Genomic DNA, 115343 nt, shown 5'->3' on the forward strand with positions numbered 1-115343 from the left:
ACGCAAAAGTTACATATCCACCTTTGTATTTTTTGTCTGGATTCGGGGTGACGCCTATCGTGATGTATTGTTTCCCGTTGATCGAATAAGTGGAGGGAATAGAATAGCCGCTGCCTGGTAATTCTTTATTCCAAAGCGTTTTGCCTGTTTTCTGATCGAATGCACGAAAGCGACCGTCACCCGTTGCCGCAATGAAAACGAGCCCGCCGGCTGTGGCAATTCCTCCGCCACGATTAAACAATCCTGAGTTTTTGATGCCCATTTTAGCCAGTTTCGGATCTTCACCCAGCGGAACCTGCCACAGAATTTCTCCTTTGTTGAGGTCAATGGCGTTTAATGTTCCGTAAGGCGGTTTAATAGCGAAATTGTCGTTTGCATCCTTATAGAAATCATAGCCCGAAAATCCGTAAGGTTCTTTGTGCACAACCGCTTCCTGTTTTGAAACAATGTTTTCGTCTTTCAAAAATGAAATGATCGCATCAATTTGTGGTTGGGGCAAATGATTGAATGAAGGCATCGGTTCCGCGCCTTTTTTAATAAAAATATCCAGCTTTTCGGCAGATAATAACTTTGCTCGTTTTGATATATCCGGCCCGAAATTGGTTCCCTTTTTATTCGCTCCATGGCAACTGCTGCAATACATTTTAAACAATTCTGCGCCACTCAGATTGTTGTCTGCCGCCAATCCTTTTATCTCTGTCAGTTTAAGAAACCAGGGCAAGTCAGCCGAGTTGACGAACATGACACCGGTGGCAGGATTTACCGATGCACCACCCCAGTTGGATCCTCCATGCGCAGTGGGCAAGATTACCGATCCGTTCAAATTTGGTGGCTCGTAAATGCCGGTTTGGTAGTTATTGTTTTTAATCTGATCTTTAAAATATTTGTTGAGCTCAGGAGTGATATCGGTAATGTATTCCTCCTTAAATCCTTGTCTGGCAAAAGGTTCTGGTTTGGTAGGGAATGGTTGTGTAGGCCAGGGTTTCTCTCCCGGCATATCGCTTTTGGTAGGCACAGGCACTTCTTTGATCGGAAATAACGGCTCGCCCGTTTCCCGGTTAAACAGGAAAATATAACCCAGCTTGGTCGCAAGTGCTACCGCATCAATGGACTTCCCATCGTGTTTTACTGTTAAAAGATTAGGCGGAGATCCATTGTCGCGATCCCAAAGGTCGTGGTGGGTGGTTTGAAAATGCCAGAGTCTTTTTCCCGTTTTGGCATCAAGCGCCAGCAAACAATTGGCAAACAAATTTTGCCCTTCCCGGTCGGCTCCGTAAAAGTCGAACGAAGGCGACGCCGTAGGGACATATACAATTCCCCGCTCCTGATCCAGAGCCATACCTGCCCAGCAGTTGGCTCCACCATTTTTGGCGCGGGCATTTTCAGGCCAGGTATCTGCTCCGAATTCTCCTTTTTTTGGTATCGTATTGAAGACCCATTTCAATGCGCCGGTGTTTACATCAAATGCCCGAATGTCTCCGGAAGTGGCCGGCAGTTCGTCCGGAACTTTGCAACCAACAATAAAAAGGTCATTGTATATTACTCCGGGTGCATTGGAAGTGACGTGTACAGCCTTCCTTTGCGATTCTTCAACCGACAGTCCGGTGTAAAAATCGACCCTTCCATTGGTGCCGAAGGTAGGATTTACTTTCCCCGTTTTCGCCTGCAAAGAGTAAAACGTTGATCCGTAAATGAAGAGAAGGAAATCTTCATTTTTACTTTCGTTGTGGTGAAAAGTGATTCCACGAGTCCAGGTGCTTATATCCGTACTGTCGGGTTTGAACTCCCAGATTTTCTTTCCTGTGGCGGCATCCAGAGCCACCAGCTTTTCAGTAGGCATGAAGGCATACATAACGCCATCGACAACCAACGGATTAAACAATACCGACGAACCATTTTCCTGGTCATCCTCATGCTGCCATACCACTTCCAGGCCAGTCACATTGCTGGTATCAATCTGAGAAAGTGTAGAGAATTTGTTGTTGGTAGCATCATGCCCAAATCCTGGCCATTGGTCTTCTTTGTTTTTTTGACAGGAAAGGAGGAAAGAGGATAAGACCACAATTGCCATTGCAGCTGGAATAATGGCTTTTATTCTTTTGTAGAAGGACATGTTATGCAAATCGGAATTACAGTTCTTAGATTGTAAAATGAAGTTGGTTACCAGTTGTCAGGTCGGTGAAAACAGTTTTATGAAGTCAAAAGTAAAGCTTAATTTAAATTCTTTGGCGAAATAATGCTAATTCAGTGTTTCGGTTTACCTATTGCCGCAATAGATAGCCAGACTTTGAAACCTGGTATTTAGAATGATGAAAGGAGCACGCGCCCAGTTGAAAGCACGCACTCCTCACCGAAACAGATGTATTTAGTAACCCGTGTTTTGTTTTAATTGCGGATTAAGTCCTATTTGGTTCAAAGGGATAGGATAAAGCTCTCTGTATTTTTCCGAAACAGGTTTAAACTGCCATGCCGAGGTAAACTTGTCAAACCTGATAAGATCCTGGCGGCGGTGAAGTTCCCATGCCATTTCACGTCCGCGTTCCGCAAGCAGGTTGGCGTCGGTTAGGGTGGAGAAGTTAGTTACACCTCTTTTACTGCGAATAGCGTTAATGTCAGCAAGAGCCGTTGGCATTTTTCCAAGCCTGTAATTGGCTTCCCCACGCATCAGATACACGTCGGATATACGATAGATTACAAAATCGTTACTCATATCAAAGTTCGCACCAACCTCCACCTCGTACTTAACCGAACGGTAACCTGCGAGCCTGGCTACCGGTCCTGCGTTCATTTTAAAGGCGGGAATTTCTTTTGTCAGAATAGCGGGAACGCCGTCGTCTTTCAGCGCTTCTCCACTTGAACTGTAAATCTGGCCGGTGAGCCACATATTTCTTCTTTGGTCGGTGGGCTCAAAACTGTCGTAGAATTCTGCCGATGTACAGTAACCGTTCCAGGGTGAAGAACCTAAATCGTAAGTGAATTGGTGGAGATAATGCAAGCCAGCCATCGGAGCAAAAAATCCCGTCCGTTTCGATTTATCATAAGGTGTGGAGAGGATAATTTCCGGAGAGTTTTCGTTGTTGACACTGAATGTCGACAGGAAGTCGCTCGATATGGTAAACTTGCCGGACTCTATAATCGCCGTGCACTGATCCACGGCTTTTTGCCATTGTGCCTCGCCTGTATACACCTTTGCGTTCAGATACAATTTTGCCAAAATCATATGTGCTACGTACTTTGACATTCGGCCATATTTTGCCCTTACATCTGTTGACAGGTTCGGGAGAGATTCCAGTAATTCTTTTTCCACAAAGTCGTAAACTTCTTTCCGCGTCCGTTGCCCTGAGTTACCCGAATCCACATTGGTAGCAATGATTACATTGCCAAAATTGTCCATGGCGATGTAGTGGTAAAATGCGCGTAACGTACGAAGCTCTGCCTGTGTTTCAGGATTGGCAAAACCCGGGTTGGTGATCTTTTCATTGATCTTGGCAATGTTGGAATACACCCACGTCCAGAGCCCGTCGAAACCGTAGAAGTTTGTTGGCCAGGTATGTTCTTCCATAAACTTCCATTCTGGTTCTCCCCAGTCGCCGCCACGGGTGGGAGCAAGTTGCTCGTCGGTAACACAGTTCAGGTATTCCAGTGTGTTCCAGTAATTGCCGAGCCCGCCATAGAGCGGCCCGATCAGCGTGTTGAGCTGTCCTTGCGACACCCCGAACTTGTCTCTTTCGACCTGATCTTTTACCACTTCGTCCAGATTGGTACAGCTCATAGCGATGAAAGTTGCCGTCCAAACCGCGAGGGATTTTATGCTGAATTTGCGTATTGAAGTCATATCAATTGTTTGCTAAATGTCTCGTATTAAAAAGTAAGATTTACGCCAAGCTGAAACGAACGCGTTTTGGGATAGATGTAACCAGAATCGACTCCAATGCTGCTTGGTTTTTGTTCATTTGCAGCGATGTTTCCGTTCACAGCCAGTTCCGGGTCAATGCCCGTGTACTTTGTAATGGTGAAGAGGTTGTTGCCTCCAATGTAGATTCTTGCATTCTGAATAATCCCTTTTGCAGGGATGTTGTAGCCAATCTGCCAGTTGTCGAGCCTGGCAAATGAACCGCTTTCCAACCAACGATCTGAAAGTGCCGGCGTGCTGTAATTGACAGGGAAGTCGGCAATGTCCCGGATCATGTTGTTTTCAAGAACACTTCCTGACAAGGTGAGATTTGAACGCAGGTTGTTCAGGATTTTATTTCCAAAAACACCTCTTAGCTGAAAGGAAAGATCAAAGTTTCCATGAGAGAAATTGTTTGTCCAGGAAATGGTTGTTTTTGGTATACCAATGCCTGATTCAAATTTTTTGGCATCTGCGTAGTTGGTTGATGTACTTCCATTTTCAGCTTCAAAAGTTACATTTCCGTCATCGTCATATCCTCTGAATTTCGGAACATAAAACTCACCCAGCGGATGATCTTCTCTGAGTTCTGATGCTGTTATGAGGCCAAGTCCGCGGCCATCAAAATTGTTATAAAGTATTTGTCCGGAATCAAAATTGTTACCGTTCAACCTCAGTATTTTATTGCTGTAAACTGAGCCCACAATGTTGGATGCCCATCGGAATTTGTTTCGTTCCAGCACCGTTCCGCCAAGTGAAAGCTCTATGCCTTTGTTGGACATTTGACCAATGTTTTTAAGAATGTTCCCAACAAAAATGTCAACGCCATTTTGAGCTACTGAATAATTGTAAAGCATGTCATTGGTACGTTTGTCGTACACTTCCAACGTACCTGAGATACGACCCTGGAATAACTCAAAGTCGAGTCCGAGATTCACCTGCGACAATACTTCCCAGCGTAAGTCCGGGTTGCTGTTCTGAATCACGTCCACACCGGGCAGATAATCTTTCAGGATCGGATCATAATAATTGTTGGTGGAAGGGCCATAGAGCAGCAAGGAGTTATATGGAGTAATACCTTCCGAATTTCCGGTTCGTCCCCATCCGGCTCTGAATTTCAGGTAGTTTAATGTTTTGTTGCCAGATAAAAAACCTTCATTGGAGATCGTCCAGCCTGCTGCTAAGGACGGGAACATACCCCATTTGTGGTTGGCTCCGAACTTGGAACTGCCATCTCTGCGTAACGTTGCCGTAAGATTAAATTTGTCGAGCAAATTGATGGTCGATCGACCGAAGAAAGAGATGAGTTTGTATGAATTGGCGAAAGACGTGGCATAATTGTTCTGCCCTCTGATCAGCGTTCCCTGATATCTGCCCAGATTATTATATCCAAAAAGACCATACAAATCAATATCCTGCAATGAGGGGTCGCCAATGTTGTTCCGGGCACCAAATCCGTCATTGGAAACCTCCTGGTAAGAATATCCTGCCAACAAATTGAAGCTGCCATTGTTGTTAAATTTTTTATTGTATTTAGCAGTCAGTTCCAGCAGTTTATCGTCCTGCTGATCGGTTTTTCTGGATGCCTCGCCAAGCATTCCTTTGTATGCTTTTACAGCCATATTGTATGCCGCACTTTCTACATTATTCTGGTAGCGGTAAGCTCCGTTTGCGCCCACACTGAAATTTTCAGTGAGATCGTAATTCAGATTCATAGAACCAATCAGAACATTGTTTTTGCGTTCGCTCTGGTAGTTATTTTGCATAGCCACCGGATTGAAGAGATCGAAGCTGCCATCAACCTCATAATAACTTCCATCGGCGTTGCGGACAGGGAGTGTAGGCAGGAACAACACAGCCCGATTGATGATACCATCATTGGCAAGATCGGAAACGGCGCGGGAAACGGTGAGGTTATACTGGATTTTGAGTTTATCACGCAGTGCCTTCTGATCAATATTCACCCGGCCGGTTGTTCTTTTGAAGCCCGTATTTTTTATTATTCCCTTGCGATCAATGTAGTTCAAAGAGCTGCGGTAAGAGAAATTTTCGTTGCCGCCGGAGAGTGCCAGTTCATGGTTATTGGTGTACCCGACACGTGAAATTTCCTTAATCCAGTCAGTATCATAACCCTGTCCATTCGGTCCTTTTGGAAATTTCAGATTGTCGTCCAAAGATCCGGCTCCTTTGATACGTAGTACCTGTGCACGGTATTCGTCTGCATTCATCAGGTCGAGGCGTTTGGAAATGCTTTCCGTTCCTACGTAATTGTTGAAATTGAGTGTTGCTTTGCCCGTTTTACCCCTTTTGGTTGTGATGATAATAACCCCATTGGCAGCGCGTGAACCATAAATTGCCGATGCACTCGCATCTTTGAGCACATCCACCCGATCAATATCCGAAGGAGAGATGCTATTGATAGGGATACCAATTACACCGTCCACCACATACAAAGGCTCACTTCCGCCGGCAAGTGATGTATACCCACGCAAACGAACCGTTGGCGATTGGTTTGGATCACCCGACGCTTGTGTGATGTTGAGCCCGGCAACTTTTCCCTGAATGGCCTGCAAAGGATTGGGGTTTATTCCGGCATTAAAATCCTTGGAAGATATCTGCGAAACGGCGCCGGTGAGGTCTTTTTTCTGAACGGTTCCGTAGCCAATCACAACCACTTCCGAAAGCGCCTTTTCGTCGGCTTCCATGGATATCGAAAGTCTGGTTTGTGCGCCTGTGCTCACTTCCTTGTTCACATATCCGACATAGGAGAATACCAGCGTTACCTCACCGTCGGTCTGAATCGAAAAGTTACCGTCGACATCTGTGGAGGTGCCATTGGTTGTTCCTTTTTTAATGACATTCACTCCCGGCAAAGGCTGATTACTGCGGGCATCAACAACAGTACCAGTTATGGTTTTTTGCTGAGCAACCAGCATCGTTGGAATCAGCAATAAAAGTGACAGATACTGAAATCCGTTTTTTCTGATTGTATTCATGGGCATGATGGTAAATCGGGTATTAACGTGGGACGATAAACTCAAAGAATTTAGGTTAAAATTGGTGATAACAGTCTGGTAACGGGTTGTTGTTATTATCCAATTATTTCTCTATTTTATCTTTATCCGGAATTTTGGCAGGAGTTAGTGGTTATGTCGGAAATGCTTTACCAATTTTGTAATAGTCATTTGCTACATTGTTATTATTTTTTGATTTGGCTGTTTTGTTACGTATGAAAAATCCCTGGTTTATTAAGATCCATTTTCCGCAAAGCAAAGCTTTCGACATCGTGAAAGTGTCGCGGCCTTACTTTGTGGTGCCCTGGCATTTTCATCCCGAGATCGAAATCATGTTTTTGACAAGTGGCTCAGGTACACGTTTCGTGGGAGATAGCATCGAAAGTTTTGATGCTCGTGAACTTGTGATGATGGGTGCTAATCTGGCGCATGTCTGGAAAAACGGAGAATCGCACTTCGGACAGCATGCGCAAAACCTGGCCGGAGCAACTTACATGGTGATGAAAGAAACGGCGATGGAAGACCTGCTCGATTACACGGAAATGGAACCTGTGAAAGATCTTTTTTTGAGAGCGAAACGAGGTATAAAGTTTGGCGAAGAAGTAACTGAAAGGGTGGGGGAAATGATACTGAACGCTTACCAGCAAACGGGACCGACCCAGCTCATTTCTTTCCTGAATATACTTAAAGAACTTGCCGAAACAGAAGACTATCGTTATCTGTGTCCGGCTCATTACCGCCAGAAAGTAGATGAGCACGACCTTGCCAAACTCGACAGTGTGCTCGATTACCTGATCATGAATTACAAAAATGAAGTACGGCTCGAAGATGTTGCCGACATTGCCAATATGTCTTTGACTGCATTCTGTCGGTATTTTAAGGAGCGTACACATAAAACCGTCATCCAGTTTTTGAATGAAATTCGTATTGAACAAGCCCAGCGAATGCTCGTGGAAACACAGGATAATGTGGAGAAGATAAGTGTGAAGTGCGGGTTCAATAACATCACGAATTTTTACCAGCAATTTCAGAAAGTAGTGGGCTTAACCCCACTGAATTTCAGAAAGAATAATCTTGCAAAAATTTATTGAATGTTGCTGACAGGTTTGTTTACCGGGATTTTGATAAACACAGCGATGAATACGCAAACCGCAGCCACCACGATTGCATTGATAAAAAATATGGACGAAATCCGCATGTGCATGTCGTACAGGTAGCCTGTCCAGAAGTTTCCAAGAATAGCGCCGAGGCCAAAGTAGGACGCATAGAGCAATGACTGCCCGGTGGCGCGGAGTTCTGTTTTTACAAGCAAATTGGTATACTCCACACAAACAACCCAGAACAGCGACCAGGACAAGCCGTGAAGCAAATCAATTCCCAGAGCCCATTCAGGAACATCTACGAGGCTATAAAGTAACATCCGCAGGGCAGATGCACCGGCACAGAGTAAAAGCGTTTTTTTGATCCCAAGCCGTCGAATAATGGGTACAGAGAAGAAAAAGAAAGGGATTTCGAATAGCCCCTGTAACGACAAACCAACGCCAACAAGTGAAGCCGATGCGCCGTTTTCTTTCATGTATATGGAATAGAAATTCCAGATGGTGGTAACAGCAGCGGAAATGAGCAGTACAGAAACCAGAAAATACAAGAGGCTTTTGTCGTTCAGGTATTTTAAACTTTTTAAAAGTGAAACCTGTGATTCCTGTTGAGCAGATGCTTTCGGGGATAATGTCAAAGAAATGAGAAAGGCGATGAACAGGCTGCCGGATGAGAAAAGATAGATCACCTTTGTGTCGACCTGATCAATGAAATAACCGGTAACGATGCCGGTTAATGCCCAGCCAATTGCACCTGCAACCCTTATGGATCCGTAGTTGAAAGTGGGAGAGGTCTCTACCAGTTCGAGGGTGAGACTATCCAGTATGGGTTGAATTCCATTGTAGAAAACCGACATGCAGACCGTTACGGCTGCCAACGCTATAAAAGAATTCCATTGGAGATAGAGCAAAAACGATATTCCAGCCAGTAGTGTCGAAGCAAGCATACACTTGCGAAACCCGATTCTGTCGGCCAGAAATCCGTAAACCGGCTGGATCAGAAACATGGTAATGGGCGTGATGTTGATGATCATCGCGATTTCTATTCCCGAAAATCCCCGTGCTTTCAGGTCGTCCGCGAAAACGGGCAACCATGCCGCCGTGCAACAAATTACCAGCAGGTACAAAATGCGTAGCTGGTTTGCAGGGGAAAGGAATCTGGCAGAAATCATTCTTGCGGCTTTAATAAGGACGCAGCATTGCGGTCGATCATTACATGGCCATTTTCCAGCTCACGCATCATCGTCGCGGGTACTGTTGTGGTGATTTCCCCTTCCAGTGTTTCGCGGATTATCGGCGCCTTTCTTTCTCCGGAAGCCATTAAGATTGCCGTTTTTGCCTCCCGAACGTATTGTAATCCCAATGTGATGCCTTTCGATAACTGTGTTTTTCCTTCAAAGTATTTCTGACCCACCGTTCTTGTGGTTTCGTCGAGATCAATGACATGCGAATATAGATTTTGAGGGACTCCGGGCTCATTGAAGCCGATGTGTCCATTCATGCCAATACCGACAATGATCATGTCAAGGCTACCTTTTTTCAGGATAAATTTGTCCATTGTCTCACATTCCTGACTCAGATCTTCGGTAAGCGCATTAAAAAGCCTGTATTGATCTACGGACAAATTTAAAGGCTGAATAAGATTGGAATGCAGAAAATAGGCACAGCTTCCCGGATTTTCAGGAGTAATATCAATCCATTCGTCCAGACCGATCAAGGTGAATTTACTTGTTTCAATTTTCTCGGATTTTAATAGCGTCACCAGCAAATTATAAGCGAGTAATGGTGATTCTCCCGAGGCAAAGCAGATTACGGAATCAGGTTTGGTTTTTATCTGCTCAGCAATAAGCCTCGCCACCCGGAATGATAAGTCAGCGTGATCGTCGAATATGTGTGTGGTCATTTGACATTGTATTTTATTTCAGGAACTGCAAAAGTGGTGGTTATTTTTTAGGAGTTAATGTTGCGTACCTACGGCACTTGGGAAAAACTGTTTGTTTTATTGTTCTACCAATATTTCATCCCTACGGGATTTTTGAAATCTACTTAGAAAAATAGTGAAACGGATTTCAAATTCTACACCACCATCTCAATTTAAAGTACTGTGTAATTCTGAATCAATATGCAATCCTGTTAGGGATGTCTTATTGATAGAAAATTGATGTTCAGGTTAAGAGTAAGTGCCGTAAGTACGTAACATTTTGAACCTACGGCACTTTAAAAAATCGCTACTGGAAATATCTACATTAAACCAAAGGCCATTTAAAGTTCGATTTCAGCTGAATTCTTGTGCCCGTTGCCTGAGATTTTCTTGCGGCTTCAATGATCTCGAGAACATGTAGCGAGTGTAAAGTCGTTATAATCGGATCCACACCTTTTGACATACTTTCGGAAATTGCACTGGCACCTTGTTGCCAGACAAATGAACCGGTGTCAGTTGCAAACCGCTGCGTTTTCTCATGCTCTTCTGTTGCCATATCCACTCCGGTTGGCGCCCAGTCGTAGCCGATAAGCTGCATGTTCCCTTTCGTTCCCCAAATCGAAATAGTGGGCTTGTCCTGTCCGCTTCCTTCATGTCCGTAAGGATCAAAGTAGTTGAAACCGCTCTGTACATGCGATAAAGCGCCGCTTGCATGTTCCATAAGCACCATGCTGTTATCTTCTTCTTCTACTTTAATCGGAGCATTACGGTTGTCGACTTTGCGGGTTGGGGTTATGATATTGAGCATCGCTACCACCGATTTTACAGGTCCTAGCAATCCGGTGAGTGTAGCCATGTTGTACACGGCAAGATCGGGCATACTTCCACCTAGTTTTTCATAGAAAAACGCCGACCAGGTTGGTCCGAGATGACCATAATGTGCATGCGCAGCAGATACTTTTCCGAGTTTTCCTTCCTGCACCGCTTTCGACATAAAGGCAAATTGCGGACTCATGATCACAGCCGGAGCTCCCCAAATTTTCAGGTTCTTTTTCTTTGCAAGATCCATCAGCGACTTACCTTCCATATAGCTGTTCGCCATTGGTTTCTCGCTCCAAATATTTTTGCCACTGTCAAGGCCGATTTTGTTGAGCCTGCCGTGTTCCTGCATATTGGTCAGGTTCACCAAAAGGTCAAATTCTGCTCCCGCAAGCATCTTTTCGATGGATGGGTAATAATTGGGGATGGCATATTTGGCAGCTGCCGATTTTGCTCTTTCTTCAACGATATCACAGGCACTCACCAAGGTTACATAAGGAGATTTGCTCAAATGCGGGAAATACTGACCCGATACGCTACCACAACCAATAACACCTATGCGGATTTTTTTTATGTCTTCGGAGCTACCTGCCATCAAACCTGGTGGAAAAAATGACGCAATAGCACCCATTATTCCCACCTGTCGGATAAATTCCTTGCGTGAAATGTCATTTTGATTTTGCATACTGAAACGTTCTTTGGTTGTGACATTGGTTCATTGTAATGACCAAAAATTGCACGCTTCAAGTTCAGCAGCAAGCGCAATTGAAAAAAAGATAAAATTCTAAGAAAATACTGTAGATATCGGCAAACTTTGTGGAGAGGTTGGAGTTCCGACAACTGCTAAGTTTACATTATGAACAGGGAATGATCTATTACAATTTGGCTTGTCGCAAAATCTGCTGTATTAAAACCGAAGAACTATGAATACCATATCGCTGATCGAAAACTATGAGTCTGGTGAAAGTCTGCCGCAGGCGTTTTACACAGATAAGGAAATATTTGAAATGGATATGAAACATATCTGGCAGCGATATTGGCTTTTTGCAGGTGTAACGGCGGATATTCCTAAAAAGGGAGACTATTTTACTTACAAGGTTCATCACGATTCAATCATCATTATCAGGGACGATCAGGGTGGAGTTACGGCGCATTATAACACTTGCAGGCACAGGGGATCATTAATTTGTACCAAAGAGCAGGGGAATGCCCCTAAATTGATGTGTCCTTACCATCAGTGGGTTTACAACAAGGATGGCTCGCTCCTGAAAGCCAGACACATGCCCGACGATTTTGATAAATCTGAATTTGACCTTCATCCGGTTCACGTACGCATTGTTGAAGGGCTGATCTTCATTTCGCTGGCCGACAGTCCTCCTGATTTTGAACCGGTGCAAGCTGGCTTCGGGCCTTTTCTCAAACCATTTAAAATTCCCAGCGCCAAAGTAGCGGCAAAGAAGCGATATGTGCTCAGGACAAACTGGAAGCTGATCACCGAAAATTTCCGGGAATGTTACCATTGCGGCGCAGCACATCCGGAGTATTGCAGAGCAGTTGTTGGAGCAAATATGAAGGAATCGGCAGACGAAGAGTTACTGCAAAAGCAGGTTGAATGGTCTGCAAAAGGTTTGGCAACAAAGGGAATTGACTTTGTAGATGACTCATTCCATTTTGCAGTGCGTTATCCGCTGCGTTCCCATGTTGAAAGTTACAGTCTGGATGGCAAAGCGGTTTCGGTACCGATGGGCGATCACCAGGATTATGATGCCGGGGTGTTGGGTTTGGTTTGTTATCCCAATTTCTGGATCGATGCCGTGAGTGATTACGTTTGGACCATGCGCATTACACCTGTGAGTGCTTCAAAATGCTATGTGGATTTGTCGTGGCTGGTGGATGAAAACGCGGTGGAAGGCAAAGATTATGATGTAGAGCGGCTGATTGAATTTTGGAAAGTTACCGGAGAGCAGGATTGGGAACTGTGTGAGAACAATTACAGCGGAATAGAATCGTCGAGATATCAACCCGGTCCCTATGCGCCGTCAGAACTGGATGTAGTGAAATTTGTGGACTGGTACATGGGCCGGCTGAAAGAAGGAATCGGCGGATAAGGGCATTGTAATATCCTTTATCGCTTTTGAAGCACATGTTCTAATTGCGGACTTTGCCCGGTTGAAATATAGTTACGAGTAACCTCGTGCCCCATTTCGAGCGCTTCCGCAGGGGTCATTCCTAAAAGCAGGGCTGCACAAAAACCCGTGTTGAAGTTGTCGCCTGCGCCGGTCAGCAGTTTGGGGTTGGATATTTTTTGAGTCTCTTTTGTAACAATTCCATCTGCATTGCAGCAGCAGGCCGTTGTGGAATGGTGTATCAGCACCGTATGTATTCCCGTCGCGTCATGAATCGCTTTTGCCGTTTCTTCTATTCGTGGTGTGTGTCCTTTATACAAAGCCTTGTAAATCCATGTCGATTCGTTCATATTCAGGCTTAACACCACATTCCAGTAGTCGCCAAATCGCCTGATAAGTTCCAGCGCTTCCAGAAGTTCAACATTTGTTTTTTTAGAACAATCCGACAAGTCGAACAATCCAATTGGTTTTGACTGAATTTGAGAACTAAAGGGCAACACTTCCGTCAGCAATCCCCGCCACACGTCGCTGGAATGTGCCAGTTCGCTCCAATTAAGCAATCCAATCAGATCTTTACCTGAAAAAAGTTTTATTAACAATTCCAGACCAATTGTTTCCTTGATATACGACCAATCTGCATTGTTGATCTGTGTCGACTCCGCCAGCATCATTTTGTTGTTTCTAAACTCAATAGCTGTGCTCATTCCTGGCTCAGCATAGCTATGGAATGTACAGTTGGCCGACATTTGTTGCTCAAAAATGTGGTGTATGTCGGGTAAACCCAGTGCGCCAATACAATCTACTTTACAACCCAAACGCGCAAAAGCATTGGCTGTGATGGGCATATTTCCGCCAACTTTGAAAATTTCCTGATGCAGTTCCAGCGAAAAATTCTTGTCGGCCTTGTCGATGATATAAGATCCGAACTCGGTGCTGTCTTCAAAATAGTGTTCCACTCCGTCTGCACCCTTGGTTTTAACGATTTTAACGATGGAATCAATGTAGCCATCGAATCCCAGCGTTATTTTTTTGGAATTTAATTCTTCGAGAAGATGCTCCTTGGAATACCCGGATTTTTGATGTGTGTTGACGACTAACATGTATAAACCTTTTAAAAAGAGAGAATTCGATGCAAACGGAATCATGTCCAATAGGATCCTTCCTTATGAGGCAAGGTAGGAGTAAATACTGGCACACATCTACGTTGTTTTATCTGGCTCTTACAGGATTTTATCAAATTATAAGATGACTATATTAATTGAAAGGATTCATGTATTATTGCTAAAAATAATATGATTAAATCATCATGGATGCATCATTTTCTAATTTTTTGCCTGATTCTGAGAATAATGCCGGAGCGAATATCTGTTTCCTGAACGTTGAAGATCGCAGTCATTTTGTAAAACATACTGATGTTAATACTGAACTGATTTGTGTGTTATCAGGTAATCCTTCCTTGTTGGTTGGGAGTCATGTTGAAAAATGCCGTTCAGGCGATTTCCTTTTGATCGGGAAGGATTTGTTACATGCTGTACAAATTGAGCCGGGTGAATATGCAGAACTGGTAATTCTTCATCTTAATGATAAATTTTTAGACGATACCGTAGTCATTTTAAAAGATTTTCAGCCAGTCGGCGACCTGTTTGGGCAACGTAACCGGGGACTTCTTTGGAGAAACCAATCACGGGATTTGATAACCGCTGTGCTCAATTTGAAAACGGCAAGTGGCATTGCAGCTGTTGTCGGGCTTATTGAGGTCTTGTCGGAATTAGCCTCTCAAAAAGAATATCATGCTTTAAACCAGATACGCTCTGCCCCGGTTTTCGCGCATGACATAACGGAGGAAAAGATAAAAAGGGTTTTTGACTTTACACGAGTCCATTACCGCGAGGCCATAACCTTACAACAGGTTGCCTCGCAGGTGAACTTCACGGTAACCTCGTTTTGTCGTTATTTTAAGAAGATGACCGGGAAAAACTATTACAATTATTTGAATGAGGTCCGCATTGATAACGCGTGCTATATTTTGATGGAAAACAATTCAAAGAGCATTGAAGAAGTATGTTACATTGTTGGATATAGCAGTCCGTCAACGTTTTACAAGCACTTTAAAAAAATAGTGAACATGACACCAACCGAGTATCAGGATAAAGCAATGGCGGGAAGCAGAAGTATTAGTGCTGCCTGAATTTTAGATTTTATAGTTTCACGAAAAGTGGTTTGCAAAATGAATAGGTCAATTTCTGTACTGGAAATTGACCTATTTGTATTCAAAATCAGATTATTCGGGTAGAATTCCAACATCATTTTGCTTCTATGATTTTAGTGAAAACAAGAAAATAGGTCACTTTCAAATTTTCAAGTTGATATAATCCAATGATGAACCGAAGAGAGGTACTAAAAAGTGTTGCTGTGATGTTGGGTGGTGCTTTTTCGGCTCCAACATTAATGGCTATGGATAACTGGGAGAGAAAAGTTACTGCGAACGCAGAAAATCTTCAATTAACAGAAATCCAGAAAAATATCGTAGCGGAAGTTGCAGAGATGATCATTCCAAGAACCAATACACCGGGAGCAAAAGATGCCGGTGTTCCTGCTTTTGTCGTAATGATGTTGCAGGATTGCTACCGGAAACCGGAGCATCTCAGTTTTGTTGCCGGCGTGCAGGATCTGGAAAAACGTGGGTTTCTTTCTCTAAACCAACAGGAAAAAACCAAATTACTTAAAGCCGTGGAGGCAGATACGGTACAGCAGATGATCGCGTACAATGTGCAGCAAACCAAGATGGGCGATAACGAAGACCGGGAACAAATGAAGGAGGTGCCCAAAGGACTGCCATATTGGAGGCTGATGAAGGAGCTTACGTTGCTCGGCTATTTTACTTCTGAGGCGGGTATAAAAGCGTCGTTTGATTACGTGCCCATTCCCGGCAAGCTGGAAATAACCAAACTAAAACCCGGACAAAAAGCTTTCGCCTACTGAACTCACTACCATGAACTTAAATTTAAACGTTGCAAAAACACATACCTTCGATGCCATTGTTGTGGGCTCTGGAATGACTGGCGGAATGGCTGCAAAAGAACTCACCAAGCGCGGTTTGCAAGTTCTCATGATTGAACGGGGACGTGAAGTAAAACACATCGAAGGCTACGACACAGCCATGAAATCTCCATGGGAATTTGAACACAGGGGAAAAGTTTCCATTCATTCGGCGGAAGAATATTGGGCCAACAACCGCTTCGGGACGTTGGCAAATGAGGAAACAGGTGGTTTTTTTACCGATGACAAAAAGAATCCATACATAGAAAAACGACCGTTCGACTGGATCAGAGCATATCACACCGGAGGGAAATCCATGCACTGGGGCAGGCAGTCGTACCGGATGAACCGACAGGATTTTGAAGCAAATGCAAAAGATGGAATCGCCATCGACTGGCCGATACGCTACGATGACATTGAACCCTGGTATGCACATGTGGAAAAATTTGTAGGTATCAGCGGACAAAAAGAAGGGTTGGAAGTGTTGCCCGACGGACATTTTTTGCCAGCCATGCCGATGTATTCCCCTGAGCTGCATTTCAAGAACGCAATAGCGAAGAAGTTGAATCGCCCCGTAACAATTGGACGGATTGCCAACCTGACCAAACCGCAACCTTGGCATACCGATTTGGGTAGGGCGTCGTGCCAGTACAGGAGCAAATGTGCACGTGGTTGTCCGTATGGAGGGTATTACAGCTCACTTTCAGGGTCGATTCCGGCTGCCCGTAAAACGGACCGGCTTTCTGTTTTGCATGATACCATTGTTTCAGAAATCATTTATGACGAGAAGACGCAAAAGGCGAAGGGTGTTCGGGTGATCAATCAGAATACGATGGCTGTTGAGGAGTATTTTGCCAAAATTGTATTCCTGAATGCCGGTTCAATGAATACGGCTGCGTTGTTGCTGAATTCTGTATCAAACCGCTTTCCAACTGGTCTGGGTAACGATAGTGATCAGGTAGGGCGAAACATTATGGATCATCATTTGGGTGTTGGCGCCACCTCGACTGTTGAAGGTTTTAAAGATGATTACGTTTTTGGTCAAAGACCCAACGCACTTTATATTCCAAGATTCCGGAATTGGGGGAATGATAAACAAAGCTTTTTGAGAGGTTACGGTTATCAGGGCGGAGCAAGCCGTGCCGACTGGAAAAGGGGAGTGACGCAGGATGGATTCGGTGCCGACTTCAAGGAAGATCTTACACAACCCGGAAGCTGGAATGTCGGTTTTGGTGGCTTCGGCGAAGTGTTGCCTGATCCTGAAAACCGCATGTATCTTGATAAAGAAAAAAAGGATAAATGGGGTGTTCCGTTAATTGTTTTCGATGCGGCTTTTGGTGAAAACGAAATAGCCATGCGGAAGGATATGATGAGCTCGGCTGTGGAAATGCTGGAAGCTGCGGGCTTCAAAAATGTGACAGGTTACAACCGGCAGGATACGCATCTTGGTCTTGGGATCCATGACATGGGTACAGCGCGAATGGGAAAAGACCCGAAGAGTTCTGTTCTCAATAAATTCAATCAGGTACATGCCTGTAAAAATGTGTTTGTCACAGACGGCGCAGCAATGGTGTCATCTTCCTGCGTGAATCCGTCGATCACATATATGGCGATGACCGCACGTGCAGCGGATCATGCGGTAAAGGAATTGAATAAGAAAAATTTGTGATAGATAAGAATGTTGTACAAAGCAAAAGCCCGGGACATTGTGCTCCGGGCTTTTGCTTTTATATGAATTTCAATAATAACTTATTGAACCGTTACAGCGTAAACTTTTCCAGCCTGCGTGTCAAAAGTTGTTACATAACCCAGTTGAGTTTTCTCTGTTTTGGCACTTGTTCCTGTTACTTTTATCGGAAGTTTGGTTTTGAGAATGCACTTTTCACCCTTCAAAGATTTGACGGAAGAAGTAACCAGCGTTCCATTTTTCCAGGTAATGCCTACTTCAAATCCTCCGCGGGCTCTCAGTCCTTTTACCGTTCCATCCTTCCAGATGGCTGGCAAAGCAGGAAGCAAACTAACCTCATTCAAATGGCTCTGGATCAGCATTTCGGACATTCCTGCTGTTCCTGCAAAGTTTCCGTCAATTTGGAAAGGAGGGTGCGCATCAAAAAAGTTGGGGTAAGTGCCGCCACCCATGGAGCTTCCTTTGATGTTATTGGTGTATTGCATGATCTGGCGTATCAGTTTGTAAGCATGGTCACCGTCCAGTAATCTTGCCCAGAAGTTGATCTTCCATCCTTTGCTCCATCCCGTTCCCACATCACCTCTGATGGCAAGTGTTTTTTTTGCAGCTTCAAAAAATTCAGGTGTTTCCGGCGAAATCTGACGGCCAGGATGGAGACCAAACAAATGCGATACGTGCCTGTGCAGCGTATCCGTTTCCGGGAAGTCTTTATACCATTCCTGCAATTGTCCTTTGCTGCCGATTTTTAATGGATAGAGTTTAGAACGCTTTTCTATCAGCAGCTTTTTAAAATCAGGATCATTGCCCAATACATCAGCTGCGTCGATCAGGTTGGAAAACAGGTCGTGGATGATGGACATATCCATGGTGGTAGCCACAGATACAGCAGCATCTTTTCCATTTGCGTCACGGAATTTGTTCTCAGGAGAAGTTGAAGGAGCCGTTACCAGGTATCCGTCTTTGTCCTCAACCAGCCAGTCTATACTAAACAAAGCGGCTTCTTTCATGATCGGATATGCTTTCTCTTTCAAAAAGGTTTTGTCTCCTGTAAAACGGTAGTGCTCCCACAAATGCTGGCACAACCAGTTTCCACCCATATACCAGTTTGCCCAGACTGGGTCGCCCGCACCAACATCACCCACCGGATTGGACATACCCCAGATATCGGCATTGTGGTGCGCCACCCAGCCCCGTGCACCATAAAATTCCTTGGCAGTAACCTTGCCAGTTTCCGAAAGGTCCTTAATCCAGTTCAATAAAGGCACGTGCATTTCTGACAAATTCGTCACTTCCGCCGGCCAGTAATTCATCTCCGTATTGATGTTGATCGTGTAATTAGAGCTCCATGGTGCTCTTAATTCTTTGTTCCAAATTCCCTGCAAGTTGGCAGGAGGAGTGGAAGGAAGACCGTTTTGTGCTGGTCGGGACGAAGAAATAAGCAAGTAACGACCAAACTGGAAATAGAGCATTTCAATTCCAGGATCATAATCACCTTTGGAATGGCTTTGCAAACGCTCGTTGGAAGGTAGTTTTATATTCGGATTGTTGGCAGTTGTATCCCGAACATCCAGCGTCATTCGGTTAAAGTAAGAGTGATAATCGCTGATGTGATTTTTGAGCAGGGCAGGATAGGTCTTTGCCAGCGCTTTGTCCAAAAAACCTTTGGCTAGTGCATTTTCATCCTTCCCGTCTTTGTCAGGACATTTGTCAAATCCGTTGAAACTCGTAGCCGCCGACAGATAAAAAAGTACTTCCGTTGCACCGCTAACGGTAATTCCGGAAGTATCGGTTTTGATCTGGCCATCTTTGTTCACCGCTTTCATTCTCATCTGGAATCTTGGTCCATTGCAAGCAGCCGGATCGTCGTAAACAATCGGCTCCTGATCTTTTGGGTTGTAGTAGTTCGGGTTTACATGGGCAGGTGCTTTGCCTTTTAGCACTAACTCTTTTGCATTTGAGGCCTCCATTTCATACCTAAGCTGGCTGCTTGCAGAGACTTTCAAATTCAGCTGTTTTGCTTTTGAAGCGCTGATTCTGACCACCAGAATATTATCCGGAGCCGAAGTGAAAACTTCTCTTTTGTATTCCACACCATTTACCGTGAACCGGGTGGTGGCAATGGCATTTGCAATGTTCAGATCACGGTAATATGCAGTTGGTTTTGCGCCTTTAAAATCCTGAACGATACGTAGGTCGCCCATCGGCATGTAGGACTCAGTGTAAAGCCCCTGCATTTTTTTGGTCAATTCGTTTGCTTTCTGAAAGTCGCCTTCTTCCAGCAGAGCCTTTCTTACCTGTTGTAAATACTCAGGAGATGAGGTATTTACCTTTGTTTTCACCGGTCCGCCAGACCATAGCGTACTTTCATTGAGTTGTAAAAGTTCTTCTTCCACACCTCCGAAAATCATGGCACCAATTCGTCCGTTGCCAACAGGTAGCGCTTCCACCCATTGCGTGGCTGGCTCGTTATACCAAAGTTTTGAGTTGTTTTCATTTTGGGCAAAGGAAACGCCGCAACAGAACATGGCGACAACGGTTAAATTAATTTTCATGTATTTCAATTGTTGGTAAATCTGATGGTGTAAAGTTAATCCGGCAAGAACGAAATTCGATCCGACGAGCAAAAAACAGTTTTCCCGGCACTTTTTCAAGAGTTGTCGTATCGTAACAGTAAATCCGGTTTAGAGAGTTTATACTGCTTGCAGGGCCTGAAAAGCAGATCGTCAGGAATTACACAATTTGTGAATAAAATATTAATTAATTAAATTGAAGTACGTTAAAGTGTTTCAAAATGCCGGTCGAGTCATCTATACTCCCGGCATTTTTGTAATCGTAATACCTCCAATATTGCTTCTCATTACTCTGAATTTTAACTCCTGAAAGTTTTATTTAGCTTATTTTTTTAAGCATAAATAGGTCTGATCGTTCTTGAATGGACTTTTTATGATAATTTTAACAAAATCTACTAAATCCATATAGTATATATGAAAACTGATTGTACATTTGTGCCATAATCACTCAAAACGTTTTATATGAAAGGATTTATCCTACCAGCAATTCAGGGGTGTTGTTGCAATATGTAGCCATTGCAAGAATTTCAGTTGTATCAATACGCCACCAGTACCACCAAAAATGAATAGAATGAAACAAATTTTAAAATCAGCCTTCCTGCTTTTGGCTGTCACCTTTCCTCTCTTTTTGTCTGCTCAGGACAGAACTTTAGTAAATGCCAACGTTACCGGAAAAATTCTGGATTCCCGTAATAATGAACCGCTTATCGGCGCTACCGTTACCATTAAAGGAACTACAAACGGAGACGTAACCAATGCAAACGGAGAGTTTAGTCTTGTTACCGGCCAGACTTTACCTTTCACACTGATTGTTTCGTATGTAGGATACATTAAAAAAGAGGTTCTGATCAACAAAGGAACAGTAGAAATAACGCTTGATCCGAATACGAATCAGCTGGAAGATGTTGTGATTTCCTCACGTCGTCGTACAGAATCTGCGCAGGAAGTGCCTATTCCTATTTCCGTTATTGGCGGCACAAGGGCAGAAGATGCGGGAGCATTTAACGTGAATCGTCTTAAAGAATTGGTGCCAACCGTTCAGCTGTACGCTTCCAACGCAAGAAATACAACCCTTAACATTCGCGGTCTTGGATCGACTTATGGGCTAACAAACGATGGTATCGATCCGGGTGTTGGTTTTTATGTCGATGGTGTTTATTATGCACGTCCGGCTGCAACAGCCCTTGATTTTATAGATATCGAACGTGTGGAAGTGTTGCGCGGACCACAGGGTACATTGTTTGGGAAAAACACAACAGCCGGTGCATTTAACATTACAACCCGTGCAGCAAGTTTTGATCCGGGTGCAAGTTTCGAACTGAGCTATGGTAACCTGGGCTTCATTCAGGCGAAAGCGTCTGTTACGGGTCCTTTAAGTAAAAAACTAGCAGCGCGTGTATCTTTCACAGGTACACAACGTAACGGTACTTTTTACAACGAGCATACGCAATTGCCCATCAATGATATCAATAACATTGGAGTGAGGGGGCAGTTGCTTTACACACCGAGCGACAAAGTGAACATTACCCTGATCGGAGATATTTCAGACCAGAAACCTACGGGATACGGCTGGCCTGTTGCAGGAGTAGTTACGACGAAACGTGCAGCTTACCGCCAGTTCGACGCAATTATTAAGGATCTTGGCTACCAACTTCCATACAAAAGTGCTTTCGAACGCAAACTTGATCTGGATACGCCTTCAAAAGCGGATAACCAGTTGGGCGGGGTTTCTGTTAATGCGGATATCAAAATCGGTAACGGAACACTGACTTCTACTTCGGCTTGGCGTTACTGGAAATGGGTTCCTTTAAATGACAGGGATTATATCGGTTTACCGGTATTTACCATTTCTTCTGGTAACTCTGCTCATGATCAGTTATCACAGGAACTGCGTTACTCCGGAAAAGTATCTGAAAAGATCAGTGGTGTAGTTGGTGTATTCGGACTTTGGCAAGATCTGACTTCGGATCCTGTACAAACAGAAGAAGCTGGTTCGGCTCAATGGAGATTTGCGCAAAGCACTACAAGCGAACTTTGGAAAACGCCAGGTTTGTTCGAAAACTTCGGTATCCGTACCACAAACCGTATCAAAAGCACAAGTTTGGCAGTGTTTGCACAAGCTGACTGGGCTATAACAGGCAAATTCCACATATTGCCGGGTGTACGTTACAATTACGATAAAAAGGTAGTGGATTATAGCAGACAAGCTTACGGCGGACTGCAGACCACTGATGCCGCATTGCTTGCTTTGAAAAACGGAATATATTCTAACCAGTCTTTCAATACCGATTATGCTGAGGGGAATTTCTCCGGACAGGTTTCTCTTCAATACAAAGCGACCAACAAGGTTAATGCTTATGCAACTTACTCTATTGGATATAAGCCAATTGGTGTAAACGTGGGTGGTTTGCCATCAGCAAATGGCCAGGTATTGATTGATCTTGCGAAAGTAAAACCTGAATACGTTGAGCACAAAGAATTTGGTATTAAGACAAGACCAACCGGCAATTCGGTATTGAACCTGACTTTCTACCGTTCGGATATAGACGATTTCCAAACTCAGGTACAAACTCCGGAACCAGGTGTGAACCGTGGTTATTTGGCCAACGCTGAAAAGGTACGTGTACAAGGTGCCGAACTTGACGGAAATGTGCGTTTCGGAGCTTTCACTTTTAATGCTGCGGTGGCTTATACAGATGGCAAGTATGTGAAGTTTGCGAATGCGCCGGTGCCATTGGAAGAAGTAGGAGGAACAGCAGCTTTCAAAGATATTTCAGGAGGAAGACTTCCAGGTATCTCTAAATGGTCTGGTTCTGCAGGTGGTGAAGTTGTAGGAAAAGGAACACTTCTTGGGCTGAAAGGAAATTACTTCCTTGGAGTGGATGTTTTCTACCGCTCAGAATTCTCATCAAGCCCGTCTCCTTCGGAATACCTGAACATTGATGCCTATTCATTGACCAACGGTCGTCTGGGTTTCAGAGCATCTAACGGTCTTTCTGCCTTCTTATGGGGAAGAAACCTGTTCAACAAAGATTACTACGAACAACTATTGGCAGCTCCGGGAAGTTACGGACAGTATGCAGGTATCGTGGGTGACCAACGTACTTATGGTGTTACTTTGAGATATTCATTCTAAGGTTTTTAAGTTTCAAAAAAATCCTCCGCGACAGACCTGTTGCGGAGGATTTTTTGTTTTACATAAGGTGTGTCAATGTGCTTATTTAGAGTTCGATTGTCGTGGTTTGTGCCCCATCATGGTCTGCCGTGGTTTGTGTCCCCACAAACCAAATGTATCCATCGCCATGGTTTGTGTCTCTGGTGCCGTGGTTTGTGTCTCCACAAACCACCCCTTCTAGCCAGGAGCGACTAGCCCGTTTGTGAGGACACAAACGGGGGAAGTCTTAGTTGAGATCGTTCAGTCAATATATTGATGAAAGGAATGATGAGTAGGGACATCCAAATATGGTTTATTAAAGTAGTTTTGTTTTAGTAACCCAGATTGAACTTACATTAATTTTATGAAATTCAGATTTATCCCTCTTGTGCTCTCTGTTGCTTTTTTCTATTCATGCCGTACAACGCAGCTTGTTAAATCCCATTCTTCAACACGCCCCGATCTGAAATCAGAATTTGTGATCGTGAGTAACGATACATCCATGATTATTCCTGTTGGAGTCTATCCCGACCAAAAGGATATTGAAAAATTCGTCGTTCGCAAACAGCCGTCAATTCAACGTATTGATTCTCTTATTTTTACTGAATTGATTAATAAAGGTCATACGGCCCGGATTGTTGGTAAAAAAACTGAATTTGAACAAGGGGCTAATTACGTAACCTACCAGGATTACTGGGCATGGGATTTCAAAAAATACATGCACGTGCTGAAAATATTCTTTTACAGTCCGGAAAGTGGGGAAAAGATATTGGAAGTGGTCAGTCAGGGGAATAAAATGGGTATGCACGATTATCCAAATCCAAGAAAACAAGTACCTGTACTGATCGAGAAAGCGTTGAAAGCGGATTGATTTTTGTTGTGGTTTGTGTCCTCAAAAACCATTTTTCAGCCAAGAGCGACTGGCTCAATTGTGAGGACACAAACGAGGCCAGGTCTACAAGCAATTAATGAAATTATGGTATTTGTCTGCACTAATACCAACTATTCCTCCTTATCTGTCAGTCCGATCAATACCTCTTAAAACCATTTTGCAACAATACTGTCTTTTAAGGCGAATACCATTTTATACGAACCATTCTATTTTCGATGAAAAAATCTCTCCTAGGATTTTTTATAGTGATCCTGACAGGATTATTTGCTTGCTCTCAGTACACATATGGGCAGGATGAACCACTGTCAAGCGAAGCACTTTTTTCTAAACGGCGGAGTTATAAAAGTTTCCCTGTGAATGCCGGTGAGAAGTATCTGGCTTTGAACAAAGCACCAAGAATCGGTAAGTTTCGCCGCTATCGGTTTCTGATTGGGGATCGAATAAGCTTCAAGTTAAAAGAGGACAGGAAACGTTTTAAAGGCACAATTCTGAGCATATCAGATTCTTCTTTCATTGTTACAAATGACAGCAGTGGCACCATTAAACATAAAGAAGTTAAGCTCGGTGATGTACGGGTTTTCAAATTTTACCAGCGTGTTCCATTTGTAAGTGAAGCTGCCTATTATTTCCCAATGGGTGGTTTACTCTACATTGGTGCGGATTTCTTTAACAAAGGAATTGATGGTAAACGCTTTACAACGGATGCTTCCGCATTCATCGTAGGCGGAGCGCTAATGGCAACAGGTTTAGTCTGTCACAAATTATCATCCGGCACCATTAAAGTCAATGACAGAAACAGACTTGGAGTATTGACAAGTTATTGAGGTACTCGCAGCAAATGAAGCTGGTATGAAGGAAAGTGCTATTACTTACTAGATGATCTAATGTATAAACCACTCCTGGGTGAGAAATTGTAAAAAATTTTGCGGACATATCCCGTTTGTGAGGACACAAACGAGAGCGGGTATGGGTGACTTTCAATCCAGTCAACGCCATTTTAAATATTACAAACACCTACCTTTATCCAAATTTTCAGAGCAACATCGTTTTGCTCATAAGCGATAATAAATAAATGGAAACCCACTGCGGAAAATGTAACAAACCCTTTGTCTGCTCAGCAGAGGATATCAGTCGATGCCACTGTTCCAAAGTAAAACTTAGTACTGAAACTACTGCGTTTTTGTCTAAAACCTACTTCGACTGCCTTTGTAATAGTTGTCTGAAAAAAGTGGATGAGCAGGTAACCATTTCGCAACGATATCGGTTTCCTACACAGCGTGCCGACTTTCAGGAAGGAATTCACTACTACATTGAAGGATCTTACTGGGTGTTTACGGAATTGTATCACATGTTGAGAGGCCAATGCTGCCAAAGCGGATGCAGGCATTGTGCATATGGATTCAGTAAAAAAGTAACTACTCAGAAAGTCAGAAATTAACAAATCTAACAGCTTCCCCATTGGGTTGTTTAAATATGAAATTCAACAATTTTCGAAGTAAAATTTGTAATCGTATTGATTCAAATCGTGGTATCGTATATGTCGGAATACTGGCATTTTTAATTTCTTCCTGCAGTGCAAAACTCTCTCCTGAATCGACCAAGAAGACCCTCCGCGAACCGGTGTACGTTGAGAATTCCGGGAAACAGTATACACTTCATGTATCCAATCCGAAGGCTGTTTCCGAAATACAGTTCTATACGAATCCACAATCGAAAATAAAGCTTCCACGCAGCTTGTCAGACAGCGTTTTTACATTTAAAAATCCTCCGTCGCGACTGTATGTAGACTTGTTGTCTGGCAATGACACGCTACTGGTAACCAACAGGCAAGTTGATTTCAAAAAGATTGTCAATTTTCGTGATTTGGGCGGGATAAAAACCATGGACGGACGAACTGTAAAATGGGGTAAAATATTCCGGTCGGATAATCTGTCAAAGCTGAAAACCAGTGAGTTTGAAAAGTTTAATAATTTAAATATCAAGTCCGTCATTGACCTTCGGACGGATCATGAAATAAAGGGAAAAGAAGATCATTTGCCGTTGGGAGTGAAATATGCACATATGCCAACGGTTAAGGACAATGAAGGAGAAATAGCGCTCTTGCGTAAAAAAGTAATTAACGGAGAAATATCTGAACAGCAGGCGATAGACAAAACGGTCGGGTTTTATCACGATGCGGGTACGGTAAACCTATCATCGCTTCCGGGTATTATCGGACAAATTACCACTTCCCCCGACGCTGTGTTGTACCACTGTTCAGCCGGGAAGGATCGTACCGGGATTGTTTCTGCGCTTATTCTGTCTATTCTCAATGTGGATCGGGCAACGATTATGCAGGAATATCTGATGTCTAATTATTATCGCAGACAAAAAACTGAGAAACTGCTTGGAAAAGCTAAGCTGGGCAGGATCATCAAACCTAAACTTGACCTTAAAGCGATCGAAGTTTTTATGTCTGTTGACAAGGCATTCCTCAATGCTTTCTTTGAAGTAGTGGATAAAGAGTACGGCGGGACGGACACATTTGTTCAGAATCAGCTTGGCATTGGAAAAGAAGAAAGACAACGAATAATTAGCCGGTTAACTTATTAATGTAAGTAGTAGTGATGATTAATAGTTGCCTACTGCCAGTGGCTCACAGCCAATCACCAAAAGCTACTTTTAAATCATCCACTTCCTTTCGGTCGTAAATGAAATGGTTAGCCACATTTTGTAATCACCTTTAATCTGGTCGTAAAGTTGTTGTCGAAGCAGATCGAGCTCACCCACCTGCATATTCGAGGATGTTTTAGGAATCAGGAAGTCAATTTCTACCGTATAGCTGCTCCCGGTTTTTGCCACCCGAACAAGTGAATCCAGAAATTCCTGTTCAACCACAAGCTGTTCGGCAGCTTCGTGTATTCGGTTTTCTACGTCGTCATCCGGAGCGAATTGCAGCAGTTCCCGTACATTTTTCCAGAAAGTTTTAGCAGGAATTCTTAGAAACAAAATGGAGATAATCAGTACCATTCCCGGATCCAGGTATGGCGTGAGATAGGCCATTTTGGTATCTTTTATAAAATAACCCAACGATAGTCCGATGAGCACACCGAAACTCAGCAGGGCGTCGAGTTGCCATTCAGTGGCTTCTATGCGAACATATTCGGACCCGAGCCTCACAGCCTGGCGTTTGAAATACAACCAGAGCACAAAACAGATAAAAATGGATGCGATAAGATAGGGCAGGGCTATACCAAGTTCCACCACTTTTCCACCGGCGATGATATCCATAATGGACGTTGCCAATGAATAGAGGCACAAAAAGATGATTACCGAAGATTGAAGCGTAATGGCAAAAGGTTCAAATTGCGAGCGACCAAAAGGCAGATTTTCGTCATCCGGTTTTCTGATAAAGTTGTTCACCAAAAGGGAAATTCCTGATAAACTGATCCCAACCATGGAAAAGAGGGCATCGAAAATGATCGATTTGGAATCTCCCGCAATCCCAACAACAATGGCCCATATTGTTAGCAGTGAACCAAGAAAGATGGATATTTTAATGAGCTTTCGCTCTTCCAGTCTTTTATATCTGGCATTCAGTATCATGTTGATGTTTAGGTTAATTTCTAACCTGAATTTTTACATACAAAAATAGTCATGATTTTATACTTTGAATATTAAGTTTTCATATCTGAAATGGACGCTGATATCTTACTTTCTTTTCACATTTTGGTAATTTGAGGGTAAAACTCAGGTAATGTTATTTGGCCATCTTTGTAGAGAAATCGGGAGTTAAGAAGTCTTCTGAAATACACACACTAACATATAGCCTGGTAGGTAATTAAAGTTTCTAGTGGATATTTAGTTTTAAAAGGGAGAGCATTTTTGCTCTCTTTTTTTGTACAAAAAGTGTTGAATCTGAAACAAAAAAGAAGACCCCAAAATGGAGTCTTCCATGTATTTACTTCAATAAAAGTGACTCCGTTATTACCCCAGATCATCAATATTGAAAGGCAGTTTTCTCATTCTTTTTCCGGTTGCAGCGAAAATTGCGTTTCCTAAGGCGGGTGCAATAGGAGGTAATCCCGGTTCACCCACACCGCCCGGTACGGCACCACTATCAACAATGTGAATGTCAATCTTTGGCATTTCGTTCAGGCGTAAGATGTTGTACTGGTGAAAGTTACTTTGTTCACATTCGCCATTCGCAAAAGTGATTCCGTCTTTGATCGCCGCCGTTAACCCCATTACAATGTTTCCCTCCGTCTGTGCTTTCACGTTGTCAGGATTTACATAGTAACCGCAGTCAATCACCGTTACCACTTTGTCAATCGTTACGCCTTTGTCTTTTTTGGAAACCGTAATGCAGCTAGCCGAAATACTGCCAAATGATTTGAACACGGCTATGCCTCGCCCGCTTCCTTCCGGCAGTTTTTCATCCCATTTTGCTTTTTCGGCCAATGTCGAAAGTACCTTTTGGAAACGTTCGTCAGGAAGTATTTCCAGTCTTGCTTTCAACGGATCTTTTCCTGCCAGATGCGCCAGTTCGTCTATGAAACATTCCTGTCCCCAACCAAAATTAGACGCATAAACCGACCGCCACCATACAATCGGAATATCTGTTTTTACGTTTGTCCAGCTTATTTTCGAAGCAGATGTGAATTTATACTTGTTGTTTTCGGTACTCAGTTCTTCACCGATCCAGCCATCTGCCTCATCGGGTTTCAGACCTTTGAATACTTGTCCAAGAATGGATTCTCCGATGGCGTGGTGATGAAATCCTGCCAGTTTCCCATTTTCAACATAGCCCTGCATGTGGCTCAGCATACCCGGACGATAGGGTCCCTGCGAAATATCATCTTCTCTTGTCCACACCACTTTTACCGGTTTTTTAAGCTCTCTTGACAAATGACATGCTTCAAGCAAAAAATCATGGTACGCCTTCCGGCCAAAAGCTCCGCCCAATAACGTCACATTGATTTTGATCTGTTCCGGTTTAATTTTCAGATAACCGGCCACGTCCCGCAACGCCCAGTCGGGGCCTTGTATCGGTGCCCATATTTCTACCGTGCCGTCATCCTTTACATGCACGACAGCGTTTTCAGGTTCAATCGGTGCATGAGCGAGAAACGGAGTTTCATAATGTGATTCTATCTTCTGCTCAGCAGTAGCGTATTTCACAGTAAAATCCCCTTTCTCTTCGTAATTCACGCCTTCCTTTTTGGCAGCTTCGTAGGTGTCTGCAAAGTATTTGGCAGTGTTTACGGTTTTGTCGTAATCGGCATTGTCCCATTTCACTTTCAGCGCCTTTTTTCCTTTTAGTGCAGCCCAGTAGTTGGTTGCAATTACGGCAACGGCCTCAGAAGTGCGGTGCGGCATGGTTCGCTCCGTTTTCATCACTTTAAGAACGCCCTTCACCTTTTTCGTTTCGCTATCGTCAAAGGAAACCACTTTTCCGTGGATCGCAGGCGAGTGAAAAATGCTTGCGTAAACCATTCCAGGTATGTCCACATCAATGCCATATACCGCTTGTCCGTTCACACGCTCGGGTACATCCAGGCGTTTGTTGTATTTGCCAATGATTTTAAAATCCTTCGGATCTTTCAGCTTCGGATTTTTTGGTATTTCAAGTTTGGAAGCATCGTCTGCCAACTCTCCGTAGGTGAACGATTTGCCACTGGCTTTGTGGTGTATTTTGCCATCTTCGGCAACACACTCAGTTACTGGAACATTCCAGCGTTTCGCTGCGGTGGTGGTCAGCATTTCCTTTGCCGCAGCACCTGCTTTGCGTATCGGTTGCCAAAGTTCGCGTACCGAGCTGCTTCCTCCCGAGGTCTGGCTACCGTATTTTCCTTGTCCGTCGCTCTGTACAATGAGCACCTTTTCAAGGCTCACTTCCAGTTCTTCGGCAAGTAACGACGGAACAGCCTGCGTAGAACCCTGTCCCATATCGGGCCGTGGATTCACAAGCGTGATGTTCCCGGCAGTATCAATAATGATAAAGGGATTTATTTCCAGCTTCAGTACAGCAGCTGTAATTTTTTTGACTGAGGCGTCTTTCCCAAAGGACGTAACGCCGAGAGCCAAACCAAAGGTGGTGAGGCCAGTCGCTTTGAGAAAACCCCGGCGTGATGTTTGTATATTTTCCAAAATATTGAATGCTAATTGTGGATAGAAAATGAAACCAGCCTACTTCTTGCCGATGCCTCCAGAGGACACCTTCATCGAATCGGCAGCTCTGTGAATTGCCTTACGGATGCGGTCATACGTTCCGCAACGGCATAGGTTTCCGCTCATTGCTGCATCTATCGCCGCGTCATCCGGATTCGGATCCGTTTTAAGCAAAGCCACTGCGGACATAATCTGGCCCGACTGGCAGTAACCGCACTGTGGAACCTGTTCTTCAATCCAGGCCTTCTGAATCGCATTCAGCTGTCCATCTCCAACACCTTCAATCGTTGTAATTTTATCGGATTTGGATAAACTTGAAACCGGAGTCTGGCAGGAACGCGTCGGTTGTCCATTTACGTGAACCGTGCAGGCCCCGCAAAGTGCCATGCCGCAACCAAATTTTGTTCCTTTCAAACCTACGAAATCCCTTACTACCCAAAGCAAAGGCATGTCGGGCTCTACGTCCACCTTTACTTTCTTGCTATTAACTGTTAGATTGTATACTGCCATGGTGATTTTGTGTAATTGTTGACTCTAAGGTAAATAAAAAGGAGGAAAATAAGCTGTATAAAGATTTCATGAGGCTCTGTCGCCGATTACATGATTATTCCCTACAATGTCAAAAGCGAATCAAGGTACTTGTTGGTTACAAGCTCAGAGGGTCTGGCAGCATTGTAATTTATAATTTTCCCATCCTTCCCAATCAGAATATACCTTGGTATACCACCGATATTGTAAAGACGCATTACGTTATTGCTGTCAATTTTGAGGTGATCGTAATCATCTTCTTTGGGTGGTTGTATGCCGTGAACTCCTTTCAAAGCAGGGTTTTTTATTAAGAAGTTTTTCCAGGATTTTTGCTTGTTATCCTTCGATACATAAAGGAAAACCAGGTCCTGGTTTTTACCATATCTCTCCACCAACTTCCGGGAAAACTGGAACTCCTCCACACATGGCCCGCACCAGGTAGCCCATACGTCAACATAAATCAACTTGCCTTTATAGTCTGACAGCCTGAACGTTTTACCATTTTTATCGGACATCGTGAAATCCTTCATTGGTGCCCCTGGTTTTAGGGTAGCATATTCTGCAAGAATTTCTTCCAGTTCGGGCAAATATTTTGAACGCGGATAATCCTTCTTAAACCCACTGATCAATTTAAACAGATCATCATACGCAACTCCGTCGAGTACATATCCGGATGCAATGAGGTTACTTAATACAAAGTCATGATGTTGTGCCGATTTTTTATTTAAACGGACTGTTGTTTTTAGATAGTCATAACTGAAACTATACTCCTGATGTTGTTTGTAGTAGATTTCCATTAGCTCCGACATCCTGCTGCCGATGTTTAGATACCAGTTGTAAAATGAACCATTAAATTTTAAGAGATGAGGATTGATGGTAAGGCCGGAGAAGTATGCATGCGTCACAGAATCCTGGTACTTAACAATTTGCTTATCATCTTCATTGTCATAGTATATCTGTCTGTCATACAGTAATTTGAAGAAGTCAAAATCCAGTCGACGGTAGGTTTCAAACCCGGTGTTGATACTGTGAAGAAAATCTTTTTCGTAGTGAGAAAGTGAAGCGTCAGAAGAGACCTTTTTATCAAATTCTGCTCCGAATGATTTGATAATAGTAATGTAATTTTCGAGCGAGTCTTTTGATTTAATACGATCACTGTCGGTCCTCCAAACGTTTCTGAAATCCAAGCGCTTGTTATCAATTTTACGTAAGTCGCCCAGATAGGTATTTATGGTTGCCAAATCACCACTGAATCGAACATCTTTTTTCTCAAAGTTAACTTCAATGTGTGTATTGGGTTCAAGATATAAGTAAGCATGAAAATAGATACTATCACCTTCATTGACTTTTAGCGAAAGCCCCAGCGTATCCTGATTTGGTAATTTCACCAGCATACTACCAGACGAGTCGAACTGAGCCTGATATAGTTTTATTTCGTTGTTCCGCAAAACAGAGTGCTGGGAAACGCTGATTTTCTTACCAATGCACTCTTTACAGTCAACACGAATCTCCATCCCGTCGCGCTTTGATGAGTCGTTACATGCAAGGCATGTGAAGAGAAAAAAGCTTACTACTAATCGAAAAGCATTCATGGTGGGCGGACATTTGGTGAGAAAGACTGACTGGAAATGGGATTAAAGTATTTTGGTTACGTGATTCGTAAAACCAAAAGAACCCTGACTTTTATATATACCAACCAATTAGCCAATCTGTGTCAAAACGGTCACATCATTTTTATTCCACACAGCACACTATTTCTTCCCGCTCATTTTTTGGCCGTTCAAGGCCATGTTAACGGTTTTAGCAATACGTTCGATTTTGGTATCTTCTGTTTTTGCTGAATAGATCCAGTCGATAAATTGCCGTTGGTCTGCTTCGCTAAACGCCATGAATTTTTGGTGAGCAACAGGTTCGTCGGCGAGGCAAAGCGAGAGTTCTTCGGGAACACCCAGCGGGGTATTGTCTGCGTATAAAGTGAGCTGCACCCAATCGCCACCTTCTTTTCCTATTTTCTTTCTGATTTCTGCTTTTACCGGAAGGAAAAGTTTACCCTTACCCATCGACATCAGGTTGTAGCTTTTTAATTCATATTTGTCAATGGTGCCTTTCACCCTCACCTGTCCAAACCAGGCATGTTCGGCAGGCGGAATTTCATTGATCACAATGTAAGTCCAGCCACCCTTTCCGGCTTGCTTTTCCAGTTTATACTGCTTGTCAACCAATGGCTTTTCCAATGTTTTTTTAATTTATGAGAACTCTGTTCCTTATCAGAAATCCAAAGTTTGTTTGCAAAGATTAATCAGAAACAAGAAAGCAAAATTAGTTAAGAAAAGGGAATCAGGTCTATCGGATGGTTCACATAATCACCAAAGCGGCAACGCCGACAGAACAAGTGATACCAGTAACGATAGGAAAACCAGCAAGGACGATTGTACTTCTTCTGATCCCAAAAAAGAAACAAAAACGGTAACATTGGCGGCTACGGGGAAGAGTGGAACGAGCGATAACATCAGATAATCACTTATGTATCATTTGTAGCAAGTCAGGATGTTCGCTATAGTTGTTAGAAAGTGGTGCGCCGGAAGCCAGAATCAGATACTGGCAGCTATGCTTCTGGTGCGCAGTTATGCATGCATACAAGGCCAGACCCTTGCCCACTTCTTCATTTTCTTCAATGATTGTGATGCAGACGGGAAATTCTTAACCGGAGAAAGAGTTCTATAAATGCTGAAATTCCGCAGGCACCTCCCCCAATGATGGGTTACACTTGTCAGACTCATTTTACCAAAATTATTCTTCTTGAACCGGGTATGAAATAATCATGCTACAAAAGACCGCGAGATAACGTGTATGCGATGCTTTTAAAAAACATAAGAAAAATTATGTAGTCATTTAACTTCATTTTATATTTGAAGTCAAATGACTACATAATGAATTTAAGAAGAGATGTATTTCAGGCCATTGCAGACCCGACGAGGCGGGGAATATTGCTGCTGGTAGCGTCACAAACGATGACCGCCGGAGCAATAGCCTCAAATTTTGAGACGGCACGGCCAACAATTTCCAAACATTTGCAAATACTCACGGAATGCGAGTTGCTCATGCAACAGCAAAGCGGGCGAGAGGTTTATTATCAGATCAATGCTAAAAAAATGAAAGAGGTGTCTGATTTTATTGAGCCATTCCGTAACATGTGGGACGATCGGTTCAACAAATTAGAAAACATCATGAAAAATTATATACCCAAAAAATAGATTGTATGGAGCGTAAAACGAAAGTGAATGCAGAGCCCGACAAGCAGGAAGTTGTGATCACAAGGGAATTTGACCTGCCGTTGGAATTACTTTTTAAAGCTTATGAAGACCCGGAAATTGTGTCACAATGGATGGGAACGCGGGTTTTGAAACTTGAAAACAAGAAACATGGCAGTTATCAGTTCGAAACCTGTGATCCGCAGGGTAATGTGCTTTTTCGTGCCAATGGCACCGTTCATGATTTTGTTGCAGACAGGAGAATAACACGAACCTTCGAAATGGAAAATTCTCCATTTCCTGTTCAGCTCGAATTTCTTGAATTTGAGAAGCTGACTGATGTCACAAGCAAACTCACTATGCAGATTTTGTATAAATCTGTCGGGTTCCGGGATCAGATGATGAAATTACCCTTTGCTCAGGGGCTCAACATGGCACATAACCGCTTACAGGAAATTGTAAAACAGATAAAATAACATCATGTCATGGAAAAGAGAAACAGAATTATTTATTGGGTAGCGACAGTCTGGCTTTCGTTGGGAATGCTTTCCACGGGAATTGTTCAGGTGATTCATTTGAAGGAAGAAGTGGAAATGATGACACGGCTGGGTTATCCGCTCTATTTTTTAACCATTATCGGAGTCTGGAAAATTTTGGGCGTGGTGGCGGTACTCATTCCTAAATTTCCATTGCTTAAAGAGTGGGCGTACGCAGGTTTCTTTTTTGTGATGTCGGGCGCAGTATTTTCACACCTTGCCAGTGGTGACGCCGCCGTTGAGTTTTTTGGCCCGTTGTTACTGATTGTACTGACGGTGGTATCCTGGTATTTTAGGCCGGCGAATCGAAAAGTGAATTCAACCAACTATTAATATGAATCCGAAGGTTGATTTTTATTTCGACAAAGAGCAAAAGTGGCAGAGCGAAATCAGGAAATTGAGAAAAATTATTCTTGATTGCGGGTTGTCTGAGGATTTGAAATGGGGCTCTCCATGCTACACGTTTCAAAAAAAGAACATTGTGCTGATACATGTTTTTAAGGAGTATTGCGGGGTTCTGTTTTTCAAGGGCGCCCTGTTGCAGAATGAATACGGAATTCTTTTTCAACAGTCAGAAAACGTACAGGCAGCCCGGCAGGTCCGGTTCACCAGTGTAGCGGAAGTTAGCGATCGAGAGTCTGTTTTGAAGTCTCATATTTACGAGGCCATTGAAGTTGAAAAGGCGGGTTTAAAGTTTGAGTTGAAGAAAACCTCCGAGTTTATATTCGTTGAGGAGTTTAAAAATAAACTGGACGAAATGCCGGAACTGAAAACAGCTTTTGAAGCACTTACTCCCGGACGGCAGCGCGGATATTTGTTATATTTTTCTCAACCCAAGCAATCCGGTACCCGAGAGGCACGTATTCAAAAATGTGTAATGCAGATTTTTGAAGGCAGAGGTTTGAAGGACTGAAAGCGGGAGGTAAGAAGTCATTAGTTTGTGGATTCCGTTTTCTTTATTATAACGGAATGATGTTTAAAAGTTAAAAATGAAAATTAAAAGGAAGCTAAACAATGGGCAATAAAAGAGAATTATCATCAGAACAAAGCGCCGACATGCTCGCTATTTTAAAAGCACGTTTTGAAAAGAATAAAAATCGTCATGAAGCAATTGCGTGGAATGACGTGCAAACCAGGCTGGAAGCCAGCCCTGAAAAATTATGGATTCTGGATGAAATGGAGGTTACCGGTGGCGAACCGGACGTAGTAGGGCAGGATTCAAAAACAGGCGAGTTTCTCTTTTACGACTGTTCGCCGGAAACACCGAAAGAGCGCCGGAGCTATTGCTACGACCGTGCCGCGCTGGATTCCCGAAAAGCGAACAAACCGGAGAACAGCGCCGTGGATGCAGCTGCCGAAATGGGTATAGAACTGTTGTCAGAGGAAGAGTATATTGAATTGCAAAAGCTTGGAAGTTTTGACACCAAGACATCCAGTTGGCTAAAAACACCTGCCGACATCCGTAAACTGGGTGGTGCAATATTTGGCGACCGCCGTTTCGGAAGGGTTTTTATATACCACAACGGTGCGGATTCCTATTACGCAGCAAGAGGATTTCGGGGGGCTTTACGGGTGTGAGTGAATAGATTTAAATCCCGTCTTTTCTTATGTACCTGGTTCTGGACATTCCGCAATAGGAGACGATGATCTCGTCACCATGCGTTTCAATTCCCCAGGTTTCGCAATAGACACAATTCACATACATGCACATGGCACTATATAGAACATTTTGTTTGGGAGCGATCTTGACGACATTTCCATCAATCGATAACGAGCGAGGAGCGCAGCAAATTGGGAGTCCAGTTACATCAATAAGATCACCGTCTTCACGAAAAACCAAAACTTCCGGGTTGGTTTGCGACACATCAACCCAAACATTCTTACCCTCTGCCAATTCTTCTCTTGCAGCAAGTTCCCAGGTTCCGGCTATTTTGTTTATTTGAGTTTCCGGGTCATCCTTTTTGCAGGCCAATGCTGCAATGGTTACAAATAGAAATAGGAAATATCGTTTCATAGTATATTGATGTTTATTTAATGAAACGAAAAGAATCTGAATGGTTGGAATTTGGTTTTAAGTTTTCCTGGTGAATTCATGTTTTTACTTTGAAAAGGATAAAATGGATGATTGTCAGATCGGAAGTAAGTGACTAACAAAATGAAATAAGGCAGTATTTATTACCTTTGGGCATGACAAAAAAGCATCCCAATATTCCGGTATCCAGTCTGGATTTTTTGAAATTATTAAAGGCAAATAACAACCGCGACTGGTTCAATGCACATAAGGACGTGTTTTTGACAGAGCAAACCCATATAGAGCAATTTGCAGATGGGTTACTGAACGAAATGAACGTTCATGATCTGATCGAAACGCCCTCAGGTAAAAAGAGTCTGCACCGGATTTACCGCGATACCCGGTTTTCGAAAGAGAAAATTCCATACAAAAACAATTGGAGTGGACGTTTTTCACGTGCTACAAAGCAACTTCGTGGCGGCTATTATTTTCACATAGAGCCAGGAAACAGTTTTTTGGCAGGAGGCTTTTTTGCACCCAATGCGGATGACTTAAAACGGATTCGTGAGGATATCAGTTTTGATCCGGCGCCGTTGCAAGCCATTTTAAAAAGCAAGTCGTTTGTTGATACGTTTGGAGCGCTGGAAGGGGAAAAGTTAAAAACAACTCCGAAAGGATTTGATGCGGACGATGCAGCAATTGATCTGCTTCGTTACAAACAGTTTCTGCTGATCAGGCATTTTTCAGACAGTGAAGTAACGAGTGCTGACTTTTTGCAGAAAGCGAATCAGACGTTTAAAAACATGAGACCTTTCTTTGATTATATGAGTTTGGTGCTGACCACTGATGGTGACGGATTGGATGTTTGATATTAAAATATACTTTTTACATTATTTTGTAGCTGGTAAGACAAAAATTGACTTACGGCATCTTGGGAGATTTTACTTTTTTGCCTTGACACAAAAAAGTAACAAAAAAAGTCAAGGCTGTACTCAGATCTTAACGGAAATTGCGTCTTCCATGACCTAAACAAAAAAAACTCCTCCTTCGTCGTCAAACAGTTTTTTGTTTTTACGGCCCTGGAAGACGCAATTTCCTAATCTGCGTAAGGCCGGTCTGGATTCGCAATACCTTCTGCCGCTGTAATCCATTAAGAGCAATAAGTAATTATGAAAAACACCAGGACAGTTAAGAATAAAGAAAAGCCTGCTGAAAAGACCAACCTGCATCCTCGCAATCTGCACCGGTTTCAGTACGATTTTAAGGCGTTGATTAAGGCGTGTGCGGAACTGCGTCCGTTTGTTCAGATGAATCAGTATGGAAATGAATCCGTGGATTTTGGAGATCCGAAGGCTGTGAAAATGATTAACAGAGCCATTTTGAGTCATTTTTACAAAATCAAATACTGGGATATTCCGGCTGGCTATCTTTGTCCTCCAATTCCCGGTCGTGCCGATTACATTCATTACATCGCCGATTTGTTATCACTTAAGGGTAAAATTCCTGCCGGGTCTGATGTAAGAGGAATTGACATTGGCGTCGGGGCCAATTGTGTCTATCCGATCATTGGTCATCAGAGTTACGGTTGGTCGTTTGTGGGGACCGATGTGGACGCAAAGGCACTTGAAACAGCCAGCCTGATTGTACAAACCAATCCTGAACTAAAAGATTTTATTGAGTGCAGACTTCAAAAATCGTCTTCTGATATTTTTAAAGGTATTATTGGTGACACCGAAAAATTTGACTTTACGATGTGTAATCCGCCCTTTCATGCTTCACTTGCGGAGGCAAACCAGGGCACACAGCGCAAATGGAAAAACCTGGGACGGGACAAATCGAAGCAGGGAAATACACTCAACTTTGGCGGACAACAGGCTGAATTGTGGTATCCGGGCGGAGAGCAGGCATTTATCCTGAAAATGATTGACCAGAGTAAGGATTTTGCAACGCAGTGTCGCTGGTTTACTTCGTTGGTTTCAAAGAAAACGACTTTACCTTCTTTGTATCAGAATCTCAAAAAAGTGGGTGCATTGGATGTGAAAACGGTAGAAATGTCACAGGGACAAAAAGTGAGCCGGATGTTGGCCTGGACTTTTCTGGATGAGACTTGGCAAAAAAAGCCGGATTGAAAACGGAAGATGAATTTTTACAGATCGTGATGCAGAATTTTGAGAAATTGTGCCTTTAAATGCCATTTGATTGAAAATTTGCTACCGGATAGGTATATTTGATTATACCACAAAGCTGACACCTGTTATATGTTAAAAAGAATGGATTCGATTGACTATTTACGTGACGAAATAAAATCTTACTTTCCGGAATCAACAGAACTTCAACTTTCGAGTCGTTACGACAAGCAGCCAAGATTCAATTTTTATTTTCAGATCGTCTCCGATTACCGCTATCTGCTTTATTTGAATTGGGATGGAGAGGGTTACCGGTTTACATTAAAGTGTTTAGAGTTTAGCAGTAAAGAATTACTAAGCCAACTCATTGCAGATTATACGGATGGTGGTTCAAGGGTGTTCAATGTTGGCCAGCCGAAGTCGACTATTTCATTTATTTACAGAGAAAAGGATAACCTTTCAGGAACGGAATTTAAAGGAACAAACTCGTCTGCGTTCGATTCTAACGCCATGTCTGGTAAGGAATTGATGCAGTGCGTCGATCCTGCTTATGCATAGGTTTCCTGCTATTCTCTCCTGCGTATTGATTTAATAACAATCCATCTGCCAGCCGTTTTATTGCCATCGCTTTCGTCTTTTCCATATCGGATAAAAACCGGTTGCATGGGTTTGTCAAATGGTGGAGCAACATCTGCCCGATACATGGTCGTATCCTTGTTTTCCACGACATGAACAAGCCACCCGCCGCATCCTCCACAAAAAGTGAAATCACGACCCGTAATTACAGCTTCATATTCTTGTGGTTCAGCTTTTTTGCAGGCAACAGCAATCAGTGTCAAAAATAGAATGGTGGAAACGGATCTCATGGTTCGAATGGTTATTTGACTAACAGATGTTTAAACTCAGTAAAAGGTTGGAATAACCATAGAATTTTTTGTGCTGAAAAAACAAATTCCGGAAGAAACAGTAACAAGCCTGCATCTCCCGGAAGTTTTTATATTTATTAAAGTAAATCAGCCAATGTAGTTTGACCTATAAATTGAGCGTTGTCTTGCTGAGCGGAATTGAAGCATTTTGCCCTTCGACTCCGCTCAGGGTGACATTTGGCCTCTGAGGGCAACTTATTTTAACCGTCATTTTAAGCATGACACCACACTAGTGTCGTTTGACGTTTAGTTAACGGACATTTTACTTTTTACTTCTCACTTTTCACCCAAAATTTTCAACCAATAACAGCCTACAAATCTTCTTTCAAAAACGGGTAAACGTATTCTCTTGGCGGATCAAAAGTTTCTTTAATCGTCCGCGGAGATACCCACCGAAGCAAGTTCAGCATCGACCCCGACTTGTCATTCGTGCCTGATCCTCTTGCTCCGCCAAATGGCTGCTGGCCAACAACCGCGCCGGTTGGCTTGTCGTTGATATAGAAATTACCCGCTGCGTTACGAAGTTTGTTCAATGCAAGATCAATCGAAGCCCGATCCTGTGAAATCACTGCACCTGTCAAAGCGTAGATCGACGTGTTGTCAATCACATCAAGAATTTCCTCAAAATTATCGTATAGATAAACCGATAAAACGGGCCCGAAAATCTCTTCACGCATGGTGACGTAATAAGGATCGGTCACTTCTATAATGGTCGGATCAATAAAGTATCCGGAAGTTTTGTCATAAGTTCCACCGGCAATAATGGTCGCTTCCGGTGCATTTTTTGCATTGTCTATATAGGAAACAATGCGGTCGAAAGCCTTTTCAGAAATAACCGCATTCACGAAGTTGCCGAAATCTTCAACCGTTCCCACCTTCACTGTTTTCAGGTCGGCAAGCAGTTTTTCTTTTACAGCAGGCCAAAGTGATTTTGGAATGTAGGCGCGGGATGCTGCCGAACATTTTTGTCCCTGATACTCAAATGCACCACGTAGCAATGCCGTGCTTACCACGTGCGGTTCGGCTGTTTCGTGGGCAACCACAAAGTCCTTTCCACCCGTTTCTCCAACGATGCGCGGGTAGCTTTTATACTTGTGAATGTTGTTCCCGATGTTTTTCCAGATGGTCTGGAAAACAGCCGTAGAGCCGGTAAAGTGCAATCCTGCAAATTCTGCATGATTGAAAATAATGTCTCCCGCTTTTGGTCCGTCCACATTGATGAGGTTGATCACACCCGCTGGCAAACCCGCTTTCTGGAAAACTTCCATGATAACAGCTGCTGCGAATACCTGATTTTCGGATGGTTTCCAAACGATCACATTACCCATCATGGCAGCCGACGCCGGCAGGTTCCCTGCGATGGCAGTAAAGTTGAATGGCGTGAGCGCATACACAAATCCTTCCAGTGGGCGGTAGTCGGTACGGTTCCAGATTCCTTTACCTGATACCGGTTGCTGCTTGTAAATTTCCGACATGAAAGTCACGTTGTAACGCAGAAAATCAATCATTTCACATGCCGCATCTATCTCCGCCTGATAGGCATTTTTGGACTGACCAAGCATGGTTGCCGCATTGATTTTATAGCGGTATGGGCCGGCAAACAAATCAGCGGCTTTTAAAAATATGGCTGCTCTGTTTTCCCAGGTCATGTTTTCCCAGGCTGGTTTGGCAGCAAGGGCTGCGTCTATAGCCGCGGTAACATGGCTTTCGTCGCCTTCGTGATAGTATCCAAGAATGTGCTGATGCTCATGTGGCGGCCTGATCTCCATTTTCTTCCCAGTCCTGATTTCGTCCTTTCCTATAAACATAGGAATGTCCGCCACGGTTGATTTTGCTTCTTTAATTGCAGCTTTTAGTTTGAACCTTTCGGCACTTTGTGGTGCATAATCCAGAACGGGTTCGTTCTGTAATGCAGGCACATTGAAAAATCCGTTTGCCATAGCCAGATCGTTTTTAAGTTTGTATTAATGTATAAACCATTTTCACATGATATTGTTCCATCCGATCGGACATTGGAATAATCATATCCTTTCCAAAGGTAAAACAGCATGCCTTATCAGGTTTAATCTCAAATTATCCATATATAAGCAGAAATTGCCAAAATATAAATCCAAAGATTTCGTCCTTTATTTTTGAGGTAAATCACGATATAGCTATTCATGAATAAAATATTTGAAGACTCGGAACATGCATTTGCATATAAAACAAACTGGGAGCTGCGTAAAGCATACTGGTTGTTTAAAATGATGAAATTCAATTGGTTAATATCGGTTGGGACAGGTTTTATTTTGACTGCAATCAAGTGGCGGCTCCCCGTATTGGGTTTGCTGAAGGATACATTATACAGCCAGTTTGTAGGTGGAGAAACACTGGAGAAAGCTACACCGGTTGTGAAGAAACTTGCGGACTACGAAGTAGATGTGATACTGGATTACGGTGCGGAAGCCAAGGAGGGAGAAGCCAATTTCGATCTTGCGAAACAGGAATTTATCAAGGCGATAAACTACGCGGCCAGCCAGAAAAGTATTCCTTTTATCAGTCTGAAAATAACGGCACTTGCAAGATTTGAATTGCTGGAAAAAATCAATCCGCACGTGTCAATAACACCAGCTTCGATCTCGGTGGATACATCGGTGCTCACGGCAGAAGAAAACCAGGAATGGCAAAGGGTGATAGACCGGACTTTTGCGATATGTGAAGCTGCAATGACCCGCAATTTGGGTGTGCTGATTGATGCTGAGGAATCGTGGATACAGGATACAGTGGATGCTTTGGTAATGCTTGCTATGAAAAGTTACAACAAAAAGCATGTGGCGGTTTACAATACCATTCAGTTATACAGGCACGATAAACTTGAATTTTTGAAACTGAGTGATGAAGTAGCAAAACAGCAATCCTTTTTATTGGGGGTAAAGCTGGTTCGTGGAGCGTATATGGAAAAGGAACGTGCAAGAGCAGAGGCCACCAATACACCATCTCCGATACAACCTGATAAGACTGCTACCGATAACGATTTTAACAAAGCTGTTGAATTTTGTCTTTCCAAAAACGAAGGTATAGCTGTGGTAGTGGCAACACATAATGAGCACAGCAACATGCTGGCCATGGATATTTTGGCAAAACAGAATAACAAATACAACCACACATTCTTTTCGCAGTTATATGGAATGAGCGACAACATTACCTTCAATCTTGCCCGCAATGGATATAGTGTAAGCAAATATCTACCGTATGGTTCAGTCGCCGATGTGATTCCATATTTATTGCGGCGTGCGCAGGAAAACAGCTCGGTGGCAGGACAAACGGGACGGGAGTTGTTTTTGCTTGGAAAGGAAATGGAAAGGCGGGGATTGCTCTGAGTTTAAAGACGGTTATTTGTATGGTAGTAATTTTAAAAAGTCCCGTTTGCGCATTGCAACGGGATTTTTTGTGATAAGAAATGAGCCATCCGACACTCAAAAAAATCTAATACTCCGCAGCACTTAACATCAAATAGTGACCTGCATACAAATGGAGATGCCTGATTTACAGGGTGCTGGAAAGATTGGATAATATTTAATTATTATTAGTGATTATTAAACAAATATTAATCTGCCTGTTTCATTTGAACAAAAAAAATGATAATATTGGTAAAGGCTATAAAACACACCTGTAACGGGAAAGTTGTAGAGAAAGTGCTCTATTGCGCTCGTATGGAGATATTTGAAGTTATTTTCAGTTTCTGATTAAATAATATGATTATCTGAATATTTATATTTTTTGTGTGTGGTTATTGAGGTAGGTTATTCCGGTTTTATTGAAATTTGTTTTTATTGATACTAATATTTGTAACCTTTTCAACTAGTCTGTTATGAAAGTACTACAGTTTACTCCACCTGTTCCAAAAGAAGATGCCGTAGTAGTAGAGGAGGATATGTTGCCTCACTTTTATAATTTTCTGCACCGGCACAAAGAATTGCAGGTTACCCTGATTATCAAGGGAGAAGGAACGCTCATTGCCGGTAATTATTCGCAAGCGTTTAAGTCTGGCGACGTGTATGTGATAGGAGCGAACCAGCCACATATTTTCAAGTCGGATCCTGCTTATTTTGATAATCTGGATAAGGAGAATGCGCATGCAATTCACATTTTTTTCGATTTGGAACGTATTCCTGAGGCATTTTTTAATTTGCCAGAATTGCTTTCAATAAGGAAATTTATAGATTCCTGCACCACTGGGTTGCAGCTTCCTGAGGAACACGGCAAACATATTGGTGATGCGATCAGGAAAATAACAAGCAAAACAAATCTGGAACGTTTGCTGTCGCTTCTGGAAATTTTTCAGTATTTCTCCAAAGATGTGGTAGGCTGGAAATCGCTTTCGACTGGCTTTTCAAATTATCCTTTTTCAGAGTCGGAAGGCAACCGCATGAATGACATTTTTCAATACACCCTCGAAAATTATGCAGAAAATATTACACTGAACAAGATTGCTTCCATTGCCCACATTACCCCGCATGCCTTTTGTAAGTACTTCAAACAGCATACGCGTAAAACGTACAATAACTTCCTGAACGAAGTGCGGATCAATGAGGCATGTAAGAAGATTATCAGCGGGAATTATGATGGGATTTCAACGATTGCCTACAAAACGGGATTTAATAGTGCCATCAATTTTAACAGGGTTTTCAAGAAAACAACAGGCATGTCGCCAAGCGATTATAAACGCGAATTTCGCCACAAAACAGCGTGAGCGATAGAAACCTAGTTTGCGTATATTAATAATCGTTCATAAAACATCCCGGTATGATCTAAGTCATATCGGGATGTTTTCTTTTTTATCGGGATGTAACTATTCTTACTTCTGAGGCTCAACACCAGGTTGTGTAATTTTAAATCCGGCAGCAGCTTTGTCTTCTTCTACCAGTTTCTTTACATCAGCCAGCAATTTTTTAGCATCGTAAATAATCCCGTCTTTAATGGTGTATTTCACGCCGCCAACCCTGGTTATTTTATTTTCTTTGGTGAGTTTAATAGCTCCCGTTCCGTACAATACTTGTAAATTTTTAAGTGGATTTTCTTCTATCAGAACAAAGTCAGCGAGCTTGCCAACTTCTACACTTCCCAGCTCTTTATCCAAACCCAGCGATTCAGCTCCGTTCAGTGTTGCCGACTTAATTACTTCAAGCGGATGGAACCCAGCTTCTCTCAGCAGTTCAAGTTCACGTACAAAAGCGAAACCGTATAATTCATAAATAAAACCTGCATCTGTACCGGTTGTTACCCTGCCGCCCCGGTTTTTATATTCATTGATAAAAGCCATCCAAAGACGGTAGTTTTCTTTCCATTGGATTTCCTGTTCCGTTCCCCAGGAGTGCCAGTACGATCCATGCGAGTTCCAGCTTGGTGCATAAAAGTTCCAGACCTGCGGCATGGTGTAATCTTCGTGCCATTCTGCTCTCCTGGCCCGCATCAGATCCCGGTTCGCTTCGTAAATGTTGAGAGTAGGGGAAAGGGTGAAGTCCAACGCAAGCAGCTCGTTCATCACTTTGTTCCAGCGATCAGAAAATGGTGGTGCAGCCTGTTTCCATAACGTTCCGGCCTCGCCAAATCGATCCTGTTCGTTGGTGTAGTTGTAATCCAGGGAGTAATTCTGGACCGTTCTGTCGGTGAAAAGTGCTTCGGGAAGTCCGTACCAATGTTCCATGGAGTTGAGTCCGGCTTTGGCGCTATGCATCACATTCCAGCGCCCTACATCCGTTTGCGAGTGGTGCATCATGGAGCGGAGTCCCAGTTTTTTGTTTTCATCCAACGCTGCCGTCATAATTTCAGGCGCCGCACCGAAAAATTTAATACCGTCGGAACCGGCCTTGGCGTTATTGCGAACCCATTGTCTGGCTTGTTCCGGTGTTGCAATAGGCTCGGTGCTGCCTAATCCAAAGCGGGAATAGGCTTTTATTCTTGGCGCAGTAATTAAATTTTTGCTGCTTTTTTCCTTTTGATCCAATGTCCATTCGAGACCGTTCATGCTGCCCGGTTCCGCAATGGTGGTAACGCCGTGCGCCATCCAGAGCTTGAAAACATATTCCGCATGTGCACCTTTGGAACCTCCGCCTATATGTGCGTGGGTATCCACGAATCCGGGCATGATGTACATCCCTTCCGCCTGTAATTCTTTGCCGCCGGCTTTCAGCGCAGGGCGTCTTTTAGGGTCAATCGGCAATGCCGTGGTACCAACTGTGGTAATGCTTACGATCCTGTTTTTCTCAACAACAATATCAATCGGTCCGATGGGAGGGGCGAGTGTACTGTTAATGAGGATGGCGCCACGAATGATTAGCTGGCTGTAAGGACCTTCCCCTTCCTTGATCTCAGGTGCTTTTTTGGTTGCCTGTCCCATCGCATTGACCTGCAAAAACAATCCCAGAGCCAAAGCTGTCCATTGGTAAATCTTGCGCATAGGAAATTGGTTTAAATGTTAAAAATGAGTTAACAGCGCTTTCAATTTGCACTGTTAACCCATCCGTTTTTACAATTAATATTTAGCCGGCTGACCCGGTTTTGGAGTAGCTTTTTTGATAAAATCGCGAAGGTCATTGTTCGCCGAAACCAGATCTTCCTGGCGCAGGTACATCATGTGTCCGCTGCGGTAGCCTTTCCAGTCCATTCTTGTTTTCAGCTTACCGCTTGGATCCATCTGCCACATGTTGTTTTGCGCATTGAAATAATCACAGGCACCGTCGTAGTAGCCCGATTGTACCAGCAAGTGCAGATAAGGATTCTGAGCCATGGCCTGGCGCAGGTTCTCACCTGTTTTATCAGTATCCTCGCCCGTTCTGGACCAGGGATGAACCGGACCAAACATGAAGTATTTCAGGTCGGTTTTATAGTTAAGCACCTCACGGAAATAGTAGTTGATCGGCGGGGTGAACGAGTGCAGCCAGGAAGTTAGCTCAGCAGCGTAATCCGGTTTTTCGCCCGCTTCTTCTTTGTCAATCCCAAGATACCGGGAATCAAGACGGCCAACGGTGTATCCTTTGTCGCGCAATAATTCTTTCCAGAAAAAAGATGGCGGGATCATCAGATTATGCTCCATCACTACTTTTTCCGATAAGCCTGAATAGCGGGCCACTTTTGCAGCCATTGCTTTTCTTTTTGCAGGATCAAGTGCACCGCCCATTGCTAGGGCCGGAATCAATTCGTTTGTTGTAAACTGCTCCACTTCCGGCAGCATTTGAACAAGATCTTTCTGTTGCAGATCGGAAGCCAGCACCTTGTGATGCCATGCCGTGGCTGCATAATAAGGCAGCATATTTGCCGAACCGACCGGTCCTTTCCGGTCGATACCCAGGTTGGTTGGAGATACCAGCACAACACCATTCAGATACATCCAGTTGGCATTCTGCAATTCAAGCGCAAGACCTGAAACGCGGTTTGTTCCATAACTTTCACCGATCAGGTATTTGGGGGATAACCAGCGGTTTTGGCGACTAACGAAGGTATTCAGCCAGTCGGCCAGATACTTGATATCCGCATTAACACCAAAGAATTTCGACTTCGCAACATCCTTGTTCGCCATACGAGAATAGCCAGTGTTAACCGGATCAATGTAAATGATGTCGGCGATGTCCAGAATCGAATTGGGGTTTTCCTTCACTGTATACGGTTGTAGAGGATAACCTTCGCTGTCAACGTTCAACAGTTTTGGGCCTGTGTATGCCAAATGCATCCATACAGAAGCAGTTCCGGGACCGCCGTTGAAAGAGATCACCAATGGACGGGTTTTTCGGTCCTTGATGTCGGAGCGCTCGTAGTAGGTATAGAAAACACCCGCTATCGCTTTTCCACCGTCGTCCCAAACGGGTTGTGTGCCAACTGTCACAGAATAAGGTATTTTGACGCCTTTGATCGTAACGGTATGATTCAGCGTGGTTGTAGAATCGAGCTGGAGTTTAACGGGCTTAGGTTCGCCCGTAACTTTTGCTTCGGGTTTTGGGGCAGGAGCGACCGGTTTCTGGGCAGCCAGCGGGCTCATTGCCGCTACGGCTAACATTGCCAGTACAAGTATTTGCTTCATGATATTTTCGATAAAAGTGAATGACAGATTTTAAGATTCCCGGTTTCAGGGACAATTAGTACTTGGCTGGCTGATCTGGTTTTGGAATCGTTTTTTTGATAAACACCCGTATGTCCTCGTTGGATGTTACCAGATCTTCTGTCCGTAAATACATCATGTGTCCGCTGCGGTAACCTTTCCAGTCGAAGCGGTTTTGTAGTTTTCCGCTCGGATCCATCTGCCACATGTTATACTTCGCGTTGAAATAATCGCAGGCTCCGTCGTAGTAACCCGACTGCGTCAATACATGCAGATAAGGATTTTGAGAAACCGCCTGGCGCAGGTTTTCTCCTGTCAAATCAGTGTTGGCACCTTCTCTGTCCCAGGGGCGTGTTTGTCCAGCCACGAAATATTTCAGGTCTGTTTTGTAACCCAATACTTCGCGCAGATAATAATTGATCGCTGGCGTAAAAGAGTGCTGCCATGAAGTATTTTCTGCTGAATAATCCGGTTTTTCGCCCGCTGTTTCCTTGTCAATTCCCAGGTAACGTGAGTCCAGTCTTCCGATGTTGTATCCTTTGTCGCGAAGCAGTTCTTTCCAGAAGAAAGGCGCGGGTACCATAAGATTGTGTTCCAGTATCACTTTTTCGGATATACCTGCATATTTGGACATTTTTGCAGCTATTGCTTTCTTCTTGTCTGGTTCCAGAAAACCGCCCTTGGTAATGGCAGGGAGTAGTTCGTTTATTGTAAATTGTTCAACTTCGGGCAGCATGGCCGTCAGATCTTTGTTCTGAAGGTCGGGTGCGAGTACCTTGTGGTGCCATGCAGTGGCTGCAAAATAGGGAAGAAGGTTGGCTGCTGCCACCTGACCACCACGGTCGAGACCAAGCGAGGTAGGCGACACCAACACAACTCCATTCAAATACATCCAGTGAGAATTTTGCAGTTCGAGCGCAAGCCCGGAAACCCTTGTTGTTCCGTAGCTTTCTCCAACCAGGTATTTAGGTGCAGTCCATTTGTTTTTTCTGGTCACGAAATTGTTGATCCATTCTGCCAGATATTTAATGTCAGCATTCACTCCAAAGAATTTCGATTTCGGAATTGAATCGTTTGCCGCTCTGGAAAAACCGGTATTGACCGGCTCAACATATACGATATCAGCTACATCCAGAATCGAATTCGGATTGTCCTGAATTCCATAAGGCTGCACAGGGTAACCTTCATCGTCAATCAGCAGACGTTTTGGACCTGTGTAGCCAAGGTGCATCCAGCAGGAAGCTGCACCAGGCCCGCCATTAAACGATACAACCAAAGGCCGCGTTTCCCGGTTGGGGACATCGGTACGTTCGTAGTATACATAAAAAAGACTCGCTATTGCTTTGCCGTTTTCATCCCAGACAGGCTGGTTTCCGGCTGTTGCGGTATAGGCCACTTTCTGGCCTTTGATAGTGACCTGATCTTTGGTGACAACGTCGGCGTCGAATTTGATTGTCCTGTTCTGAGCCGACGCAGTATGAATTGCTATCGTGCAGAAAAGACAAATGGTTAAGAGTTGTTTCATACGGCTTTTATTTAAATGTGAAATTGTTAGCAGGTTTTATTTGGTTGGAAAAAAATGTAAGTTTTATTTAATCAGGATTAAGATTCATTTACTAAGATTGAATACGACAGGCAAAGAATTACAACTGACGTTCAAATGTGTCCGGCTAAAAGCTAATGACTTAAAGCTGCGAGCTTACACTACCTGTAAGCCTCATTTTGAACCAGTTTGGTATTTGTTCTCATTTCCGCAGAAGGAATGGGCAAAACCTGCTTTCCTGCAATCTTGATTGAGTAAGAAGGCAAGCTTCCTTTTGATCTCACGATATTTGAAAAAACAGTTAGCGCCAGACCTCTGCGAATCACATCGAACCAGCGGTGCCCTTCACCAACAAATTCAAGTTTGCGTTCCTGCAAAATGGCAGCAATCAGCGCATCTTTGGTCGCTGCGGTCGATGCCGCTACACCTGCTCTTGCTCTCACGATATTGAGATCCGCGGCGGCTCCTGTCAGATTGTTGAGCTCCGCTCTTGCTTCGGCACGGATCAGATATTGCTCCGATCTTCTCAAAATCTGAATGTTATCTGCATTTTGGGCCGTATTCCATTTGGTTGTATAAAAGGTATTCGTCGTCGTGTTTTTTGCAGTCAGTTTTCCTCTCAAATCAGCAGGATCAGCAATCATTTCGGCATAAGTTGCATCGTGTAATGCTGTGCCTCCACGTCCGCTCAGGTTGGATGGATAATACCAGTTTCTCAAACCTGCTCCATCCGTTGCATTAAACTGTAGTTCGAACAACGATTCGGCTGTATTTTTGCTTCTGAATGCTGTTTCAAAAGCTACACTTAATGGCAGATTGGCAATGGCTTCCGTGGCAAATTGTTCTGCTTTGTCCCACTGTCTGTTGTACAGGTAGTAGCGGGCAAGCAGGGCGCGGGCAGCTGGTTTGGTGGCTTTGGCCTTACTCAAATCTGTCGAAGCTCGGGTTTCCGGTAGTTTGGCTATGGCTTCAATCAGATCTTTTTCAACCTGATCGTAGGTTTCACGTAATGTATTTCGCGGAACAAAATCTTCATCAGTTACACCTACGGACGGAGTAAGCTTAATTACCACGCCTTCGGTTCCATACACATTGGGGATTCCACCGAAGAAACGCGCAAGGTCAAAATAGGAGAGAGCGCGCACGAAATGAGCCTGCCCCATCAGATCGTCTTTATTTAGCTGCGCAACAGTCATTGCCGGTACGTTGGCGATAATACTGTTTGAAATGTCGACGCAGCGATAAAGGGAGGTATATAAATCGTCAATTTCGGAATTGTCAGCACTGAAATTGAACTCATCAGCCGCATTAAGTGCGTCCCAGGTGTCAATTTGCTGCGACATATCGGAAGCCACGTCACTCAGGATCTGAACCCGCCACATGTATACCGTTTGGAGATTATTGTACATCCCGTTCACCACGCCCTCTGCATTATTCAGGCTGGTGAAAGCCTGATTGCTGCTGATCTGGGATAATGGTTCTATATCCAATACGTTACAAGCCGAAACCGAAGTAACTATGAGTATTGCTGTTATGAGCTTTTTCATGATGTTTTCAGTTAAAAAGTTAAGTTAATTCCACCCATCCAAATGCGTGGCTGAGGCATTACACCCTGGTCAATTCCCTGAATGGTCTCCGACGGACTTACTGATACCTCCGGATCAAGTCCGGTATATTTGGTGAATGTCAGTACATTCTGGCCAGATACATACAGTCTCGCGCTTCCAATTCCTATTTTGGAGGTCAGGGATTTTGGAATAGCATAACCGAGCGAAATGTTTTTCAGACGCAGGTAAGAGGCATCTTCAATATGGCGTGATGGACGGAAATTGGTGTCGTAGTTTCTGCGTGCTAAACGGGGAATATCCGTTTTGTCGCCTGGTTGCTGCCAGCGGTCGAGCTGCTGCGCGCTGTAACCTGTGGTACGCTCACCACCGTGCTCAAAGAAATACCGGTTGTAGTTAAATACATGATTGCCATAACTGTATTGCAAAAATGCCATCAGGTCAAACCCTTTGTAATTGAAGGTGTTGGTAAGTCCTCCCTGGAAGTCTGGCCAGGCACTTTTGCCGATCATGAAACGGTCGGTGTTTACATTGAAAACTTCGTCCGATCCTGTATTCCAGATGATGTCTCCGGTTTGCTCGTTTACGCCCAGCTGTTCGTGCACATAAAAGGAGAATAGCGGGTAACCTTCTTCAATCCTGACATATTCGCGGGAGAACATGGTAATGGGTGCAGCCAGTTTCTTCACAAGGTTTTTGTTCCGGGAAATGTTGAATGCAATATCCCAGGTGAAAGATTCGGTGCGAACCGGTGAAGCATTTATTCCAAGTTCAAAACCCTTATTTTCCATTTCTCCATAGTTTTGGAGCAAAGTACTGTATCCGGTGGAACGCGGCGTGGGCACTTCAAGAAGCATGTCTTTGGTTTGCTTGTTGTAATAGTCGAAGGTAACATTCAGTTTGTCCTGGAACAACCCGATGTCAATTCCCAAATCCAGCTGTGCTGTTGTTTCCCATTTCAAATCGGGGTTAGCGAGTTGTATCGGATTAAAGCCCGGGTAGTCGGCGTATGCGGCTGCACCACCGGCACCAGGCGTTATGCCACCACCGCCACGTAATCCGCCCCTCTGTCCACCCCATAAGCCGAGTGAAGCAAAGTTGCCTATACCACCCTGATTCCCCGTCACACCATAACTGGCTCTCAGTTTCAGCTCAGAAATAACCTTTACATCTTTCATGAAATTTTCTTCCGAAACAGCCCAGCCCACAGATGCGGACGGGAACATACCCCAGCGGTGATTGGCTCCAAAACGGGAAGAACCGTCGTAGCGAATGTTACCGGTGAAAAGGTATTTTTTAGAAAAATCGTAATTCACGCGACCGAAGAAAGATGCAATTCCCCAGGCAGTTTCGTCGGCTGTTGAATTTTTGACAGCAGCTGCCGCAATGGTTTTAAAGCTGTTACTCGGAAAACCACTACCTGTTGCAGAGGTAGAATTGCTCGTGTTTTTTTGCAATGTGTTACCAACCAGAATATTGAAATTGTGCTTTCCAGCTAATCTTGTTTGGTAAGTAAGCACGTTTTCGTTGATCCAGTTGAAATCTCTCACCACACTGTTTGTTGCCGTTCCGCCGACACCCGCTCCCGCGGTGAGGTTGGTATTGGAATACTGATTTTCTGTAATGTAGTTATTGTCAATGCTCCAATTGGTTCTGAACACCAGACCGTTTGCCAGTTTCCAGTCGCCATACACGTTTCCGATGATGCGGTCGGTATTCATGAGATATTCGGTCTCATTCACAATCGCTACAGGACTTTCCCAAACCGGGCGGTTGTAGGTTCCGTCAGCATTATAAACAGGAATGTTGCTTGGGTAAAAATAGGCGTTGGCGAGAGCAGAGTTGATATTGTTTCCGTTCTGAATCCGGTTGCGTTTGCTGGTAGAATAAAATATGCTTGTTCCTAATTTGATGGCATCCGAAGCTGAAAAATCAAGATTGGTACGGAATGTCTTGCGATCAAACAGAGTAGGTTTCATGATACCTTCCTGCTTGAAGGTGTTTCCCGAAACCAAATATTTAATTTTTTCAGTACCACCAGAAACCGATGCGTCGATATTGTATAGGGCGCCGCGCTGCATAATCGGATCGATCCAGTTGGTGTTGATCGCAGCATCAGGATTGGCGTATGCCGGCTTGTAGGCAGCTCCTGATGGATTCACAGCTGTTATAGACCCGTATGTGTCAATCCAGTTATTGGCAGAAGCTTCGTTTTGAAGTCTTTCAAATGTTGGACCGTCCACGCGGAGGTCATTCGGATCCTTCCAGGCTTTGGAGGTACCCACGTACGAAGAAATGGAAACCGTCGGTTTGCCCGATTTCCCCCTCTTGGTTGTGATCAGAATTACACCGTTTGCAGCTCTTGCACCATAAATCGCCGTTGCAGAGGCATCTTTAAGGATTTCCATTGATTCAATATCGGAAGGGTTCAGGTCGGCAAGCGGGTTACTGGGTTGTCCAAAGGTGGTTCTTGCCAGGTTTTGAGATACAATAGGTACACCGTCAATCACATATAAAGGTTCTGAACTTGCATTAATAGACGTTGCCCCGCGGACACGCACCATGATGCTGCTCCCAGGCTCGCCGGAACCGGCGCTCACCTGCACACCCGGGCTACGTCCCTGTAAGAGCTGGTCGGGGCTCGGGCTCGGAATATTCTTGATCTGCTCGGCAGAAACTGTTGATATGGCGCCTGTAACGGTTCTGCGATTTTGCTCGCCGTAACCAACCACAACGAGTTCCTGTAATGCTTTGGCTTCGGCTACAAGCACAATCTTGTAGTTGCTCTGCGAAGTGACGGGTATTTCTTGCGTGGTGTACCCTATGAAGGAGGCAACAATTTTTGATGCCGGAGGTACATCTACTTTAAACTTTCCGTCGGCATCGGTTTGTGTGCCGGATGAGGTTCCCGCAACGCGGATTGTCACCCCCGGCATCGGCAAGTTATCCTCCTTTGCCACAACCACACCGGAGATAGAAACGGACTGTGCTTTTACAGCTCCGGCTGTAAGCAACAGTAACAGCAACCATGGTAATTTAGCTCTCATACGTCATCTGATTTTCGTTTACTTTGGGATAAAGTAAGTGAAAAGAAATATGACAATCTGCTCTGTTACAGGGCTGTGTAACCTTCTTGCTAATATCGTTTTAAGATGCGATAATTTTGGTAAAAATAGGTTAATATTTGTGTGGTTTAATTCTGTCAATTTTAAAAATTGTAAAATTAAATTCTGAGTGTTGTTGACTATTAAGTTTAATGTGAGTGTTTGTGAGAAATTGTATTATAAATATTTTGTTTTGATTTTAAGGCTATTTTGAAGGTGAGTTATTAAACTTTCCGGGGATTGGAAGGTTGCACCGATTTCTGAATCATCAAAAAATGCCGGAAAGGCAGGGCGCAATTTTGATGTACTCAGAGTAGAGTAATTTAGTACTAAATATGGAGTATATCGGTTTATAATCTGCTTATGAAACCGGACATACCTGAGGTGGATGATACATCTTAATTTCAGAGAATAGCTCAGATATAGCTGGATTTTGAATGAGCCACAAAAGCAACAAAGGTTCACAAAGTCCTTCTGGGTTCTTTGTTGCTTTTGTGCTGTAAATGAACCGAAAACAGTTTTGTAGAATGATTATAATGAACCACAAAACAACAAAAATTCACAAAGTCCTTTTGGGTTCTTTGTTTTTTGGGTGTAAATGAACCGAAAACAGTTTTGGTAGCATGATTATAATGAACCACAAAACAACAAAAATTCACAAAGCCCTTTTGAGTTCTTTGTTGCTTTTGTTGTGTAAATGAACCGAAAACGGCTTTGTAGAATGATTTTAATGAACCACAAAAGCAACAAAAGTTAACAAAGTCCTGCTGGGTTTTTTGTTTCTTTTGTAGTGTAAATGAACCGAAATCGGTTTTGTAGAATGATTTTAATGACCACAAAAGCAACAAAAGTTAACAAAGTCCTTCTGGGTTCTTTGTGGTTAAATTACTGGTTGCTAACTTCATTAGTAGCAAAGAAATTATTTTTTCTTGGAAGAAAACGGAGGTTGAATGTAGAGTTCAATGGTGGCAGCGAGGCCGGAAGTTCTAACGGGTACAAGCCCGGCTGGTAAACGATTGCTGAGGTTAGCACGGTAGCCTCCAAACACTTCCACGCCCACAAATCTGTTGATTACGCGGTTATACGTAATACCAGTATCTACATCTATCAGGCGAAAACGCCCGGGGACATTATCTGTACCGTAGGTAAAATAGCTTTTGGTAACAGCTTCACTTTTAAAATACAGGATGTCGGATGGGGAGAGATTTTGGCGCCAGGCCACCTTTTTCGGTAGCGCAATTTCAATTCCCGACTTGCCTGAAAGGTTGTTGTGGTTGAAAACAAAAACAGGAAGAACGGTAAATCTTTCGTTTTTGCTGACCATAAATCCAAGACCAATTTCCTGCCGTTCGGACTTCTTCATCATCAGTACCGAAGTAAATGCAAAATTAAAGGGAATGCTTTTCAGCGGTGTTTCTGTCAGGTTTCCGCTTTTGCTGATGTTGGATGCCACAACAAGGTAGGAAACGGGATCAAGCTTGAAAAATGATTTCATATCAAGCCCGACGGTTCGCAAATTCCAATCCGACATTCCTGTCATCGGATTGTCGCCTGTGTGTTTCAATTCCAGTTGTTCGGTGCGATAGCTTGGTCCAAGTACGATGGCCACATTAGGTTTGTGAATGACCGGAATCCAGGCACGAACGTGTAAATCTTCCTGCGTGTATCTCTTTTTAGGACCGTTTTCTGAGCGGTAATATTTACCGGGCGATTGCGTGTGTTTGATCGTGATCCACTTGGATGGCCCCATTCCAGTGAGTCCCGGTTTCAATGCCTGTCCTTTGCAAGGCTTCATGAAAAGCGCAGAGCAGCACAAAAGCGACAACAGGAAACGGAAGTCCATTGAAATAGGATAAAACCTTATTGTAAATACTTAACGAGGGTAAAAACGCTGAGAACTTCGGTAACGAATGGTGAATTTACATAAAATAACGGTACATCCTGATGGTCAAGTCAACACCTTCTCTGATTCAATAAGTTCCGTGAAGTAAAAATCGCAGGATTCGCGGGTAGTTACACATAGAAAATGTCTAAATTAATGTATTGCACCTTCCTTCTTCTGAAAACTATAGATCAGGTAAAACAATGCCGGAAGGATAAAAATGCTACCTAAAAGCAAAGCCATGCCGAGTGTATAAATGGTTTTTTCATGCCCGCTGTGTTCCATGAGAGATAGGTAACCACCGTTTTTCAGGATCACAATATTAGGAAAGTGTTTGTATGTGGTTGTAAGCAGGATCATCGTCACCTGAAAGCCGGCGAGGGGGCGGAGCAGTGCGATTTTACCCTGATACAATAAATACCACATCAGAATTAAGGACGCGGTGGCAGAGAAAATAGCGATCCTTCCCACCCAGTTTCCGAAAACCCAATCCAGAAGGGGTATATTTTCAGCGAAAGAGGCGACAAAAACGAGGATACCGCACAGAACGGCAGCAATATTGAAGAACTGAGCCTTGTGCGCGAAGCGGAGACGGTCATTTTCATTGTCTGCTTCGCCAATGAGGTACACCGACGCGAGAAAGCCACAGATAGATACCGTGAAAAGCCCGACTGCCACTGCAAACCAGTGAAGCCAGCTGAAAATATATGCGTCCAAAAATGATGTTGCGCCGGGATCAATGTGGCCGGAAACCGCACTGCCCGCAATAATACCCAGGAAAAGAGGGGTTACAAAACTTGACCAGGCGAAGATAGGATTGTAGAGATTCTGCATGTCGTCTACCACTGCATCATAATGCCTGAATGTGAAAGCGGTCCCTCTTGCTATAATTCCCAACAGCATGATCGTGAGCGGTATGTGCAAGTTCACCGACATGGTGGTGTAAATCACCGGGAAACCAACAAAAAGAATAACGATCGCAATGATGAGCCACATGTGATTGGCTTCCCAAATGGGTCCTATGGCTGAATAGAGCGTTTTTCTGGTTACACTTTTATTCTTTTTGGACGTAAAAAGCTCAATAATTCCCGCACCAAAATCGGCGCCTCCAAGCAGGAGGTAAAGCAGAATGGAAACCCAGAGAAATGTGATGACAACGTAGAGCACTTTTTTAATTATTAATGGTTAAATATAAATTGTCAATGATGGGTTTTGACCTTTTAACAATCTACTTTTTAGTTGATTTTAATATGGCGGTGAGTAGTTTGATAATTTCTACGGCGTCTTTATTCAGGCTTTCAAACTGGGGTTCAGATAAGTATCCTGTGTGACTCATTAGTTCTAGCCAATAAATGGTTTCATTAATCTCTTTTGTGCGATAGAAAGTTTGTGTCTGAAATCAGCTCTCGATTCGGCATGTTCCGCCTCTCTGACCATTGCTCCAACACTTGTTCCGCTCCGTAATAATTGTTTAGATAGTATAAATTCTTTTTTGCTCTCAATCAGATGTTGATAGGACTTGACAATCCTGATTGCAAATGCAAAGCTTTTGTCTTTAACAATGTTCTGGTTCATAATGCATAATTATTAGTTGATGAAGAAATTGAAAATACTCCTGATAATAAATGACAGTAATTAGCTGTTTCATTCAGAAACTTTAAGATAGAATATTTACAGCACAAGTAACTAACCATTAACAACTAACCATTAACAATTACAAGATCAATTGTCATAGAGTTGGCCGACCATCTTTATCTGTCTGTATAGCATAAAAACCACAATGATTGCCAGTGAAAAATATACAGCGCTGAAAATGTAGAAGGAATATACGATGCCGGGCATAGGCGTTACTGCATCCGCGGTACGCATGATTCCGTTGATGATCCAGGGTTGGCGGCCTACTTCTGTTACTGTCCATCCGGCTTCTACGGCAATGAACCCAAGCGGTGTTGCCGCTACAAACATTTTGAGGAGCCAGCTACTGTTTAGCCATCGTTTTTTCTTCCACAAAGCAATGAAATAGATCACCGCGACAAGCATCATGAGCATTCCCATTCCCACCATAATCTGGAAAGCATAGTGCGTAATGGCAACCGGCGGATGATTCTCTTCCGGAATTTTGTCAAGCCCGGTTACTTCTGATTTGAAATCTCCATGTGCCAGAAAACTCAGAAATCCGGGCAGTTTTATGGCGTAGTCGACGGTTTTGGTTTCTTCGTTTGGTATTCCTCCCAGGATCAGTGAGGCGGACTCTTCTGTGTGAAAATGAGCCTCCATTGCAGCAAGTTTTGCAGGTTGCCTTTTCGCAACATCCTTAGCTGAAATGTCACCGCTCAATGGTTGCAGTATTGCAGCAACGCAAGCGAAAATGGCGGCAATGGTGAAAGACTTGGTATGGAATTCAATATTTTGTTTTTTCAGGATCATTAAGGCATGAACTCCGGCCACAGCAAAACCCGTAGCCACAAAAGCTGCCACCGTCATGTGCAAAGCTTGCGAAAACCAGGCGTCATTAAACATCGCCGCAATAGGGTCGACATTCAGATATTTTCCATCGACAAAATCGAAGCCTGCCGGGCTATTCATCCACGCATTGGCGGCGACCACCAAAATCCCGGAAGCAAGCCCACTCACGCCAACGATCACGCCCGTAAACCAATGGAACCATTTGTTGAACCGGTCCCAGCCATAAAGATAAAATCCCAGGGCAATGGCTTCAATAAAGAATGCAGTCCCCTCCAGCGAAAACGGCATGCCGAAGATTGGACCGGCGTGTTTCATAAATTCGGGCCAGAGCAGACCCAGCTCAAAGGATAGAACCGTGCCCGAAACGGCACCTGTGGCAAAGAAAATCGCCACGCCTTTACTCCAAGCTTTGGTTACGTTCTTATATACAAGTTGGTTGGTACGCAAATAATAAAAGTGAGAAACGGCCATAAAGAATGGCATGACCATTCCGATGCAGGAGAAAATGATGTGAAAGCCCAAAGAAAGGGCCATCTGAGAACGGGCAGCTATAAAATCATCCATGGGAAGCGTTATTTCATAAGTCATTCCGGCAATCGTAAAATCCCGGTGGAAAGTACATATACCGTGGCTCAAAACTAGTCAAGACTTGTCATAAGAACCATTTTTGAGGTTAATTAAGTCGGTTTTTTGATGATATTTTTCGGATAGTCCTCGTCTATCCTTTCATATTTCTATTTAACAAAAAAGTGCCTTTGAAGCACGAGGCTCCAAAGGCACTTTGATGAAGAGATTTACGAAATGTTATTTCGACCAGCTGCTTACTTCATCTTCTACTTCCTGACGGGTTTTACCCAATTTCTTTTGAAGTTTTCCAAGAAGTTCGTCTTCTTTTCCGTCTTCGTATAGCAAATCATCGTCAGTCAAATCTGCATATTGTTGTTTGAATTTACCTTTCAATTCGTTCCAGTTACCTTTTACTTGTTGTGTGAAAGCACTCATGACTATTGGTTTTTAGAGTTTAAAAAATGGCTGGTAAAACAGCCTTTTCAACAACTATACTTAAACAAACCGTACCAATAGTCTGGCGCTGCCAGGTGCCGATGATGTATATTCTTGAAATAATTACTTTAATTGATTGATATACAATTATTAATGTTGGCTCTGTAAGCAGTTGAACCTGCTTGCCGCTGACATGGAAAAGCTTTGCAGTGAGCATTTTATTCCCGGAATTGTCTAAAATTATTCCTGATAACAGGCTTAATGCTTTTACGCAAAGGGACAAAGTTGTGCGAAGGTCGCAAAGAAAAAACTGGCTACTTTTGCTCAGTTATCAACTTGTCTAGCCTGATAATGCCTTGAACCATCGAGCGAACAGAATGGTAGTTCACTTTCCAGGAATGGCTCATGTGTTTCCAAATCGGATCTCCCTGGCGTGTAAGCAGCGGCAGCCATTCGCCCACATCGTGTTTAATCATTTTGTCAAATACAAACCGGTGCGTAGCATCATAAGCTTTCAGATACTTTTCGTCTCCATAAACTCGGTAAGCATCCAACATGCCTATAATCACCTCAGCCTGCTGCCAGAATTCCTTCTCACGATCGTATACATCGCCTTTATGCGAACCTTCCACATACACACCACCGAATTCCCAGTCAATTCCGTTTTCTACGGCGTGGTTGTATGATTTCAGAATCTGACTTTCATATTCGGAATAAGGAATGCCGGCAATATCCAGAGCGTGCATCAACAACCAGGCAAATTCAACATTGTGGCCATAACTGGTATTGTCTTCGGCCGAACTTTTAAACCCATCCTCCGAGAAACGATCCCAGCCCCAGATGATATCAAATTTGATTTGCGGTGCCACCGTCCAGTCTGCCCAGAACTGAGGGATACCGGTCCCGTACACCGGATGCATGATCTTGTTGACCAAAAGCTCTATCATTTCCATCAGCTTACGGCGATGCACCTGCTTTCCGCTGGCTTCGTAGAGCGTCGTAAAAGCTTCCATCAAGTGCATGTGTGCGTCCAGCGTTTTGCGATCACCACCTGCCGGACCGCTTCCTTTTAGATCCCAATCGCGATGGAACATCTCGAAGTAACCGCCATAATGCGTATCTGCCCCATGTTTTTGCAGGAGATCAAAAACCTTTTCAGCATACTCCAATCCCCGTTGATCACCGGTTGCCAAAGTGTATTCGGAAAGACTGTAAATGGCAAAACTGAGGCCGTAAACTATTTTTTCATCAATCTTTACATTGCCTTTTCGATCCATGAGCCAATAAAATCCGCCGTATTCTTCGTCCCACATTTTATTAATGAGGAAATCAACACCATGGCTCGCGATTTTTGCATAACGCCCTTCTCCATATCCGGCGCGATGCGCCGCCGAAAAAGTGTAAACGGTTCTTGTTTGTGCAATCAGGGATTTTTCATCTTCACCGGAATCATTACCGGAATGATCAAAATGCGTGATAAATCCGCCGTTTTCCTGGTCTATGCAGCGGTTTTCCCAAAAGGGCAGGAGTTCTGTTGTTAAATGGTTGTGAGCTTCGTCACGGTAATTTTTTAGCTGGTCGAGGTTCATTTCAGGAATGATAGATTAAGAATAAGATTGTGTTTCCTTGTACTGATTAAAGTACTTTTAGGACTATTCCTAATCAGTTTTCAATTTCCCATTTCAGCATCAGTAGTATTTTTCCATTCCTGCACTTGCTCTTACAAGTTTGTTCTGAGCGCAACTCTCTATGAATGAAATCAATCGTTTTTCGAACAATATTGTATCTTCCCGGGCCGTCTCAATGGATGAGATCCGCATCCTTTTGTATGGTTCTGAAAATGACTGAAAGTTTTTCCATGCAAGCTCATTGGTTTTTATTGCTGTCATAATATCATCCGGATAAATGAATGGTGCATCTGCGACAGCCCGAAGCGCCGATTCATACCTGGGATGAACCAGATTTTGATCCAGTATCAGGCGGATGCGTTCAATGTTGAGCTGGGAAAAGTTGCCCTTCGTTTTTCTTGGGCTCATTCGCTGTGCGGTATGATGCTCGTCCAGGGTTTTTAGCGTGCTGTCAATCCAGTTGAAACACAATGCTTCCTCGATGATATCGTTGTAATCCATTGGCTTTTCCTTCTTGGGAATAGCTACCCATACCTCCTTTGCGGTTTCAAAATGAGCGGCCAGCCAGTTACGCCATTCCTGTCGAGACTTCGGGTGCACTACTTCGGTAATTGTGATTGCAGCCATTTTATTATGTTGATTTTGAGATGATTACCGATCGTAAATAACAGTACTTTAAAACCTTAAAATGTTTCTGAATCAGAATGATATTTGTTAACCTTCTTTTTTTAATTCATAACGAAGAACCGTAACGCCACATTCGTAGGGCGTAGCACTGATCAAAGTAAGTTTCTGTTCCTTGGTAAGCAGATCAAAAATCCTTAATCCTTTATGGATCATAACTGGATTTACAAAGAGATAAAGCTCGTCAATATATCCCCCTGCGATTAGAGAAGAAACAAAACCAGCACCTCCGTAAACCAGAATATCTTTGCCGATTTGATTTTTCATTTCCAAAATTTCGTCAGTCAAATTCCCTTTTGCAAGCGATGTGTTTTTACCGAATGGTTTTTTGAGAGTCTTGGTAAAAATGATCTTTGGAATATTTACCATTTTCTGAGCAAAGGGAAATCTTACGTTCTCAGGTTCGAACGATTCGAAGTGAGGAATGAAATCTTCTGCCATTTTTCTTCCCAATAGCAATGTGTCGGAGCTGTCGGGTAATTCATTAATGAGCTGCCAAAGTTGTTCGTCCGAACTTACAGTCCAATCAAGTTGTCCATCTGTTCTAGCAACAAATCCATCAACAGATATTTGTACTTGGAGTTTTAGTTTTCTCATGGTTTTCCGTTCGATGAAATGAAGGTTCGGGTATTCTGACAAAGGTATAAATGCCTGATAATGTATTGTCAAGCAGGCTTATGACTATGTAAAAACGTTTAGTTTTCCTTTCGAAATGAGAAAAACATAAAAATGCCAAATGAAATTTCAATGAGCGAACCAGTTAGCAAAGAACCAAAGGATGCCACTTGCAAGAAGAACAACAAATATGCAGCAAAGCCTAATATACCTCCCAAAATCCAATATAGTTTGGTACCATAAATGGAAGCAAACGTGAGATATCTTCCACCAATAATGAGCAGCATACCCTGAAAAAACCACTGAGTATGTTGCAAGGAAAGGCCCAAAGCAATTGGCATACACATGAGCATGAAAACTGTGCCCTCCATTGCCAGATTCGCAAGTGGATTTCCTTTGGTGTGAGCATCCTTCAATCCAAGCACCTTGCTCACCAACATACTGATAGGATGGATAAACATGCCTCCTATCAAAAGGGACCAAACTGCCTGTTTAGCAGAAAATTGATAGCAGATAATTGCTGAGATAAGCCAAACAACCCCGGATACGATGATTCCAACCGAACCATTCGTATAACCTTTACGCATATCTGTTTGGGCTTGGTCAAAAGTAGTAGTCTTGTTCATTGGCGTGTTTGAGTAATTTGGAGCAATTGTTGAGCTATTGTTAGCTGACCGCTAACGTTTCGGGGCTTTGCGATGGTGGGGCAATCGAATCGGACCGCCGATGCGGCACAAATCTTCAATTTTGTACAAAAGTTGAACCGAAGAACTACCGTTGAACTTTGCAGTTTCGCCCCACTATTGCAAAACCCTTGTTATGTGATGTTATTTTTATTCATTATTATGAAAATTTCATTCGGGCTATATGTTATTATAATTTTTTCTTTGTACACACATATTTCAGCCCCTTTCCAAAGTCTGTACTCAAATCTTTTGTCAAAATTATATTTTGTTGAACAAATTTCCTTTTCAATAATTCCGTCTCTTTTATTTATGATTCCAATAAAATATTGTCCGTTTTTATTTTTCAAAAGTCCTATGATACTTTTATCATTTAGGTTTTTTAAATCTTGTATATGATACTCTTGTGTCCACAATTTTTTACCATTTTTAATAGTGATTGCCGACAGTCTATAAACTTGTAAAATCTCGACAATAAAAAAAAGTTGGTTGTCTTCATCAAGAAGTTGTTTAGGTTCTGCTCCAACTTGTTTGTTTGTTCGCCATAAAGTCTCATTAGTTGTCAAATCAAAACAACTTGCATAAGAAGCATAAGAATTTGATAGCATTAAGTTATTTGTAAAGATTGGCGTACTTGCAATTGCCCAACCACCAGAATATTTGAATTCATTTTCAATTTCAAGCGTATCAATATTTACTTCAATAATTTTTGAATTTGAAGTAGATACAAAAAGTCTATTATTATGCTTTACTACTTTGCTGTCTAGCCATTTAACTCTGTATTTTTTCGATTTTATTGTTTTTCCATTTTCACAATTTATTACTTTTATCTCTTTGTCATTGCACAAATAAATCAAATCGTCTATTATATTTATATTGGTTATCCATAATTTATACTTTATCTGCCATACAATACTTCCGTCATTTTTGTTAAGTGCAATAATATAATTATTTGTAGTAATGTAATATTTGTTCTTGTGTAAAATAGGTTTTGAAGTAACATAGTCTCCTTCGTCTTTTAAAGAACAGTTCCATTTGACAATTTTTGTTTCAATATTTATAAGCCTTATTTCTGAGTATTTGCAAATATGTTCAGATAAATCTGGTTCAGTAAATCTTAGACATACAAAAACATCCCCATTGTCGAGAATGGGAAAAGAAGGGTAACAAAATCCTTCGTCTATAACTATTTTTTCAGACGTTGTCATTTTATAATATCACATAACGTTTTGCAGCTTGGCGAAGTGGCGGAAATCGAAGCACAAATGTTCAATTTTGCACAAAAGTTCAATCGAAGAAATACTGTTGAATTCAGCACTAAACCCGCCATTTTGCCAAACTGCTGTTATGTACCGTTTTTATAATTCGAATGGTTTCCAATTTTCGTCTCGTTCTTCGTCCTTGGTTGGCTGTCTTACATTCCTAATCATTTCTTTTTCACAGGCACCAAACTCAATGAAATTCTTTTGTCCTTGTCTAAGTGAAACGTGGTTTGCTCCACTTTCATAATTCGGGTTGTCAAATTGAATTGGGTCGTCTTCCCAAAAACAAACTTCACATATATCGTAATGCCCGTTTGGCTGTTCAGCGAATGTCTTATAGCCACAACAAGGACAAGCAAATTTTTCTGTTACCATACTTTACACCAAGGTTTTTTGTTTGAAAATGTACAGTAACTTCCACCTGTCAAAGTTTTTGTGTCAAGGTCATACTTAAACTCAACCCATTCATCTGCATCGTGCATTGGATTAAATGCAAGTCCATATACCAAATTATTTTCAACTTTAATTTCAGCCAATCCGTCCCACGAAATTCTTTCTGTGTCCCAATGTGTTCCGTCAGGCTCAATAATTGTCAGGTCGATTTGGTCTTGCAAAACAAGTCTGCCTTTGCTTGCCTTAAAAATGTCTGAATAGCCAACTCCAAAAACTTCAATGGGCTTTGTGTCGTTTGGGTTCATTAAATAACAAGTTCCACAAGCAACTATTAACAAGTTTTGAGTTTTTTTAAATTCAATAATTTGCTTTAAGTCTGTGCAACCTGGTTGAAAGTTGGCAACCCATTCTGTTCCGTCAGACTTATAAAAACGAACAGGAAAACCTTCGAAATAAAATGGCTCTCCATTGTCTGTTACAGGAACATACATTGGTCCGTAAGTCGGCAAAGAGTTTAATATTTCGTATCGTTTTTCTGTCGTCATTTTGTTTTGTGTAGGGTGGTCCTAAAATGGTGCATAACTTGTTTATAGACGCAACTTGTGGGCGCCTTTGCAAGATTATCAATTTGAGACTGATATTCCAAATACAATGCATTGTCTTTTTTAAATGACTTATTTTCAGTGTGTTGATGTCGTTTAATGTAAGTTTTTGCCTCTCAAATAATACAAAATACGCAACTAGTTTACTCCATGGTATCAATCGAAAATTTAATTTTTTAAAATCATCAGCTTGCTTACATGGGCATACTGCATGGTGGTTTTTATGTCGTTATGCCCAAGTAGCTCCTGTATCAATTTTATGTCCCCCTCTTTCGTGTAAGTGTCTGACCAGTAGCGTAACTGTGCCTCAGGCTATGAAAAGTAACTTGCACGAACAACGCCCACACATTTTGTTGTGTTAGTCCTACAATTGTAAATCCAACAATCTTGTCTTCGATTTGGCATACCCAGTCTTTGCCATATTTTGTTAGGTAATCAATGTTATCTTGTCGGGTAACCAGGGCTGGATTTCTTAAACATTTTCTTTAACAGCCATACGAACGATCATATAATCGTCTATGTCGTTGATTTGGGCTTCTTTAAAAATCATTTTTTATCGCTTTGGAACCCATGATTATTTCTTCCAACCCAACACACTGGGTATTTTTTTGATAAGTGGGATTACGAAGACTTGAATTGTATAACTCAGTATTGCAAAAAAGCTGGCAATTATAATGGGTAATACTCCTCCAAATGTATAAACCAGACCGATAATAAATCCCAGGAGATATTCTGATTTATAAATAGGAACCAGTATAGCAATAATAAAAAGTGCCTGAAACATGAAACCGGAAATTTGAGAATTACCGGTTGTATAGGATATCGCCAGAATAAGTGCATATGCCAGCGAAGCTAGAAATGGCAACAAAAACTTCCATTTTACGTCGTTACTGTCCGTTTGTCTTGCAGAGGTGATACGTTTTTTAATCCGTGTTAATAAAAAATATGACGTTAGCGGGAGTGAAAAAGCTCCCCACCAGTTGGAGATTTCTGGTAAATTTTTATTTGCAAGCAGATGATGACTCGGCACTCCTTCATGAAAGTGATCCCAAAACAATACGCCCAGTATTGAGGCTGTTACAACGCCAACGAAATATAGCGTTAGTCTCTGAAATGATTTTGCGTTCATGATGTTTGATTAGAGATGAGTCAATGGGGTTCATCAAAGTAATAAACAAGTGAACAAACTTCCATTACGCCAGGTGATGGATGGTTTATTTGAGGTACATGCGGAACTTGTAAATACTTGTGTACCTGTTGAATGGTAAGTTTCGATAGGTTTTTGGTTAGTAATGTATAGAATGATAACCTTGCGCCCATTGCGTGAACCCATTGCGCCGATTGCGGTTAAATATTACGCCTCGGAAATTTCTACCGCAATAGTCGCAATAGAAAAACGCAAAGTTCGCAAGGACCGTTTACAATTATTGACACTTGCGTCCCATTGCGTAAACCTATTGCGTCCATTGCGGTAAAAATGTTAGCGCTCAAAACAATCCCCTCTATTGCCATTCAATCTTAAATACTCGTACTTCGCATATCAATTCATAACCGTTTCCCATGAGCAATTCCGAAATTGTCGAGATACTAGAACTTACTGCCAAACTCCTTGAACTGCATGGCGCAGATCCGAACAGGATAAAAACTTATGGCGTTGCCGGATTTTATCTGGACAAATACAAGGATGGGGAGTTACAGTACATGACTCTTGATGAGCTCACTAAATTGCAAGGAATTGGTAAAAGTACGGCGGGCAAGATCATTGAAATTGTAAGAACCGGTACATTTCCTGAACTGGAAGAGCTTCTTCAAAACACTCCTCCCGGCGTGATGGAGATGTTCAATATCAAAGGTATTGGACCTAAAAAAATAGCGTTGCTGTGGAAAGAACTTGGAATTGACAACCTGCATGAACTGGAACTTGCCTGTCTGAACGGAAGTGTTTCAAAGGTGAAAGGTCTGGGAGGCAGCACGCAGCAAAAGATATTGGAATCGCTGGCATTTTTAAAGGATCAGGCGGGTAAACTGAGAATGGACAAAGCGGAAATGGTCGCTCAGCGCATCTCTGACGCTTTGAAACAAACGTTTGTGGAAGTACAGGTTGCCGGGGATATCAGACGGAAGTCGGAGATAGTAAGCACTGTGAAGGTTTTGGTTAAAACCGAATCGCCCGCGCTGCTGCAGGATACATTGAAGGGAATTGATTTTCTGATTCAGGATGAAAAGAATTCGTCTCCATTTGTCTGGAAGGGTAATATACAGGAAGCCGCGGTAGCCGTAGAAATTATTGCAGTGAGGCCGGACAGGATGGTAAATGAATTGTTTCTGGAATCGGCAGGGCAGGATCATTTGGGGCAAACTACTGCTGCCGGCAGTACGATCTGGAAACACGCTTATTTTGGTGCAATTGATAGCGAAGAAGCGTTATACCAAAGTGCAGAATTGCCATATATCGTTCCGGAAATGCGTGAAGGAGAAGGGGAGTTTCAATGGGCTCAGAACCATAACGCCAGTGACTTGATAACCTGGGACGATCTGAAAGGGATTTTGCATAACCACAGTACCTACTCCGATGGCCAGAATACGCTGGAACAAATGGCGTTGTTTTGCCAGGAATTAGGATTTGAATATCTGGGTATAGCTGACCACTCGCAGACTGCAACGTATGCTCAGGGATTAAAAGTGGAGGATGTACTTCGGCAACATGAAGAAATATCAGGATTGAATGCCCGTTTTGCCGCTGAAAATCCTGCCAAACCATTTAAGATCTTAAAAGGAATTGAATCGGATATACTGGGTGACGGTTCTCTGGATTATCCAACCGAGATACTTGCCAGTTTCGATTACATTGTTGCTTCTGTGCACAGCAACCTCACCATGTCGCAGGAGAAAGCCACCGCGCGCTTGCTGAAAGCGATCGAGAATCCTTACACTACTATTTTAGGACATCCTACCGGGCGACTGTTGCTTTCCCGTGAAGGCTATCCTATTGATCACAAGGTTATTATTGATGCCTGTGCCGCCAATCGTGTTGTTGTAGAAATAAATGCGTCGCCATGGCGCCTGGATCTTGACTGGCGGTGGATATCTTATTGCTTAGAAAAAGGTGTTTTGCTAAGCATTAATCCAGATGCACATTCAAGAGAAGGCTATTACGATATGCATTACGGTGTAGCAGTTGCGAGAAAAGGGGGACTTACTAAAGACATGACCTTGAATGCGTTGTCTCTGGCTGAAATGGAGGCATACCTGACAAAGAGATTGGGGAAGTAGGGGATAGGACTGAGATATAACTTCCAATCGGCCTATTTCTCAATGGACTCCCGGATCTGCACAACGAAGTCAACTGTGACGCCAACCAGGCTTGCGATTTTGATATCATCAAAGGCTGTTTCTTGAATCAGTGATTTTGTAAACGAAACATTTTTTTCATATTCCTTTTGACTCAGGCCTCTTTCATGACCTTTCACGTAAAGAAAATCCTTTTCCTCTTTGAAATATTTGCTGATACTTTCCATTGCTTTCTGTGTTAAGAGCTCTAATTTACGAATTTGCGATAAAACTCGCAATTGAACCAAATGTCTTTTTAACGTAAAATCGCTGTGGCTGGTTTCATGCACACGTTTGACAATATTGGTTACCGCATCCTTTGGGTTCTCGCTTTTAAAATCGCCAAGAATTGCAAAAACGACTTCGCCGGGATTGGTTGATTCTAGGAAAATTTGGTAATCGATATCTGCCATTACGATCATTGGAAATTGAAACTGGTGCCTTTTTGTTTGCAACTTCAAGGGCATGGCAGGCTTGCCTTTTCCTATGTAAATGACATATTGCTCTACGGGAAGACGGTATTTCCTCAAAAGCATCAAGTCATATTCCGCCATTCTGAAAACCATTTCCGGCTCATTTGAGAGTTGTATTTCCAGATGCAGTACAAATGTATTGTTATTGACATCGGTTATTTTTCTCAATACATCAGGACGTCTTTCGCGTGTGTGCTGAATGTTGTCTTGCAACTCCTCCGAAATAACAGGTTGTATTTTTAGTAATTTTGCAATTAACGTGGGAATTACTGCTTCAAGATTCTCTTTAAAAATTTTATCAAATTGCCCGGATTGCTTTTTTGCCATACATCTTGAGTTACCCGACCTGATAGAAATGGTTTACACCACTCAATACGTCAAAATGAGTTGTTGGTAACAAGTGGAAACGGATCTGGTAGCCTTACATGGTTCCCAACTGGAAGGTTCAAATTCAGATATCTTTACTTTTTAAACATCCGCTTTGCTTTAATCGCCGGAGTTATGGCAAGTATCAAGGATAATCTGGCCAAGGTCCATGGATTTTTATTGAAATTATTTTCATTACGAATGTCCAATCCTGGTATTGCCGGTTGTCATTGGTTTTTAAACTTCTAAATATCTTACAAAATGGAGCAGAGAATAAACATGAATGACAAGGGACAAGGTGCTTTGAAATTGTTGTTCGCATTTGGTGGCTATCTTAAAAAATCGCCTGTTGAAGTAAACCTGCTGGAACTGGTATTCTTCCGCGTTTCTCAAATTAATGGCTGCGCATATTGCCTTGATATGCACGCAAAAGATGCCCGTGCAAAGGGTGAAACTGAGCAGCGGCTGTATGGACTTAGCGTTTGGCGGGAAACTCCATATTACACCGATCGTGAGAGGGCGGCGCTGGCATGGTCGGAAGCAGTAACCGAATGCGATGTGCCGGATCATGTATATGTGGAGGCTTGCAAATACTTTACTGAACAGGAACTTGTTGACCTTACTTTTGCAATTACTACAATTAATACCTGGAATCGTCTTAATCTTGCATTTCCAACCACACCGGGTACCTATCAGGTAGGGCAGTTTGGATGATCGAAATTCAAATATATAAACCGAAATACAATGAATGAGTTTCTTTTAATTTTCCGCAGGGACTTTACCACGAAGGAAGAGCAACCATCGCCAGAGGTATTGCAAACATCGCTGAAAGCCTGGCAGGACTGGTTTGGCAGTCTTGCAGCACAAAATAAACTGGCAAGACCGCTCCAAAGATGGGATGGTGAAGGGCGGATTGTGAAACCAAACAGCGCTGTAATTAACGGCCCCTACGCTGAAATCAAAGAGTCAATTGGCGGTATGATTGTGGTTACAGCCGCGGACTATGATGAAGCCTCTGAAATTGCCAAAGGATGCCCGATTCTGAAATTGGGTGGAAATGTAGAAATCCGGATGGCTGTTACTCCTCCTGCTAATAAATAGCTCTGCTACATTTAATTTTGTGGTCAATCAAAGCCATTCAGGAATTATGGAAGGTGAACTTCTGCCAAATTTGTTTAGAACAGAGTACCGCAAGATTGTTGGGGTGCTCTGTTATTTATTTGGTATCGAACATATTGAGATTGCAGAGGATATTGTAAGCGATACCTTTCTTTCGGCAACCGAGCTGTGGAGTGTAAACGGGCTACCCGAAAATCCCACTGCCTGGCTTTATACAGTAGCCAAGAATAAAACCAAAAATCACCTTAAACGAAGCTCTTTATTCGAAAATAAGCTGGCGCCAGATATTAAATACAATGCGCCACTTTCGGAGGAAATTGAGGTTGATTTATCGGTCAAGAATATTTCAGATAGCCAGCTGGCCATGATATTTGCGGTGTGCCATCCGTCGATTTCCAGCGATTCACAAGTCGCACTTGCACTCAATTTGTTGTGTGGTTTTGGCGTTCAGGAGATTGCAGACGCATTTCTTACCAATCGAGATGTGGTATATAAAAGAATTAACCGTGCGAAGGAGCGGTTGAAGGAAGAAAATATCAGGATTGAGCAACCTTCAACTGCTGAAATCAACGAACGGCTGGGCAACGTTTTGACGACGATTTACGTGCTGTTTTCGGAAGGCTATTATTCAGCTGGTCATCAAAACACCATATTACGCAAAGACCTTTGTGCAGAGGCGATGAGACTGTGTTATTTGTTGGTAGAAAACGAAACTACCAATAGACCTGCCGCAAGTGCGTTGTTGGCGTTGATGTGTTTCCATGTTTCTCGTTTCGATGCGAGAGTGAACGAGAGCGGGGAAATGATATTGTACCAGGATCAGGATGAAACGCTCTGGAATCAGGAGCTAATTGCACGCGGCGGGTACTTCCTCAACAAAGCATCCGTGGGCAATGAGCTGTCGAGGTATCATCTGGAAGCAGGAATTGCATACTGGCATACGCAAAAGGAAAGCACAATTGAAAAATGGGAAAGTATATTGCAGCTGTACAATAGCTTACTTATACTGGAATATTCACCCATTGCTGCTTTGAACCGGACCTACGCCTTGTCGATGACAAGTGGTAAAAAAGTTGCAATTGCAGAAGCTGAAAAGCTGGATCTGAAAACCAACCATTTCTATTTTTCTCTGCTGGGAAATCTGTACACTGGAATTGACAACCAAAAGGCACTCCAACATTTGGAAACCGCACTGGAAATTTCAGTTTCAGGAACAGATAAGGCAACGATTATCCGGAATATTCAAAAATTGAAAGAGAGCATGTAAGCAGCTCTCTAAACAGCTTCCTTCGTTTTCGGTTTAATATCCTCTTTTTGGCTAAGTAGTGAAATCACCCTGTTAAAGTAAGGTTCTGCAATTTTGCTTGGTTTTATATCCCAGCCGCGGTCATAATTCACAATACAGGAGCCGATGAAACTGCCGGTACTTTCCATTACCTCCGGATCCCAGATCGAAAGTTTGGAGATATGACCGTTTTCAATAGCAAGTTTGGCAGGTATTTTCAGCACCAGGGCCGAAAACGCATATTTATCGACTACGCCTCCAATCCACATGGCGCCTTTCACCTTCACGTCAGGAGAACGTTCGTTAATGCGTGCAGCAATGTCTTTTTCTTTCGGAGCAACAAAATCGCGTTTCTGTTTTACAAGATACTCATCAATGGCGCGGTTGACGTGTTCAACGGGGTCCAAACCGTCGAACTCGCTCAGTTCGTGTAGCTTTTTGCTTTGTGTGACCGTAAGACTCACGCTTTTTCTTAATCTCTTCTGCTGTATCACCTTTGTAATTGTTGGGCCAATTTCAAATTTACACAGCTTAAAAAAGGTATTAAAGCATACCGGAGTATTTGTGCCCGTTTTGCCTAAATTTGGATTTATTCTTAGTATAGATACAGCTGATAAACGCAAAGTAGGTAGCTAATTCTTAGGTAAAAGAGTCTCCGCCGAACCATTTTTTTATGAAATTTCAGTAAACATTTGTTGCTAATAATCTGTCAGATAGTTGGTTTTAAACCTATTTGAGATAAATATCCAGTTCAAAATACTTTTGCCTGATGTTGCTGAGGGCAAACGCAGCTCCGGCGGCGGCAAAGATAGAATAATCAAAAGCTCCCTTGATTCCGGTCGAAAATGTCATCGATAATGCAAAAATGAGTAAAAGGCATCCGCTAAGTTTTGCGAAGAGCTCGGTTTTAAATCCAAGAAGCAAAAATATTGGCAAGATAATTTCTGCCGCAGTGGCAACTATGGCAGCGGGGGAAATGAAGGCTTCCGGGAACCATGGATTTAACTGAGCAGTGTAGCTCACGAAATTATCCCAATTTCCCCAAACGGAGTTCTCTTTGCTCCAAAAACCAAACCTGTCGGCAACCGCGGATAAAAAACCGGTAGAAAGTGCAAGACGTAGGAACAGTTTGAGAATGTTAGGTTTCATTGGTTTCGCATTTTTGTACAGAGTGTTGGGCAAACTGATTTAAGTTAATCAGGAAAGAATGACTTGTTTATACCCGGAAGTAAAGTAAGCGCATTTTTATAATAAACCTTTTTTAGTATTTGGTCGCTTAGTCCCATGCCATACATGTTCCAGTGTGCGTGGTATTTTTTGTGGTAAGGGAAATACTCGTCATTGGTTTCCAACACACGAAAATAGGTATTGTATTCTGACGGAACCCAGGAGTCTTTGCCAAAGAGGATCCTGTCCTGATATTTCTCAAAAAAACTACGGGCCATTGCGGGCTGTCTGCCAAGTTCCGCTATAACTGCACCAAATTCGGTGTACATATTTGGAAGCTCATCCATGAGCTTTGAGAGCTTTGCAAGGTCGTTGGCCAGCCAACCAAAGTGGGCATTGATAAATTTCGTTTTCGGGTGTTTACGGAACATCCTGTGTTGCTCGTCAATAATTTGCTGCCACGATATATCCAGGTTCATATACTGCCGATCGGCATGCTTGTACATTTCAAGCCAGCGTTCATTTTTCTCGTCCATCGGATCCCAAAACGACTTTGGCGCCGCGGAATGAATGAGCACAGGCCAGCCGTATTCGGCGCACTTTTGCCAGATCGGATCAAGCCGGGAATCGTCCACCGCAATACGATTCCCTTTTTCATCTTTGTATGTAAGACCAAGCTCTTTAAAAACTTTAAGCCCTTTTGCGCCGTTTTTAAAATCCTTTTCCAGTTGTTGTAAAGTGTTACGAGTCCAGTTGGACTCACCAAAACCTTTAAAGTTTACATTGGTAAAAATGACGATCCGGTCTGCGTATTGGTGCTTCTTTACATTATCCGTCATTTGTTTGAGAGCATCGCCGCCTTTTCCACTCAGGTTGATCATCACCTTCATGTTCATTGCGTCCATGGTCGTTACCAGCTTATTCAAATCCTGATTTTCCATATACGGCTGATGATTGTGTATGTCAATAAATGGAAATTTGGAAGCTGTCACCGAATGCTCCGGAACTACCAAGGTAGACACGGGATTGTACTGCTCAAATGTGAGCGGTTGGCTCTGTCCGAATGAAATGGCCGTACAGCCCAAACAGAATAGCAGTGTCCCTGCCAATTTCCCTAACAACATTTGAGCAGAGCTCAACTCATGACCGAATAATTGCATAAATAGATTTTTATCTGACAAGATAGTTTCTCAGCGTTGCGGAAGGTTGTCTCGGGCATACAGTTAAAGGGCCGTCCCGTTTAAAAGATGGAACTATATTAACACAGAAGCTAAATGATAAAGCCACCTACTGAATTTGTTTGGTGCAAATCCGGCAGATGGCTGATTTTGGAAGCTTTTAATCTCTATTTTTTTTCAGTATTTGAGTAATACTTTTGAACAAAGCCAATCCAATCTTTTTCTCCTTCTGGTATTCTTACATCTGGCTTAAAGCCGACGTTATCAATCCGAAAATCCTTCACCCAGCCATTGCGTCCCCAAGGTGTAGCTAAGTTGTAAATCCCGTCGCAAATTCTAAAATCCTGATCGCTTCCGTAATCCATTACACCATAAGAGTTTGTGCCAAAAAGAGTTACTTTTTTGCTTTGTTTGCCTTCAAATATGTAGAATTCCGTAGCACTTCCACTTCCCTTATCAATCAGAAAGGCGATTTGCCGGGGATAGCTTTTGGGGTCTACGTCAATGGTACGCACCAAATCGCCGGAGTCTTTCACCATTTTGCCTGGGTTTGCCTTTGCAGCATTCAGTAAATTCAACACACGTTTGTAGTAAGGATCGGTTGTATCCTTATAAGTCTTTATCTCCCGTTCTTTGGATTTGATAAATTCCTCGCTGCTACGGTAGTCCCATGCCGGATACACCATTGGATTGGTGTAAATGAGTCTGGCCATTTCGTCGGAGGTGCTGGTGTTGCCGCCACCGTTTCCCCTTAAATCCATAATCAGATACGGTGTTTTGGCCAGCAATTCGCGGTTTGCTGTTAACATGCTATCGAGTTTCCCTACTTCTCTCTGGTCAAAAACGGCAAGTTTTACATACAGAAAATCGTCATTTAGTTTCCTGAAAGTCACGAGATCGGTCCGGTTTTTATTCGCTTCCATGTTTGATACCGCCTGTTTTGTGCCTCTCATCCATACCGAGGCAACATGGCTGTCCTTAAAAAAGTCAGTATAGGTTTGTAAGACGGTCTGGCATGCCAAAGGAGTGCTAACGGAGGATGCTTTGCTTCGTAGATTTTTAATTAGTTTGTCGTAGGCTGGACGGGTTTTAGCGGTAACCTTGTCGTCAAATCCGGCATAAACGCGGGTTACTTTGTCAATAACTTCTTCCAAAGCCTGGGAGCAGGAACATTCATCTGGATTTACAGCTTTCTGGTCTGAATTTTCCTGCGCCTGAACAAATGTATAAGTGAGGGCAAAAATTAGAGTAAGAAATGGTTTTAATTTCGTTTTCATGGACTGATCTTGGTTTAGATGGCTTTTGATTTATAGAAAATGCTTTGTTACTTTCATGATTATGTGTCTTGATAACCGCTGTTCATGCCCCGGCATTTTAATTTCTAGTGATGACAAATACGCTTCGTTGTGCAATTATAGAAGATGAGCCTCTGGCTCAGGAACTCCTTGAAAAATATGTCCGTCGTGTCTCTTCGCTGGAACTTGCCGCAACATTCGATGACGCCATTGTAGCCTATGATCAACTCCCCGCTATGCATCCCGATATTATTTTTCTGGATATCAACATGCCGGAAATGACGGGGATCGAATTCCTGCGGGCTTATCCTGCACCACATCCCGCAATAATTGTAACAACTGCAAATCCGGCCCACGCATTGGATGGTTTCGATATGGGTGTTACCGACTATCTTCTGAAACCAATTACGTTTGACCGTTTCCTTAAAGCTGTTGGCCGGGCCAGGGAAAAAATGAACGGAACTTCTCAGCCAGTTTCTGCTGCTGTCACATCAGAGAACTCACCGGTTTTGTCAGAAACAGTTGCACCATCAGATTTTATATTTTTCAAGACCGATAAGAAACTGGAACAGGTTCATTTCGATGAAATCATTTTCGTGGAATCGCTTGGCGATTACATCAAAGTTTTTCTTTCAGATCGTTTTCTTGTTACACTTGTCACAATGAAGAAACTCTGCGAGACACTTCCTGCTGATCGTTTCCTTCGCATTCACCGATCCTTTTTGGTGCAACTTCGCTATATCAAAACACTCGAAGGAAACACTGTGATCACAACTTCCGGTCAGGAATTGATTATCGGCCCTAACTATCGGGAGGAGGTAAAGATTGCTTTGAAAAAATGGCTGATTTCATAATACCAATGCTTTGATTTAGCCTTCATCGACTATGGAAACAAAGGTATCGGGTCATTCATAATCAACTTAATTAATTCGATAGAGTCCATGTTATTTCCGATGAAAATGCAAAACGATCTTTATCGGATAAATCACTGCTCTCGTCGAAAAAAGTAACCGAAATACTTCATGAACAGATTCCTTTGAAGAACATTTTTAAAAGGCTCAGGATTTCTCCAATACTAGCATGATCAGACTGGATATCGTTGCAGACAATACAAAATACCACGGCTGGACACGTGTAGGTTTTCATGCCCTGCTGATAACAGGGATTTTACTACTGATATTTTCTGCATACGTCCCATGGTTTTTGTACCCATCAGTGCCGCTCGATTATCCATTTAAAACTTACGCTGGCCCCATTGTACGTGATGCATTTTGCGTGGTTGTTCAGTATTATTTCCTCGTATTTCTATTCACTCATTATTCCCGAAAACCTGGGTTTCTGGTTGTTGGGATGGTTGTTTACTATTTTATTTTGTTTACCTGCTATTACTACACGTCATATCTCGTTAAGCATTATTGCGGCTTGCCAGATGATTACACGGGTTCTATTAGCCATTTTGACAGGATGCCATATTGGAAAGCACTGTTTCATCCGGCAACATTCTATCATTTAATGTTCATTATAGAACGGGCCTTTTACCCGCTGGCGTTGAAATTGCTGATTGAGATATACAGGCGACAGGTACGGAATGCCAATTTGCAACAGGACTACAACCGTTTGGAACTTGATTTTTTGAAAAGTCAGATCAGTCCACATTTTTTGTTCAATGTCCTCAATAGCATCTATGCGCTTACGGAGGAAGAAAGCCCTCGTGCGGCAAAAATTGTTCAACAGTTGTCTGGGATGATGCGCTATTCTCTTTATGAAACCGCGGATGCAATGGTACCTCTGTATAAAGAAATATCGTTTATCAGAAACTATGTGGAACTGGAACAACTGAGAACTTCAAAAAGGCTAACCCTTGAAACCAGTTATCCCAATCCTGTGGACGAGACGCTGGTAATTGCTCCATTTGTTCTAATCACATTTATTGAAAATGCTTTTAAGCATGGCGTAGGCAGTACAGCCAAAAAGTCGTTTGTGAAAATTGATCTTAAATTGCGGGACGAAGTGCTTACTCTTTCGATTGTAAATAGTAAACCCGTCAATGCCAAAAAAACGATTGGAGGCTTAGGGTTAGTCAATGTACGCAAAAGATTGGCAGCGCTTTATCCTGATCACCAGTTACAGGTGCTGGATGATGAGCTGCAATATACCATGACGTTGACCCTGACTTTGTCCAAAAGCAAAATCCCCGACCTTACTTTGAAAGCCGGGGTATCGGAAGTTAAGGTGGATCATATCCGATAAAATTGAAGAGACTATATTTGTGACTGATAGATACAGTTAAGACGACATTGTGAGGGGAAATGGCCTTGATTTCTATGATTTAGGTCATAAGGGCGTTTTTTAACTTAAATAAACCTGTTTTTACTATTGACATTACGCATATAAAAACTAGCTTTGTGTTTATTATTTATATTGAGTCTATATAAAATTAGTATATAGGGTTGATAAATTTAAGTGCTAGTTGGTATGTCGAAGGAAAACAAAACACCCTCTCCAATTCAATTTGATATCTTAGAGGTTACAAAATACAGGAACGTTACACCCGGAATGCGCCGTATTTCTTTTAAGGGTTGCAAGGCGGTTTACAATAATAGTTTAAGTCCGGGAAGCCACCTCAAAGTATTCATTCCCAGGCCAGGACAACAAAAACCTGTGCTGCAAATAATAGGCGAAAATGGCCGTGTTGTTCACCCTGCCGACGATCAAAGGGCAACAGTAAGAACCTACACGCTTAGGAATCTGAATTTAGAAAACGGAGAAATCGACATTGATTTCGTGCTACATGGCGACGAAGGACCGGCTTCTGCATGGGCAGAAAAAGCCCGTCCCGGAGATTTTCTTGGAGTTGCTTATAGGGAAGGTTTAGCGCAATACAATGCCGACTGGTATTTGTTTGCCGGAGATGAAACTGCACTTCCTGCCATCAGTGCAATCATTGAAAATTTACCTGCATCTGCAAAAGGAACTGCTTTTATAGAAGTGGCCAACGCAGGGGAGGAGCAGCAAATTATCACCGAAAGTGGCATCGAAGTAAACTGGCTTCATCGAAACGGAATTCCTGCCGGTTACGGAAGTAAACTTTCTGATGCGGTTTTATCGGTTCAGCTGCCGGATTCGACAGTGAAACGCTACGTTTGGATTGCTGCTGAATTTGTAACAATAAAAGAGTTGCGTAATCATTTTAAGGAAACGCATCAGCTCGATAAAACCGAACTACACGCAACGGCTTACTGGAAGCTGGATATGGACGAGGATAAATTTCATGACCTTAGGCACCAGCAAATGGCTGAGAATAATCAGTGAAGATTTCTATACCAAAATATTTGTTCAGGTTCGCAATTGTTATTGCCGGTTATTTGCTGAGCGTTTCTGCCGGTTTTTCCATGCAGGATCGTAGCTGTATTCTGTCAGGGGCTGTAAAAGGTGAAACAGGTAATCCGCTTTTTAGGGCGGTGGTTCAGATTGAAGCAATTTCAAGAACCGAGATTGCCGATTCTTCCGGTTCTTTCTGTTTTCCGAACCTGGCTTCCGGTCGGTATAAAATTACCGTTTCTCATTTGGGTTACAAACAATTCCAAAAGGAAGTAAACTTAGACGTGCGTCAGCCGTTGGTTTTGTCAATTGAACTTGTCAAGGATAGTCAACAACTTTCGGAGGTTGTGGTTGCAGGCAAATCTGCCACTCAGGAAATGCGTGAACAGGCAATTAAAAGTGCGGTAATTTCTACACGTGAAGTATTCAATCAGCCTGCAACACTCACTGAACTGATGAATCGTTCAGCAGGTGTGCGCATTCGCCAGGCGGGTGGGTTGGGTTCCGCTCCCGATATTTCGGTTGGTGGTTTTCAGGGGAGATCGATTCGTTACTTCAAAGACGGCATTCCGCTTGATTATCTCCGTGATGGCTACAATATTTCTTCGGTTCCTGTCAATTCATTGGAAAGGGTTGAGATTTTCAAAGGTGTATTGCCGGTTTCACTTGGTGCCGATGCCTTGGGTGGAGCAGTTAATTTGGTAACAAGAAAAACCTACCGCCCGGAGCTAAACGTTGCGTACGAAATTGCCTCATTCAACACGCACAGGTTGTCGCTGAATGGTTTTTATACTGATGCTGAAAAAAAATGGATATTCGGTGCTGATGCTTTCTACAATCACTCTGACAACAACTATAAGGCCAATGTGAAAGTAACGGATCCCGTTACCAAGAATCAAAAGATGCAGAATGTTTCTTTGTTTCACAATGCTTTCACAAGTTACTATGCCGAAGCTTTTGCAGGCGTTGTAAACCGCAACTGGGCCGATGAGCTACGTTTTACGCTTTCCGGTTTTGTACTCAACCGCGAGCAACAGCATCCTGCACTTATGACCGATCCTTACGGTGCGGTTACCGGTAGACAGGCTTCTGTGATTCCTTCGGTGCGATATAAAAAGTCGTTTATGAACGACAAGTTTTTGATCGATCAGTTTGCTGTTGTGAATACTGTGACGATCAACCGCACAGATACTTTGCATGGACAATACGACTGGCTGGGCAATTTTACACCGAACCCTTCCCGCACCGGAGAGAGCCGTCAGGCTGCGTTATCGGACCTGCGTTTCAGAAATGTCATATCCAGAACAAATTTCATTTACAATGTAAATGCTCTTAATAAACTGGAATTCAATTATGTATATACCTCTTCCAGACGTTCTGGTAGCGATCCTTACGGTACAAAATTCGCGGGCACAGATATAGATGTTTTATCAATACCGGCTTTGTACAATAAGCAGGTATTTGCTGCGGGACTGGAAACGAAGCTGTTTTCAGAGAAATTGACCAACAACATGATGGGAAAGTTTTACCGGTTTTCTTCACGGGGAATAGAAGCATGGGCAGCAAGGCCGGTAGACCAGAATGAAGAAGTAAGCCAGAGCGGACAGTATTGGGGTTTTGCAGAAGCTGTTAAATACCAACTGACAGACCATAGTTTTGCCCGGGTTTCGGCAGAAGCTGCAAACAGGCTTCCCGAGCAGGAAGAATTATTCGGTGATGGTGCCTGGGTTGTTCCAAATTTTAACCTGAAACCCGAGCGAAGTCTCAATTTTAACCTGGGGTATTATTTGAGCAAACCCTCACGCTACACACTGGAAGTAAATGGATTTTACAGGCGAACCAGGGATATGGTTCTGATGGTGCCGACTCAGCCTCCGTATGCGCAATACATGAATATGGAAAACGTGAAAGGCTATGGTCTGGAAGCAGATTTATCAGTTCATTTTTTGCAATATTTTACGGCAGGAGGAAATTTCACCTGGCAGAGTTTGCGGCTTTTCGGTCTTGAATCTTCTCAGGATGTCTGGAAAAACGGCGCACGCTTACGCAACACGCCATACTTCTTTGCGAACGCAAGTCTGAACGGCAAGTTTACAGGACTGTTTTCGAAAACAGATCGAATTCAGGTTTATGCGCTATACAATTTCATTAGAGAGTTTTATCTGGAAACGATTCCCGAACGCGTTGAACCAAAAAGCTTTTTGGGTTTGACAGGAAGTGCGGATATTCAGTCGGATTTGATTATTCCTTCACAGCATTTATTAAGTGCGGGTTTCAATTACCAGCCGACAGATCGCTATTCTATAGGATTTGAAATCAAGAATATTACCAATACCAGTTTGTATGATTATTTCAGGATTCAAAATGCTGGAAGAAGTCTTCATTTGAAACTGAGTTACACTTTAAAACAAAAGAAAACCACTCTTTAACAATTCATTAAATCAGACCAGAACATGAAACGTATTTTTTTATCCGGAATAACTTTTTGCCTCGCAGGTGCTTTGTTTCTTACGGGCTGCAAAGATGACGATAATACACCCACACCAGTGGTTGAGAAACCAGTCAAATATGTGCTGATGACCATGAGTGAGATCACCTCGGCGAAGCCCGGATTCGTGAGTGCTTTCGCAGCCATGCCTACCGGCGATGTGACCAATATCAACGCACCAAGTACTTTGCAGGGACAAGGAATGGGAGGATGGAGACCCTATGGAAACTGGATTTTCAGGATGTTCAACTCATCAAACGAAAAGGGTATCGAGAGATTGAATATCGCAGCTGATGGGAAGGTGAGCGGCGGAACGTTCATTAAAACCAACAATACGATCAATGGCTCCGGGAATTTTGTGATCCAGAATGCTTCAAGAGGCTTTTACTGGGATGGCGATAAGCCCTGGGAGATACAGACCTTCAATCCAACTACACTTGCCAGTACCGGAAAACTGAATTTTGACTACGAAACGGCACTTAAAAAGTCAGACGCTGGTATCGGTTTTCAGGGCATCGGGCAGCATTTTCTTGCTCTGAAAGGCGGGAAATTGTATGCTGACATTACATATAGCAAAGGGACAGGTGCGCAAAGTGGTATGTTCAACGACTTTTTTCCGGATGTATACATAGCGGTGATCAATGTCAATACTGGCGCTTACGAGAAAACGATCAAAATTCCGGACACGGGTAGCATTACCTATATCAATGACAATGAGATGTTCTCCATTGATGAAAGGGGAGATTTGTACATCGTCACACAAGGAACAACAGCTTTGGGAGGCAAATCAAAAATTGTTCGTATAAAAGCGGCTGAAACGGATATAGACGCTACATGGAGCCTGAACAGGGATGAGGTTAGTGCCGTGAAAGGAAAATTTGTAAGCGTGTTCGCAAGAGATGGCAAAATCATTACGCTGATCAACAATGCTCCGCTTACCAGTGGTGCTACCGGTAACATCAACACAGGTGAGATCTGGGAATTTAACTCAGTGGATATTGCTACCAAAACAGCTACCAAAATTACTGGTATTCCTCCCGTAACGAATCCTGGTGCTGCATACGGAGCATTCCTGTTGGACGGTAAAACGCTGCTTCGCGTAAATGCTCCGACAGCTTCTGTGAACGGATATTATTCTTTGACAGGTACCGCAGCCACGAAACAGTTTGGCGTAAGAGAAGGTGGTGCAGTAACAGGATTGTTTAAAATAGAATTGTAAGATGCGGATTAGCAAACTTTTTGCGGTTATGATGTCAGTGATTTCTGCACCTTTAATTGCGCAACACACGGTTGTGATAGAGGTGGGAGGTCGTCCGGAATTCTTAAAAAGTGAGGATTTTTTTATCACAGGAAGTTTTCAAAAATGGCAACCCGGTGAAGACAAGTGGCAGGTGAAAATCAATTCGGACGGGGATCATCTCATTACGATCAAAGATGTAAAAAGCGGTCTGCTCGAATACAAGTTTACCCGCGGAAACTGGAAAACGCTGGAAAGTACTGCCGATGGTCGATTGGTGGCGCCAAGAAGCGCCATCATTACAAAAGACACAGTCATTCAGGCTAGGATTGAAGGATGGCGTGATCATTTTCCGGCTTCAACTGCTTCGGCTCAGGTGCAAATTTTGGATACAGCCATGTACATTCCGCAACTGAAACGCAGCCGGACTGTCCGCATTTATTTGCCGAAAGATTACAAAACATCAAAAAGGAAATATCCTGTCTTGTATATGCACGATGGTCAGGATCTGTTCGATGAAGCAACTTCCGAGGGGCGTATCGGTCCGTTGGAATGGGGTGTAGATGAGACCATTGACGCAGCAGGCAAGAGCTGTATTGTGGTAGCAGTAGACCATCATGCAGATAAGAAAATGAGGATTAAGGAATATTACACCAATGCCAATTCAGAAAACAAGGAAGTAGAGGGTAAGGCTTATCTTGAGTTTATTGTAAAAACACTTAAACCACTCATTGATAAACAGTACCGGACTATTCCTGACAAGAAACATACGGCAATGGCGGGAAGCTCCATGGGAGGTTTGCTTACTTTTTATGCGGGGTTGTATTACCCGGAAGTTTTTGGTTCACTAGGTGTTCTTTCACCTTCGGTATGGTTGGACCAACGCAATATTTACCGGGAATTGGAACAGCTTAAACCGGACAGCCAAATACACAACCAACGCTATTATTTCTACGCGGGAGGGAATGAAAATCGTATGAAACCCGACAGTAGTTTTGTCCGCATGCACGATGACGTGAAAGCAACATCTGATATTTTGAAGGAGAAAGTAAATCCCGACTTGCAAATTGCAATCAATCCTTCCGGAAGGCATGGTGCGTGGTACTGGCGCATGGCATTTCCTGCTTTTTACAAATGGCTATCCGAAGGCTGGGAGAGCAAATAGGATGGTTTTTTCTGATGATTTTACCAATACATAAATTCTAACTAAATCTATAATTAAGTTATGGCTGAGAAATCAAACATAGGTGTAAAAGTGAGGGTACTGACGCTTGGCGCGTTGCTGGCTTTGGGTTTTTCTTCTGAAACAATGGCTCAAAAAGTATCGAAATCTGAGCGTGTCGGACAGGGTCTTTTTGAACTTGCTGTGAGTGAAAAATCAAATGCTGTTTACGTAGCGGCAGCCGGATCGCGTACAGTTCCCGGTGGTAAAATATACAAACTGGATGCCAAAACATTGGCCGTTATCGACAGTATTGACCTTAAAGATGCACCTCCTTATGGCGTGGGTATCAATGACAAAACGCAGACCTTGTACACGTCGAACACGCGTAACAAGTCGGTTCACGCCATTGACCTGAAAACAAAAAAGGTGATCGCGACGATCAGTAACGGAAAAGAAAAATCGCATACACGTGAGGTGTTCGTCGATGAGGTAAATAACAAGGTATACGTTTCTGACGTAGGTGAAGGAAGCAGTGTTTGGGTGATTGATGGGAAAACCAACAAATTCAGTCATTTGATCGAAAACACCGGTAAATCCACTACGGGTATCGCCATTGACAAAAAGAACCAGTTGCTGTATGTAACCAACATGGGAACCAACGAAGTGGGCGTGATTGATTTGAAAACCAACAAACTTTCAAAATCTTTTGCGTCAGGGGGCAAGCAGCCTGTAAACCTGATCTTTGACGAAAAGTCGGATCGCTTGTTTGTTGCACATCAGGGTTCGAGTGAGGTGGTGGTGCTTAAAGGCTCAACAGGTGAAATTCTTAAAACGATACCTGCCGGAGAAGGTGCATTGGGCATCAATTTTGATCCTGCAAAAAAACGCATTTACACTGCAAACCGTCGTTCTGGAACAGTTTCAGTCATTGATTCTGAAACCTACGAGGTACTTGCTACTTTGGAGACGGGTTCTCACCCTAATACCATTGTCATAAACAAAGCGACTGGCGCAGCCTATGTTACCAACAAAGCCAAAATGGCGAGGCGAGTGCAAGGTGAACCAGCACCGGCAACACCTCCTGCACCTGATTTGAACGGAGATACTGTGAGTTTAATCTTACCATAAGTAGCTAATAGCAATTAGCGTTTAGCCGCGCGGCGGACCGTTATTAGCTTTAAGAGCCATTAAGATACAAGTTAAAATTATAGCGCTAAATGTTTATTAGTACTTAGTTTGATATTTAAACCGGTTGTCAGAATGAAATTTAATTCTGACAACTGGTTATTATTTCGATAGAGTTAGCAAAGAGCCAGCGGCTTAAAGCTCATGGCTGACAGCTGTTAAATTCCATGAACCGTATGAAAAAGTACATTTTTAAAGTTTTGAGTGTGTGTGCATTTGTTTTACTCAATGCCCATGTGCACGCACAATCGGTTACAGTAACCGATATTGTAGGACGAAAAGTGACGCTCAAATCTCCTGCAAAGCGGGTTATACTAGGCGAAGGAAGATCGCTGCTTACGCTTTCTCTGCTTGACCCGAATCCGGTTGGAATGGTGGTTGGCTGGACGGGTGATTTCGCAAAATCCGGTGGTAACATTTATGACGAATACATGAAACGGTTTCCTGCGATGGCGAAAATCCCGCAGATCGGTGGTAATGGAAAGGAAACAGTTTCTACCGAAAAGATTATTTCGCTTAAACCGGATCTGGCAATTTTTGGAAGTGGTTCTCATGGTCCGGATGCCAAGTCTGCCGATGTGATCCGCCAATTGGAAGCAGCAGGTATTCCTATTGTTTTTGTCGATTTTCGCTTGCACCCTTTCAAAAATACGCTTCCGAGTATGGCTTTGCTGGGTAAAGTTTTGGGTAAAGAAAAAAAGGCAAACGAATACATCGCTTTTTACAAAACCCGGATGGACCGCATTTCAAAAGCTTTGGCGGGCAAAAAAGCAAGCCGGCCAAAGGTATACATGGAGATGATCCGTGGTCAGCAGATCGGTTCTCCGGGAAAAGGCAATTTGGGGGAATTTATAGAATTTGCAGGCGGACATAATATTGGGGCTGACATATTGCCGGGCGAAGTGGGAACACTTAACATGGAATTTGTGATTCGCCAGCAACCAGACATTTACATTGCCTCGGGCATTGCCTCAGTAGGGGAGCCAGGTTTGGTAATTGGGTATGGAATAAGTGCGGCTGAAACGCAAAAAAGCCTTAAAGCATTGGCCGACCGCAGTGTGGTTTCTCCTCTTTCAGCTGTGAAAAACAAGAAAGTATACGGTATGTGGCATCTCTTTTACGACTCGCCGTTGAATATTGCTGCTGTGGAAGCAATTGCAAAATGGCTTAACCCGACACTTTTCAAAACAGTAAATCCTGATGAAACACTTCGTCAGATCAACGAGAAATTCCTGGCAGTTCCCTTCAAAGGTACCTATTTCGCAGAGCTGAAATAACGGAAGGCGAATACAAGCTTTCGGCTGTCGGGCTAAATGGGAAATGATCTTTTGCCCAATCTGTGCTGCCGAAAACTGATGGCCGATTGCCATTGGCTATACCATGATATGTTTATTTAAAGCTCTCTACCAATTGATTACAGACCAACAAAGTTATAGTATACTTAAAAACCCTTCTATCGAAGACGGCTACAACCGTATTCGGTATAAAAGGATACTGTTACTCATATTTTTATTTGCCGCCATGGTCGCTGCATTTTGTGTGGACATAGCTGTTGGCGCTTCCAACATTGAAATCAGTGAAGTGCTCAAAGCCATTGTTTTTCCGGATTCAGTTGATCTTGGAACACAGGTAATTGTGCGTGAAGTGCGGCTGCCTTATTCCGTTATGGCTATACTTGTGGGAGCGGCACTTTCACTTGCCGGCACCGAAATGCAGACCATTCTGAACAATCCATTAGCCAGTCCGTTTACACTTGGTGTATCTGCGGCGGCATCTTTCGGAGCTTCACTGGCCATCATCGCCGGGCTGAGTTTACCAGGAATCCCGGAAGAGTGGATGATCGCTACCAATGCTTTCATTTTTGCATTTGGTTCGGTCATGCTTCTGCAGGCTTTGTCCCGCATGCAGGGTGCAGGCGTTGAGTCTCTGGTTCTTTTTGGGATCGCATTGGTTTTCACCTTTAATGCGCTTATCGGCATCATGCAGTATGTTGCAAGTGCCGAAGCCTTACAGCAACTTGTATTTTGGAGCCTTGGCAGCCTCACGCGGGCAAGCTGGTCCACAATCCGGATTTTGGGTGTTGTTCTGGCAGTGATTGTTCCGTTTTCATTGGCAGCTTCCTGGCAAATGACCGCCCTTCGTTTGGGTGAAGACAGTGCCCGCAGTTACGGTGTGCAGGTTGGGCGGCTTCGTTTCATGTCGTTGATTCGGGTGAGTTTGCTTGCGGCATGTTCTGTTGCATTTGTCGGTACCATCGGATTCATCGGTTTGGTAGGGCCGCACATTGCCAAAATGCTTATCGGCGAAGACCATCGTTATAGCCTTCCCGCCAGTATTCTGACTGGTGCATTGGTAATGTCGCTTGCGTCCATTGCAAGTAAGGCACTTGTGCCGGGTGTTATTATGCCGGTTGGTATTGTCACTTCACTGATCGGTGTTCCTGTTTTTATTCTGCTTATTTTTAGAAAGGGGAGAAAATCATGGTAACAGGTAACCAATTGATCGTAAACAACATTACAGCAGGTTATGGTAAAAGGGTCATCATCAATGACCTGTCGCTACCACCTCTCCAAACGGGTACTGTTACGGCTCTGGTTGGTCCCAATGCGGCAGGAAAGTCAACTTTGCTTCGCGCTATGTCGGGCTTGCTTTCTGCAAGTGGTTCTATGATATTGAACGACTCCGATCTGATGCAGATGTCGCTGACTGAACGGGCCTCACATCTAACATTCATGCCTCAGAGTATTCCGCAGGATGTGAGTTTGTCGGTGATTGAAGCGGTAATCAGTGCATTAAAAGCTTCTCCGCTGGATGGTGTCAGCATCAAAAATTCTGAAATATATGAACGGGCGTTTAAAACCCTGGATCGTATTGGGATCTCCCATCTTGCGTTGTCACCCCTTAATCAGCTATCGGGCGGGCAGCGTCAAATGGCCAGTCTGGCACGCTCTGTAGTGCGTGAGCCAAAGGTACTCTTGCTCGATGAGCCCACCAGTGCACTGGATTTGAGACATCAGGTGCAGGTTATGGAACTGACCCGTTCCCTTGCTCGTGAAGGGCGGATTGTTGTTGTTGTGCTTCACGATCTGAACCTGGCGATGCGTTGGGCGGATCAGATCATTGTCATGCAAAAAGGAGCCATTACGTCTTCGGGCAAACCTGAGGAGGCCATCACGCCAAAAATCGTCCGGGATGTGTATCAGGTGAACGTACGAGTGGAACGTTGTTCGCAGGGTAACCCGCAGGTTGTTATTGATGGATTGTAGTTGGTGATCAGTAAAGTAAAATGACATGATCGTTGTCAAGCCAAGCGGACGGGACTGCACGAGTTATGTATGATCAGGAAGAATATAAGAGCAATGTATGGACGCGTAAGCTCAAAGCAGCGATAAGCACAATGCGTGCGCTGCTTTGACGAAAAAGCGGGGTGTGCGTGTGACATGAGCGAGGAAGCATTTTTTCGCCTTGATTTTTTTGTTACTTTTTTTATCAAGAAAAAAAGTAAGAGCACTGGAAGTTGCCACTGATAACCTTTATAAATTATTGAATATGAATAATTTGAACTTTGTTTCCTAGCCTTCGACGGCGTGACGGACCGCGGCTAAGGCTGACGTAGATCTTAGATATTCCAATGGTGAATCATGTCATTTTCAACTGCGCCGGCAGCCCGGCGCATCGCCGGAGCGAGAGCTTGTTTGCTCCAAAAATTAGTTACTCAGCGTGACACGTCAAAGAGCACTACAACGATTAACAAACTCTGTTGAGCACAGCATGGAGTTTGTCAATGTTAACCATCTCTTTACCAATATTGGTAGCTCCGCCAGCTTTGGTGTTTTGTGTAGTTGAGTTCTTGTGTGAATGTATATTTTTGAATACAAATCACCATAGGAAACTGAGGGGAAATCGACCCGAAAAATAGCACCAATGACACCAAACCACCGCTCCAAAAGTTTTTTTACCACGCTTCTATTTTCTCTTTTAAGTTTTGCAGTATTCGGCGGGAAGGGCAGTACGGTAAAATTTACTGTGAGTATGGAAAATCCAGAGCAGCAAATTTTCCATGTGGTAATGGAGTTTGAAGCGAAGCAAACCTCAGATGCAGTTTTGAAAATGCCCATGTGGTCGCCGGGATATTATCAGCTCATGGATTATGCCGAAAAGCTCGATAATCTTGTCGCAACAGATGCAAATAACAAGATTTTGCAATGGGAGAAAAAAGGTAAAAACAGCTGGATTATCCGGAATGCAAAGTCAAAAAATATCCGTGTTGAATATGATATAAAAGCGGATCGCCAATTTGTAGCAAACAGCTTTCTGGATGAAGAACATGGATACATTGTGCCCACCAGTGTTTTCCTTCACCTGGACGGAGAAATAAAACGGGATGCAAAAGTGACGGTTAACCCTGCAAAAAACTGGGAAGATGTCGCAACTGGTCTGGACGTTGCAGATGCTTCCAAACACATCTTCACCGCCACTGATTTTGACGTCCTTTACGACAGCCCCATTTTGATAGGTAATCTGGAAGAGTTGCCTGCATTCGAAGTAAATGGTATTCCGCACCGTTTTATTGGATACAAGATAGGCGAATTCGATAGAGGGAAATTGATGCAGGACATCAAAAAGGTCGTTGAACAGGCTTCCGGTCTGATCGGTCATATTCCTTATAAACACTATACTTTTCTGGCGATAGGTCCGGGCAGAGGCGGTATTGAACATCTGAATTCCACCACGATCAGTTTTGAAGGTTCGGAGGTGAACAGCGAACAGGGACGCATTCGTATGCTTAGTTTTATCGCTCACGAATATTTTCATCACTACAACGTGAAACGGATAAGACCAATAGAATTGGGACCTTTCGACTATGACAAAGGCAATAAAACCAATATGCTCTGGGTGTCGGAAGGACTCACGGTTTACTACGAATACATCATCCTAAACCGTGGTGGAATGATGTCACGTGAGCAGGTTCTGGATACGTTTAAAGGCAGCATCAAATCGTATGAAACCCAGCCCGGACGTCTGTTTCAGTCACTTGCACAGGCTAGTGCCGAAACCTGGTCTGACGGTCCGTTTGGCAGGACGGAAGATGAGTTCAATAAAACGATTTCCTATTATGCCAAAGGGCCTGTTGTAGGATTGATTCTCGATTTCCTGATCAGACATGAGACGGGAAATAAAAAGTCGCTGGACGACGTGATGCGTACGCTTTACAACAAATATTATATCAAGGAAAACCGGGGTTTTACCGAAGCAGAATTGAAACAGGTTTGTGAAAACATAGCAGGCGTTTCCCTCAATGAATTCTTTGATTACATCTACACAACCCAAGAGCTCGATTACAAGAAATACTTCAATTATGCCGGTCTGGATATAGATATAAATCCAGTTGAAGTTCCGGGAGCATATCTTGGAATTAATACAAAAATGAACGGTGACAGTCTTGTGATTACATCCGTAGATTACGATTCGCCGGCATGGAAAGCGGGTGTGAGAAAGGGGGGCATTGTCCTAAACGTAAATGGAACTACGCCTTCTCAAAACAGTATAGGGGCCATTATTCCCGACAAAAAAGCCGGAGATATTCTGGTTCTTGATATACTTAAATCAGGTGTATCCAAACCAACAACAATTGCGCTGGGGACGAAATTGCAGCGATCATTCGACATCAAACCCGTGAAAAATCCAACGGAATTGCAGTCGGCGATTTTGAATAACTGGTGTAGGTAACCTGCCTGATTTCACGGAAGTGTGAGTGGCAGAAAAGTATATTTTTAATATATAATAAAATTTTATATAAAATTTAAATTAAAGCGCCAAAAAGTAATTGTAATTACCTAATATTACTACGAATAACGGACTATTTTCTGCTCACAACTTATTCGTTCCTGAATTCAATTGAAAAAGCTGCTCATCATCAATTTTACACTTTTGTTGTTGGTTATAGCCGCAATAATATTCCCTGATGTTTATATGTATGGTTTCTCATCCAGCAATTTGAGTTACAGTCTCACAAGAGAGGGATGGAAAATACTTGCTGGCGTTATCCTTTCAGGCGTGGTTACTTCTTTTCTTCTGGGGATTCCACGCATTGGAATGGGTGTATATTTAGTACGGGTGCTAAGAGCCAATTCATTAGTAACTTCTCTTTTTTTGATTTTTATCGTCTATCATGCCAGTGTGGCAGTATTGGAATTCCAAAAGCAGTATGAATCACTGGTCTTGGAATATAAAACTAAGGCCGAATCGGATATAAAGAATGGGATGATTGTTTACGAACACGGAGGAGGTATGGCAATACCTATGGATTCCTCTTCGGAATTAAGATATAAAAAGATGGATAGCATCAGGGCGATTTATGGAGTAGAATATAGGAATATATGTGTATCCTGGCCTGCATTTGAAAAAGCGCAATCCCGATATTACGCTTTTACCAAACCCTATCTTGATAAAAGAAATGGAATAGGTTGGGAGGAAAGAATGGAAAAACAAATATTGGAGATAAGTAATAACTAAAACTTAGAATTCTTTCACTCGTTATTATTTATCCCAACAGCAAGCCAGGCATAAGTTAACAAATAATAGCCCGGCAATCAGTGTCTTCAATTTGCAATACAGATTGCCGGGTTATGGATAAGGGCAGTTATCACGCTATCGCCGTACATATCTCTATCAGAAATCCATCCGGATCGCTGACATAAGCTACTGTTTGCCCCCAGGGTTTTGTCTTTGGTTTTTCTACAAGTGTTGCTCCTGCTTTAAGAGCATTGTACACGGTGTTTTCTACATCGTCCGTCACAAATCCGATTTCCATTCCAAATGGCTGCCTATCAACAGAACTTTCAATAAAACCTTTCGAGAGATTGGACTTGGCAAGATCCACAGAAGCAAAAGCCAGCGAAGTTACACCAGTTACCAGTTCTGCGTAATCGTTATCGGGTGTCACAAATTTTCTTTCAAATCCGAACGCCTGTTCGTAAAAAGTTATGGTGCTTGTTACATCGCGTACATAGAGTATCGTGTATGAGAATTTAATCATGGCTTTTGGTTTTAAAATGAAGAATCACGTCGCTTTTGGCTGACAAATGTAATCGTTGCTTTATTAACAACACCAGATGTGATGGCCTAAACATATTTTTAATTTCACATCCGTACAACCATTCCGGAAAGTGAAGGCTCTTTGTGTTAAATCTGTACTGAAAGCGGCGAACAAAGAGCGAAACCAGGTGCAAACTTCTACTCTAAAAGTCTAATAGAACATTGTAGATAAATATATTAATATTTTATATCGGTTACATACCATGGAATTGACTTGCCCGTTCTTAGAAAAACCAACTTTTATTTATGCGTAATACTCTCCCTTTGTTAGTGTTTTTCATGTTAGTTTCAGTTTGCATCCATGGGCAGGACCGTGTTACCATCAGCGGTTTTGTGAGGGAAAAGGGGAGCAGAGAACTGCTTCCTGGCGTGAATGTCTACATCGAAAATTCCAATTATGGTACCGTCAGCAATACCTACGGGTTTTATTCACTCACCATTCCTCCATCCGATTCGATAACCATTTCCTTTTCCTTTGTGGGTTATGACCGGCAAAATATCAGAGTTTCCACGAAGGAAAGCAGAGAATTGAGTCTGGAATTGGCGGCCGTGAACCAATTGGAAGAGGTGACGGTAAAAGGCAATCGGCAAAATGAGAAGGTGAGTGAGTCTGCTCAGATGAGCCAGATTGAAGTACCCATTTCGCAAATCAAAAAGATTCCTGCATTTTTTGGGGAAAAGGATGTCATCAGGGTTTTACAGCTCATGCCGGGGGTACAAAAAGGAACCGAGGGACAAACCGGATTGTATGTTCGTGGCGGTGGACCCGATCAGAACCTGATCATCCTGGATGATGCCGTTGTGTATAATGCCAGTCATCTTTTCGGCTTTTTCTCCGTTTTTAATGGCGACGCTTTAAAGAGTGTCGAGTTGACCAAAGGTGGTTTTCCTGCCCGTTATGGTGGCAGACTTTCTTCCGTTGTAGAAATGAATATGAAGGAGGGTAGTAAAGAAAAACTACACGGCGAAGGTGGAATCGGGCTGATTTCGTCGCGTCTCACGCTGGAAGGCCCATTGGCAAAGAAAAAATCTTCTTTCCTTATCTCCGGCAGAAGAACTTATATTGATGTGCTGGCAGCTCCGCTGATCGCCCAGCAACAAACCAGTTATAGCAGCAAGGTGAAACCTGGCTACTATTTTTATGATCTCAATGCAAAGGTGAACTACGATTTTGGGCCAAAAAATAAAGTTTACCTGAGCGGATATTTTGGTCGTGATAAATTTCAGGTGAAAGAAACCGACAAACAAAGCGTAATGAAATCCGGGCTGAATTGGGGCAACGCCACGGCAACTTTACGCTGGAATCATCTGATCAGTCAAAAGCTGTTCGTGAACACATCGTTTATATACAGCCGTTTTAATTTTAACATTTTCTCTGAGGAAAAAGAACTTGCAACAGGGAATAAATCGGATGATTTTAGTTTGAAATACAACAGTTTGATCCGTGATCTGAGCCTTAAAACGGATTTTGATTTTTATCCAAATCCGAAACATGCTATAAGGTTCGGAGCGCAGGTAACCTCACACCGCTTTGTCCCTTCGGCTCTTGCGCTAGCCGGTGAATTTTCTTTTGATGATATTGAAATTCAGGCAAAACCGATTCACTCTACGGAGGCGGGTATTTATCTGGAAGATACTTACCAACCTTTTGAAGCCCTTAAAATGAATGCTGGATTCAGACTGAGTGCTTTCCAGACTCCCGCAAAAACTTATATCAGACCAGAGCCCCGATTCTCGGCAGCCCTGAAATTGGCCAAAGATTTTTCTGTAAAAGCTTCGTATGCCAAAATGAACCAATATGTGCATTTGCTGAGCAATACAGGATTAGGATTACCCACCGATCTTTGGGTGCCGACAACGAACCGGATCGCTCCGCAGCAGTCGAGCCAGGTCGCTGTTGGACTTGCCAAGGATTTGCCCAAGCCCGGTTTGGCGGTAACCCTGGAAGGTTATTACAAACACATGAACAACATCATCAGCTACAAAGAAGGCTCGTCGTTTATTAGTCTGGATGGTGCAAATGCGAACGAATTGAATTGGGAAGACAACGTGACGGCTGGCAAAGGCTGGTCGTACGGTGCCGAATTTATGGTTCAGAAAAAAACGGGAAAATTGTCGGGGTGGATCGGATATACACTTTCCTGGACGCAATGGAAGTTTCCGGAACTGAATTTTGGTGAAACCTTTTACCCTCGTTATGATCGCCGGAACGATCTTTCCATTGTCGGGATTTATGACATCAGCAAACGCATTACTTTATCAGCAACCTGGGTTTATGGTACCGGAAACGCCCTTACCTTACCCGTTGCCAAGTTCAGCACTTTCCGGGAACGCTATATGCCCGGCGGTTCGGATTATTACTACAATAATGGAAACACTACGACAGAGTACGGGAAAAAGAATTCTTTTCGTGCCGAGGCTTACCACCGAATGGACGTAGCCATTCAGTTTCATAAAAAGAAAAAGTGGGGAGAAAGAACTTGGGAATTCGGACTTTACAACGCCTACAATCGTAAGAATCCGTTCTTTTATAATATTGATAATAAGGAAGATAAAAACAATCCGAATGTGAGGGTGAATGTCCTGACGCGGTATTCGCTGTTTCCGGTACTGCCTTCATTTAGCTACAATTTCAAGTTTTAATCGGATTAAAACTTCTTCCAACAGATTTAACTTTAATAGAATGAATAAGATATTATATTTTCTGATTTGCTCATTGCTGCTTTGCAGTTGCGAAAGTATGGTCAACGATCTTGATCAGGACAAACTTCCGAAGACTGAATCCAAACTTGTGGTGGAGTGCTACATATCGCCACAATCAGAGATCATCATGGTTCAGCTTACGGAATCTCAACCACTTTTTGGACCTTCAACCTATGTTCCGGTCTATATTGCAAATGCAACCGTTACCTTGTCTGGAGAAAATGGAGCCATTGTGATTCCCTATGTCGATTCGACCTTTACATATCGGATCAGCAGCGATAAGTTTAAAATAGAAGCCGGCAAAAAGTACAATCTGGTGGTGACGGATGGCGCACGGACAGTGAGGGCAAGCTGTATTGTTCCATTGAAAAAAGCCGAGATCAAAAGTTATGCGATTGACACCGTTTTTGGTTACAGGTATGACGGCGACACGGTTGCAAGAATAAAAATGTCGTGGTATGATATAAAAGGAGAATCGAATTATTATACCCTTCGGGGCTATGCAGAAACCGAGCTCACCGCCCCGTATTATGACAGCGAGACAGGAGGTAGCAAGCCACAACGGGTAGCTTCAAAAACAATGCTGGATTACACGCATCAGGATTTTTTGGTGAGCGATACCAATCTTGATGGAATCACTTTTGAGGCACCCGCTTATTATGTACAGCTGCCAACCAAATTCAGCTTCCCTTACAAAGACCAGATGATTTATTCTGACCCTCGTTTTAAAGCGGTGCAGTTCGAAATACTGAATCTGGACGAGCACTATTATCGTTTTTACAAGTCGTTGAAAGACCATGGCAACGCAGACAATCCGTTTGTGGAACCAGCATTGGTATATACCAACATTGAAGGAGGTTTAGGCTGTTTCGCGTCCTACAATGCTGGAATTTATCTGGTAAAACCTTGAAATGAAAAAGCTTGTAGAATGGGAATATGCTTGTAGTGAACAGGCTAAGAGAATTTGTGACAGAGCGTAAAAAAAATCTTATAGAAAAAAGTGTCCTTTTGTATAATATTGCCGTCCATAGAATATCACAAAAACACTTGTTATGAAAAATTACTTATTCTCCTTTGCATTGGTATTAGGTTTCCTCGCTTTTTCTGCCGGATCATTCGCTCAGGGACTGTCGGTTGAAAGCTTGCTGGATAAAGCGGTTTCCCTTTCCACGAAAGGAGACAAAACCGGTACAGCAGAAGCATTGACGCAGAGCTCCGCAGCTTTGGAAAAGGAGGCAAACAGCTCCGGCGGCGATCTTAAATCAAAATTGCTGGGTCAGGCTGGAAATCTTAAATCCCTGATACCGTTGGCGTCTACTGGTAAACTTTCATCCGGCATATTGGGAAAAGCGGTGAATGCTGTGAAGATGCTTCTTGGAGCTAACAGAATCAGCAGTTTACTGGGAAAAGGTGAATCCGGATTGTTGGGAAATGCTGCCAGTCTTACAAGCAATTTGGGACTGATCAAGGCTGGGTCTTCCATTCTCGGCGCAAGTTCTCAAAGCCAGTTGGGCGGTTTGCTTGGTGAAGCTACAAAAAGCGTAGCAGGACTTAACAAAGGTGGTGTTGCCGGAAAGGTGGCTGCCGCTGCTGCAAACAAACAGCTTGGTGGAATAGTTAAGCTGGTAGGTTCAGCGCTCTAATCAGCGACTGGATTTAGTCAGAAATTTCAGGGGTTGTTTTCGTTGAAGGCAACCCCTGAAATTTTACTTTGGGGATTGAACCCGTTTTAAACTTGGGGCTCGGAAACAGGCTTAGTGTTAGATTTCAGTGATTCCAAATGTTTACGTTTTTCTTTGTCAATACGAATAAAATCGCTGATTGCCTCTTTTTGCTCTACTGTTAAAGGTTTGCCGTTTATTTCAAAATCGACACCTTTTGGTTCTTTGATATATCCCATCTGATCAATTTTTAAAGTACTTGTCAACAAGAATGCTGGCTGTGATCGTGTTAATCATCATTAATTGCCCTCCGAATGGAATTGCATTCAAGGTCTTAATATAATGCTCCATGAGCCTGGTTTTAGCTGTAAAAGAAACGTACCCATCAAAACCTTGTCGAAATGAGACCTTACATGCAAAGGCAACCAGATTTCCTGCAACACCTTCATACAATTTATTTTGCCCAAGATTAAAAGGTGCGTTTTCTAACAAGTCCATATAGACATGGTCCTCATTAATTGTAAAACTTATCAGGCCTTGAATTATGTTAGGGTTATTGACAATCGTAATCTTATAAACTTCTTTTGTGCTGTCGTCTAATTCTTTCTTCCAATTAAATTTCCAACCATTCTTTTTGCTAATTTGTTTTACGTCTGTCCTTGTTAACCTTGAAACTTCGGTTTGAAAACTATCGCCAGATATGACGTTTCTGATTGAATTTGTCAGAAAGTCAACCTCAAAATCGAGCTGTCTGTTTTTTAATTTGTTCACCTTACGAATTTACAAAAAATCAACCACAACTGGTTAAAAATTCAACATCCCCGCAACCTCCTCCGCATACATATTTCCAACAGGAACAACGTACGTTCCCAGATGCAATTGCTGTTTTTCGATCTTCGTGACTTTGTCTTTGGCAATGATAAATGAACGGTGAACACGTACAAAACCTGGCTGAGGCAACATGGCAAGCGTTTCGGCCATGGTGAGCCGGGTTAATATCTTTCTGTCGGGCAGTGCGAATGTCATATAGTTTCCAGCACTTTCGACAAACAGGATCTCCTGCGGATCTACACGAATTTTTTCATATCCTGATTTAAGGAAAAGAGGGGCAGATTGCCTGGTTGTGGCTTGCAGTTCAAGTATTGATTTTGCTTTCTCGCAAGCTTTTTGAAATCGTTCGGATGAAAATGGTTTAAGCAAATAATCGATTGCTTCCAGTTCGTAACTTTTAACAGCATGCTCGGAGTACGCCGTTGTGAAAATGACAAGTGGCTTTTGCGTCAGCAATTGGTAGAATTCTATTCCTGAAATATCGGGCATTTTTATATCCAGAAACAAAAGATCAACCTGCTGTTTGTCAAGATAATCCTTTGCTTCAAACGCATTGACAAACACAGCCTGTAAGTTCAGAAACGGCACTTTTTGTACTAGTGACCTGATGATTTCAAGTGCAACAGGTTCGTCGTCAATGGCAATGGCATTTATCATATTATTTCGCGGATTGCTTAAAGAAACATCGTCATGTGAACAAAATACTCCGTTTGGGACTGCCGGATGGTCAGTTCATGTTTGCCTGCATAGAGCAATTGCAGCCGTTGTTTTACATTTTCAAGTCCAATCCCTCCTTGAAATCGCTCCGTATCCGTTTCCCGTTTTGGGTGCAGACTGTTATAAATGTCAAAGTCCAGCCTATCCGCCTCGCAATGCAGGGAAATGGTGATCCAGGAACGATTCTGCAAACTTACGCCATGTTTAAATGCATTTTCAACAAAAGGAATTAATAACATGGGAGCAATGGTTTGGTGATAGGGATTTTCGGGCAAATTGACTTCCACATGGATTTGATCGGAATTTACAATTCGCAGTTTTTGCAGATAAATATAGTCTTTGAGATAATCAATTTCACGAGCTACCGGAATAGCGTCAAGCGTATTTTCATGTAACATAAACCGCATCATATCTCCCAATTTCTGTATTCCTTCACTCGTGCGGTTCGCATTTTCCTGTATCGCTGTGCCATATAGCGTATTGAGCACATTAAATAGAAAGTGGGGATTGATCTGAGAACGAAGGAATTGTAAGTCGGCAGATGATTTACCCAGGTCAGTTTTTAATGATAGGAGTTCTGTTTGTTTGAGGTGTTGGGAAAAGGAAAAATGAGATGAAATCAGAGCGACTGCGAGACAGAATAAATTAATTGCGATATAACTTCCAACACTCATGTCTTGCCAGGTTGTAAGCCATAATATGTAAAAGAAAGTGAAGGCGATTAAAATTGTAGAGCTAATAAGAAAATAATAGGTCTGTTTTTTTACTTTTCCCAAATGATAATCAGGTAAGAACTGAAATCGATTAAGAAAGTAAGTTATTCCTGCACACGGGATGGCTGAAATAAATATTGTGGCGAATTGATCCCTGATGTATCCTGTTAAAGAGCTGAGTAATATCCCAAGTAGAGTTAGCCATATTACACAGGCTACAGTCAATTGAAAAAACATATTTTCTTTTTCCGATCGAGTGTTTGAAACGGAATTTAGAAGGCCGTATTTAAGTATGTTATAAGCCGCAAGTATTCCAGTAATCCAGAGCATTGAGGGAAACATGCTCATAAGACTGTCAGGAAAGGGAATTGTATGCTGATTTCTGATTTGGTTGGTAATCGTAAACACAGCAAGAAGCAGGACAAGGATCCCGGTAGACTGGAAAGCTATGTTGCTCCATTTTTTTAAAGGAAAATTTCTGAAAATTATAACATTGTTTATAACTAAAAATGAAAAGTATAGGCTGAGCGAGTTTAGTAGACTCGGCCATACATGAAAAATTATATATTCTGGCGTAGGACTGTAAGTACTTAGCATATTCATGTAAATGAAAAACACTAAGAACGCAGTCGCAATCCAGAATTCGAGTCGGTTTAGTTTCATTTTTGTATGTTTTTTTACAATGTTAATCTTGCCAAAAACATTAAAAAAATACCTGTGACAGAAACCGGAAATGGTGTGACGGATTTTTCCCCGGCAATTTTTCAACCGTCCGGGATCAAGGTGAAGTCTAATTTGGATGAATATGATATTGCATTAACGAGCGTGAGTATTCGCCAAAATATTTTGCCACAAAGTCTCGAAGACACAAAGGTGTTAACATTCAATGTCAGGGTGCTTCATTAAAGCAAAAAGCCAACAGCTATCCACTGTTGACTTTTTACTGTAAAACTCAAAACTATTAACTTAAAACTGCGAAGCGCTAATTCTGAACAGCAAGTGGATTATACAAAATCTCGCTTTCAGGAATTTGCAAGGTCATATTTGCAACCGGATAAACAACCTTTACCATATGATTTTGAGAGCTGTTACGATCAACCGGAATGTTCCATCGTTTGTTGTTGTAAAACTCTCGACCGCCTTCTCCCCAAAGCTCAATACGGGTCTGGAGTTGAACCATTTGCAGTGTTGTAAGTCCGGCCATGGAAGGATAAGTGTCAACGGTAAGCGGGGTGGCTCCTGTTTTGGTACGGGCTGCGAGCAATTTATTCAGCGTGGCTTTGGCTCCTGCTTCGTTGGCAAGTTGTGCCTGTGCCTCTGCTTTCATTAAAAGCACTTCTGAGGTCCGCATGTAATAACAGGTTACAGTTCCGACTTCGTTTTTGTTCACACTGCCAATACCGTGCGTAGCAGCAAACTTCAGATTGGTGTATTTTGGTATAAAAGCAACTGTTTTGTCAACAGGGTAAGTGTAGTCGCCGAAGTCTTCTGCCATGAAATTGTCCTTGCGATAATCGTTCGCTGGCATTTTCTCATAAAGTCTGTTGTCGATTCTTTTATACGCCCGAAATCTACCACCATTTCCTTCACCAAATGGATTGGTATAAACGTTATGAAATGTCTTCGCCTGTCCCACCGGAAAACCCAGTATTACCTCAGGGTTGGAAGCGTTGTTGAGGAAACCGTTGGATTCCGGCAAATAGATAGGATCTTTAGCAGTTCCGGTGTTGGTTCCTCCATACTGGCCCTGGCTCATCAGGCGGGGGTAGGCATCCAGAATATTATCTGCGGCTGTAACAGCCGTGTTCCAGTCACCCGTCCAGACGGAAACTTTGGCAAGCAGAAAATTAGCCACACCAAGATCAATATCCGTAATGTCGGCTGTGTGCCCTGTCTTGGAGTCGATCAGCAACTGGATTGCCATGGTGAGGTCTTTCTTTATAAACGTGTAAGTTTCCGCGGATGTAGCCCGCGGCTTGCTTGGTTGAGTAGGAGAAAACTTCTCGTACAGCATCACCCCTAGTTTGTCTTTTCCGCCTTGCAGGTAGGCATCCTGGTAATTCTCCATCAGGTAATTATAACCGTAGGCGCGTACAACGAGGCCACGTGCTTTGCAGTTCTTCAGAAACTCATTACTCCCAACGATTTCATCGGTCAGGAAATTGAGCATTTTATTGGCCTGGTTAATGCAGTTCCATGCATAATTCCAGTACACCATGTTTTTGTTGGAGGCTGTGGATGTGAAGTTGTCCATGCCGTATTCTGGTGCACCCCATAATGCACTCAATCCCAGAACATCGCCCAAAACGACATCATTTCCTTCCAGATTTCTCATCACGTCGAGCCCCTGGTTGCTGCTGTACATATCTGCACTACCGGTACCTGCAATGCCGCCGAAGTTGAATTGCTGCGGCATGGCATTGGCCATACTTCCCATTACGAGTTTGATGGATTCTGCATTACCGGAAGCAAGTAATTTTTGTATTTGTTCGTCGGTGATGTTGTTTGGAGGTGTGATCTCCAACTTGTCCGAACATGCGCTGAATATGGCTGTTGCCACGAGAGCTAAAATATATTTTTTCATCTTGTGATTACTTTAAAGGTTCTTAGAAAGTAAGGTTAATTCCCATTGAGACCGTACTCATGTAAGGATAGCCGTAGGCGCCCACTTCAAGGCCGCCCACCAGCGACATCCGCGGATCATAACCAGAGTGTCCTGTGATCATCGCGATGTTATCCGCCGATGCAAACACACGGAAATTGCTCGCCTTGATTCTCGACAGTAATGATGCAGGCAGGTTGTAGCCAATCGAGAGGTTTTTTATGTTCAGGTATGACGCACTGAACAGACCCATGTCCGTATACAGCCAGCTTCCGAATGTGGAGCCGTTGGTGTAAGGAGCGCCGGTTCCGTAAAATGCCATAGGGAATTTGGCATTCGGGTTTTCCGGTGTCCAGGTGTTGCCGATCAGCTCCGCAGACAGTGCGCTTCCGATACTTCCGTTGGTATAAAGGCCGTTGGCATACTCTACACTCATGAATTTTCCACCCAGCTGATAAGCAAGAATGGCCGAGAAATCGAATTGTTTGTAGCGGAAGGAAGTTGTGAATCCACCGATCCATTTTGGCAACGCGCTACCCATTTCGTAGCGACTTGCCAGAGAATAATCTGTGGTTTTGATGTCATCACCAACCTTCGTATCTCCGAATTTTCCGGAAGTATGATCTGCCTCTGTTACACGGTGATGAAACAATGGAAGCCCTGTTTTATTATCAACACCGCCATATTTGAAAAAATACAGGTTGTAATAGTCTTTTCCGACGCCGCGCAAATAGGCAGTTTCAGTTGTAGAACCTCCACCGTTGGCAGCCCAACCATCAACGCCCGCAGTCCAGTTACCGTTCAGCTCTTTGGAACCAATACCGGCCGGTACTTTCGTGAGGATAGTGGTGTAATGTGTTCCGTTAAGCCCGACGGTCCAGTTAATATTTTTGCTCTTGATGATGTCAACATTCACCTCCACTTCAATACCACGGTTGCGTAAACCTGCTGAGTTTTTGGTCAGTGTGCCTTGTCCCAGAGAAATCGCAATAGGTTGATTGTAAACCGAGTTGATTGTGTGTTTGTTGTACCAGTCAACAGAACCGTGAACGCGGTTAAACATCGTAAAGTCTACACCAACGTCAAAAGTTCTTGTGTTTTCCCAGCTCAGTCCGTCATTTACGAACGCTCCCTGTGTAAGGGTATATGATGCCGGTATACCCGTACCCGATGTGGCGGATGTGTAAACCGCTCCATACGACCACAACTGGTATCCTGAGTAGTTTCCAATTCCACTCTGGTTACCAATCAAGCCATAACTTGAACGTATCTTCATATCATTCAGCCATGATTTGGTACCTTTCATGAAGTTCTCGGCACTTAGTCTCCATCCACCACCGACAGACCAGAATGTTCCCCAGCGGTTGTTTGAATACTTGAATTTGGATGAACCATCACGGCGAACGGAAGCTTCCAGGTAGTATTTTTCATCATAAATGTAACTTGCCCGACCAAAATAACTCTCCATTGCTGTTTTGATCATGTTGCCACCCGGTGCCGGGAAGGTGCCTCCGGTGTAACGTCCTACGAAATTGGCATAAGCCGGAAAGCCGTCTATCAGTCCGTATGCCGCATTGTAGTTCATGTTTTCGAGGTTGTATTCGTAGTATTCGTGACCTGCCATTCCGGTCACCGCATGTTTTCCGTAGGTATGTCCCCAGTTCAGTAATTGCTGCGCATCCAGAATCGAGACGTTCTGATAGGTCTTTCCAAATGCCCCACCGGTTGATACATAAGGTCCCGTTCCGGAATTTCCATAGCGTGTTCTGGTTTCCGAGAATCGGTCATATGAGATGTTGGTTGTGAGACTGAAATCCTTCAAAAAGTTAAAAGTAGCATAACCTTTCAGGTTCAGGTCATTGGACGCACGGGTATCAATATCGTCGTCCAGCAGTTTGATCAGATTGGCTTCGGAGGTTGGTATCTTTGTCAAACCCAGTGGAGAGTAGGTATCTCCTGCTTTCACATGAACCATGTCTGATCCATCCGGATTCTTCTTGATGTTCCCTTTATCATCCCTGGCAAACAAAGAAATCAAAGGACTCTGTCCATTGATCCAGCGGAATACGTTTGCCGTTGTTGAACCCGGGTTTCGTCCAAACCGTGTTGCGGGCGATTGGGTGTTTCTATTGGTATACCCAATGTTTGCGCCCACTTTCAGCCAATCATACAATTGTGCATTCACGTTGGAACGTACATTGTAACGTGCAAATTTGGAACCACGGATATATGACGGATCTTCCAGATAACCCAATGAAGTGAAGTAATCAATCTTATCTGTTCCTCCGCTGGCTGTCAGGTTGTATTCCTGGCGCAGCTTTTTTTCCAGAAAGAAATCGTCATAACTTCCCGCAGGGTATAGCTCTCTCGCATTCGGGTTTAGCTTTCCGTCAGGGTTCACCAGATACGCTCCCGACATGGTCGCACTTGCCGATACACCGCTTCCTGTGGTGGTGTATACCGCTCCCGGAACGTCATATAACATCCAGTTACCAAGCAAATTGGATTGAAAGTTTGTGGTAGATCCGGTATAATCAAACAAATGTGCACTCGCAAACTGGGCCGCTGCATCATGTGACATATTCGGGTTTTGCAGGTTGGTGCTGGAAGTATTATTGGTAGAAGGCGTACCCGCTACACCATAACGAACCGAGTTGTATATCGCCTGCCAGGCGTATTCGTATATGTCTTTGGAATTGGTGATTTTGTCAAATTTAAGAGCACCGGCATAATTCACTCCCCAGCGTCCTTCAAACCCTATCCTTGCCTTGCCTTTTGTGCCTCTTTTGGTGGTTACCAGCACCACACCATTAGCACCCCTTGACCCATATACGGCAGTGGAGGCGGCGTCTTTCAGCACACTGATGCTCGCAATGTCTTTGGGACTGATGGAAGATAGTGCGTTCTCATGTTCTGCCGGCACGCCGTCAATTACAATAAGTGCGTTTGAACTGTTTTGGCTCGTAGATCCTGCACCTCTCAGCCTTATTCCCATATCCAGACCGGGCTGACCGTCCACTGCTGAAACCTGTAATCCTGGCACTACACCTTCGAGCGCCCTGGTTACTGTGGAGTTGGCCTGTACAGCAATGGTTTTGGAATCTACCGTGCTTACTGCGCCCGTAAGGTCTTTTTTCTTGCTGGTTCCATAAGCAACTACCACAACTTCATCCAGTTGCTTGTCGTCCGCCGCCATGGTTACATTAAATATCCTCTTACTACCTGTAGTCATTTCCTGCGAAGCATAACCTACGAATGAAAAAACCAGAATTGAATTGTTGCCAGGGACATTGGGAATTTCAAAATTTCCATCCTGGTTGGTTGTGGTGCCCGTAGTGGTTCCTTTCACAACTATACTAACACCCGGCAGAGAGCCGCCGTTTACATCGGTAACTTTCCCGGAAACAGGGATTTGCGCATATGCTCCCAGGCTAAGCAGCATACAACACAGAAGGAACAATGGTATTTTTCTTTTCATGGTAATCGAATTTTAAAGGTAGGTGGATATTGATAAAAAAGTGAGGGAACGTACCCGCTTTTGCAGCGAGGTTCGCAAGGTGAACAAAGGTTTGATCTCTACATGGCGTGGCGTCTGTTTAAGGTGAATGGTTTAACAGAAACTGTGTGTGTCAGGAATTACGGTCTTTTTATAAATATCTTTAAATGAGTAGTTTATGTTTCCGGTAGCGTTAACGGAAATAAAGCCGGATATAACGTTTTCTGGGGTGTCGAATTAACCTTGGTAAACGATTAGCTTGCTGAACAGGCACGCTTAAAAAGAGCAGATCAGATGCGATAGAGATCACTGACGGTTCGTGGTAATTCATGAGCTGGCAGGGTTATATATGTAACTGTTTTGTTAATAAAGTAGAGAAGAAAATTGACTATCGTTTCTAATTGCCAATTGAAAAATTATCGCTACTTACTTTTTAAATACCACTTTCTGAGGAAAATGGGCCTTTATAAACTTTTTTTATAATCTATTCAGGATAATGTTGCTGGATCGAAAATACTTGAGTCAAAGCAGCAAAGTGCAAACGCGGTTTTAATGTAGAAAAAATATTTGAAAATCTGTACCGTATCAGAGTTTTTTTGATGAACGGAAAAGGGGAGGTGGTTTACGGTGTGGAAGAGGAAGTTTGTAAGGACGTCGTTTCAATCCACTACAGCATCCTTCAAAATGTAATTCAAATGCTCCACATCGGTGGGGTTAAGGTAAAGTCTGCCTCTAACAATTCTTACGTCATCTGTTTTGAAACGCTGCTTTTTGTTCCGCAGCTGCAATTCTATAATCGATTCTGGTCCTGCACCTCCGCAGAAAAAACACATGGTCATAGGTTGGGCAGAGATCACATAAATGTTGTTTTCTTCATCCACCGGAATCATATAACCTTTGATCTGAATCTCTTTTCCACGCAGCGCAGTCACCGACGGTCCAAAAGTTGGATAAAGGAAGTACATGCTCAGCTCATTGTTCAGCTTTCTGGTGAACTCTACATCGGTGAGCCGTTTCCAGTTAATTGCAATGGGAGAAACTTCTGATGCTGCCAGCGTTCCCGAAAGTACCAGCAAGGCAAGTGTAATTGTTTTCATTTTAAAAGTTCTATTGAGCCTGGCTCAGGTTCTTCAAAGCGCCTTCCAACTCCTGTATTGCTTCTTTTCCGTTTTTCTGATATTCCAGCATTGATTCTTCGGTCATGGCCGGTGCTGCTTTGTGCTCATGATGGGCACCATGGCTGTGCGCGTGCTCAAAGCCCGGAACCTCTACCAAGCCGGTTTCCCAGAGTTCTATAAGGTTGTGCAGGCTGTCGAGCGTTTTTAAACGTGAAAGATCCTTTTCTTTTGCCAACATCAGGTTGAGTTTCTTTTCAAGATTTTCATGAATTTCAACCGATTCAAGATGCAGCTGATTGGCTTCTGCGAGCAGTTCACTCTTTTCAGAATTGCCGGAACAGGCTTGCAGCATAGCGAAGAAGGAAAGGAGTAAAAGGCTTTGAATTGTTTTCATTACGGATGAACTTGTTTATTTGCAACAATGTTGCAAATAAACAAAAAATGATTGAGCCACAGAAATTTTTATTGAGTATATGACCTTTAAATCTGTTTATTCGTTGCCTATTTCTTTATTTTTCAGTGTGTTACATATTGGATGCTGCATATTGCCTTTGTTCTCTGCCGCGGCCGGTACTTTGCCATACTTTAACATATTTACTCGTTACAAATCCATTTTTACGGTTATACAGCTTTTGTTGCTGGTGTATTTGTTTACCGTTCTGGCAAAATATTACATGGGCAAGAAATCTTTTCACAATCAGACCGAGCGTATAGTCATGCACCTCAGTTTGGTTATCGTCGTGGTTGGTTTGTTCATTGGTTACTTCGAACCTTTCAAATCCGAAAATCAGCGGATTGCGGAGCAACAGTTTGCTTTTTTCAAAAACCACCGTAGGTTGGAAATTACCTTTCTGAATGAGTACGATCCGAACAGATTGGAGCAGGAAGTTAGAGCGATATCGGGCGTGAAGCCGGGAAGGGTCACAGCCGAACCGACCTCCGTAGTGCTCACTTATCGGAGTGACCAAACGACGAGGAAAGTCATTTTGGAACATCTGGAAAGTAAAGGCTACAAGGTTCAGGAAAAGCAATAACATTCATTTTTGATAAAAATGCTTGCTTTCATATTTTCCTTGTTTACCTTTACATTATATAATCTATATATTTAGTAGATTAAGTTAAAACCAATGATCACTCGTGAAATCATGCATTTTAATTTTCCACCCTTATTGCTTTATGGTCTTACCTTGATTTTCGCTGTCAGCCACGTGAGTTCTTACGGTCAGCAACCTTCACGACCATCTTCTGCCAAAATATTTCAGAGCATAAAAAAGCTGAATGTATTGGGCAACGTACTTTATTTCGGTGCGCATCCCGACGATGAAAATCCTACTTTCATCGCTTACATGGCAAATGAAAAGTTGTACAACACAGCTTATTTCTCGTTGACAAGAGGTGATGGTGGTCAGAATATGATCGGAACGGAAGTGAAGGAAAATCTGGGGATAATCCGCACACAAGAGCTGCTTCAGGCAAGAAGGATTGATGGCGGGCAGCAGTTCTTTTCACGGGCGGTTGATTTTGGTTTTTCCAAAAGTGCAGAGGAGGTATTTACGATTTGGGACAAAGAAAAACTGCTCGAAGATGCCGTTTGGGTGATCCGGAAATTCAGACCTGATGTGATCGTAACCCGTTTTCCTCCCGACGAACGCGCCGGACATGGACATCATATTGCTTCGGCTATTCTGGCGGAAGAGGCATTTGATGCAGCGGCAGATCCTGCCCGTTTTCCTCAGCAACTGAAGTATGTGAATGCCTGGAAAACGAAACGATTGGTTTGGAACGCCGGCATGTGGTGGAACCAGAGACGTGATGCGGTGGATAAAAACGACGAGGCGGATTGTATCAAACTGGATGTAGGAATTTATAATGCATTACTGGGCAAATCTTATGGTGAAATAGCCGCCGAAAGCCGTAGTCAGCACAGGACGCAGGGTTTTGGGACGGTAGGATTCAGGGGGAACCTGATAGAATATTTCAAACATGTTAAAGGAGAAAAGGCATCAGCCGACTTGCTCGACGGTGTGAACACAACCTGGAACCGCGAAAAGGGTTATGAAAAAATAAGTGCATTGTTTACCAAAGCAGCCGCTGAATATGATTTCGCACAGCCTCACAAGGTTGTCAGTCTGCTTTTTGAGGCAAAAGAAAAACTTGAACGTCTCCCGGATGGTTACTGGAAAAACGTCAAACTGGCAGAACTGGACAAGGTCATCACCGACGCACTCGGTCTTTATTTTGAAGTTACCACTTCCGAATCAGCCTATACCCCAGGAGAAACAGCCAAAATAAGCGTAGAAGCTATCAATCGATCCTCTGTGAATGTTGTGATTGATAAAATCAAATTGCCATTTCAGAGGCCTGACTCGGTTGTGAAAATTGCACTACATCAGGATCAGAAGGTGGAATTTGCCTCAGAATTGATTATCCCCGCAAGCTCAGCTTACTCGCAGCCCTATTGGCTGCGGGAGGTGGGAAGTCTGGGTATGTATGGAGGTATTTCGCAGACTGAGGTTGGTCTGGCGCAAAATCCTCCGGTTGCACAATTTGGTTTCGGCCTGATAATTGACGGAAAACCTTTTCATATCAAGGCTGATGTAATCTATCAAAAGTCAGATCCGATACTTGGTGAAATTTACCAGCCACTGGCGGTAACGCCGCCGGTTTTTACATCCATTAATGAAAAGGTATATCTGTTTGACCAGCATAAAAGCAAAAAAGTAAGCGTTTCTGTCAAGTCAGGAAAGCAGAATGTCAGCGGACAGGTTTCGCTTAAAACACCGGCAGGCTGGCGCGTATTTCCGCAATCAGCGGCGTATAATTTGGCAATAAAAGGCGCAGAACAAAACATTGATTTTGAACTTTTCCCACCAGATAGTGCCAGCGAAGGTGAGATATATGCCGTTGCGACATTTGCCGGTCAGGACTATAACAGAAGTCTGGCCGTAATCTGCCATTCGCACATTCCTACACAGTTGCAATTTCCGGTAGCAAAAGCGCGGGTTGTCAAAACGGAGATCCTTAGAAAAGGCGATCTGATCGGTTATGTGAAAGGAGCTGGCGACTTGGTTCCTGCCAGTTTGCAGCAAATCGGCTATCAGGTCTCTCTTCTTGAAGATCAGGATATCACTGCTGAAAATCTTGAAAAGTTTGATGCAGTCATTCTGGGTGTTCGGGCTTATAACATTCTTGAAAGATTGAAGGTAACCAATTCGGTGTTGCTCAAATACGTCGAAAACGGTGGCAATCTGATCGTACAATACAATTCAGACGAAGGTTTGTTACTCAAAGATTTTGGCCCGTATCCATTCACAGTGTCCAAAAACCGCGTGACAGTGGAAGCGGCGGAAGTACGTTTTGTTAATCCCGAATGCCAGGTTTTGAATTATCCCAACAAAATCACCGAAAAGGATTTCGAAGGCTGGGTACAGGAACGCAGTTTGTATCAACCTGCAAGCTGGTCGGACAAATATGAGACCGTGATTTCGTGCAACGACCCCGGCAGCGAGGTGCTGGACAGCGGAATTCTGGTGGCCCGTTATGGCAAAGGAAATTATGTTTACACCACATTGAGCTGGTTTCGTCAGCTTCCAGCTGGTGTGCCGGGAGCATATCGCATGTTCTCAAATTTGATTTCTCTGGGGAAATAGGTGCTAACGGATCATTGGCATCTAAATAGACTTTAATTGTATTTCGTATATAGTATAGCGTTTGTTTTGTTTTCTGTAAAGTAAATCTTCTCTTCATTTCAATTTATAGTAGTTATGTATCTGTAAATCAATTTTTTTTTAAAAAAGTCAATTATGTATTTGGCATTTCTAAAAATATAACTTTACTTTGTCTATTAGTTAAGTAGAGTTATTAATCAATGTTATAAAACTTCCTGAATCACCCATGAACCAACTTTTGCTTTTCACCTGCTGTCTTCGCTGTTGTTGCTGATCTTTTCATTCAGAACATCCAATCTTTGTACTAAATAAAAAAACCGCCCTGCCGGTTTCCGATCTCGAACATCGGAGTGGCAGGACGGAAGCTGATCTAATCGTCCAAAATTAAATCTGACAAATGTATGTATTTTACTCCTAAGGAGTCAATGTCCGTTTTGCGGATAATGGCACCTGTCAAACAGATTGTTCTTGCTTTTCTGCTCCTTACAATCTTTTCCACGCTTAAAGTTAATGCAGGGGAGCTCATCTCACTGAAAGGGAAAGTGACTGATGCTGCTGGTGAAGGCATTCCTGGCGTGAGTATTCAGGTAAAAGGTACCCTGCGCGGCACACTCACCAATGCCGACGGGAATTTTGAAATCAATGTAGACCAACCCGGTGCTTTACTGGTGGTTTCCTATGTAGGTTATGTAACTCAGGAGGTTCGTACCAACAAACAAAGCTCTTTAAACATCCGCCTGGTAGCTGACCAAAAACAACTGAACGAGGTTATTGTGGTTGGTTACGGAACACAGGAAAGAAAAAATCTGATCGGTTCCATCAGCAAGGTGGATCCCACGGATGTAAAAAGTATCCCCGCGGGAAGTTTTGATGCGCAATTGCAAGGTAAAGTTCCAGGTGTTCAAATCACATCCAATACCGGCGTTCCGGGCGAAACGGTTACTGTTCGTGTACGTGGAGCCACTTCTATTAACGCAGATAATGATCCTCTGTACGTTGTGGACGGCGTTTTTATCAATAGCAGTAGTTTGCAAACGGTTGGAACGGGAGGCAAGGCAACATCGCCCATTGCCGACATCAATCCGGCGGATATTGAAAGTCTGGAAATATTAAAAGATGCCGAAGCAACTGCCTTATACGGTTCACGCGGAGCGAATGGTGTGATTCTGATTACCACCAAACGCGGAAAATTCAACCAGAAAGCCAAGGTCAATCTGAACGTATCGCAAGGTGTGGCCAAGGCTGCCAAACTCTGGGAGCTTACAACCGGTCCTGAGCATGCGCAGCTTGTAAATGAATGGTGGATCAACACCGGGAAAGACACACCTTCGCTAAACCGCACGACCGCCAATCGCCCGTTTCGTCCTGTATCAGAGGGTGGCCGTGGCTTGCCGGAAGAGCAGCAGACTTACGACAGGCTTGGACAGGTTTTCAGGACGGCGAGTCTTAAAAACTATGATCTTTCTGTTTCCGGTGGAACGGCCACGACCAAGTACTACCTCGGTGGTGGTTATAACAGTCAGGAGTCCATTCTCAGACCGATTGATTTCAACCGTGCGAGTTTGAAGTTTAATCTGGATCAGAAAATCTCTGACAAAGTTCAGGTGGGTATCAGCAACACATTTTCGAGAACTTTCCGCAACCAGGCAAGGGCGGGAGATGGTCCGGCGGGAGGGTTGCTTCAGGCAGCTTTGCATACGCCGACTTATTTGTCACCCTATAATGAGCAGGGTGTGTTGGTGGGAAGAGCCGGATTTGATAACGTGGATCTGCTCCTTGAAAACTATGATGTGAAAGCGGTGAGTTTAAGGTATATCGGTAACCTTTATGCCGAAGCGGACATCCTTCCCAATCTGAAATTCCGTACAAGCTGGGGGTTGGATTTTAACAACTACGACGAAAATGAATATTGGAATACTTTCCTGATTTCAGGAAGCCCCGATGGACTGGCAACGGCAAGTAACGGACAAGCCACCACCTGGATCAACGAGCAAACTTTGTCGTACCGGAAGAAATTCGGCACCAAACATACACTTGGCATACTGGTCGGAAATACGGTTCAAAGTAACGTTTCTACCGGAACTTCGTCTACGGGAAGAGGGTTTGCAAACAACTCTTTCAAGTTGGTTTCGTCCGCTGCTACCACGACAGGTTCATCCAGCTGGTCAAAAAGTAACCTTTCGTCTTTCTTTTCAAGAATTGATTACAACTACGGAGGACGGTATCTGATCGATTTCAGTATCCGCGCCGACGGTTCTTCGAGTTTTGGAGCAGACAATCGTTGGGGCTATTTCCCATCTGTGGGTGGAGCATGGCGCGTGAAGCAGGAAAATTTTCTGAAAGATGTGAGTTTCCTGAGCGATCTTAAAATCAGAGCGAGTTATGGTACAACCGGTAATCAGAACGGTCTGGGCAGTTTCGCGGCTTTGGGCTTATGGAGCGGCGGCTCGTCGTATCAGGGTGGCGCGGGTATTGCTCCCCAGCAACTAGCCAATCCAAACCTGAAATGGGAACGGACCAATCAGTTTAATATCGGAGCTGATGTTTCCTTCTTTGCCGAAAGATTAGGTCTTGAATTCAACGTTTACCAGAAAAATACCAGCAACGGATTACTTTCTCTTGCTTTGCCCGGCACAACCGGCTTTGCGAACTACCGAAGCAACGCAGCTGAAATAAGCAATAAGGGTTTTGAACTGGCCATCCATTCTGTCAATTTTCAGGGGAAAAGTTTTACCTGGAATACCAGTTTTAATGTATCCAGAAACATCAATAAAATTGAAAAACTGGAAAATCCGCTGGAATACGGAAGCCGGAGTCTGATCCTGCAACAGCAAGGTTCGCCGCTTTATTCATTCTGGGTTTACAAGCAGCTCTATGTTGATCCGCAAACGGGAAATACAGTTTACGAAGACGTGAACGGAGATGGAAAAATCACCATTGCCGACCGTCAGATTGTAGGAAGCATCTGGCCAAAGTTCTTTGGCGGACTGACCAACAGTTTCACATTCAAAGGATTTGACGCCAACGCATTTCTTGCATTCTCATACGGAAACAAGGTTTACAACCACAACAAGTTTTTTGGAGAAGGCGGCGGAGCTCGTGATGCAGCCCGTATCATTTTCGCAAGCAACAACGATCGCTGGCAAAACCCGGGAGACATCACCGACGTGCCTCGTCCCGACGGCGTGAACGTGAACAACTACCGCGATGGTGGTAGCCGCTGGCTGGAAGATGGTTCGTTTTTACGCCTGCGTTCCTTCACACTTGGCTACACCGTACCGGTTCGCAAGATCTCCGCACTGAGACTTTACGTAACAGGAAGCAACCTTTTCACGATCACCAAATACACCGGACTTGATCCTGAGTCGAGTTCGAGCAGCGGGCATAACGAACAGGGCATTGACCTTGGTACACCTCCGCAGCCACGCAGTGTTCAGGTTGGGATCAACATCACTTTGTAATTCGAATCCATATGAAAGCATTTAAATATATTCTTGCCACCTCACTCATATTTTCGCTGGGCTCATGTGGGAATTTCCTGGAAGTGGAACCACGCGCATCCATCTCCGACCAGCAGACCATTATTGACAAGGTGTCGTCTGAAACCGCCATCCGCGGAGCCTATGATTCATTCCGTAGCTATTACAGTGTCAATCTGCAATCAATAGGATATTTGTCGGGAGACAACATTCAGTGGACAGGCTCACAATCGCAGGTTCAGGAGTTTATCAATCACAGTGTAAACGCGGAGAACGCTACAATCTCAGGTGTCTGGAACGGGATATACACCACGCTCAATCGCATTAATCACGTAATTGACAAGGTGCCTGCTGTAAGTGATCCTTTGCTTACAGATGCGTTGCGGAACCAGATTGTGGGTGAAGCCTATTTCCTGAGAGCACTTGGTTATTTCGATCTTGCCCGCATTTGGGGTGGTGTGCCAATCATTACCAAACCAACACTTTCCCCGCAGGACAATCGTGGTATTGCAAGAGCTACGCAGGCCGAAGTATATTCACAGGTAATTGCTGACCTGGAACTTGCCGAGCCATTGTTGCCGGCTACAACAGATCGTTTCAGGGCAACACGCAAGACGGTCTGGGCTTTGAAAGCAAGGTATTATTTGTACCAAAAAAATTACGCAAAAGCGGAGGAATATGCAGACAAAGTGATTGCCGATGCAAGCTATAAACTGGTAAAACCTTACAACGCTTTTTTTGCAAATGATGCGCGTGGTACGGAAGAGTCGGTTTTTGAAATCTTTTACAGTATCAACGAAACCAACAGCCACCGAGGACAATGGCAGCCTCAGCAAAATGGCGGTACCAGACAATGGGCGCCAAATGACGCATTTGTGGCACTTGTGAATGACCCGGCAATTGGGGGAACCAGAAACACATTGGTGGCAAAGGATAATCAGAACAGGTGGTATGGCAATCTGTATTACAGAAGTCCGGCAACGGATCCAACTTTTGTGATTCGTATTGCTGAGCTGTATCTGATCCGTGCAGAAGCACGTGCCAGTCTGGACAAACCAGCTGGTGCCATAGCCGATCTGGATGCCGTTCGTGAGCGGGCCGGACTTGCTAAAACGACTGCTTCAACCAAAGCGGATATTTTATTGGCTATTGAAAACGAACGCAGAATTGAATTTGCACTGGAACCGCACCGCTGGTTTGACCTGGTACGTACGGAGAGAGCGGCAGCTGTTCTGAACGTGAACGACCCAAACAAACTGTTGCTTCCGATTCCTGCCGAGCAGCTTTTGACAGACAAAGCATTGAAACAAAATCCAGGCTACTAAACATCACAACACATGTCAACCACAGCCACATATCAGGAGCCTCGTTCTGCGCAGAGTAGCGCTTTGCCAACCGAGAACGGTGAATGGAATGCGTTAGAAAAAAATGCTTTCCGCATAGCCTTTATCTACTTTGTAATTCAGTCGGTTCCGCTCGACTGGAAGTATTACCGTACGGTTTTTTCCATTAACTGGCTCAATCCGGCATATGGCGATATCTTCGAACTGGCGCGTTATTCACCTCGTTTTTTCAGCGGACCCGAGACGTTTGCCAACTGGCTTGTGGTGCTGGTCATTGCGGTCGCTGGTGGGATAATTTGGTCGATCCGGGATAAAAAGAGCCGGGAATACAACGAACTCTACTACTGGCTGCGCGTCATTGTGCGTTACCGGCTGGCTGTGGGACTTCTCGCTTACGGATTCATTAAACTGTTTCCTTTGCAGGCTCCGCTGCCTTCCATCAGCAATCTCAATACAGCTTACGGAGATTTGAACGCCTGGAAATTGTTCGCACTCAGCCTCGGCGTGGTGCCCGACTATCAGTCGTTTCTAGGCGCCATTGAAATCCTGGGCGGACTTTTACTTCTGCACAGAAGAACGGCTACCATTGGCACACTGATCATTATTCCTTTCACAGGCAACGTGTTTATTTCAAATCTGGCTTACGAAGGCGGAGAATACATTTACAGTTTTTATCTGATCGTACTGGCGCTTTTCCTGTTCGCTTTCGATGCCCCAAGGTTGTTTAAGTTGCTATCTCTGGAACAGCCTACAAAGCCTAACCGATTCAATCCGGAATTTGGCAAACAGTGGCACAAATACGGAAGAATTGCTTTGAAAACAGCATTCATTTTCTTCTTCGTGGTGTTGTATGGTGCCAAAACCTATGCGGGCTACAAAACGTATCCGTATCAATATCCGCAGAAGCCGGGACTCGCCGGTGCAGCTGGAATTTACAATGTGAAAGAATTCAAAATCAACAATACTATTCTTCCTTATTCCGCTCTGGATCCTGTTCGCTGGAAAGATGTTGTTTTTGAAAACTGGGCCACCTTGAGCATCCGTTCATCAGCCCCGACTGTAA

At 43.3% G+C, this 115343-nt stretch carries 94 protein-coding genes and 1 pseudogene (1 of these 95 running past the window's edge); 46 read left to right on the forward strand and 49 right to left on the reverse strand.

Annotated features, from left to right (window positions below):
* The 3 genes from LZG71_RS07680 to LZG71_RS07690 all read right to left on the reverse strand — a co-directional run.
* Positions 1-2113: pyrroloquinoline quinone-dependent dehydrogenase (locus LZG71_RS07680; protein WP_233818699.1), on the reverse strand; the 2113-nt coding region annotated here is incomplete at its 3' end.
* A gap of 252 nt (positions 2114-2365) precedes the next feature.
* Positions 2366-3835: a RagB/SusD family nutrient uptake outer membrane protein gene (locus LZG71_RS07685; RefSeq protein WP_233818701.1), complete on the reverse strand. Its 1470-nt coding sequence runs from the start codon at positions 3833-3835 to the stop codon at positions 2366-2368.
* Positions 3836-3861: 26 nt separating this feature from the next.
* Positions 3862-6888: a TonB-dependent receptor gene (locus LZG71_RS07690; RefSeq protein ID WP_233818703.1), complete on the reverse strand. Its 3027-nt coding sequence runs from the start codon at positions 6886-6888 to the stop codon at positions 3862-3864.
* A 233-nt stretch (positions 6889-7121) separates the two neighbouring features.
* Between LZG71_RS07690 and LZG71_RS07695 the strand changes: the two genes are divergently transcribed.
* The gene (locus tag LZG71_RS07695) at positions 7122-7997 is read left to right on the forward strand and encodes an AraC family transcriptional regulator (RefSeq protein ID WP_233818705.1); all 876 of its coding nucleotides are present in this window, start codon (positions 7122-7124) and stop codon (positions 7995-7997) included.
* Here the strand turns inward: LZG71_RS07695 and LZG71_RS07700 are convergent.
* From LZG71_RS07700 to LZG71_RS07710, 3 genes are all read right to left on the reverse strand, one after another.
* Entirely contained in the window at positions 7991-9175 is a 1185-nt protein-coding gene (locus tag LZG71_RS07700; protein WP_233818707.1) for an MFS transporter, read from the reverse strand. The genes LZG71_RS07695 and LZG71_RS07700 overlap by 7 nt on opposite strands.
* Positions 9172-9906, reverse strand: coding sequence for a 6-phosphogluconolactonase (locus LZG71_RS07705; protein ID WP_233818709.1), 735 nt, complete (start codon positions 9904-9906; stop codon positions 9172-9174). Before LZG71_RS07705 ends, LZG71_RS07700 begins: the two co-directional genes overlap by 4 nt.
* A 343-nt stretch (positions 9907-10249) precedes the next feature.
* The gene (locus LZG71_RS07710; RefSeq protein ID WP_233818711.1) at positions 10250-11428 is read right to left on the reverse strand and encodes a Gfo/Idh/MocA family protein; all 1179 of its coding nucleotides are present in this window, start codon (positions 11426-11428) and stop codon (positions 10250-10252) included.
* Between the two features lie 238 nt (positions 11429-11666).
* Here LZG71_RS07710 and LZG71_RS07715 point away from each other — a divergent pair, with 238 nt between their 5' ends.
* Positions 11667-12851: an aromatic ring-hydroxylating dioxygenase subunit alpha gene (locus tag LZG71_RS07715; protein WP_233818713.1), complete on the forward strand. Its 1185-nt coding sequence runs from the start codon at positions 11667-11669 to the stop codon at positions 12849-12851.
* Positions 12852-12868: 17 nt separating this feature from the next.
* On the opposite strand, the gene LZG71_RS07720 is transcribed toward LZG71_RS07715, so the two are convergent.
* Positions 12869-13969 (reverse strand): PfkB family carbohydrate kinase, encoded by a 1101-nt coding sequence (locus LZG71_RS07720; protein ID WP_233818715.1) that lies wholly within the window; start codon positions 13967-13969, stop codon positions 12869-12871.
* 206 nt (positions 13970-14175) lie between these two features.
* Here LZG71_RS07720 and LZG71_RS07725 point away from each other — a divergent pair, with 206 nt between their 5' ends.
* The 3 genes from LZG71_RS07725 (at position 14176) to LZG71_RS07735 (ending at position 17577) form a co-directional block, all read left to right on the forward strand.
* A complete protein-coding gene (locus LZG71_RS07725; protein WP_233818717.1) occupies positions 14176-15057 on the forward strand; it encodes an AraC family transcriptional regulator in 882 nt (293 codons plus the stop codon).
* Between the two features lie 188 nt (positions 15058-15245).
* Positions 15246-15851, forward strand: coding sequence for a gluconate 2-dehydrogenase subunit 3 family protein (locus tag LZG71_RS07730; protein WP_310587745.1), 606 nt, complete (start codon positions 15246-15248; stop codon positions 15849-15851).
* 10 nt (positions 15852-15861) lie between these two features.
* Entirely contained in the window at positions 15862-17577 is a 1716-nt protein-coding gene (locus tag LZG71_RS07735; protein WP_233818719.1) for a GMC family oxidoreductase, read from the forward strand.
* 80 nt (positions 17578-17657) lie between these two features.
* Here the strand turns inward: LZG71_RS07735 and LZG71_RS07740 are convergent, their stop codons facing one another.
* Positions 17658-20147, reverse strand: coding sequence for a glycosyl hydrolase family 95 catalytic domain-containing protein (locus LZG71_RS07740; protein ID WP_233818721.1), 2490 nt, complete (start codon positions 20145-20147; stop codon positions 17658-17660).
* Positions 20148-20736: 589 nt separating this feature from the next.
* Here LZG71_RS07740 and LZG71_RS07745 point away from each other — a divergent pair.
* From LZG71_RS07745 to LZG71_RS07765, 5 genes are all read left to right on the forward strand, one after another.
* Positions 20737-23301: a TonB-dependent receptor gene (locus LZG71_RS07745; RefSeq protein ID WP_233818724.1), complete on the forward strand. Its 2565-nt coding sequence runs from the start codon at positions 20737-20739 to the stop codon at positions 23299-23301.
* Between the two features lie 382 nt (positions 23302-23683).
* Positions 23684-24190, forward strand: coding sequence for a hypothetical protein (locus tag LZG71_RS07750; protein ID WP_233818726.1), 507 nt, complete (start codon positions 23684-23686; stop codon positions 24188-24190).
* A 236-nt stretch (positions 24191-24426) separates the two neighbouring features.
* Positions 24427-25035, forward strand: a complete 609-nt coding sequence (locus LZG71_RS07755) for a hypothetical protein (protein WP_233818728.1) — start codon at positions 24427-24429, stop codon at positions 25033-25035.
* A gap of 248 nt (positions 25036-25283) precedes the next feature.
* Complete coding sequence (locus tag LZG71_RS07760; protein WP_255712811.1) at positions 25284-25649, forward strand: cysteine-rich CWC family protein; 366 nt, start codon at positions 25284-25286, stop codon at positions 25647-25649.
* A 35-nt stretch (positions 25650-25684) separates the two neighbouring features.
* Positions 25685-26803: a tyrosine-protein phosphatase gene (locus LZG71_RS07765; protein WP_233818733.1), complete on the forward strand. Its 1119-nt coding sequence runs from the start codon at positions 25685-25687 to the stop codon at positions 26801-26803.
* Positions 26804-26872: 69 nt separating this feature from the next.
* On the opposite strand, the gene LZG71_RS07770 is transcribed toward LZG71_RS07765, so the two are convergent.
* The 5 genes from LZG71_RS07770 to LZG71_RS07790 all read right to left on the reverse strand — a co-directional run bounded on the left by LZG71_RS07770 (position 26873) and on the right by LZG71_RS07790 (position 33123).
* Complete coding sequence (locus LZG71_RS07770; protein ID WP_233818735.1) at positions 26873-27796, reverse strand: cation diffusion facilitator family transporter; 924 nt, start codon at positions 27794-27796, stop codon at positions 26873-26875.
* A 381-nt stretch (positions 27797-28177) separates the two neighbouring features.
* On the reverse strand, positions 28178-30340 hold the full coding sequence (locus tag LZG71_RS07775) for a molybdopterin cofactor-binding domain-containing protein (RefSeq protein ID WP_233818736.1): 2163 nt from the start codon (positions 30338-30340) through the stop codon (positions 28178-28180).
* Between the two features lie 39 nt (positions 30341-30379).
* The gene (locus LZG71_RS07780) at positions 30380-30871 is read right to left on the reverse strand and encodes a (2Fe-2S)-binding protein (RefSeq protein WP_233818738.1); all 492 of its coding nucleotides are present in this window, start codon (positions 30869-30871) and stop codon (positions 30380-30382) included.
* 101 nt (positions 30872-30972) lie between these two features.
* Positions 30973-32481 carry a TlpA disulfide reductase family protein gene (locus LZG71_RS30560; RefSeq protein WP_304488662.1) on the reverse strand — a complete coding sequence of 503 codons (1509 nt, stop codon included), beginning with the start codon at positions 32479-32481 and terminating at the stop codon, positions 30973-30975.
* Between the two features lie 159 nt (positions 32482-32640).
* Positions 32641-33123 carry a YdeI/OmpD-associated family protein gene (locus LZG71_RS07790; RefSeq protein ID WP_233818740.1) on the reverse strand — a complete coding sequence of 161 codons (483 nt, stop codon included), beginning with the start codon at positions 33121-33123 and terminating at the stop codon, positions 32641-32643.
* 52 nt (positions 33124-33175) lie between these two features.
* On the opposite strand from LZG71_RS07790, the gene LZG71_RS07795 reads away from it, so the two are divergent.
* The 6 genes from LZG71_RS07795 to LZG71_RS07820 all read left to right on the forward strand — a co-directional run bounded on the left by LZG71_RS07795 (position 33176) and on the right by LZG71_RS07820 (position 36254).
* Positions 33176-33406 (forward strand): hypothetical protein, encoded by a 231-nt coding sequence (locus LZG71_RS07795; protein WP_233818742.1) that lies wholly within the window; start codon positions 33176-33178, stop codon positions 33404-33406.
* Between the two features lie 413 nt (positions 33407-33819).
* Positions 33820-34143, forward strand: coding sequence for a helix-turn-helix transcriptional regulator (locus LZG71_RS07800; protein ID WP_233818744.1), 324 nt, complete (start codon positions 33820-33822; stop codon positions 34141-34143).
* 5 nt (positions 34144-34148) lie between these two features.
* The gene (locus tag LZG71_RS07805; RefSeq protein ID WP_233818746.1) at positions 34149-34616 is read left to right on the forward strand and encodes an SRPBCC domain-containing protein; all 468 of its coding nucleotides are present in this window, start codon (positions 34149-34151) and stop codon (positions 34614-34616) included.
* A gap of 9 nt (positions 34617-34625) precedes the next feature.
* A complete protein-coding gene (locus LZG71_RS07810) occupies positions 34626-35009 on the forward strand; it encodes a DoxX family protein (RefSeq protein WP_233818748.1) in 384 nt (127 codons plus the stop codon).
* A 1-nt stretch (position 35010) separates the two neighbouring features.
* The gene (locus LZG71_RS07815; RefSeq protein WP_233818750.1) at positions 35011-35589 is read left to right on the forward strand and encodes a YdeI family protein; all 579 of its coding nucleotides are present in this window, start codon (positions 35011-35013) and stop codon (positions 35587-35589) included.
* Positions 35590-35690: 101 nt separating this feature from the next.
* Positions 35691-36254 carry a DUF4256 domain-containing protein gene (locus LZG71_RS07820; RefSeq protein ID WP_233818752.1) on the forward strand — a complete coding sequence of 188 codons (564 nt, stop codon included), beginning with the start codon at positions 35691-35693 and terminating at the stop codon, positions 36252-36254.
* A 10-nt stretch (positions 36255-36264) separates the two neighbouring features.
* Here LZG71_RS07820 and LZG71_RS07825 read toward each other — a convergent pair whose 3' ends face one another.
* Positions 36265-36690, reverse strand: coding sequence for a hypothetical protein (locus tag LZG71_RS07825; protein WP_233818754.1), 426 nt, complete (start codon positions 36688-36690; stop codon positions 36265-36267).
* Between the two features lie 173 nt (positions 36691-36863).
* Here LZG71_RS07825 and LZG71_RS07830 point away from each other — a divergent pair, with 173 nt between their 5' ends.
* From LZG71_RS07830 to LZG71_RS07840, 3 genes are all read left to right on the forward strand, one after another.
* Complete coding sequence (locus LZG71_RS07830; RefSeq protein WP_233818756.1) at positions 36864-37556, forward strand: DUF2461 domain-containing protein; 693 nt, start codon at positions 36864-36866, stop codon at positions 37554-37556.
* A 300-nt stretch (positions 37557-37856) separates the two neighbouring features.
* Positions 37857-38816, forward strand: a complete 960-nt coding sequence (gene rlmF, locus LZG71_RS07835; RefSeq protein WP_233818758.1) for a 23S rRNA (adenine(1618)-N(6))-methyltransferase RlmF — start codon at positions 37857-37859, stop codon at positions 38814-38816.
* A gap of 141 nt (positions 38817-38957) precedes the next feature.
* The gene (locus tag LZG71_RS07840; RefSeq protein ID WP_233818761.1) at positions 38958-39371 is read left to right on the forward strand and encodes a hypothetical protein; all 414 of its coding nucleotides are present in this window, start codon (positions 38958-38960) and stop codon (positions 39369-39371) included.
* A gap of 8 nt (positions 39372-39379) precedes the next feature.
* Here the strand turns inward: LZG71_RS07840 and LZG71_RS07845 are convergent, their stop codons facing one another.
* Together LZG71_RS07845 and pruA are read right to left on the reverse strand one after the other, a co-directional pair.
* Positions 39380-39679, reverse strand: a complete 300-nt coding sequence (locus LZG71_RS07845) for a hypothetical protein (RefSeq protein ID WP_233818763.1) — start codon at positions 39677-39679, stop codon at positions 39380-39382.
* Positions 39680-40050: 371 nt separating this feature from the next.
* Positions 40051-41679 carry an L-glutamate gamma-semialdehyde dehydrogenase gene (gene pruA / locus LZG71_RS07850; protein WP_233818765.1) on the reverse strand — a complete coding sequence of 543 codons (1629 nt, stop codon included), beginning with the start codon at positions 41677-41679 and terminating at the stop codon, positions 40051-40053.
* Between the two features lie 219 nt (positions 41680-41898).
* Here pruA and LZG71_RS07855 point away from each other — a divergent pair, with 219 nt between their 5' ends.
* Both LZG71_RS07855 and LZG71_RS07860 read left to right on the forward strand, forming a co-directional pair.
* The gene (locus LZG71_RS07855) at positions 41899-43098 is read left to right on the forward strand and encodes a proline dehydrogenase family protein (protein WP_233818767.1); all 1200 of its coding nucleotides are present in this window, start codon (positions 41899-41901) and stop codon (positions 43096-43098) included.
* 491 nt (positions 43099-43589) lie between these two features.
* Positions 43590-44471 (forward strand): AraC family transcriptional regulator, encoded by an 882-nt coding sequence (locus LZG71_RS07860; RefSeq protein ID WP_233818769.1) that lies wholly within the window; start codon positions 43590-43592, stop codon positions 44469-44471.
* Positions 44472-44576: 105 nt separating this feature from the next.
* On the opposite strand, the gene LZG71_RS07865 is transcribed toward LZG71_RS07860, so the two are convergent.
* The 19 genes and pseudogenes from LZG71_RS07865 to LZG71_RS07960 all read right to left on the reverse strand — a co-directional run bounded on the left by LZG71_RS07865 (position 44577) and on the right by LZG71_RS07960 (position 66371).
* Positions 44577-46178 carry an amidohydrolase family protein gene (locus LZG71_RS07865; protein ID WP_233818770.1) on the reverse strand — a complete coding sequence of 534 codons (1602 nt, stop codon included), beginning with the start codon at positions 46176-46178 and terminating at the stop codon, positions 44577-44579.
* 75 nt (positions 46179-46253) lie between these two features.
* Entirely contained in the window at positions 46254-47795 is a 1542-nt protein-coding gene (locus tag LZG71_RS07870) for a S10 family peptidase (protein WP_233818773.1), read from the reverse strand.
* Positions 47796-47850: 55 nt separating this feature from the next.
* A complete protein-coding gene (locus LZG71_RS07875; protein ID WP_233818775.1) occupies positions 47851-49338 on the reverse strand; it encodes a S10 family peptidase in 1488 nt (495 codons plus the stop codon).
* Positions 49339-49517: 179 nt separating this feature from the next.
* Positions 49518-50903 (reverse strand): RagB/SusD family nutrient uptake outer membrane protein, encoded by a 1386-nt coding sequence (locus tag LZG71_RS07880; protein WP_233818777.1) that lies wholly within the window; start codon positions 50901-50903, stop codon positions 49518-49520.
* An 11-nt stretch (positions 50904-50914) separates the two neighbouring features.
* The gene (locus LZG71_RS07885; RefSeq protein ID WP_233818779.1) at positions 50915-53968 is read right to left on the reverse strand and encodes a TonB-dependent receptor; all 3054 of its coding nucleotides are present in this window, start codon (positions 53966-53968) and stop codon (positions 50915-50917) included.
* A 976-nt stretch (positions 53969-54944) separates the two neighbouring features.
* Complete coding sequence (locus tag LZG71_RS07890) at positions 54945-55868, reverse strand: hypothetical protein (protein ID WP_233818781.1); 924 nt, start codon at positions 55866-55868, stop codon at positions 54945-54947.
* Between the two features lie 192 nt (positions 55869-56060).
* On the reverse strand, positions 56061-57074 hold the full coding sequence (locus tag LZG71_RS07895; protein WP_233818783.1) for a cytochrome d ubiquinol oxidase subunit II: 1014 nt from the start codon (positions 57072-57074) through the stop codon (positions 56061-56063).
* Positions 57075-57135: 61 nt separating this feature from the next.
* Positions 57136-57482: pseudogene (locus LZG71_RS07905) on the reverse strand (four helix bundle protein).
* Between the two features lie 147 nt (positions 57483-57629).
* A complete protein-coding gene (locus tag LZG71_RS07910; protein ID WP_233819265.1) occupies positions 57630-58937 on the reverse strand; it encodes a cytochrome ubiquinol oxidase subunit I in 1308 nt (435 codons plus the stop codon).
* 240 nt (positions 58938-59177) lie between these two features.
* On the reverse strand, positions 59178-59375 hold the full coding sequence (locus LZG71_RS07915) for a CsbD family protein (RefSeq protein WP_233818788.1): 198 nt from the start codon (positions 59373-59375) through the stop codon (positions 59178-59180).
* Between the two features lie 314 nt (positions 59376-59689).
* The gene (locus tag LZG71_RS07920; RefSeq protein WP_233818789.1) at positions 59690-60964 is read right to left on the reverse strand and encodes an AGE family epimerase/isomerase; all 1275 of its coding nucleotides are present in this window, start codon (positions 60962-60964) and stop codon (positions 59690-59692) included.
* A 99-nt stretch (positions 60965-61063) separates the two neighbouring features.
* Positions 61064-61630 (reverse strand): YdeI family protein, encoded by a 567-nt coding sequence (locus LZG71_RS07925; protein WP_233818790.1) that lies wholly within the window; start codon positions 61628-61630, stop codon positions 61064-61066.
* Positions 61631-61717: 87 nt separating this feature from the next.
* Positions 61718-62284, reverse strand: a complete 567-nt coding sequence (locus LZG71_RS07930) for a dihydrofolate reductase family protein (protein WP_233818791.1) — start codon at positions 62282-62284, stop codon at positions 61718-61720.
* 98 nt (positions 62285-62382) lie between these two features.
* Positions 62383-62928, reverse strand: a complete 546-nt coding sequence (locus tag LZG71_RS07935) for a DUF7010 family protein (RefSeq protein ID WP_233818792.1) — start codon at positions 62926-62928, stop codon at positions 62383-62385.
* A 191-nt stretch (positions 62929-63119) separates the two neighbouring features.
* A complete protein-coding gene (locus LZG71_RS07940) occupies positions 63120-64193 on the reverse strand; it encodes a PQQ-binding-like beta-propeller repeat protein (protein ID WP_233818794.1) in 1074 nt (357 codons plus the stop codon).
* 150 nt (positions 64194-64343) lie between these two features.
* A complete protein-coding gene (locus LZG71_RS07945; protein ID WP_233818795.1) occupies positions 64344-64622 on the reverse strand; it encodes a CPCC family cysteine-rich protein in 279 nt (92 codons plus the stop codon).
* Complete coding sequence (locus LZG71_RS07950; RefSeq protein WP_233818796.1) at positions 64616-65185, reverse strand: hypothetical protein; 570 nt, start codon at positions 65183-65185, stop codon at positions 64616-64618. Before LZG71_RS07950 ends, LZG71_RS07945 begins: the two co-directional genes overlap by 7 nt.
* A gap of 225 nt (positions 65186-65410) precedes the next feature.
* Complete coding sequence (locus tag LZG71_RS07955) at positions 65411-65497, reverse strand: hypothetical protein (protein ID WP_233819267.1); 87 nt, start codon at positions 65495-65497, stop codon at positions 65411-65413.
* Positions 65498-65816: 319 nt separating this feature from the next.
* The gene (locus LZG71_RS07960; RefSeq protein ID WP_233818797.1) at positions 65817-66371 is read right to left on the reverse strand and encodes a hypothetical protein; all 555 of its coding nucleotides are present in this window, start codon (positions 66369-66371) and stop codon (positions 65817-65819) included.
* 431 nt (positions 66372-66802) lie between these two features.
* On the opposite strand from LZG71_RS07960, the gene LZG71_RS07965 reads away from it, so the two are divergent.
* Positions 66803-68515 carry a DNA polymerase/3'-5' exonuclease PolX gene (locus LZG71_RS07965; RefSeq protein ID WP_233818799.1) on the forward strand — a complete coding sequence of 571 codons (1713 nt, stop codon included), beginning with the start codon at positions 66803-66805 and terminating at the stop codon, positions 68513-68515.
* Positions 68516-68547: 32 nt separating this feature from the next.
* On the opposite strand, the gene LZG71_RS07970 is transcribed toward LZG71_RS07965, so the two are convergent.
* Positions 68548-69372 (reverse strand): hypothetical protein, encoded by an 825-nt coding sequence (locus LZG71_RS07970; protein WP_233818800.1) that lies wholly within the window; start codon positions 69370-69372, stop codon positions 68548-68550.
* Between the two features lie 300 nt (positions 69373-69672).
* Here LZG71_RS07970 and LZG71_RS07975 point away from each other — a divergent pair, with 300 nt between their 5' ends.
* The 3 genes from LZG71_RS07975 to LZG71_RS07985 are packed head-to-tail and all read left to right on the forward strand — an operon-like array spanning position 69673 to position 71797.
* Complete coding sequence (locus LZG71_RS07975; RefSeq protein WP_233818801.1) at positions 69673-70125, forward strand: carboxymuconolactone decarboxylase family protein; 453 nt, start codon at positions 69673-69675, stop codon at positions 70123-70125.
* 30 nt (positions 70126-70155) lie between these two features.
* Positions 70156-70512 (forward strand): YciI family protein, encoded by a 357-nt coding sequence (locus tag LZG71_RS07980; protein ID WP_233818802.1) that lies wholly within the window; start codon positions 70156-70158, stop codon positions 70510-70512.
* Positions 70513-70558: 46 nt separating this feature from the next.
* Complete coding sequence (locus LZG71_RS07985) at positions 70559-71797, forward strand: RNA polymerase sigma factor (RefSeq protein WP_233818804.1); 1239 nt, start codon at positions 70559-70561, stop codon at positions 71795-71797.
* Positions 71798-71805: 8 nt separating this feature from the next.
* On the opposite strand, the gene LZG71_RS07990 is transcribed toward LZG71_RS07985, so the two are convergent.
* From LZG71_RS07990 to LZG71_RS08005, 4 genes are all read right to left on the reverse strand, one after another.
* Complete coding sequence (locus LZG71_RS07990; protein WP_233818805.1) at positions 71806-72309, reverse strand: hypothetical protein; 504 nt, start codon at positions 72307-72309, stop codon at positions 71806-71808.
* A 235-nt stretch (positions 72310-72544) separates the two neighbouring features.
* Positions 72545-72964 (reverse strand): DoxX family membrane protein, encoded by a 420-nt coding sequence (locus LZG71_RS07995; RefSeq protein ID WP_233818807.1) that lies wholly within the window; start codon positions 72962-72964, stop codon positions 72545-72547.
* Between the two features lie 44 nt (positions 72965-73008).
* Complete coding sequence (locus LZG71_RS08000) at positions 73009-74142, reverse strand: amidohydrolase family protein (RefSeq protein ID WP_233818809.1); 1134 nt, start codon at positions 74140-74142, stop codon at positions 73009-73011.
* A 185-nt stretch (positions 74143-74327) separates the two neighbouring features.
* Complete coding sequence (locus LZG71_RS08005; RefSeq protein WP_233818811.1) at positions 74328-75437, reverse strand: S41 family peptidase; 1110 nt, start codon at positions 75435-75437, stop codon at positions 74328-74330.
* A 110-nt stretch (positions 75438-75547) separates the two neighbouring features.
* Between LZG71_RS08005 and LZG71_RS08010 the strand changes: the two genes are divergently transcribed.
* The 12 genes from LZG71_RS08010 (at position 75548) to LZG71_RS08065 (ending at position 91367) form a co-directional block, all read left to right on the forward strand.
* The gene (locus LZG71_RS08010; RefSeq protein WP_233818813.1) at positions 75548-76309 is read left to right on the forward strand and encodes a LytTR family DNA-binding domain-containing protein; all 762 of its coding nucleotides are present in this window, start codon (positions 75548-75550) and stop codon (positions 76307-76309) included.
* 226 nt (positions 76310-76535) lie between these two features.
* A complete protein-coding gene (locus LZG71_RS08015; RefSeq protein ID WP_233818815.1) occupies positions 76536-77705 on the forward strand; it encodes a sensor histidine kinase in 1170 nt (389 codons plus the stop codon).
* Positions 77706-77930: 225 nt separating this feature from the next.
* A complete protein-coding gene (locus LZG71_RS08020) occupies positions 77931-78767 on the forward strand; it encodes a siderophore-interacting protein (RefSeq protein ID WP_233818817.1) in 837 nt (278 codons plus the stop codon).
* The gene (locus LZG71_RS08025) at positions 78764-81205 is read left to right on the forward strand and encodes a TonB-dependent receptor (protein ID WP_233818819.1); all 2442 of its coding nucleotides are present in this window, start codon (positions 78764-78766) and stop codon (positions 81203-81205) included. The genes LZG71_RS08020 and LZG71_RS08025 overlap by 4 nt, the downstream gene beginning before the upstream one ends.
* Positions 81206-81229: 24 nt before the next feature.
* Positions 81230-82483 (forward strand): hypothetical protein, encoded by a 1254-nt coding sequence (locus LZG71_RS08030; protein WP_233818822.1) that lies wholly within the window; start codon positions 81230-81232, stop codon positions 82481-82483.
* A gap of 28 nt (positions 82484-82511) precedes the next feature.
* Entirely contained in the window at positions 82512-83666 is a 1155-nt protein-coding gene (locus LZG71_RS08035) for an alpha/beta hydrolase (protein WP_233818824.1), read from the forward strand.
* A gap of 60 nt (positions 83667-83726) precedes the next feature.
* Positions 83727-84794: a YncE family protein gene (locus LZG71_RS08040; protein WP_233818826.1), complete on the forward strand. Its 1068-nt coding sequence runs from the start codon at positions 83727-83729 to the stop codon at positions 84792-84794.
* Between the two features lie 233 nt (positions 84795-85027).
* Complete coding sequence (locus LZG71_RS08045) at positions 85028-86128, forward strand: ABC transporter substrate-binding protein (RefSeq protein WP_233818828.1); 1101 nt, start codon at positions 85028-85030, stop codon at positions 86126-86128.
* 133 nt (positions 86129-86261) lie between these two features.
* Entirely contained in the window at positions 86262-87338 is a 1077-nt protein-coding gene (locus tag LZG71_RS08050) for an iron ABC transporter permease (RefSeq protein ID WP_233818830.1), read from the forward strand.
* Positions 87332-88117, forward strand: a complete 786-nt coding sequence (locus LZG71_RS08055; RefSeq protein WP_233818832.1) for an ABC transporter ATP-binding protein — start codon at positions 87332-87334, stop codon at positions 88115-88117. Before LZG71_RS08050 ends, LZG71_RS08055 begins: the two co-directional genes overlap by 7 nt.
* Positions 88118-88775: 658 nt before the next feature.
* On the forward strand, positions 88776-90581 hold the full coding sequence (locus LZG71_RS08060; RefSeq protein ID WP_233818834.1) for a M61 family metallopeptidase: 1806 nt from the start codon (positions 88776-88778) through the stop codon (positions 90579-90581).
* Positions 90582-90749: 168 nt separating this feature from the next.
* Positions 90750-91367 carry a hypothetical protein gene (locus LZG71_RS08065; protein ID WP_233818836.1) on the forward strand — a complete coding sequence of 206 codons (618 nt, stop codon included), beginning with the start codon at positions 90750-90752 and terminating at the stop codon, positions 91365-91367.
* A gap of 130 nt (positions 91368-91497) precedes the next feature.
* Here LZG71_RS08065 and LZG71_RS08070 read toward each other — a convergent pair whose 3' ends face one another.
* Positions 91498-91890, reverse strand: a complete 393-nt coding sequence (locus LZG71_RS08070) for a VOC family protein (RefSeq protein WP_233818838.1) — start codon at positions 91888-91890, stop codon at positions 91498-91500.
* Between the two features lie 338 nt (positions 91891-92228).
* Here LZG71_RS08070 and LZG71_RS08075 point away from each other — a divergent pair, with 338 nt between their 5' ends.
* From LZG71_RS08075 to LZG71_RS08085, 3 genes are all read left to right on the forward strand, one after another.
* The gene (locus LZG71_RS08075) at positions 92229-94592 is read left to right on the forward strand and encodes a TonB-dependent receptor (RefSeq protein ID WP_233818840.1); all 2364 of its coding nucleotides are present in this window, start codon (positions 92229-92231) and stop codon (positions 94590-94592) included.
* A gap of 40 nt (positions 94593-94632) precedes the next feature.
* Positions 94633-95562 carry a DUF4249 domain-containing protein gene (locus LZG71_RS08080; RefSeq protein WP_233818842.1) on the forward strand — a complete coding sequence of 310 codons (930 nt, stop codon included), beginning with the start codon at positions 94633-94635 and terminating at the stop codon, positions 95560-95562.
* 142 nt (positions 95563-95704) lie between these two features.
* Entirely contained in the window at positions 95705-96295 is a 591-nt protein-coding gene (locus LZG71_RS08085; protein WP_233818844.1) for a hypothetical protein, read from the forward strand.
* A gap of 86 nt (positions 96296-96381) precedes the next feature.
* On the opposite strand, the gene LZG71_RS08090 is transcribed toward LZG71_RS08085, so the two are convergent.
* The 4 genes from LZG71_RS08090 to LZG71_RS08105 are packed head-to-tail and all read right to left on the reverse strand — an operon-like array spanning position 96382 to position 98535.
* On the reverse strand, positions 96382-96552 hold the full coding sequence (locus LZG71_RS08090; protein WP_233818845.1) for a hypothetical protein: 171 nt from the start codon (positions 96550-96552) through the stop codon (positions 96382-96384).
* A gap of 4 nt (positions 96553-96556) precedes the next feature.
* Positions 96557-97084, reverse strand: a complete 528-nt coding sequence (locus tag LZG71_RS08095) for a hypothetical protein (RefSeq protein WP_233818847.1) — start codon at positions 97082-97084, stop codon at positions 96557-96559.
* A gap of 33 nt (positions 97085-97117) precedes the next feature.
* Positions 97118-97801, reverse strand: a complete 684-nt coding sequence (locus LZG71_RS08100) for a LytTR family DNA-binding domain-containing protein (RefSeq protein WP_233818849.1) — start codon at positions 97799-97801, stop codon at positions 97118-97120.
* 17 nt (positions 97802-97818) lie between these two features.
* The gene (locus LZG71_RS08105; RefSeq protein ID WP_233818851.1) at positions 97819-98535 is read right to left on the reverse strand and encodes a sensor histidine kinase; all 717 of its coding nucleotides are present in this window, start codon (positions 98533-98535) and stop codon (positions 97819-97821) included.
* Positions 98536-99243: 708 nt separating this feature from the next.
* Here LZG71_RS08105 and LZG71_RS08110 point away from each other — a divergent pair.
* Positions 99244-99480 (forward strand): hypothetical protein, encoded by a 237-nt coding sequence (locus LZG71_RS08110; RefSeq protein WP_233818853.1) that lies wholly within the window; start codon positions 99244-99246, stop codon positions 99478-99480.
* Positions 99481-99556: 76 nt separating this feature from the next.
* On the opposite strand, the gene LZG71_RS08115 is transcribed toward LZG71_RS08110, so the two are convergent.
* From LZG71_RS08115 to LZG71_RS08130, 4 genes are all read right to left on the reverse strand, one after another.
* Positions 99557-101158 carry a RagB/SusD family nutrient uptake outer membrane protein gene (locus LZG71_RS08115; protein ID WP_233818855.1) on the reverse strand — a complete coding sequence of 534 codons (1602 nt, stop codon included), beginning with the start codon at positions 101156-101158 and terminating at the stop codon, positions 99557-99559.
* 22 nt (positions 101159-101180) lie between these two features.
* The gene (locus LZG71_RS08120; protein ID WP_233818857.1) at positions 101181-104654 is read right to left on the reverse strand and encodes a SusC/RagA family TonB-linked outer membrane protein; all 3474 of its coding nucleotides are present in this window, start codon (positions 104652-104654) and stop codon (positions 101181-101183) included.
* A gap of 677 nt (positions 104655-105331) precedes the next feature.
* The gene (locus LZG71_RS08125; RefSeq protein ID WP_233818859.1) at positions 105332-105769 is read right to left on the reverse strand and encodes a DUF3299 domain-containing protein; all 438 of its coding nucleotides are present in this window, start codon (positions 105767-105769) and stop codon (positions 105332-105334) included.
* A 10-nt stretch (positions 105770-105779) separates the two neighbouring features.
* Complete coding sequence (locus LZG71_RS08130; RefSeq protein ID WP_233818861.1) at positions 105780-106184, reverse strand: hypothetical protein; 405 nt, start codon at positions 106182-106184, stop codon at positions 105780-105782.
* A gap of 79 nt (positions 106185-106263) precedes the next feature.
* Between LZG71_RS08130 and LZG71_RS08135 the strand changes: the two genes are divergently transcribed.
* The 5 genes from LZG71_RS08135 to LZG71_RS08155 form a co-directional block, all read left to right on the forward strand.
* Positions 106264-106824, forward strand: coding sequence for a hypothetical protein (locus LZG71_RS08135; RefSeq protein WP_233818863.1), 561 nt, complete (start codon positions 106264-106266; stop codon positions 106822-106824).
* A 93-nt stretch (positions 106825-106917) separates the two neighbouring features.
* On the forward strand, positions 106918-109440 hold the full coding sequence (locus LZG71_RS08140; protein ID WP_233818865.1) for a PIG-L family deacetylase: 2523 nt from the start codon (positions 106918-106920) through the stop codon (positions 109438-109440).
* A 419-nt stretch (positions 109441-109859) separates the two neighbouring features.
* Positions 109860-112919 (forward strand): TonB-dependent receptor, encoded by a 3060-nt coding sequence (locus LZG71_RS08145; RefSeq protein WP_233818867.1) that lies wholly within the window; start codon positions 109860-109862, stop codon positions 112917-112919.
* 11 nt (positions 112920-112930) lie between these two features.
* Positions 112931-114262 (forward strand): RagB/SusD family nutrient uptake outer membrane protein, encoded by a 1332-nt coding sequence (locus LZG71_RS08150; RefSeq protein WP_233818869.1) that lies wholly within the window; start codon positions 112931-112933, stop codon positions 114260-114262.
* Between the two features lie 12 nt (positions 114263-114274).
* Positions 114275-115343 carry the 5' portion of a DoxX family protein gene (locus tag LZG71_RS08155; protein ID WP_233818872.1) on the forward strand. It continues 311 nt past the right edge of the window, so only the first 1069 of its 1380 coding nucleotides appear in the window; its start codon is at positions 114275-114277; its stop codon lies beyond the right edge, outside the window.

The sequence above is a fragment of the Dyadobacter sp. CY312 genome (genome assembly GCF_021390535.1).
In the GTDB taxonomy this organism is placed as follows: domain Bacteria; phylum Bacteroidota; class Bacteroidia; order Cytophagales; family Spirosomataceae; genus Dyadobacter.

Bases quoted from the DNA above. Each gene is read 5' to 3' on its own strand.
- LZG71_RS07855 (WP_233818767.1), top strand. From the start codon at position 41,899: ATGAATAAAATATTTGAAGACTCGGAACATGCATTTGCATATAAAACA.
- LZG71_RS07860 (WP_233818769.1), top strand. From the start codon at position 43,590: ATGAAAGTACTACAGTTTACTCCACCTGTTCCAAAAGAAGATGCCGTA.
- LZG71_RS07925 (WP_233818790.1), bottom strand. From the start codon at position 61,630: ATGGCTGCAATCACAATTACCGAAGTAGTGCACCCGAAGTCTCGACAG.
- LZG71_RS08030 (WP_233818822.1), top strand. From the start codon at position 81,230: ATGAAACGTATTTTTTTATCCGGAATAACTTTTTGCCTCGCAGGTGCT.
- LZG71_RS07950 (WP_233818796.1), bottom strand. From the start codon at position 65,185: ATGACGACAGAAAAACGATACGAAATATTAAACTCTTTGCCGACTTAC.
- LZG71_RS07780 (WP_233818738.1), bottom strand. From the start codon at position 30,871: ATGGCAGTATACAATCTAACAGTTAATAGCAAGAAAGTAAAGGTGGAC.
- LZG71_RS07735 (WP_233818719.1), top strand. From the start codon at position 15,862: ATGAACTTAAATTTAAACGTTGCAAAAACACATACCTTCGATGCCATT.
- LZG71_RS08085 (WP_233818844.1), top strand. From the start codon at position 95,705: ATGAAAAATTACTTATTCTCCTTTGCATTGGTATTAGGTTTCCTCGCT.
- LZG71_RS07865 (WP_233818770.1), bottom strand. From the start codon at position 46,178: ATGCGCAAGATTTACCAATGGACAGCTTTGGCTCTGGGATTGTTTTTG.
- LZG71_RS08115 (WP_233818855.1), bottom strand. From the start codon at position 101,158: ATGAAAAAATATATTTTAGCTCTCGTGGCAACAGCCATATTCAGCGCA.
- LZG71_RS07870 (WP_233818773.1), bottom strand. From the start codon at position 47,795: ATGAAGCAAATACTTGTACTGGCAATGTTAGCCGTAGCGGCAATGAGC.
- LZG71_RS07715 (WP_233818713.1), top strand. From the start codon at position 11,667: ATGAATACCATATCGCTGATCGAAAACTATGAGTCTGGTGAAAGTCTG.
- LZG71_RS07830 (WP_233818756.1), top strand. From the start codon at position 36,864: ATGACAAAAAAGCATCCCAATATTCCGGTATCCAGTCTGGATTTTTTG.
- LZG71_RS07740 (WP_233818721.1), bottom strand. From the start codon at position 20,147: ATGAAAATTAATTTAACCGTTGTCGCCATGTTCTGTTGCGGCGTTTCC.
- LZG71_RS07910 (WP_233819265.1), bottom strand. From the start codon at position 58,937: ATGGATGATTTTATAGCTGCCCGTTCTCAGATGGCCCTTTCTTTGGGC.
- LZG71_RS07700 (WP_233818707.1), bottom strand. From the start codon at position 9,175: ATGATTTCTGCCAGATTCCTTTCCCCTGCAAACCAGCTACGCATTTTG.
- LZG71_RS07980 (WP_233818802.1), top strand. From the start codon at position 70,156: ATGAATGAGTTTCTTTTAATTTTCCGCAGGGACTTTACCACGAAGGAA.
- LZG71_RS08070 (WP_233818838.1), bottom strand. From the start codon at position 91,890: ATGATTAAATTCTCATACACGATACTCTATGTACGCGATGTAACAAGC.
- pruA (WP_233818765.1), bottom strand. From the start codon at position 41,679: ATGGCAAACGGATTTTTCAATGTGCCTGCATTACAGAACGAACCCGTT.
- LZG71_RS07965 (WP_233818799.1), top strand. From the start codon at position 66,803: ATGAGCAATTCCGAAATTGTCGAGATACTAGAACTTACTGCCAAACTC.
- LZG71_RS08015 (WP_233818815.1), top strand. From the start codon at position 76,536: ATGATCAGACTGGATATCGTTGCAGACAATACAAAATACCACGGCTGG.
- LZG71_RS07930 (WP_233818791.1), bottom strand. From the start codon at position 62,284: ATGAGAAAACTAAAACTCCAAGTACAAATATCTGTTGATGGATTTGTT.
- LZG71_RS07745 (WP_233818724.1), top strand. From the start codon at position 20,737: ATGAAACAAATTTTAAAATCAGCCTTCCTGCTTTTGGCTGTCACCTTT.
- LZG71_RS08150 (WP_233818869.1), top strand. From the start codon at position 112,931: ATGAAAGCATTTAAATATATTCTTGCCACCTCACTCATATTTTCGCTG.
- LZG71_RS07920 (WP_233818789.1), bottom strand. From the start codon at position 60,964: ATGAACCTCGACCAGCTAAAAAATTACCGTGACGAAGCTCACAACCAT.
- LZG71_RS07690 (WP_233818703.1), bottom strand. From the start codon at position 6,888: ATGAATACAATCAGAAAAAACGGATTTCAGTATCTGTCACTTTTATTG.
- LZG71_RS07750 (WP_233818726.1), top strand. From the start codon at position 23,684: ATGAAATTCAGATTTATCCCTCTTGTGCTCTCTGTTGCTTTTTTCTAT.
- LZG71_RS08110 (WP_233818853.1), top strand. From the start codon at position 99,244: ATGTTTTTTTACAATGTTAATCTTGCCAAAAACATTAAAAAAATACCT.
- LZG71_RS07960 (WP_233818797.1), bottom strand. From the start codon at position 66,371: ATGAACGCAAAATCATTTCAGAGACTAACGCTATATTTCGTTGGCGTT.
- LZG71_RS08000 (WP_233818809.1), bottom strand. From the start codon at position 74,142: ATGCAATTATTCGGTCATGAGTTGAGCTCTGCTCAAATGTTGTTAGGG.
- LZG71_RS07810 (WP_233818748.1), top strand. From the start codon at position 34,626: ATGGAAAAGAGAAACAGAATTATTTATTGGGTAGCGACAGTCTGGCTT.
- LZG71_RS07725 (WP_233818717.1), top strand. From the start codon at position 14,176: ATGGATGCATCATTTTCTAATTTTTTGCCTGATTCTGAGAATAATGCC.
- LZG71_RS07845 (WP_233818763.1), bottom strand. From the start codon at position 39,679: ATGAGATCCGTTTCCACCATTCTATTTTTGACACTGATTGCTGTTGCC.
- LZG71_RS08060 (WP_233818834.1), top strand. From the start codon at position 88,776: ATGACACCAAACCACCGCTCCAAAAGTTTTTTTACCACGCTTCTATTT.
- LZG71_RS07885 (WP_233818779.1), bottom strand. From the start codon at position 53,968: ATGAGAGCTAAATTACCATGGTTGCTGTTACTGTTGCTTACAGCCGGA.
- LZG71_RS08090 (WP_233818845.1), bottom strand. From the start codon at position 96,552: ATGGGATATATCAAAGAACCAAAAGGTGTCGATTTTGAAATAAACGGC.
- LZG71_RS08125 (WP_233818859.1), bottom strand. From the start codon at position 105,769: ATGAAAACAATTACACTTGCCTTGCTGGTACTTTCGGGAACGCTGGCA.
- LZG71_RS08010 (WP_233818813.1), top strand. From the start codon at position 75,548: ATGACAAATACGCTTCGTTGTGCAATTATAGAAGATGAGCCTCTGGCT.
- LZG71_RS07800 (WP_233818744.1), top strand. From the start codon at position 33,820: ATGAATTTAAGAAGAGATGTATTTCAGGCCATTGCAGACCCGACGAGG.
- LZG71_RS08055 (WP_233818832.1), top strand. From the start codon at position 87,332: ATGGTAACAGGTAACCAATTGATCGTAAACAACATTACAGCAGGTTAT.
- LZG71_RS07970 (WP_233818800.1), bottom strand. From the start codon at position 69,372: ATGGCAAAAAAGCAATCCGGGCAATTTGATAAAATTTTTAAAGAGAAT.
- LZG71_RS07840 (WP_233818761.1), top strand. From the start codon at position 38,958: ATGGATTCGATTGACTATTTACGTGACGAAATAAAATCTTACTTTCCG.
- LZG71_RS08035 (WP_233818824.1), top strand. From the start codon at position 82,512: ATGATGTCAGTGATTTCTGCACCTTTAATTGCGCAACACACGGTTGTG.
- LZG71_RS07880 (WP_233818777.1), bottom strand. From the start codon at position 50,903: ATGAAAAAGCTCATAACAGCAATACTCATAGTTACTTCGGTTTCGGCT.
- LZG71_RS30560 (WP_304488662.1), bottom strand. From the start codon at position 32,481: ATGAATGCTTTTCGATTAGTAGTAAGCTTTTTTCTCTTCACATGCCTT.
- LZG71_RS07695 (WP_233818705.1), top strand. From the start codon at position 7,122: ATGAAAAATCCCTGGTTTATTAAGATCCATTTTCCGCAAAGCAAAGCT.
- LZG71_RS07890 (WP_233818781.1), bottom strand. From the start codon at position 55,868: ATGGACTTCCGTTTCCTGTTGTCGCTTTTGTGCTGCTCTGCGCTTTTC.
- LZG71_RS08120 (WP_233818857.1), bottom strand. From the start codon at position 104,654: ATGAAAAGAAAAATACCATTGTTCCTTCTGTGTTGTATGCTGCTTAGC.
- LZG71_RS07995 (WP_233818807.1), bottom strand. From the start codon at position 72,964: ATGAAACCTAACATTCTCAAACTGTTCCTACGTCTTGCACTTTCTACC.
- LZG71_RS07985 (WP_233818804.1), top strand. From the start codon at position 70,559: ATGGAAGGTGAACTTCTGCCAAATTTGTTTAGAACAGAGTACCGCAAG.
- LZG71_RS08005 (WP_233818811.1), bottom strand. From the start codon at position 75,437: ATGAAAACGAAATTAAAACCATTTCTTACTCTAATTTTTGCCCTCACT.
- LZG71_RS07770 (WP_233818735.1), bottom strand. From the start codon at position 27,796: ATGATACTGAATGCCAGATATAAAAGACTGGAAGAGCGAAAGCTCATT.
- LZG71_RS07705 (WP_233818709.1), bottom strand. From the start codon at position 9,906: ATGACCACACACATATTCGACGATCACGCTGACTTATCATTCCGGGTG.
- LZG71_RS08075 (WP_233818840.1), top strand. From the start codon at position 92,229: ATGTTAGTTTCAGTTTGCATCCATGGGCAGGACCGTGTTACCATCAGC.
- LZG71_RS07820 (WP_233818752.1), top strand. From the start codon at position 35,691: ATGGGCAATAAAAGAGAATTATCATCAGAACAAAGCGCCGACATGCTC.
- LZG71_RS08045 (WP_233818828.1), top strand. From the start codon at position 85,028: ATGAAAAAGTACATTTTTAAAGTTTTGAGTGTGTGTGCATTTGTTTTA.
- LZG71_RS07755 (WP_233818728.1), top strand. From the start codon at position 24,427: ATGAAAAAATCTCTCCTAGGATTTTTTATAGTGATCCTGACAGGATTA.
- rlmF (WP_233818758.1), top strand. From the start codon at position 37,857: ATGAAAAACACCAGGACAGTTAAGAATAAAGAAAAGCCTGCTGAAAAG.
- LZG71_RS08080 (WP_233818842.1), top strand. From the start codon at position 94,633: ATGAATAAGATATTATATTTTCTGATTTGCTCATTGCTGCTTTGCAGT.
- LZG71_RS07760 (WP_255712811.1), top strand. From the start codon at position 25,284: ATGGAAACCCACTGCGGAAAATGTAACAAACCCTTTGTCTGCTCAGCA.
- LZG71_RS07875 (WP_233818775.1), bottom strand. From the start codon at position 49,338: ATGAAACAACTCTTAACCATTTGTCTTTTCTGCACGATAGCAATTCAT.
- LZG71_RS08100 (WP_233818849.1), bottom strand. From the start codon at position 97,801: ATGATAAATGCCATTGCCATTGACGACGAACCTGTTGCACTTGAAATC.
- LZG71_RS07935 (WP_233818792.1), bottom strand. From the start codon at position 62,928: ATGAACAAGACTACTACTTTTGACCAAGCCCAAACAGATATGCGTAAA.
- LZG71_RS07815 (WP_233818750.1), top strand. From the start codon at position 35,011: ATGAATCCGAAGGTTGATTTTTATTTCGACAAAGAGCAAAAGTGGCAG.
- LZG71_RS08140 (WP_233818865.1), top strand. From the start codon at position 106,918: ATGATCACTCGTGAAATCATGCATTTTAATTTTCCACCCTTATTGCTT.
- LZG71_RS08020 (WP_233818817.1), top strand. From the start codon at position 77,931: ATGTCGAAGGAAAACAAAACACCCTCTCCAATTCAATTTGATATCTTA.
- LZG71_RS07945 (WP_233818795.1), bottom strand. From the start codon at position 64,622: ATGGTAACAGAAAAATTTGCTTGTCCTTGTTGTGGCTATAAGACATTC.
- LZG71_RS07805 (WP_233818746.1), top strand. From the start codon at position 34,149: ATGGAGCGTAAAACGAAAGTGAATGCAGAGCCCGACAAGCAGGAAGTT.
- LZG71_RS07720 (WP_233818715.1), bottom strand. From the start codon at position 13,969: ATGTTAGTCGTCAACACACATCAAAAATCCGGGTATTCCAAGGAGCAT.
- LZG71_RS08135 (WP_233818863.1), top strand. From the start codon at position 106,264: ATGACCTTTAAATCTGTTTATTCGTTGCCTATTTCTTTATTTTTCAGT.
- LZG71_RS07765 (WP_233818733.1), top strand. From the start codon at position 25,685: ATGAAATTCAACAATTTTCGAAGTAAAATTTGTAATCGTATTGATTCA.
- LZG71_RS08105 (WP_233818851.1), bottom strand. From the start codon at position 98,535: ATGAGTGTTGGAAGTTATATCGCAATTAATTTATTCTGTCTCGCAGTC.
- LZG71_RS07915 (WP_233818788.1), bottom strand. From the start codon at position 59,375: ATGAGTGCTTTCACACAACAAGTAAAAGGTAACTGGAACGAATTGAAA.
- LZG71_RS07710 (WP_233818711.1), bottom strand. From the start codon at position 11,428: ATGCAAAATCAAAATGACATTTCACGCAAGGAATTTATCCGACAGGTG.
- LZG71_RS07940 (WP_233818794.1), bottom strand. From the start codon at position 64,193: ATGACAACGTCTGAAAAAATAGTTATAGACGAAGGATTTTGTTACCCT.
- LZG71_RS08130 (WP_233818861.1), bottom strand. From the start codon at position 106,184: ATGAAAACAATTCAAAGCCTTTTACTCCTTTCCTTCTTCGCTATGCTG.
- LZG71_RS08040 (WP_233818826.1), top strand. From the start codon at position 83,727: ATGGCTGAGAAATCAAACATAGGTGTAAAAGTGAGGGTACTGACGCTT.
- LZG71_RS08145 (WP_233818867.1), top strand. From the start codon at position 109,860: ATGTATTTTACTCCTAAGGAGTCAATGTCCGTTTTGCGGATAATGGCA.
- LZG71_RS07730 (WP_310587745.1), top strand. From the start codon at position 15,246: ATGATGAACCGAAGAGAGGTACTAAAAAGTGTTGCTGTGATGTTGGGT.
- LZG71_RS07685 (WP_233818701.1), bottom strand. From the start codon at position 3,835: ATGACTTCAATACGCAAATTCAGCATAAAATCCCTCGCGGTTTGGACG.
- LZG71_RS07975 (WP_233818801.1), top strand. From the start codon at position 69,673: ATGGAGCAGAGAATAAACATGAATGACAAGGGACAAGGTGCTTTGAAA.
- LZG71_RS07825 (WP_233818754.1), bottom strand. From the start codon at position 36,690: ATGAAACGATATTTCCTATTTCTATTTGTAACCATTGCAGCATTGGCC.